This window comes from Paractinoplanes toevensis (assembly GCF_018332695.1).
GTDB classification, from domain to species: domain Bacteria; phylum Actinomycetota; class Actinomycetes; order Mycobacteriales; family Micromonosporaceae; genus Actinoplanes; species Actinoplanes toevensis.
Window position 1 is genome coordinate 1 of the sequence record NZ_BOQN01000133.1, and the last position, 113800, is coordinate 113800.

General features: G+C 71.2%; 102 protein-coding genes and 1 pseudogene (1 of these 103 cut by a window edge). 35 read left to right on the forward strand and 68 right to left on the reverse strand.

The window, feature by feature from the left end; all coding sequences use genetic code 11:
- Positions 1-41 precede the first annotated feature (41 nt).
- The gene (locus Ato02nite_RS43995) at positions 42-767 is read right to left on the reverse strand and encodes a sulfotransferase-like domain-containing protein (RefSeq protein ID WP_213012677.1); all 726 of its coding nucleotides are present in this window, start codon (positions 765-767) and stop codon (positions 42-44) included.
- A gap of 253 nt (positions 768-1020) precedes the next feature.
- Between Ato02nite_RS43995 and lysW the strand changes: the two genes are divergently transcribed.
- Genes lysW through Ato02nite_RS44030 form a run of 7 tightly spaced genes read left to right on the forward strand, consistent with a single transcriptional unit; the run spans position 1021 to position 6927 of the window.
- On the forward strand, positions 1021-1188 hold the full coding sequence (gene lysW / locus Ato02nite_RS44000; RefSeq protein WP_213012678.1) for a lysine biosynthesis protein LysW: 168 nt from the start codon (positions 1021-1023) through the stop codon (positions 1186-1188).
- Entirely contained in the window at positions 1185-2042 is an 858-nt protein-coding gene (locus tag Ato02nite_RS44005) for a RimK family alpha-L-glutamate ligase (protein ID WP_213012679.1), read from the forward strand. Before lysW ends, Ato02nite_RS44005 begins: the two co-directional genes overlap by 4 nt.
- Positions 2039-3085, forward strand: coding sequence for an N-acetyl-gamma-glutamyl-phosphate reductase (argC, locus tag Ato02nite_RS44010; protein ID WP_213012680.1), 1047 nt, complete (start codon positions 2039-2041; stop codon positions 3083-3085). Before Ato02nite_RS44005 ends, argC begins: the two co-directional genes overlap by 4 nt.
- Before the next feature lie 31 nt (positions 3086-3116).
- Entirely contained in the window at positions 3117-3965 is an 849-nt protein-coding gene (locus Ato02nite_RS44015) for a [LysW]-aminoadipate kinase (protein ID WP_213012681.1), read from the forward strand.
- On the forward strand, positions 3962-5080 hold the full coding sequence (locus Ato02nite_RS44020) for a M20/M25/M40 family metallo-hydrolase (protein ID WP_213012682.1): 1119 nt from the start codon (positions 3962-3964) through the stop codon (positions 5078-5080). Before Ato02nite_RS44015 ends, Ato02nite_RS44020 begins: the two co-directional genes overlap by 4 nt.
- Positions 5081-5083: 3 nt before the next feature.
- Positions 5084-5929 (forward strand): transketolase, encoded by an 846-nt coding sequence (locus Ato02nite_RS44025; protein WP_213012683.1) that lies wholly within the window; start codon positions 5084-5086, stop codon positions 5927-5929.
- The gene (locus Ato02nite_RS44030) at positions 5926-6927 is read left to right on the forward strand and encodes a transketolase family protein (protein WP_213012684.1); all 1002 of its coding nucleotides are present in this window, start codon (positions 5926-5928) and stop codon (positions 6925-6927) included. The genes Ato02nite_RS44025 and Ato02nite_RS44030 overlap by 4 nt, the downstream gene beginning before the upstream one ends.
- A 61-nt stretch (positions 6928-6988) precedes the next feature.
- Here the strand turns inward: Ato02nite_RS44030 and Ato02nite_RS44035 are convergent, their stop codons facing one another.
- The 11 genes from Ato02nite_RS44035 to Ato02nite_RS44085 all read right to left on the reverse strand — a co-directional run bounded on the left by Ato02nite_RS44035 (position 6989) and on the right by Ato02nite_RS44085 (position 26745).
- Positions 6989-13996: a non-ribosomal peptide synthetase gene (locus Ato02nite_RS44035; protein ID WP_213012685.1), complete on the reverse strand. Its 7008-nt coding sequence runs from the start codon at positions 13994-13996 to the stop codon at positions 6989-6991.
- Positions 13993-17232: a non-ribosomal peptide synthetase gene (locus tag Ato02nite_RS44040; RefSeq protein ID WP_213012686.1), complete on the reverse strand. Its 3240-nt coding sequence runs from the start codon at positions 17230-17232 to the stop codon at positions 13993-13995. The genes Ato02nite_RS44035 and Ato02nite_RS44040 overlap by 4 nt, the downstream gene beginning before the upstream one ends.
- A gap of 7 nt (positions 17233-17239) precedes the next feature.
- Complete coding sequence (locus tag Ato02nite_RS44045; RefSeq protein ID WP_213012687.1) at positions 17240-18649, reverse strand: DegT/DnrJ/EryC1/StrS family aminotransferase; 1410 nt, start codon at positions 18647-18649, stop codon at positions 17240-17242.
- Complete coding sequence (locus tag Ato02nite_RS44050; protein WP_213012688.1) at positions 18646-19668, reverse strand: BtrH N-terminal domain-containing protein; 1023 nt, start codon at positions 19666-19668, stop codon at positions 18646-18648. Before Ato02nite_RS44050 ends, Ato02nite_RS44045 begins: the two co-directional genes overlap by 4 nt.
- Positions 19665-20237 (reverse strand): beta-sandwich domain-containing protein, encoded by a 573-nt coding sequence (locus Ato02nite_RS44055; protein ID WP_213012689.1) that lies wholly within the window; start codon positions 20235-20237, stop codon positions 19665-19667. The genes Ato02nite_RS44050 and Ato02nite_RS44055 overlap by 4 nt, the downstream gene beginning before the upstream one ends.
- A gap of 2 nt (positions 20238-20239) precedes the next feature.
- Positions 20240-21058: a GNAT family N-acetyltransferase gene (locus Ato02nite_RS44060; RefSeq protein WP_213012690.1), complete on the reverse strand. Its 819-nt coding sequence runs from the start codon at positions 21056-21058 to the stop codon at positions 20240-20242.
- Positions 21051-22397, reverse strand: coding sequence for a M20/M25/M40 family metallo-hydrolase (locus tag Ato02nite_RS44065; RefSeq protein WP_213012691.1), 1347 nt, complete (start codon positions 22395-22397; stop codon positions 21051-21053). The genes Ato02nite_RS44060 and Ato02nite_RS44065 overlap by 8 nt, the downstream gene beginning before the upstream one ends.
- On the reverse strand, positions 22394-24172 hold the full coding sequence (locus Ato02nite_RS44070) for a non-ribosomal peptide synthetase (protein WP_213012692.1): 1779 nt from the start codon (positions 24170-24172) through the stop codon (positions 22394-22396). The genes Ato02nite_RS44065 and Ato02nite_RS44070 overlap by 4 nt, the downstream gene beginning before the upstream one ends.
- Before the next feature lie 14 nt (positions 24173-24186).
- On the reverse strand, positions 24187-24381 hold the full coding sequence (locus Ato02nite_RS44075) for an MbtH family protein (RefSeq protein ID WP_213012693.1): 195 nt from the start codon (positions 24379-24381) through the stop codon (positions 24187-24189).
- Positions 24382-24516: 135 nt separating this feature from the next.
- Positions 24517-25368 (reverse strand): LuxR C-terminal-related transcriptional regulator, encoded by an 852-nt coding sequence (locus Ato02nite_RS44080; RefSeq protein WP_307854273.1) that lies wholly within the window; start codon positions 25366-25368, stop codon positions 24517-24519.
- 102 nt (positions 25369-25470) lie between these two features.
- Entirely contained in the window at positions 25471-26745 is a 1275-nt protein-coding gene (locus Ato02nite_RS44085) for an MFS transporter (protein WP_213012695.1), read from the reverse strand.
- 58 nt (positions 26746-26803) lie between these two features.
- On the opposite strand from Ato02nite_RS44085, the gene Ato02nite_RS44090 reads away from it, so the two are divergent.
- Positions 26804-27421, forward strand: coding sequence for a CGNR zinc finger domain-containing protein (locus tag Ato02nite_RS44090; protein WP_213012696.1), 618 nt, complete (start codon positions 26804-26806; stop codon positions 27419-27421).
- On the opposite strand, the gene Ato02nite_RS44095 is transcribed toward Ato02nite_RS44090, so the two are convergent.
- From Ato02nite_RS44095 to Ato02nite_RS44135, 9 genes are all read right to left on the reverse strand, one after another.
- On the reverse strand, positions 27322-28425 hold the full coding sequence (locus Ato02nite_RS44095; RefSeq protein ID WP_213012697.1) for an acyl-CoA dehydrogenase family protein: 1104 nt from the start codon (positions 28423-28425) through the stop codon (positions 27322-27324). The two genes, Ato02nite_RS44090 and Ato02nite_RS44095, sit on opposite strands and share 100 nt — an antisense overlap.
- Positions 28426-28441: 16 nt before the next feature.
- Positions 28442-29599, reverse strand: coding sequence for an acyl-CoA dehydrogenase family protein (locus Ato02nite_RS44100; protein WP_213012698.1), 1158 nt, complete (start codon positions 29597-29599; stop codon positions 28442-28444).
- 175 nt (positions 29600-29774) lie between these two features.
- On the reverse strand, positions 29775-31106 hold the full coding sequence (locus tag Ato02nite_RS44105; RefSeq protein WP_213012699.1) for an FAD-binding oxidoreductase: 1332 nt from the start codon (positions 31104-31106) through the stop codon (positions 29775-29777).
- Positions 31103-32053 (reverse strand): NmrA/HSCARG family protein, encoded by a 951-nt coding sequence (locus Ato02nite_RS44110; protein ID WP_213012700.1) that lies wholly within the window; start codon positions 32051-32053, stop codon positions 31103-31105. Before Ato02nite_RS44110 ends, Ato02nite_RS44105 begins: the two co-directional genes overlap by 4 nt.
- 17 nt (positions 32054-32070) lie before the next feature.
- Complete coding sequence (locus Ato02nite_RS44115) at positions 32071-32988, reverse strand: NADP-dependent oxidoreductase (protein WP_213012701.1); 918 nt, start codon at positions 32986-32988, stop codon at positions 32071-32073.
- Positions 32989-33088: 100 nt separating this feature from the next.
- A complete protein-coding gene (locus Ato02nite_RS44120) occupies positions 33089-33316 on the reverse strand; it encodes a hypothetical protein (RefSeq protein WP_213012702.1) in 228 nt (75 codons plus the stop codon).
- 82 nt (positions 33317-33398) lie between these two features.
- Positions 33399-34235 (reverse strand): helix-turn-helix transcriptional regulator, encoded by an 837-nt coding sequence (locus Ato02nite_RS44125; protein ID WP_213012703.1) that lies wholly within the window; start codon positions 34233-34235, stop codon positions 33399-33401.
- The gene (locus Ato02nite_RS44130) at positions 34236-34742 is read right to left on the reverse strand and encodes a MarR family winged helix-turn-helix transcriptional regulator (protein ID WP_246608099.1); all 507 of its coding nucleotides are present in this window, start codon (positions 34740-34742) and stop codon (positions 34236-34238) included.
- 62 nt (positions 34743-34804) lie between these two features.
- The gene (locus Ato02nite_RS44135) at positions 34805-35326 is read right to left on the reverse strand and encodes a P-loop nucleotide/nucleoside kinase family protein (protein ID WP_213012704.1); all 522 of its coding nucleotides are present in this window, start codon (positions 35324-35326) and stop codon (positions 34805-34807) included.
- A gap of 125 nt (positions 35327-35451) precedes the next feature.
- Between Ato02nite_RS44135 and Ato02nite_RS44140 the strand changes: the two genes are divergently transcribed.
- The 3 genes from Ato02nite_RS44140 (at position 35452) to Ato02nite_RS44150 (ending at position 38771) form a co-directional block, all read left to right on the forward strand.
- Positions 35452-36822 (forward strand): FGGY family carbohydrate kinase, encoded by a 1371-nt coding sequence (locus Ato02nite_RS44140; protein WP_246608100.1) that lies wholly within the window; start codon positions 35452-35454, stop codon positions 36820-36822.
- The gene (locus Ato02nite_RS44145; protein ID WP_246608101.1) at positions 36819-37709 is read left to right on the forward strand and encodes a tagatose-bisphosphate aldolase; all 891 of its coding nucleotides are present in this window, start codon (positions 36819-36821) and stop codon (positions 37707-37709) included. The genes Ato02nite_RS44140 and Ato02nite_RS44145 overlap by 4 nt, the downstream gene beginning before the upstream one ends.
- A gap of 75 nt (positions 37710-37784) precedes the next feature.
- Complete coding sequence (locus Ato02nite_RS44150; RefSeq protein ID WP_246608102.1) at positions 37785-38771, forward strand: LacI family DNA-binding transcriptional regulator; 987 nt, start codon at positions 37785-37787, stop codon at positions 38769-38771.
- Here Ato02nite_RS44150 and Ato02nite_RS44155 read toward each other — a convergent pair.
- A complete protein-coding gene (locus Ato02nite_RS44155) occupies positions 38768-39796 on the reverse strand; it encodes a LacI family DNA-binding transcriptional regulator (RefSeq protein WP_213012705.1) in 1029 nt (342 codons plus the stop codon). The genes Ato02nite_RS44150 and Ato02nite_RS44155 overlap by 4 nt on opposite strands.
- Before the next feature lie 215 nt (positions 39797-40011).
- Here Ato02nite_RS44155 and Ato02nite_RS44160 point away from each other — a divergent pair, with 215 nt between their 5' ends.
- The 8 genes from Ato02nite_RS44160 (at position 40012) to Ato02nite_RS44195 (ending at position 47629) form a co-directional block, all read left to right on the forward strand.
- Entirely contained in the window at positions 40012-41037 is a 1026-nt protein-coding gene (locus Ato02nite_RS44160; RefSeq protein WP_213012706.1) for a zinc-dependent alcohol dehydrogenase family protein, read from the forward strand.
- Positions 41038-41080: 43 nt separating this feature from the next.
- Positions 41081-41845, forward strand: coding sequence for an FGGY family carbohydrate kinase (locus Ato02nite_RS44165; protein WP_213012707.1), 765 nt, complete (start codon positions 41081-41083; stop codon positions 41843-41845).
- A gap of 26 nt (positions 41846-41871) precedes the next feature.
- Positions 41872-42588 carry an FGGY-family carbohydrate kinase gene (locus Ato02nite_RS44170; RefSeq protein WP_213012708.1) on the forward strand — a complete coding sequence of 239 codons (717 nt, stop codon included), beginning with the start codon at positions 41872-41874 and terminating at the stop codon, positions 42586-42588.
- A gap of 64 nt (positions 42589-42652) precedes the next feature.
- Positions 42653-43432, forward strand: a complete 780-nt coding sequence (locus Ato02nite_RS44175) for an ATP-binding cassette domain-containing protein (RefSeq protein WP_213012709.1) — start codon at positions 42653-42655, stop codon at positions 43430-43432.
- Positions 43429-44526, forward strand: coding sequence for an ABC transporter permease (locus tag Ato02nite_RS44180; protein ID WP_213012710.1), 1098 nt, complete (start codon positions 43429-43431; stop codon positions 44524-44526). Before Ato02nite_RS44175 ends, Ato02nite_RS44180 begins: the two co-directional genes overlap by 4 nt.
- Complete coding sequence (locus Ato02nite_RS44185) at positions 44523-45560, forward strand: ABC transporter substrate-binding protein (RefSeq protein ID WP_213012711.1); 1038 nt, start codon at positions 44523-44525, stop codon at positions 45558-45560. Before Ato02nite_RS44180 ends, Ato02nite_RS44185 begins: the two co-directional genes overlap by 4 nt.
- Before the next feature lie 53 nt (positions 45561-45613).
- The gene (locus tag Ato02nite_RS44190; protein WP_213012712.1) at positions 45614-46099 is read left to right on the forward strand and encodes an inorganic diphosphatase; all 486 of its coding nucleotides are present in this window, start codon (positions 45614-45616) and stop codon (positions 46097-46099) included.
- A 39-nt stretch (positions 46100-46138) separates the two neighbouring features.
- Positions 46139-47629 carry a GGDEF domain-containing protein gene (locus Ato02nite_RS44195; RefSeq protein WP_213012713.1) on the forward strand — a complete coding sequence of 497 codons (1491 nt, stop codon included), beginning with the start codon at positions 46139-46141 and terminating at the stop codon, positions 47627-47629.
- On the opposite strand, the gene Ato02nite_RS44200 is transcribed toward Ato02nite_RS44195, so the two are convergent.
- Genes Ato02nite_RS44200 through Ato02nite_RS44210 form a run of 3 tightly spaced genes read right to left on the reverse strand, consistent with a single transcriptional unit; the run spans position 47584 to position 49888 of the window.
- The gene (locus Ato02nite_RS44200; RefSeq protein WP_213012714.1) at positions 47584-47889 is read right to left on the reverse strand and encodes an EthD domain-containing protein; all 306 of its coding nucleotides are present in this window, start codon (positions 47887-47889) and stop codon (positions 47584-47586) included. The genes Ato02nite_RS44195 and Ato02nite_RS44200 overlap by 46 nt on opposite strands.
- A 33-nt stretch (positions 47890-47922) precedes the next feature.
- Complete coding sequence (locus Ato02nite_RS44205; protein ID WP_213012715.1) at positions 47923-49329, reverse strand: dihydrolipoyl dehydrogenase family protein; 1407 nt, start codon at positions 49327-49329, stop codon at positions 47923-47925.
- A gap of 1 nt (position 49330) precedes the next feature.
- Entirely contained in the window at positions 49331-49888 is a 558-nt protein-coding gene (locus Ato02nite_RS44210; RefSeq protein ID WP_213012716.1) for a hypothetical protein, read from the reverse strand.
- Positions 49889-50025: 137 nt separating this feature from the next.
- On the opposite strand from Ato02nite_RS44210, the gene Ato02nite_RS44215 reads away from it, so the two are divergent.
- On the forward strand, positions 50026-50625 hold the full coding sequence (locus Ato02nite_RS44215; RefSeq protein WP_213012717.1) for a TetR/AcrR family transcriptional regulator: 600 nt from the start codon (positions 50026-50028) through the stop codon (positions 50623-50625).
- A gap of 2 nt (positions 50626-50627) precedes the next feature.
- On the opposite strand, the gene Ato02nite_RS44220 is transcribed toward Ato02nite_RS44215, so the two are convergent.
- Genes Ato02nite_RS44220 through Ato02nite_RS44270 form a run of 11 tightly spaced genes read right to left on the reverse strand, consistent with a single transcriptional unit; the run spans position 50628 to position 60876 of the window.
- The gene (locus Ato02nite_RS44220; protein ID WP_213012718.1) at positions 50628-51626 is read right to left on the reverse strand and encodes an amidohydrolase family protein; all 999 of its coding nucleotides are present in this window, start codon (positions 51624-51626) and stop codon (positions 50628-50630) included.
- A gap of 1 nt (position 51627) precedes the next feature.
- Positions 51628-52143: a 3-hydroxyanthranilate 3,4-dioxygenase gene (locus Ato02nite_RS44225; RefSeq protein WP_213012719.1), complete on the reverse strand. Its 516-nt coding sequence runs from the start codon at positions 52141-52143 to the stop codon at positions 51628-51630.
- The gene (locus Ato02nite_RS44230; protein WP_213012720.1) at positions 52140-52562 is read right to left on the reverse strand and encodes a RidA family protein; all 423 of its coding nucleotides are present in this window, start codon (positions 52560-52562) and stop codon (positions 52140-52142) included. Before Ato02nite_RS44230 ends, Ato02nite_RS44225 begins: the two co-directional genes overlap by 4 nt.
- Positions 52559-53248, reverse strand: coding sequence for a 2-keto-4-pentenoate hydratase (locus Ato02nite_RS44235; RefSeq protein ID WP_307854278.1), 690 nt, complete (start codon positions 53246-53248; stop codon positions 52559-52561). The genes Ato02nite_RS44230 and Ato02nite_RS44235 overlap by 4 nt, the downstream gene beginning before the upstream one ends.
- Entirely contained in the window at positions 53248-54258 is a 1011-nt protein-coding gene (gene dmpG / locus Ato02nite_RS44240; RefSeq protein WP_213012722.1) for a 4-hydroxy-2-oxovalerate aldolase, read from the reverse strand. The genes Ato02nite_RS44235 and dmpG overlap by 1 nt, the downstream gene beginning before the upstream one ends.
- Positions 54255-55136 (reverse strand): acetaldehyde dehydrogenase (acetylating), encoded by an 882-nt coding sequence (locus tag Ato02nite_RS44245; protein WP_213012775.1) that lies wholly within the window; start codon positions 55134-55136, stop codon positions 54255-54257. The genes dmpG and Ato02nite_RS44245 overlap by 4 nt, the downstream gene beginning before the upstream one ends.
- Before the next feature lie 8 nt (positions 55137-55144).
- Positions 55145-55930, reverse strand: coding sequence for a 2-keto-4-pentenoate hydratase (locus Ato02nite_RS44250; RefSeq protein WP_213012723.1), 786 nt, complete (start codon positions 55928-55930; stop codon positions 55145-55147).
- A complete protein-coding gene (locus tag Ato02nite_RS44255) occupies positions 55927-57435 on the reverse strand; it encodes a 2-hydroxymuconic semialdehyde dehydrogenase (RefSeq protein WP_213012724.1) in 1509 nt (502 codons plus the stop codon). The genes Ato02nite_RS44250 and Ato02nite_RS44255 overlap by 4 nt, the downstream gene beginning before the upstream one ends.
- A complete protein-coding gene (locus Ato02nite_RS44260; RefSeq protein ID WP_213012725.1) occupies positions 57432-58748 on the reverse strand; it encodes an FAD-dependent oxidoreductase in 1317 nt (438 codons plus the stop codon). The genes Ato02nite_RS44255 and Ato02nite_RS44260 overlap by 4 nt, the downstream gene beginning before the upstream one ends.
- Positions 58745-59995, reverse strand: coding sequence for a kynureninase (gene kynU / locus Ato02nite_RS44265; protein WP_213012726.1), 1251 nt, complete (start codon positions 59993-59995; stop codon positions 58745-58747). The genes Ato02nite_RS44260 and kynU overlap by 4 nt, the downstream gene beginning before the upstream one ends.
- Positions 59995-60876 carry a tryptophan 2,3-dioxygenase gene (locus Ato02nite_RS44270; protein WP_213012727.1) on the reverse strand — a complete coding sequence of 294 codons (882 nt, stop codon included), beginning with the start codon at positions 60874-60876 and terminating at the stop codon, positions 59995-59997. Before Ato02nite_RS44270 ends, kynU begins: the two co-directional genes overlap by 1 nt.
- A gap of 151 nt (positions 60877-61027) precedes the next feature.
- Here Ato02nite_RS44270 and Ato02nite_RS44275 point away from each other — a divergent pair, with 151 nt between their 5' ends.
- Both Ato02nite_RS44275 and Ato02nite_RS44280 read left to right on the forward strand, forming a co-directional pair.
- The gene (locus Ato02nite_RS44275) at positions 61028-61468 is read left to right on the forward strand and encodes an Lrp/AsnC family transcriptional regulator (RefSeq protein ID WP_213012728.1); all 441 of its coding nucleotides are present in this window, start codon (positions 61028-61030) and stop codon (positions 61466-61468) included.
- A gap of 55 nt (positions 61469-61523) precedes the next feature.
- Positions 61524-62132, forward strand: a complete 609-nt coding sequence (locus tag Ato02nite_RS44280; RefSeq protein ID WP_213012729.1) for a helix-turn-helix domain-containing protein — start codon at positions 61524-61526, stop codon at positions 62130-62132.
- Positions 62133-62153: 21 nt separating this feature from the next.
- On the opposite strand, the gene Ato02nite_RS44285 is transcribed toward Ato02nite_RS44280, so the two are convergent.
- The 19 genes from Ato02nite_RS44285 to Ato02nite_RS44375 all read right to left on the reverse strand — a co-directional run bounded on the left by Ato02nite_RS44285 (position 62154) and on the right by Ato02nite_RS44375 (position 86171).
- Positions 62154-63179 carry an alpha/beta hydrolase family protein gene (locus Ato02nite_RS44285; protein WP_213012730.1) on the reverse strand — a complete coding sequence of 342 codons (1026 nt, stop codon included), beginning with the start codon at positions 63177-63179 and terminating at the stop codon, positions 62154-62156.
- 11 nt (positions 63180-63190) lie between these two features.
- A complete protein-coding gene (locus tag Ato02nite_RS44290) occupies positions 63191-64186 on the reverse strand; it encodes an LLM class flavin-dependent oxidoreductase (protein ID WP_246608103.1) in 996 nt (331 codons plus the stop codon).
- Positions 64186-64509, reverse strand: coding sequence for a TIGR04076 family protein (locus Ato02nite_RS44295; protein WP_213012731.1), 324 nt, complete (start codon positions 64507-64509; stop codon positions 64186-64188). Before Ato02nite_RS44295 ends, Ato02nite_RS44290 begins: the two co-directional genes overlap by 1 nt.
- Entirely contained in the window at positions 64506-65483 is a 978-nt protein-coding gene (locus Ato02nite_RS44300; protein WP_213012732.1) for a zinc-binding dehydrogenase, read from the reverse strand. The genes Ato02nite_RS44295 and Ato02nite_RS44300 overlap by 4 nt, the downstream gene beginning before the upstream one ends.
- Positions 65480-65878 carry a nuclear transport factor 2 family protein gene (locus Ato02nite_RS44305; RefSeq protein ID WP_213012733.1) on the reverse strand — a complete coding sequence of 133 codons (399 nt, stop codon included), beginning with the start codon at positions 65876-65878 and terminating at the stop codon, positions 65480-65482. The genes Ato02nite_RS44300 and Ato02nite_RS44305 overlap by 4 nt, the downstream gene beginning before the upstream one ends.
- Positions 65875-67101 carry an amidohydrolase family protein gene (locus Ato02nite_RS44310; protein ID WP_213012734.1) on the reverse strand — a complete coding sequence of 409 codons (1227 nt, stop codon included), beginning with the start codon at positions 67099-67101 and terminating at the stop codon, positions 65875-65877. Before Ato02nite_RS44310 ends, Ato02nite_RS44305 begins: the two co-directional genes overlap by 4 nt.
- Positions 67098-68744, reverse strand: coding sequence for a hydantoinase B/oxoprolinase family protein (locus tag Ato02nite_RS44315; protein WP_213012735.1), 1647 nt, complete (start codon positions 68742-68744; stop codon positions 67098-67100). Before Ato02nite_RS44315 ends, Ato02nite_RS44310 begins: the two co-directional genes overlap by 4 nt.
- Positions 68737-70401 (reverse strand): hydantoinase B/oxoprolinase family protein, encoded by a 1665-nt coding sequence (locus Ato02nite_RS44320; RefSeq protein ID WP_213012736.1) that lies wholly within the window; start codon positions 70399-70401, stop codon positions 68737-68739. The genes Ato02nite_RS44315 and Ato02nite_RS44320 overlap by 8 nt, the downstream gene beginning before the upstream one ends.
- Positions 70398-72431 carry a hydantoinase/oxoprolinase family protein gene (locus Ato02nite_RS44325; RefSeq protein WP_213012737.1) on the reverse strand — a complete coding sequence of 678 codons (2034 nt, stop codon included), beginning with the start codon at positions 72429-72431 and terminating at the stop codon, positions 70398-70400. Before Ato02nite_RS44325 ends, Ato02nite_RS44320 begins: the two co-directional genes overlap by 4 nt.
- The gene (locus Ato02nite_RS44330) at positions 72428-74386 is read right to left on the reverse strand and encodes an ABC transporter ATP-binding protein (RefSeq protein ID WP_213012777.1); all 1959 of its coding nucleotides are present in this window, start codon (positions 74384-74386) and stop codon (positions 72428-72430) included. The genes Ato02nite_RS44325 and Ato02nite_RS44330 overlap by 4 nt, the downstream gene beginning before the upstream one ends.
- 2 nt (positions 74387-74388) lie before the next feature.
- On the reverse strand, positions 74389-75252 hold the full coding sequence (locus Ato02nite_RS44335) for an ABC transporter permease (RefSeq protein ID WP_213012738.1): 864 nt from the start codon (positions 75250-75252) through the stop codon (positions 74389-74391).
- Positions 75252-76262 (reverse strand): ABC transporter permease, encoded by a 1011-nt coding sequence (locus Ato02nite_RS44340; RefSeq protein ID WP_213012739.1) that lies wholly within the window; start codon positions 76260-76262, stop codon positions 75252-75254. Before Ato02nite_RS44340 ends, Ato02nite_RS44335 begins: the two co-directional genes overlap by 1 nt.
- Before the next feature lie 4 nt (positions 76263-76266).
- Entirely contained in the window at positions 76267-77898 is a 1632-nt protein-coding gene (locus Ato02nite_RS44345) for an ABC transporter substrate-binding protein (RefSeq protein ID WP_213012740.1), read from the reverse strand.
- Between the two features lie 239 nt (positions 77899-78137).
- On the reverse strand, positions 78138-78341 hold the full coding sequence (locus Ato02nite_RS44350; RefSeq protein WP_213012741.1) for a hypothetical protein: 204 nt from the start codon (positions 78339-78341) through the stop codon (positions 78138-78140).
- 93 nt (positions 78342-78434) lie between these two features.
- A complete protein-coding gene (locus Ato02nite_RS44355; RefSeq protein WP_213012742.1) occupies positions 78435-80027 on the reverse strand; it encodes a carboxylesterase/lipase family protein in 1593 nt (530 codons plus the stop codon).
- 22 nt (positions 80028-80049) lie between these two features.
- Entirely contained in the window at positions 80050-83169 is a 3120-nt protein-coding gene (locus tag Ato02nite_RS44360; protein ID WP_213012743.1) for an alpha-L-rhamnosidase, read from the reverse strand.
- Positions 83170-83206: 37 nt separating this feature from the next.
- Positions 83207-84463: an ABC transporter substrate-binding protein gene (locus Ato02nite_RS44365; RefSeq protein ID WP_213012744.1), complete on the reverse strand. Its 1257-nt coding sequence runs from the start codon at positions 84461-84463 to the stop codon at positions 83207-83209.
- A 5-nt stretch (positions 84464-84468) separates the two neighbouring features.
- Positions 84469-85290 (reverse strand): carbohydrate ABC transporter permease, encoded by an 822-nt coding sequence (locus tag Ato02nite_RS44370; protein ID WP_213012745.1) that lies wholly within the window; start codon positions 85288-85290, stop codon positions 84469-84471.
- On the reverse strand, positions 85287-86171 hold the full coding sequence (locus Ato02nite_RS44375; protein ID WP_246608104.1) for a carbohydrate ABC transporter permease: 885 nt from the start codon (positions 86169-86171) through the stop codon (positions 85287-85289). Before Ato02nite_RS44375 ends, Ato02nite_RS44370 begins: the two co-directional genes overlap by 4 nt.
- 204 nt (positions 86172-86375) lie before the next feature.
- Here Ato02nite_RS44375 and Ato02nite_RS44380 point away from each other — a divergent pair, with 204 nt between their 5' ends.
- The 7 genes from Ato02nite_RS44380 to Ato02nite_RS44410 all read left to right on the forward strand — a co-directional run bounded on the left by Ato02nite_RS44380 (position 86376) and on the right by Ato02nite_RS44410 (position 95640).
- On the forward strand, positions 86376-87431 hold the full coding sequence (locus Ato02nite_RS44380; protein ID WP_213012747.1) for a LacI family DNA-binding transcriptional regulator: 1056 nt from the start codon (positions 86376-86378) through the stop codon (positions 87429-87431).
- 312 nt (positions 87432-87743) lie between these two features.
- On the forward strand, positions 87744-89420 hold the full coding sequence (locus Ato02nite_RS44385; protein ID WP_246608105.1) for an ABC transporter substrate-binding protein: 1677 nt from the start codon (positions 87744-87746) through the stop codon (positions 89418-89420).
- Between the two features lie 62 nt (positions 89421-89482).
- Positions 89483-90490 (forward strand): ABC transporter permease, encoded by a 1008-nt coding sequence (locus tag Ato02nite_RS44390; protein ID WP_213012748.1) that lies wholly within the window; start codon positions 89483-89485, stop codon positions 90488-90490.
- Complete coding sequence (locus Ato02nite_RS44395; RefSeq protein WP_438873116.1) at positions 90487-91446, forward strand: ABC transporter permease; 960 nt, start codon at positions 90487-90489, stop codon at positions 91444-91446. Before Ato02nite_RS44390 ends, Ato02nite_RS44395 begins: the two co-directional genes overlap by 4 nt.
- 6 nt (positions 91447-91452) lie before the next feature.
- Positions 91453-92424, forward strand: coding sequence for an ABC transporter ATP-binding protein (locus tag Ato02nite_RS44400; RefSeq protein WP_213012749.1), 972 nt, complete (start codon positions 91453-91455; stop codon positions 92422-92424).
- Positions 92421-93527: an ABC transporter ATP-binding protein gene (locus tag Ato02nite_RS44405; RefSeq protein ID WP_213012750.1), complete on the forward strand. Its 1107-nt coding sequence runs from the start codon at positions 92421-92423 to the stop codon at positions 93525-93527. Before Ato02nite_RS44400 ends, Ato02nite_RS44405 begins: the two co-directional genes overlap by 4 nt.
- Positions 93528-93654: 127 nt before the next feature.
- The gene (locus tag Ato02nite_RS44410; RefSeq protein ID WP_246608106.1) at positions 93655-95640 is read left to right on the forward strand and encodes a DUF4153 domain-containing protein; all 1986 of its coding nucleotides are present in this window, start codon (positions 93655-93657) and stop codon (positions 95638-95640) included.
- A gap of 109 nt (positions 95641-95749) precedes the next feature.
- Here Ato02nite_RS44410 and Ato02nite_RS44415 read toward each other — a convergent pair whose 3' ends face one another.
- The 4 genes from Ato02nite_RS44415 to Ato02nite_RS44430 all read right to left on the reverse strand — a co-directional run bounded on the left by Ato02nite_RS44415 (position 95750) and on the right by Ato02nite_RS44430 (position 99684).
- Positions 95750-96853 (reverse strand): L-dopachrome tautomerase-related protein, encoded by a 1104-nt coding sequence (locus tag Ato02nite_RS44415; RefSeq protein ID WP_213012751.1) that lies wholly within the window; start codon positions 96851-96853, stop codon positions 95750-95752.
- 10 nt (positions 96854-96863) lie between these two features.
- Entirely contained in the window at positions 96864-97850 is a 987-nt protein-coding gene (locus Ato02nite_RS44420; protein WP_213012752.1) for a DNA polymerase domain-containing protein, read from the reverse strand.
- Between the two features lie 29 nt (positions 97851-97879).
- Entirely contained in the window at positions 97880-99067 is a 1188-nt protein-coding gene (locus Ato02nite_RS44425; protein WP_213012753.1) for a PP2C family protein-serine/threonine phosphatase, read from the reverse strand.
- 356 nt (positions 99068-99423) lie between these two features.
- Positions 99424-99684 carry a DUF6158 family protein gene (locus tag Ato02nite_RS44430; RefSeq protein ID WP_213012754.1) on the reverse strand — a complete coding sequence of 87 codons (261 nt, stop codon included), beginning with the start codon at positions 99682-99684 and terminating at the stop codon, positions 99424-99426.
- Positions 99685-99798: 114 nt separating this feature from the next.
- On the opposite strand from Ato02nite_RS44430, the gene Ato02nite_RS44435 reads away from it, so the two are divergent.
- Both Ato02nite_RS44435 and Ato02nite_RS44440 read left to right on the forward strand, forming a co-directional pair.
- Positions 99799-100293: a DUF2243 domain-containing protein gene (locus Ato02nite_RS44435; protein ID WP_213012755.1), complete on the forward strand. Its 495-nt coding sequence runs from the start codon at positions 99799-99801 to the stop codon at positions 100291-100293.
- Complete coding sequence (locus Ato02nite_RS44440; RefSeq protein WP_213012756.1) at positions 100290-101126, forward strand: cytochrome c oxidase assembly protein; 837 nt, start codon at positions 100290-100292, stop codon at positions 101124-101126. Before Ato02nite_RS44435 ends, Ato02nite_RS44440 begins: the two co-directional genes overlap by 4 nt.
- Here the strand turns inward: Ato02nite_RS44440 and Ato02nite_RS44445 are convergent.
- Positions 101040-102230: a cytochrome P450 family protein gene (locus Ato02nite_RS44445; RefSeq protein ID WP_246608107.1), complete on the reverse strand. Its 1191-nt coding sequence runs from the start codon at positions 102228-102230 to the stop codon at positions 101040-101042. The two genes, Ato02nite_RS44440 and Ato02nite_RS44445, sit on opposite strands and share 87 nt — an antisense overlap.
- A gap of 144 nt (positions 102231-102374) precedes the next feature.
- Here Ato02nite_RS44445 and Ato02nite_RS44450 point away from each other — a divergent pair, with 144 nt between their 5' ends.
- Positions 102375-105047, forward strand: a complete 2673-nt coding sequence (locus Ato02nite_RS44450; protein WP_246608108.1) for a sugar-binding protein — start codon at positions 102375-102377, stop codon at positions 105045-105047.
- Between the two features lies 1 nt (position 105048).
- On the opposite strand, the gene Ato02nite_RS44455 is transcribed toward Ato02nite_RS44450, so the two are convergent.
- Positions 105049-106278: an MFS transporter gene (locus Ato02nite_RS44455; protein WP_213012759.1), complete on the reverse strand. Its 1230-nt coding sequence runs from the start codon at positions 106276-106278 to the stop codon at positions 105049-105051.
- Entirely contained in the window at positions 106275-106784 is a 510-nt protein-coding gene (locus tag Ato02nite_RS44460; RefSeq protein WP_213012760.1) for a MarR family winged helix-turn-helix transcriptional regulator, read from the reverse strand. Before Ato02nite_RS44460 ends, Ato02nite_RS44455 begins: the two co-directional genes overlap by 4 nt.
- 92 nt (positions 106785-106876) lie before the next feature.
- Between Ato02nite_RS44460 and Ato02nite_RS44465 the strand changes: the two genes are divergently transcribed.
- Positions 106877-108358, forward strand: coding sequence for a gluconokinase (locus tag Ato02nite_RS44465; RefSeq protein WP_213012761.1), 1482 nt, complete (start codon positions 106877-106879; stop codon positions 108356-108358).
- Between the two features lie 4 nt (positions 108359-108362).
- Here the strand turns inward: Ato02nite_RS44465 and Ato02nite_RS44470 are convergent, their stop codons facing one another.
- From Ato02nite_RS44470 to Ato02nite_RS53130, 4 genes and pseudogenes are all read right to left on the reverse strand, one after another.
- Entirely contained in the window at positions 108363-109085 is a 723-nt protein-coding gene (locus Ato02nite_RS44470; RefSeq protein ID WP_213012762.1) for a DUF72 domain-containing protein, read from the reverse strand.
- Positions 109086-109206: 121 nt separating this feature from the next.
- The gene (locus tag Ato02nite_RS44475; protein ID WP_213012763.1) at positions 109207-110385 is read right to left on the reverse strand and encodes an epoxide hydrolase family protein; all 1179 of its coding nucleotides are present in this window, start codon (positions 110383-110385) and stop codon (positions 109207-109209) included.
- Positions 110386-110432: 47 nt separating this feature from the next.
- Complete coding sequence (locus Ato02nite_RS44480) at positions 110433-110825, reverse strand: serine hydrolase (RefSeq protein ID WP_213012764.1); 393 nt, start codon at positions 110823-110825, stop codon at positions 110433-110435.
- A 58-nt stretch (positions 110826-110883) separates the two neighbouring features.
- Positions 110884-111552: pseudogene (locus Ato02nite_RS53130) on the reverse strand (serine hydrolase domain-containing protein); the annotation flags it as partial.
- On the opposite strand from Ato02nite_RS53130, the gene Ato02nite_RS44490 reads away from it, so the two are divergent.
- Complete coding sequence (locus tag Ato02nite_RS44490) at positions 111545-111892, forward strand: MerR family transcriptional regulator (protein ID WP_246608109.1); 348 nt, start codon at positions 111545-111547, stop codon at positions 111890-111892. The pseudogene Ato02nite_RS53130 and the gene Ato02nite_RS44490 overlap by 8 nt on opposite strands.
- Here the strand turns inward: Ato02nite_RS44490 and Ato02nite_RS44495 are convergent.
- Complete coding sequence (locus Ato02nite_RS44495; protein ID WP_213012767.1) at positions 111876-112316, reverse strand: DUF6640 family protein; 441 nt, start codon at positions 112314-112316, stop codon at positions 111876-111878. The genes Ato02nite_RS44490 and Ato02nite_RS44495 overlap by 17 nt on opposite strands.
- 62 nt (positions 112317-112378) lie before the next feature.
- On the reverse strand, positions 112379-112981 hold the full coding sequence (locus Ato02nite_RS44500; RefSeq protein ID WP_213012768.1) for a TetR family transcriptional regulator: 603 nt from the start codon (positions 112979-112981) through the stop codon (positions 112379-112381).
- Between the two features lie 91 nt (positions 112982-113072).
- Here Ato02nite_RS44500 and Ato02nite_RS44505 point away from each other — a divergent pair, with 91 nt between their 5' ends.
- Positions 113073-113800: the 5' portion of an NADP-dependent oxidoreductase gene (locus Ato02nite_RS44505; protein WP_213012769.1), read on the forward strand. 217 nt of this gene lie beyond the right edge of the window; only the first 728 of its 945 coding nucleotides appear in the window; it begins with the start codon at positions 113073-113075; its stop codon lies off the right edge, out of view.

Consider the following 113800-nt stretch of genomic DNA (forward strand, 5'->3'; position numbering starts at 1 on the left):
AAGAGCATCCAGATGCGAGACCAGGTACGGCGCGAGGCCCGTCACGGCTGCACCCGGTGGGCGTGCAGCTTCTCGTAGAACGGGAGGTGGTGCGCCAGATATTCGCGCAGCACCGGGTGGGCCGCCACGTCCACGTCGTACGCCTTCTCGGTGCGGTGGAATCCCTGGCTGGCGCCGGCGTCGGCATGCCAGCGCTCGCTGGGTTTCCATTCCGGACGGTTGGCCGGCTGCCAGGCGAGCGCCTCGGCCCGGAACGGGATGCCGAGCTGAGCGCAGTAGGCGCGCACCGTCGCGGCCGGATCGGCGATCAGGTCGTCGGAGTCGACGACGACGGGTGGCTCACCGGTGGCGTCCCAGACCGCCTTGAAGATCTCGTACTGCGCCTCGACGCCGATCTGGTGCCGCCGTACGTCCGGGTTGAGCGCGTGGTACGAGGCGATCGTCGCCGCCGGGTGGCGAATGATCATCGTGTGCTTCGCGTCGGTCGCGAGGAACGCGGTGTCGGCCAGCACCTCCGGGTAACGCTCGTCGGTGGTGTCCTTGACGAAGAGCGGGCCCCGCTCGCCCAGCTCGCGCAGCGCGGCGAGCAGTGCCGTGCCGTCGCGCACCTCGCGCTCCGCCACCTCGACCCGGCCGAACTCCGCCAGATAGGAGAACGGTTCGTGCAGGACCGAGAAGTCACCACGCTCGCACATCATGCGGAAGAAGGCGGTGGACCGGCTCCGCGGAGCGGCCCACAACATCAGGACTTTCGGCAGTTTTTCCACGTCTCTCCTAAGTGTTCGGCAGGTCTCCCCATTCAGTGATGCACGCGGCCGGAGGGCTGTAAAGCGTGCTGACCGCAGGTCAAACCTGGCGTCCAGCAACGTCAACGCCACGTCCGCACGACTGCACCGAAGGGCCCCGCGGAATCAACGAGAAGCGACGGTCGCATTCGTCACGGTGATGGACGCGTGAGCCGGGCCGGACGGGTTCTACTGAGCCGGACCTGCTGAGTGGCACACGAAAGGCGAGAACGAAATGACGACCAGCTGCCCGGAATGCGAGTCGAGCGTCACCCTCGGGGCGACGCCGCGAATCAGCGAGATCCTGGAATGCGGTGACTGCGCGAGCGAGCTCGAAGTCGTATCGCTCAACCCGACCACCGTCGCCCTGGCTCCCAACGTCGAAGAGGACTGGGGCGAGTGAACGCTCCGGTCGCCGTACTCGCGTCCCGGCTGCGCGCGGACGAGAAACGCATCCTCGATGCGTTCGACCGCCGCGGCGTGACGTACGAGTACCTCGACGCCCGCACGCTCTGGCGGACCCTGCAAGGTCCGCCGGAGCGGCGGTGGAGCGTCGTGCTCAACCGTGAGATCGGCTTCGCGCGGGCGGCCGGCGCCGCCCGGATGCTGGAGGCGGCGGGCGTGCCGGTACTCAACTCGGCGCAGGCGATCGAGGTGTGCGGGGACAAGTACCGCACCTCGGTCGCGCTGCACGAGGCCGGCCTGCCCACGCCGCGTACGGCGCTGGCCCTGACCCCCGAGGCCGCCCTGGACGCCCTCGACGAGATCGGCTATCCGGCCGTTCTGAAGCCCCTCAACGGTTCCTGGGGGCGGCTGGTGTCCCGGCTGACCGACCGGGAGACCGCCGAGACCGTCCTGGAGCACGTGGCGGCACTGCCGAGCCCGGCCGCGCACGTCATCTACGTGCAGGAGTTCATCCCGACCGGCGACCGCGACGTGCGCGCCGTGGTCGTCGGCGGGGAGGTGCTCGGCGCTACCTACCGGCGCGGCGCGGGGTGGCGTACCAACGTCGCCCGCGGCGCCTCGACGGAGCCGTGCCCGCTCACTCCCGAGCTGGCGAAGGCGGCGGTCGCCGCCGCGCGCTGCGTCGGCGCCGACATCGCCGGCGTCGACCTGCTCGAGGACGGGCAGGGCGGATGGCTGGTGCTGGAGGTCAACGCGGGCGTGGAGTTCTCCGGTTTCCACCGCGTGCACGGCGAGTCCACCTCGGTCGCCGACCGGATCGTCGACCTGACCATGGCGAGGGCGGAGGAATGAGCGAGAAGCGGACCCGGGTGGCGGTGGCCGGGGCGTCCGGCTACATCGGCGGGGAACTGCTGCGGTTGCTGCTCGACCACCCGTACGTGGAGGTCGTGCTGGCCACCTCGGACTCGTTCGCCGGCAAGCGGGTGCACAACCCGCACCCGAACCTGCGGGGGCGCACCGAGTTGGCGTTCAGCCCGCACGACAGCCTCGGCGACGCGGCCGACCTGGACGTGTTGTTCCTGGCCATGCCGCACGGGCACACCATGAAGAAGATGCCGTGGTACCTGCAGCGGGCAGGTGTCGTCGTCGATCTCGGCGGGGACTTCCGGCTGCGCGACCCGGCCGGCTACCCGCGCTACTACGGCACCGAACACCCGGCACCGGAGCTGCTGTCCAGCTTCGTCACCGGCCTGCCCGAGTGGCACCGCGACGAACTGCGCACCGCCGACCGGATCGCGGTGCCGGGCTGCATGGCCACGGCCGGCATTCTCACCGTACGGCCACTGGCCGAGGCCGGGCTGCTCGACGGTCCGGTGCAGGTGGACGCGCGGACCGGGTCGAGCGGGTCGGGCGCGGCGGCCGGCTCGGCCAATCTGCACGCCGAACGCAGCGGCGCCATGCGGGTGTTCGCCCCCACCCAGCACCGACACGAGGCGGAGATCGCCCAGGCCACCGGATTGCCGGTGCACATGACGGCGACCGGGGTCGAGGCGGTGCGCGGCGTGCAGGTGCTGTGCCGGGCTCCGCTGGCCGGCGGCGTCCGCGAGGCCGACGTCCGCGCCGCCTACCGCAAGGCGTACGCCGAGGAACCGTTCGTCCGGGTGGTGGCTCAGCGCACCGGCGTCTACCGCCTGCCCGAGCCGAAGATCCTGGCCGGCTCGAACTACTGCGACGTCGGCTTCTCGGTGGCCGGCGACGGAAGCCAGGTCGTGCTCGTCGGCGCCCTGGACAACCTGGTCAAGGGCGGAGCCGGCAGCGCCGTGCAGGCGCTGAACGTGCGGTTCGGCTGGCCGGAGACCACCGGCCTGTCCTTCCCGGGACTGCACCCGAACTGACAAACCCATTCAAGGAAGGGAGTACGGAGCGATGCCAGAGACCATTGTGGTGAAGTGTGGCGGTAATGCCGCCGTCGATCCCCGGCTCGTCTGCCGGGACATCGCGGAGCTGGCCCGGGGACCGGCCCGCGTGGTGCTGGTGCACGGCGGCTCGGCCGACATCGACCACCTGGCCGCCCGGATGTCCGTGGCATCGCGACGCCTGGTCGCCCCGGACGGGGTGTCCGCCCGGTACACCGACTCGGAGATGCTGGAGGTGGTGCACCTGGCCCTGGCCGGCCGGGCCAAGCCGCGGCTGGTGGCCGAGCTGATGCGCCTGTCCGTGCCGGCCGTGGGCCTGACCGGCCTGGACTCGGGCCTGCTGCGGGCCCGTCGCAAGAGCGCCCACCGCGCTCTGGTGGACGGCCGCAAGGTGGTGGTGCGCGACGACCACAGCGGCCGCATCACCGACGTGAACGCGGGTCTGCTAGAAGCTCTGCTGGACGCCGGGCAGGTGCCGGTCATCTCGCCGCCCGCGCTGGCCGAGGACGGTGAGCCGGTCAACACCGACGCCGACCGGGCCGCGGCCGCGGTGGCGGCGGCACTGAGCGCCGACACCCTCGTCCTGCTCACCGGGGCGCCGGGAGTGCTGGAGGACCCGGCCGACGAGACCTCGGTGCAGCCGGTGTGCGCCGTGCCGGCGAAGGGATCGCCGCCGGTGCGGGGCGGCGGCATGGGACTGAAGCTGGTGGCCTCGCGCGAGGCGTTGCTGGGCGGGGTGGGCCGCGTGCTCATCGCGGACGGCCGGCGAAGCTCCCCGGTGCGGGCCGCGCTGGCCGGCTCGGGGACCCGGGTCGTCGTGACCGAGCCGGCCCTGGCCGGCGTGGGTGCGGGCCGGTGAACCGGACCGAGGGCTGCCCGGACACGATCGCGGTCGGTCTGCTGCGCAGCCTGATCGAGATCCCGTCCCCCTCGTACGGCGAGGCCCGGCTCGCGGAACACCTGGTGGGTGTTCTGCGGGAGTTGGGCTTCACCGCCCACGTCGACAAGGCGGGCAACGCGGTCGGCGTGATCGACCGGGGCCCGGGCCCGACCGTGATGCTGCTCGGGCACATGGACACCGTCCCCGAGCAGATCCCGGTGCGCGCCGAGCAGAACCGCCTCTACGGCCGCGGGGCGGTGGACGCCAAGGGGCCGCTGGCCACCATGGTGTGCGCCGCCGCCACGGCGCACGACTACCACGGCCGGATCGTCGTGGTGGGTGCGGTGGAGGAGGAGACGCCGCTGTCCCGTGGTGCCGTGCTCGTGCGGGACACGCACGAGCAGCCGGATGCGCTGATCATCGGCGAGCCGAGCGGCTGGGACAACGTCGTGCTGGGCTACAAGGGCAAACTCGACCTCGCCTACCGCGTGTCCTGCCCGGCCACGCACCCGAGCAGCCCGGCTCCGAAGGCGGCCGAACTAGCGGCGGAGGCCTGGTCGGTGCTGCTCGACCTGCTCGGCCGGGACGCGATCCGGTCCAGCTTCGACGCGCCGTGGCCGTGCCTGGTCTCGATCCGCGGCGACCTGGTCGAGGCGGAGGCCGAGCTGAGCATCCGCACCCCGCCCGGATTCGACGACGAGGCGCTGATCGAGGGTCTGCGCCGCCGGCTTCCGGACGGCGAGCTTCACCTGATCAACACCATTGCCGCCTGCCGGGTGGACCGTCCCGACCCGGTGGTCCGGGCGCTGGCCGCAGGGATCCGCTCGCAGCAGGGCCGCCCCTCCTACAAGGTGAAGACCGGCACCTCGGACATGAACACCCTGGCGGTGCGGTGGAACATCCCGATGGCCACGTACGGCCCCGGGGACAGCCGGCTGGACCACGCCGATGACGAGCACATCCTGCTCACCGATTACCTGCGCGGGATCGAGGTCCTGCGGCACGCCCTGACCGAACTGGCCGGCGATCTGCCCGGCCGGGTCCGCCGCCGGCATTTGACGCTGGCCTCGGGAACCACGCGGACGGAGAGCTGAGCGATGACCGATCCCGACGACGCCGAACTCCGGGAACGCTGCCTGCGGGTGCGGGAGTCGATCGTGCGGATGTGCGCCAACCCGGACGGCGGCCACCTCGGTGGCTCGATGTCGATGGTGGAGATCCTGGTGACGCTGTACCACCGGGTCCTGCGCATCGACCCGGCCGAGCCCACCGCACCCGACCGCGACCTGCTGATCCTGAGCAAGGGACACGGTGCGATCGGCCTCTACGCCGCTCTGGCCGAGCGTGGTTTCTTCCCCGCCGACTGGCTTGACCGGTACGCGGCCGCCGACGAGCCGCTGACCGCCCACCCGACCAGGGCGGTGCCGGGCGTCGAGATGCCGACCGGCTCGCTGGGCCACGGGCTGTCGGTCGGCGCCGGCTTCGCCCTCGACTTCCGGCTCACCGGTAGTGATCGGCGCTGCTTCGTCATCCTCGGCGACGGCGAGCTGCAGGAGGGCTCGAACTGGGAGGCCGCGATGGCGGCGAGCGCCCACCGCCTCGACCGCCTCGTCGCCGTCGTGGACCGCAACCGACTGCAGATCACCGGACCGACCGAGGACGCCGTGGGGCTGGAACCGCTCGCCGACCGGTGGCGCAGCTTCGGCTGGGAGGTGGTCGAGGTGGACGGCCACGACTTGACCGCCCTGCACACCGCCCTGGGCGAGGCACCGCGGGTCAGCGGGCGCCCGACCGTGGTCATCGCGCACACCGTCAAGGGCAAGGGCCTGCCCTACATCGAGGGACAGACCCGCAGCCACTACGCCCGGCTCACCGGCAAGCCCGCGAAGCGTGCGCTCGCCGTCCTGGGAGCCCACCGCAGGAGAACGGAGCAGTCCGCATGACTATCACCCAGCAGCCGCCCGAGGTGACCGGGCCGCCGGCCGTCATCGGGCCGCCGCCCGTGGTGGCGCCACCCGCCCCGCGCGAGGTGCACCGCGACGTCCTGATCGACCTGATGGCCCGCGACGAGCGTGTCGTCTGCCTGGACAGCGACACCGGGCTGTTCGCCGGGGTCGACTGGGGCGCGGCCGCCGACCGGTACATCAACCTCGGCATCGCCGAGCAGAACATGATGTCGGTCGCGGCCGGGCTCGCCCGGTCCGGCCGCATCCCGTACGTACACACCATGGCCACGTTCGCCGCGACCCGCGCGCTGGAGCAGGTCAAGTTGGACATCGCCTACAACGAGGTCCCGGTGCGGATCGTGGCGACGCACGGCGGGCTCTCCGGCGGCCATTACGGCACCTCCCACCACAGCCTGGAGGACGTGGGGGTGATGCGGATGCTGCCCGGCATGACCGTGCTGGTCCCCTCCGACGCGGCGACGACCCGCGAACTGGACCGGGCGAGCACCTATCGGCCCGGCCCGGTCTATCTGCGCCTGGGCCGCAGCGGCACCCCCGACCTGCCGGCCGGCGCCGAGACGCCGGAGATCGGGCGGGCCCGGTCGCTGCGCGCGGGCACCGACGTCACGCTGGTCGCCAGCGGACCCTACCCGGTGCTGGCCGCGCTGGAAGCGGCCGGTGACCTGGCCACGGTCGGGGTGTCGGCCGAGGTGCTCGAGGTGCACACGGTCAAGCCGCTCGACACCGAGGCGCTGGTCGCCGCGGCCGAGCACACGACCGGGCTGGTCGTGGTCGAGGAACACTGGGCGGCCGGTGGTCTGGGTTCGGCGGTCGCCGAGTGCGTGGCCGAGCTCGGCCTGGCCCGGCCGGTGCGCCGGGTGGCGGTCGGCGACCACTTCACCCGGGGCCGCGGCGGCCACCGTCATCTGCTGGCCGCCAACGGCATCACCGCCGAGGAGGTCGCCGCGCGGGTCTGGGAGGTGCTCGGCCGCTGACCCTTCGACCACACAAAGATCCGGTCCCGTCCACCAGACGGGACCGGATCTTTGTGTGCGGTCAGACCGTGCTCAGCACGGTGGCGACCTCCGGCTGGTGCAGCACGGTGTGGTGGGTGCCGGGAACGGCGTGGTGGGTGAGGGCCTTTCCGGCGTACGCCGTCCAGGCCGCGACCTGCTCGTCCTGGCCGTCGCCCGCGCTGAGCAGCACCACCGGCGCCGGGCACGGGCTCAGCTCGTGTGCGGCCAGCATCCGGGCGTTCGCGGCGAACACCGCCACCCGGCGGCGAAGCTCGTCACGGATTCCGGTGGGCACCGAACCGCCCGCCTCCAGCCGCTCGAGCACCAGCTCGACGCGGTCCGGCGAGTCGAGCTCGGCCCGGTTCAGGTCCGGCGTCGCGGTGCCGGAAACCCCGGCCACGTCGCCGGCGAACGCGATCAGCAGGTCCACATCGGACGGCGGCTCGGCCGGCACCGGCACCGAGCTGTCGATCAGCACCACCACCGGGACGGTGCCGCCCGCCTCGCGCAGCCGCGCCGCGACCTCCAGCGCGAGAATGCCACCCATCGACCAGCCGGCCAGCCGGTACGGTCCGTCGGGGCGGGCCCGGCGGATGGCCTCGGCGTATCGTGCCGCAACCGCGCTGAGCTCGGTCGCCGGGGCCTCGCCGTGCAGGGCGGGGTCCTCGATGCCGATCACGGGGGTGTCCACCGCACCGGCCAGCGCCTGATACGGCGCGACCGAGCCACCTACGGCGTGGATCAGGAAGAGCGGTGCACCCTGCCCGGGTCGTAGTTCCACCAGCTCCGACGTTCCCGCCGGCCCGGGCCGGTCGTCGGCCAGCCGGGCGAGCCCGGCCAGCGAGGGGGCCGCATAGAGGCGGCGGACGTCGAGGTCGGCGTGCAGTTCTTCGCGTACGGCGTTGCGCAGCCGGACCACCTGCAGCGAGTTGCCGCCCAGGTCGAAGAACGTGTCGTGCAAGCCGATCCGGTCCAGGGGCACGCCGAGCAGGTCATGCCAGATGCGCGCGAGGGCCCGTTCGGTGTCGGTGCCCGGCGGGACGTGGGTGCGCTCCCGCGCCTGCGGGGTGGGCAGCTTGGCGTGGTCGAGTTTGCCGTTTCCGGTCAGCGGCAACGCCTCCAGCTCGATCACATGAGCCGGAACCATGTGCAACGGCAACCGCTGCATCAGCTGCTCCCGCACTCCCGCCGCGGGGCCGACCACGTAACCGACCAGCGCGGCCTGCGGCGTGCCGGGCTGATCCACGGTGACCACCGCCTGCCGGACACCGTCGACAGCGGCCAACGCGTGCTCGACCTCCGCCAGCTCGATCCGCAGTCCCCGGATCTTCACCTGCCGATCACGGCGACCCAGGAATTCCAGGTTGCCGTCCGAACGCCACCGGACCACGTCACCGGTGCGATACATCCGTTCACCCGTGAACGGATCCGGCAGGAACCGCTCTGCGGTCAAACCGGGCCGATTCGCGTAACCCCGCGCCAGCCCGTCACCACCGATGAACAACTCCCCCGCCACCCCGACCGGCACCGGCTGCAGACGCTCGTCCAGAACGTAGACACGGTGATTGGTCATCGCCCGACCGATCGGCGGCGACTGACGCACACCGCCGGTCGGACACCGGTAATCGACACACGCCACCGTTGCTTCGGTTGGGCCGTAACCGTTGTGGAACTCCCGCGTCGGCGACACCCAACGGTTCACCAACTCAGCCGGGAAAGCTTCGAGGCCGACGAACAACGCCCGCAGATCAGTCAACGGCTCCGGATTCAACAGCCGCAGCACCGCCGGCGGGAGGTCCGCCACGGTGACCCGTGAGCTTTCCAGCAGCGCTTGGAGCTTGTCGGGGTCCAGGAGGGTCTCGCGGGGAGCGGTCACCACGGCGGCACCACTGCCGAGGGCGGCGAAGATGTCGAACACGCTCACGTCGAACGCCGGGTTGGCGAACTGCAGAAGCCGATCGCCGGGCTTGAGCCCGAACAGCTCCCTCGCGTTCTGCACGAAGCTGGCCGCGGCCCGGTGGGAGATCATCACGCCCTTGGGCTTACCGGTCGAACCCGAGGTGTAAATGATGTACGCCAGGTCATCCGGCGACACCTTGGTGTGCACCGGCCCGACCTCGGTCTGCGGCGCGGTGTCCAGGTGCCACTGTTTCAGCTGCGGCGGCAGATCCCCCGCCAGCGCGGACGTAGTCACCACCGCGATCGCCCCGGCATCCGCCAACTGCGCGGCCCACCGCGCCGGCGGCTGCTGCGGATCCAACGGCAACCACGCACCACCGGCCTTCAACACCCCCAACTCCGCGACCGGCAGCTCCGGGCCGCGATCGAGGAGAACACCCACCACCTTCCCGCGATCGACTCCCAGATCACGCAACGCGACCGCCACCCGATCGGCAGCCACGCTCAGATCGGCGTACGAAAGCTCGTCGATGACCGCCGGAGCATCCGGAGTCCGGGCAACCCACTCGGCCACCAAATCGTGCAGCAGCAACGCATCCCGGGCCGCCGGCCGCGGGTTCCAGCCCTGGATCTCCGCCCATTCGGCCTCGGCCAGCAACGGCAGGGTCGCCACCCGGGCCTCCGGGTCGGCGATGCCCAGCCGCAGGGCACGCTCGAAATGCCGCACCAGGCGCAGCATCCGGTCCTCATCGAACAGCTCCGTCGAATACTCGACCTGGACGGTGAGGGTCTCGCGTTCGATGACCGTCACGCCCACGTCGAAGCGGGCCTGGGTGCCCGTCACGTCGACCGGCTCGGCGCGCAGCCCCGGAAGCCGGAAGTCGGCGCCGCTGGTGCCCTCGGCCTGCAGCGTCAGGCTGACCTGGAACAGCGGGTTGCGGCCGGGCACCCGCTCCGGTTTGAGGGCGTCCACCACCATGCCGAACGGCACGTCCTGGTGGCCCAGCGCACCCAGCACCGACTCCGAGCAACGGCCTACCAGCTCACCGAACGTGGCCTCGCCGGCGGCATCGGCCCGCAGCACCACCGTGTTCGCGAACAGGCCGACCAGGTCCTCGGTCTCGGTGCGGGTGCGGCCCGAGAAGATCGAGCCGACGACCACGTCGGACTGCCCGGTCCAGCGGGTCAGCACCGACACGAAACCGGCCTGCAGAACGGCCAGCAGTGAGGTGCCGGTCGAGCGGGCCAGCGCGCGCACCCCGGCGGCCACGTCCGGGTCGAGGGTCTGTTCCAGCAGTGCGCCGGCCCCGGTGGGCTCGGCCGGGCGCGGGCGGTCGGCCGGAAAGTCCAGCACCGGCGCGCCGTCGAGACGTTCCCGCCAGTACGTCAGCTGGGCGTCGAGAACCGCGCGTCCGGCCTCGGACTGCTGCCAGGCGGCGTGGTCCACCGGCTGCACGGCCGGTGCCGGCAGCGAGCGGCCCTCGTAGAGCGCCGCGAGGTCGCGCGCCAGCACGCCCACCGACCAGCCGTCGGTGATGATGTGGTGCATCGCCAGCACCAGCACGTGGTCGGTCTCGGTCACGCGGGCCAGACCGAGGCGCAGCTGCGGACCGGACGCCATGTCGAACGGCCGCATGACCTGTTCGGTCGCCCAGTCGTGCACCCGCTCGGACGGCACCGGCTGGGCGTCGAGTGGCAGGTCGGCCGGGGCCGGTTCGATGATCTGCCGGGGGACGCCGTCGACGGTGACGATCCGGGTGCGCAGCGCCTCGTGCCGTCCGACCAGGGCGGTGAGGGCGCGGCGCAGGGCGGGAAGGTCGAGCCGGCCGTCCAGGCGCAGCACGATCGGCAGGTGGTAGAGGGCCGATTCGGGGTCCGCCTCGTGCAGGAACAGCAGGCCTTCCTGCTGCGGCGAGAGCGGCTGCGGCCGGTCGCGGTCGACGATGGTAAGCGCCTCGGCCCCGGCCTCGGCCGGGCCGGCCGCGTCGATCCGCGCGGCGAGATCCCGCAACACCGGGTGGGTGAAGAGGGTCGCGGCATCGAGGTCGGTGCGCAGCTTTTCGCGTACGGCGTTGCGCAGCCGAACCACCTGCAGCGAGTTGCCGCCGAGCTCGAAGAAGCTGTCCGTCCCGCCGATTTGGTCGAGCGGGGTGCCGAGCAGGTCGTGCCAGATGCCGGCGATGGCCCGCTCGGTGTCGGTGGCCGGCGGCCGGTGCTCCTGGGCCGCCGTGCTCGGGGCGGGCAGTTTGGCGTGGTCGAGTTTGCCGTTTCCGGTCAGCGGCAACGCGTCCAGCTCGATCAGGTGGGTCGGGACCATGTGCAGCGGCAGCCGTCGCATCAGCGCTTCGCGCACTCCGGCGACCGGCCCGACGACGTAGCCGACCAGCGCCGCTTTGGGGGTGCCCGGCTGGTCCACGGTGACCACCGCCTGCCGCACACCGTCGACAGCGGCCAACGCGTGTTCGACCTCCGCCAGCTCGATCCGCAGTCCCCGGATCTTCACCTGCCGATCCCGGCGACCCAGGAACTCCAGGTTGCCGTCCGAACGCCACCGCACGACATCACCGGTGCGATACATCCGCTCGTCGGTAAACGGGTCGGGCAGGAAGCGCTCGGCGGTCAGGCCGGGCCGGTTCGCGTAGCCGCGGGCGAGGCCGTCACCGCCGATGAACAGCTCCCCGGCGACGCCTACCGGGACGGGTTGCAGACGCTCGTCCAGAACGTAGACGCGGTGGTTGGTCATCGCGCGGCCGATCGGTGGCGACTGCCGCACACCGTCGGTCGGGCACCGGTAATCGACGCACGCCACGGTGGCTTCCGTCGGGCCGTAACCGTTGTGGAACTCCCGACTCGGCGACACCCAACGGTTGACCAGCTCGGCCGGGAAAGCTTCGAGGCCGACGAACAACGCCCGCAACTCCGTCAACGGCTCAGGATCCAACAGCCGCAGCACCGCCGGCGGGAGGTCGGCGACCGTCACACCCTGCATCAGTTGTTGCAGACGATCGGGGTCGAGGAGAGTCTCACGCGGAGCGGTCACCACCGCAGCGCCACTACCCAGAGCGGCGAAGATGTCGAACACACTCACGTCGAACGCCGGATTCGCGAACTGCAACAACCGATCGCCCGGCTTCAACCCGAACAGCTCACGGGCGTTCTGCACGAAACCCGCCGCCGCCCGATGCGAGATCATCACGCCCTTGGGCTTACCGGTCGAACCCGAGGTGTAAATGATGTACGCCAGATCATCCGGCGACACCCTCGTGTGCACCGGCTCGACATCGGTCTGCGGCGCGGTGTCCAGATGCCACTGCTTCACCCGCGGCGGCAGATCCCCCGCCAGCGCGGACGTAGTCACCACCGCGATCGCCCCGGCATCCGCCAACTGCGCGGCCCACCGCGCGGGCGGCTGCTGCGGATCCAACGGCAACCACGCACCACCGGCCTTCAACACCCCCAACTCCGCGACCGGCAGCTCCGGGCCGCGATCGAGGAGAACACCCACCACCTTCCCGCGATCGACTCCCAGATCACGCAACGCGACCGCCACCCGATCGGCAGCCACGCTCAGATCGGCGTACGAAAGCAGGTCGTCGTTGTTTATGACGGCGGGTGCGTCGGGCGTCCGGGCAACCCACTCGGCCACCAAATCGTGCAGCAGCAACGCATCCCGGGCCACCGGCTCCGGGTTCCAGCCCTGAATCTCCGCCCACTCCTCCGGCGCCAGCAACGGCAGGGTCGCCACCCGGCCCTCCGGGTCGGCGATACCCAGCCGCAGGGCACGCTCGAAATGCCGCACCAGGCGCAGCATCCGGTCCTCATCGAACAGCTCCGTCGAATACTCGACCTGCACCTCGAACGTCTGGTCCGGCTGCTCGATCACGGTCACGCCCACGTCGAACCGCGCCCGGGTGCCGGTCACCTCGACCGGCTCCACGCGGGTGCCGGGCAGCCGGAAACCGGCGTTGCTGGTGGCCGCGGCCTGCAGCGTCAGGCCCACCTGGAACAGCGGATTGCGGCCCGGCACCCGCTCCGGCTTCAGCGCGTCCACCACCATGCCGAACGGCACGTCCTGGTGGCCCAGCGCACCCAGCACCGACTCCGAGCAACGCCGCACGAGGTCACCGAACGTCGGGTCGCCGGCCGCGTCGACGCGCAGCACGACCGTGTTGGCGAAGTAGCCGACCAGCGGCTCGATGTCGGCCCGGGTGCGGCCGGACAGGACCGTGCCGGTCACCACGTCCGGCTGGCCCGACCAGCGCGACAGCACCGTGACGAAACCGGCCTGCAGGACCGGCAGCAACGAGGTTCGGGACGAGCGGGCCAGCGCGCGGACGGCCGTGGATACGTCCGGGTCGAGCCGGTGCCGCAGTACGGCGCCGGCGCCGGTGGGGTTGGCCGGGCGCACCCGGTCGGACGGGAAGTCCAGCACCGGGGCGCCGTCCAGGTGGGTGCGCCAGTAGTCGAGCTGTTCGTTCAGGTGGGCGCCGGTCACCCGGCCGCGCTGCCAGGCGGCGTAGTCGACGGGCTGGATCCGCAGCTCCGGCCGTGTCTCGCCGGCGTAGAGCGCGGCCAGGTCATCGGCAAACACTCCGGCCGACCAGCCGTCGGTGACGATGTGGTGCATCAGGAGGACGAGGACGTGCTCGTCCGGGCCGAGCCGGACCAGGCCGGTCCGCAACATCGGACCGGCGGCCAGGTCGATGGGGCGTTGCCCCTCCGCGTCCACCAGGGCGTGCAGCCGCTCCTCGCGCTCCGGGGCGGGCCGGTCGGCCAGGTCGGTGACCGGGAGGGGCCAGCGCGCCGGGGCGGGCAGAACACGCTGGTACGGGCCGCCGGCGTCGGATCCGAAGACGGTGCGCAGGCTCTCGTGCCGTTCCGCCAGGGCCCGGAACGCCTCCTCCAGCGCCGGCACGTCCACCGGGCCGTGCAGGCGCAGGGCGATCGGCACGTTGTAGACCGGCGATCCCGGGTCCAGCTGGTTCAGCAGCCACAGTGATTCCTGCTGGTGGGAGAGGATATGCCGGTCGCGCCGGGGCACCACCTCGATGGTGTCCGGGCCGGCCGCCGCCTGCCGGCGTTTCCGCAGGGCCAGTACGGCGCGGCGCTTCTCCTCGAGGGTCATCGCGCCGAGATCTGTCGTGCTCACCTGGTCTCCTCGCTGAGCAACCGGTCGAGTTCCGCCTCGGACAGGCCGGCGATCTCCTCTTCCAGCTCGACTTCGGCCGTCGCGGCGCGGGACCGTTCGGCGTCGATCGCCGCGGCCAGTTCGGCGAGGACCGGGCGGGCGAAGAGCGTCCGCAGTTCCACCGTGGTCCGGAGGGCGTCGGCGATCCGGGCGGTCAGCCTGGTCGCCTGCAGGGAGTTGCCGCCGAGGTCGAAGAAGCTGTCGGTGGCGCCGATCTGGTCGAGCGGGGTGCCGAGCAGGTCGTGCCAGATGCCGGCGATCGCGCGCTCGGTGTCGGTGCCCGGCGGCCGATGCTCCTGGGCGACCGTGTTCGGGGCGGGCAGCTTGGTGTGGTCGAGCTTGCCGTTCCCGGTCAGCGGCAACGCATCCAGCTCGATCACATAGGTCGGGACCATGTGCAACGGCAGCCGCTGCATCAACTGCTCCCGCACCCCGCCGGCCGGCCCGACGACATAACCGACCAGGGCGGCCTGCGGTGTGCCGGGCTGGTCGACGGTGACGACCGCCTGTCGCACACCTTCGACGGCAGTCAGCGCGTGCTCGACCTCGGCCAGCTCGATCCGCAGTCCCCGGATCTTCACCTGCCGGTCCCGACGGCCCAGGAACTCCAAGTTGCCGTCCGAACGCCACCGCACGACGTCACCGGTGCGATACATGCGCTCGCCGGTGAACGGATCCGGCAGGAACCGCTCCGCCGTCAGCCCGGGCCGGTTGGCATAACCCCGCGCCAGGCCGTCACCGCCGATGAACAACTCCCCCGCGACCCCGACGGGCACGGGTTGTAGATGTTCGTCGAGGACATAGACGCGGTGGTTGGTCATCGCACGGCCGATCGGCGGCGACTGTTCCAGACCGGTCGGCGGACACTTGTAATCCACACATGCCACGGTGGCTTCCGTCGGGCCGTAACCGTTGTGGAACTCTCGAGTCGGCGATACCCAACGGTTGACCAGCTCGGCCGGGAAAGCTTCGAGGCCGACGAACAACGCCCGCAGGTCGGTCAGCGGCTTCGGATCCAGCAGTCGCAGCACCGCCGGGGGCAGGTCAGCCACGGTGACTCGTGAGCTTTCCAGAAGGTCCTGGAGCTTGTCAGGGTCGAGGAGAGTCTCGCGCGAGGCGGTCACCACCGCGGCACCGCTGCCCAAGGCGGCGAAGATGTCGAACACACTCACGTCGAAAGCCGGATTGGCGAACTGCAGAAGCCGATCGCCCGGCTTCAACCCGAACAACTCACCGGCATTCTGCACGAAACTCGCGGCCGCCCGATGCGAGATCATCACGCCCTTGGGCTTACCGGTCGAACCCGACGTGTAGATGATGTAGGCCAAATCGTCCGGCGACACCTTGGTGTGCACCGGCTCGACCTCAGTCCGCGGTGCGGTGTCCAGATGCCACTGAGGCAGGTCGGCCGGCAGATCGGCAGCGAGCGCGGACGTCGTCACCACCGCGATCGCACCGGCATCCTCGAGCTGTGCGGCCCAACGGGCGGGCGGCTGCTGTGGATCCAACGGCAGCCAAGCACCACCAGCCTTCAACACACCCAACTCCGCGACCGGCAGACCCGGGCCACGGTCCAGGAGAACACCCACCACCGTCCCGCGATCGACTCCCAGATCACGCAACGCGACCGCCACCCGATCGGCAGCCACGCTCAGATCGGCGTACGAAAGCAGGTCGTCGTTGTTTATGACGGCGGGTGCGTCGGGCGTCCGGGAAACCCAGTCGGCCACCAGATCGTGCAGCGAACCCTCGCGAGCCAGCGGCGGCGGGTTCCAGCCCTGGATCTCGGCCCACTCCTCGGGCGCCAGCAACGGCAGCGTCGCCACCCGCGCCTCCGGGTCGGCGATACCCAGCCGCAGCGCACGCTCGAAATGCCGCACCAGGCGCAGCATCCGGTCCTCATCGAACAGCTCGGTCGAATACTCCAGCCAGACGCTCAGGGACCCGTCGGGCGCCTCGTCGACCTGGAAGGCCATGTCGAAGCGGGCGGTGCCGTTGTCGGCGGGCACCGGTTCGACGCTCAGGTCACCGAGCCGGAACCGGTCGAGGATGGCATCGGTGAGCAGGGTGAAGCTGATCTGGAAGAGCGGGTTGCGGCCCGGCACCCGATCCGGCTTCAGCGCGTCCACCACCGCGCCGAACGGCACGTCCTGGTTGCCCAGCGCGTCGAGCACCGCGTCCGAGCACCGGCGGGCGACGTCGGCGAACGTGGGATCGCCGTCCACCCCGACCCGCAGCACCGCCGAGTTGGCGAAGAAGCCCACCATCGACTCGGTCTCCGGCCGGGTGCGGCCGGACAGTACCGAGCCGATCACCACGTCGGACTGGCCCGACCAGCGGGACAGCACCGTGACGAAACCGGCCTGCAGCACCGCGAGAAGCGTGACGCGCAGGCACTGGGCCAGTTCCCGGACGCCGGCGGCCACGGCCGGGTCGAGCTTCTGGCGGACCACGGCCCCGGTGCCGGCCGGGGCGGCCGGGCGGGGCCGGTCGGCCGGGAAGTCGAGCACCGGCAGGTCGGTCAGCTGCCCGCGCCAGTACTCCAGCTGGCGGTCGAGCACCTCGCGGCCGGCCGCGGACTGCTGCCAGGCCGCGTGGTCCACCGGCTGGACGGCCGGCTCGGGCAGCGTCCGGCCCTCGTAGAGCGCCGCGAGTTCGCGCGCCATCACCCCGACCGACCAGCCGTCGGTGACGATGTGGTGCATGACCAGCAGCAGCACGTGCTCGTCCTCAGCCACCCGGGCCAGGCCGGTGCGCAGCAGCGGCCCCTCGGCCAGGTCGAACGGGCGCCGCACCTCGGCCGCGAGCCAGTCGGCCAGGCGGTCGCCGGCGAGGTCGGTGACGGGCAGTTCCCAGGTCTCCGGGGCCGGGCTGATCACCTGGTACGGCGATCCGTGCTCGGCCCGGAACGTGGTGCGCAGGCTCTCGTGCCGGACGACCAGCCCGCGCAGCGCCTCGCGCAGCGCTTCCCGGTCGAGGGTGCCGCGCAGGCGCAGCGCGAACGGCACCTGATAGGTGGCCGCGCCCGGGTCCAGCTGGTGCAGCAGCCACTGGTATCGCTGCTGCTTGGACACGGGCAGATAGCCCTCGCGCGGGATCCGCTCGATGGTGTTGCGCCGGGCCGCCTCCGCACGCCGGCGACGCTGCCGCAGGTCGGCAAGCGCCCGCTTGGTGTCGTTGACACTCCCCGTCGTCATGTCGCTGCTACTCCCCTTCGGTGAGATCGCGGTCCGCTGCTGGGAACGCCTGGGCCCATTCCTTCTCGGCGATGGCGGTGGCCTGCTGCCACGGCGGCTGGTAGTCCAGCTGGGCGGCGTACCCGGCGATCCGGTCGCGGTCGGCCCAGACCTTCCGGAATCCCTCGGCGTAGCGCATCAGCAGGTCGCCGGCGTCCGGGTGCAGGTGCGCCTTCTGGATGGCGAAGGAGTTGTCGATGACCGCGTGGGTGATCGGGAAGTCGCTCTCCCGGTAGGGCCGGTCGAGGACGCCGGGCAACGCCCACGGGTACTCCCCGAGCCCGCGGTGCTCCCGGAAGACCCGCTGGGCGGGTAGTGGCATCAGCTGGTAGGGCGCGGCCGGTACCCCCTCGGCCCGCAGGGCCCGCTGCACGGCCGCCCGGATCGGGCCGGCGTGCTCGGGGCCGAGCCCGAACGCGGCGGGGTCGATCCGGAACCGCAGGATGTGCCAGGCGTGGGTGCGGTCGGCCGGTGGCCCGGGAAGGGCGAGGCCGGTCAGGCCGGCCAGTTCGTCCAGCATCCGGCGTACGTTGTGGTCGCGCTGCTCGCACTCCTCGGGGAAGCGGGCCAGCTGGCTGCGGGTGAACGCGGCCTGCAGCGCGCTGGGCTTGTTGTTCCAGCCCAGCTCGTGGGCCACGTAGCTGCGTTCGCCCTTGGCCGCGATCAGCTCGCCGAACTGCCGCAGCATGGTGGCCCGGGCCGCCAGCTCCGGGTCGTCGGTGGTGATCAGGCCGCCCTCGCCACAGGTGGCGAGGTTCTTGCTCACGTTGAGGCTGAACGTGTTGATGGCGCCGAGCGAGCCGACCGGGCGCCCCCGGTAACGGGCGCCGTGGGCTTGCGCGGCGTCCTCCACCACCGGGATGCCGTAGCGTCCGGCCACGGCGAGGATCTCGTCCATGTCGACCGGCAGGCCGTGCAGGTGGACCACCACGACGGCCCGGGTGCGGGGGCTGATCGCCGCCTCGACGGTCGCCGCGGTGACGTTGTAGGTGTACGGGTCGACGTCGGCGAAGACCGGCACGGCCATCAGATGCAGGGGCGCGGCGGCGGTGGCGATGAAGCTGAGCGCCGGCACGACGACCTCGTCGCCCGGGCCGACGCCGAGTGCCCGCAGGGCCACCGAGAGGGCGGCGGTGCCGTTGCTGACCGCGATGCAGTGCCGGGTGCCGGCCTGCTCGGCCCATTCGCGTTCCAGGCCGGGGATCTCCTGTTCGCCGGCGGCGGCCGCGGTGAACCGCCCGGAGTCGAGGGCGCGCAGCACCGCCTCCCGGTCGGCGGGGGTGACCCGCGGCCAGGCGGGGATGCGGGTGCCGCGGGCGACGGCGGGCCGTCCGCCGAACAGGGCGAGGCCGGTACGGGTTTCCGAGGTCGTGGTCACAGTTGGGCTCTCTCCCGGTCCAGCGCGAGCAGCGCGCGTTCCTGATCGTTGAGCAGGGCGTCGAAGCGGCCGGCCAGGCGCGGGGCGCTCAGTCCGGTGCTGGTGAGGGCGGCCATGATGCGGACCGCGGACCAGTGGTGGGCGATGCGCTCCACCTCGCGGGCCCGCTCGGCCAGCGAGGGCAGTCCGGCGGTGCGGGCGGCCTCGGCGAGCCAGTCGGCGTGCACGGCGGTGCCGACGAGCACCGCGCCGGCCGCGACGAACAGTTCGTCGCGGATGTCCTCGCCGGCGGACAACCGTTTCACGGTGTCGTCGAAGAACTCGCGCATGCCGGCCAGCCCGGTGTAGCCGCCGTCGCCGGTCGCGGGTTCCGCGAAGTGCCGCAGGTTGAGATCGAGGACGCGGGCCACCTCGGCGCGGTCCAGGGCGGGCACGGCGTCCGGTGCGGGCAGCTCGACGCTCAGCCAGCGGTTGTCGATGCGTACGCCGGTGAAGAACATGTCCCGGTCGTGCACCACCTCGTTGCCCGAGTCGCGGGAGGCGGTCAGCTCGGCGAGGGTGATGTCGCCGTGGAAGGCGGGCGGTACCGCGTCGAGCACCCGCACGGTGCCCGCCTCGTCGTCGAAGCCGTGCACCACGACCAGGTGGTTGGAGTGCACGTCGTGGTAGGCGGGCCGGAACGGCAGGTGGTAGTTGTCGACCGCGACCGCGACCGGGATGCCGGCGGCCACCGACGCGCGCACCTCGGCCCAGCCCGCCTCGGCGCCGGCCGGCTCGTGCCAGGTCGACGCGACCTCGTGATGGGGTGCCAGCGCCCGCAGCAGCGAGGTCTCCGGCGGGCACGGGTAGTAGTACTCCTCGCGGCGTACGCCGTCCGGCCGGTGCCGGAAGGTCCAGGCCGCACCGAGGATCGGCAGGGCGGGCAGCCCGTGGAAATCGAGCAGGGTGGCGAAGCAGGAGTGCAGGCAGCCGCCGAGATCGTGCCGCCAGGATCGGACGCCGTCCACCACGGTTCTCATCGGTGCTCCTGTCCGGCCGCCGGGACGAGGGTCATGGCGAAGATGTGGATCGCCGGGTTGTCCGGCAGGCGTACGGCTCGCAGCGCGGCGTCGCGGGGCACCGGCACCCGCTGCCGCCAGATCGATGGCCCGAATTTCCGGTCGACGTGCCGCGGGTAGTGCAGGTGGGTGCATCGGTAGGCGGCCGTCTCGCCGAAGTGGGCGGCGGTCTCCGGCCAGAAGTCCGAGACGCGCAGCCATTCCGGATCGACGCCGCCGTCGGCGTAGTGCAGCCACAGCGGGTCCTCGGTGCGGCGTTCGGCCGCGGCGAGCAACTGGATCCAGTCGTAGCGGCCGGCCGGCACCTCGATGAGCTGGCCCGCGCAGCGGACGTTGTCCGGCCGGCCCGGCGCGGCCGGCGGGAAGCGGAACGGGATGTCGTCCACCCGGACCGGTCCCGCGGCGGGTAGCTGGTCGGCGGGGTACGTGTTGCCCCAGATGTTGAAGCCGCCCGCGTCTTTCCGGTCGGCGGTGGTGATGCCGGTGTTGTCGGCATACGGATCGAGGTCGACGGCGAGCGGAGAGCTCATGATCACCTGGCCACGGTTGTAGTAACGAGTGGTTCCGCGCCGGGCGCGGGCCGGTAGCGGGCGTGCAGGTCGGGGTGAACGGTGCGGGGCATGAGGTGGGCGCGCAGCTGGGCGCGGGGAACCGGGAAGTGGACCTCGGCACCGGCGGGCCGGCCGTGCCGGGCCAGGCCGGCCAGCACCTCGTCGTGCCGGCCGGGATCGGGGTGCACGTCGACGCCGGCCAGGCGGGCGCCCGGGCCGGCCGTCGCGGTGCCGGTGCCGATGACCGCGGTGAGCCCACGGTCGTCGAGCAGCCAGGTGACGACCAGGGCCGCCTCCGGCCCCGGCGGCAGCCAGGCCGGTCCGGCGGTCACCGGAGTGCCCGGTGACCGGATCATCGAGACCTCGCTCAGCGGCTTGTCGCCGGGCAGCCAGTGCCGTTCGGGCCGGTAGCCGAGCCGGGCGTAGAAGGGCGGAAGGCAGCGCTCGACCACGGCGTCGAGGCGGATCCGGGCGATGCCCGCGGCGACCGCGGCCTCGTCCACCATGGACAGCAGCGCGCGGGCCGCTCCGGTGCGGCGCCGGGCCGGATCGGTGGCGACCCGGCTGATCTCCCACTCCCCCGCATGCGGGTGCACCCGCAGCACGCCGGTGAGCCGGCCCGCCGGGTCTCGCACCACCCAGACGAGTGCTCCGGCGCGCAGGTCGGCGCGGACCGACGCGGCGGTCTCCCGGGCGCCGTCCGGCACCGGAAGGCCGGGGAACGGGTCGCCGGCCGCGTAGGCGGCGCGGGTCAGGGCGGCGATCTCCCCGGCCTCGGCGGCCGATGCCCGCTCACTCATGATCGAGGAGGAGCTGGTGGAAGCAGTCGGCGGCGAAGTGCAGCGCCTCCACGGCGATCCGCTCGTCCGCGCAGTGCAGCAGGCCGCGGTAACCGCGGTCGAGCGGATGCCGCAGCGGGAACCAGCCGAAGCACTGGATGCCGAGCCGCGGGAACAGCCGGGCGTCGGTGGACGCCGTGGTCACCATCGGGAACGCGATGCCGCCGGGGTCGCTGCCGGTGAGGATCGAGGCGAGCCGGTCGTAGAAGCCGTCGAGCCGCGGCGGCGGCATCATCTCCCCCTCGACCAGGATCTCCAGGTCCATCTCGACGCCGGCCCGGGCGCGCAGGGCGGCGAGGAAGTCCGCGGTGCCGAAGTCGCCGGGCAGCAGCCGCCCGTCCAGCTCCACGGAGATGTCGGTGGGCAGCACGTTGGTGGCCGTGCCGCCGTGCACGACGGTGGCGTTGACCGTGTGGCGCACCAGTGAGCGCAGGTAGCGGGCGTCGGCCTCGTCGAAACCGTCGAGTGCGGCGGCGTCGGCCGGGTTGTCGCGGAAGCCGGCGATCCGGCCGCTGATCGGCTCGGGCAGCGCCCCGGCCAGCTCGTCCAGCATCCGCCGCACCACCGGGGTGAGGCAGATGTCCAGCCCGCCGTCGTCGATGGCGGCCAGCAGCCGGTACAGCTTGTGGGCCGCGCCGCCCGGCCCGGCGACCCGGGAGGCGTGTCCGCCGTCGCCGCGCAGCGTGGCACGCACCCAGCAGGCCCGTTTCTCGGCGACGACGATCGGGTGCAGCCGCACTCGCCGGCCCAGTCCCAGCTCGGCGCCGCCGTCCTCGCCGATCGCGTGGCGCACCCCGGCGAACAGCTCCGGGTGCTGCTCCACCAGGAAGTGGGCGCCGGTGGTGCTGCCGTTCTCCTCATCCGGCATCACCGCGAGGATCACGTCACCGGCCGGCGGGGTGCCGTCGGCGGCCAGCCGCAGCACGGCGGCGAGCATGGTGGCCAGGTGTCCCTTCATGTCGACCGCGCCGCGGCCCCAGAGCTCGCCGTCGACCACGTCGGCGGCGAACGGCGGGCGGCTCCACGGCTGCCCGGCGACCGGCACCACATCCACGTGGGCGTGCAGCAGCAGCGGCGGGGCCACCCCGCGGCCGGCCAGGCGGGCGACGAGGTTGGGCCGCTGCGGATCGACCGCCAGCAGCCGCGTCTCGAGGCCGGCCGCGTCGAGCAGGTCGCGGATCCAGATGACGCACTCGGCCTCCGCGCCGGGCGGGTTGACGGTGGGGAACCGGATGAGCTGCTGGGCGATGGCCACCGGTTCGGTCGGCAGCTGGACCCGGGACGGGACGGTGACGCTCACGCCAGACGCTCCTCGATCAGCGCGGCCAGCTTCGCCACGGTGGGGTTGGCGTAGAAGTCGCGCGGGCCGATCACGACGTCCCACTGGGCGGAGATCTCGCCGGTGATCCGTACGGCCATCAGTGAGTGGCCGCCGAGCTCGAAGAAGTCGTCGTCGGCGCCCACCTCGTCCAGCCCCATCAGGTCGGCCCAGAGTGCGGCGACGGCGGTCTCCAGCTCGCCGTCCGGGGCGGTCCAGTCGCTGCTCAGCTCGGGCCGCCGCGGCAGTTCCCAGGCGCGCAGGGCGGCCCGGTCGACCTTGCCGTTGTGGTTGAGCGGCATCGCGCCGAGTTGCACGAAGCGGGCCGGTACCAGGTAGTCGGGCAACTGCTCGGTCAGCTCGAAGCGCAGGTCGGGCACCGGCAGCTTCTCCGCGCCGATGAGGAACGCCACCAGCCGCCGGCCGCTGCGCGGGTGGTCCTGTGCGACCACGACAGCGTCGAGCACCCCGGACAGGGCCAGCAGCGCGGCCTCCACCTCGCCGGGCTCGATCCGGAACCCGCGGATCTTGACCTGGTCGTCGGCGCGGCCGAGGAACTCCACCATGCCGTCGGGCAGGAGACGGGCGAGGTCACCGGTGCGGTACATGCGGGCGCCCGGGGTGGCCGCGAACGGGTCGGGCAGGAACCGCTCGGCGGTGTGCCCGGGCCGGCCGAGGTAGCCGTGGGCGAGGCCGTCGCCGCCGGTCCAGAGTTCGCCGGGTTCGCCGTCCGGCACCGGCCGCAGCCGGTCGTCTAGCAGGTGGACGGTGGTGCCGTTGATGGGCCGCCCGATCGGCACGGTGGCGGTGGTGACCGGCGCCGTCATCGGGTGACAGCAGGTGAAGGTGGTGTTCTCGGTGGGGCCGTAGCCGTTGACGACGGTGGTGCCGGGCAGCGCGGCGAGCGCCCGGCCGACGTGCGCCACGGAGAGCACGTCGCCGCCGGCCAGCAGGTAGCGCAGACCGGCCAGGCGCTCGATCGGACCGTCCACCATCTGGTGGAACAGCCCCGCGGTGAGCCACATGACGGTGACGCCGGCGTGCCGCACCGTGCCGGCCAGTTCGTCCAGGGTCGGCTCGCCGGCCGGGAAGACCACGATCCGCGCGCCGTGCGCCAGCGGTGCCCAGATCTCCAATGTGGAGGCGTCGAAGGCGACCGGGGCCAGGCACAGCACCGCGTCGTCCGGGCCGAGGTGCACGTAGTCCGGGTCGGCAACCAGCCGGACCACGCCCCGATGCGGGACGATCACGCCCTTCGGCGTGCCGGTGGAGCCGGAGGTGTAGGCGATGTAGGCGGTGGAGTCGGCGGTGACGTCCGGGTCGTGCCCGGTGACCGGCCCGGCGTACGCGTCCGGGTCGTCCAGGTTGATCACCTGCGCCGCGAGTTCGGCGGCGTCACCGGCCAGCGCCCGCTCGGTGAGCAGCACGGCGGTGCCGGCGTCGGCCACGGTGTGCCGGTGCCGCTCGTACGGATGCCGGGTGTCCAGGGCGACGTAGGCGGCGCCCGCCTTGAGAATGGCCAGCAGGCCGACGATCAGGTCGGCGGAACGGCGAGCCAGGACACCGACGTGGTCGCCGGCGGCCACGCCGTGGTGGCGCAGGGTCGCGGCCAGGCGGCCGGCCCGATCGTCCAGCTCGGCGTACGTGAGCCGGGTGTCCCCGCACTCGACCGCGGGTGCGTCCGGTGTCCGCCCGGCCCAGGCCGCCACCAGGCCGTGCACCGTACGGGCTTCGACGGTTACCGAGGTAGCTGTCATGTCCACTCCCTGGGTCAGCGCAGGCTCAGCGGCCGCATGTCGGTCCACACCTCGTCGACGTGGGCCAGGCACTCCGCCTTGGTGCCGCGGGTCCCGTCCGGGCGCCAACCGCCGGGCACCGCCAGCTCGGCGGGCCAGATCGAGTACTGCTCCTGCTGGTTGACGACGACGACGTACTCGCGGGCGTCCTCGTCCTCCGGGCCGGACATCGCATCCACCTCTTTCTGTTCAGCTTTCGGGCTCTGCATTGGAAGTTATGGCGGGGGCGGGGTCGCACACATCCACGCGGCGATGCAATCCGGTCCAGCCGGGGTAGCCGTGTCGTTGACGACCGTCCAGACCGCTCAGGCGGCCTCGCGGACCAGGCCCGTCTGGTAGGCGAACGCGACCATCTGGGCCCGATCGCGCAGGTCGAGCTTGTGGCGGATGCGGTGCAGATGCGTGCGGATGGTGCTCACGCTGATGTACAGCAACGTCGAAGCGTCCTGAATGGACACTCCCTGGCCCATCAGCGTCAGCACCTCCCGCTCGCGCTCGGTCAGGCCGACGATCTCGGGCGAGACCGCGGGGCGGGGGTCGGCGCCGAAGTCGCAGAACCAGTCGACGAGTTTGGTGGCCACCTCGGAGCTCAGCACGGTGCGGCCGCGCGCGACGCCCCGGGCGGCGGCGAGCACTTCTTCGGAGTCGGAGTCCCGGCTGAGCAGGCCTCTCGCGCCGGCCTGCAGCAGCTCGACGATCACGTCGTGCGCCATCTCCTGATAGAAGACCAGGCAGTGGGTGCGCCGGGTGCTGAGGTCGTCGCCCTTGGCGGCCAGCTCGCGGACCAGGTCGAGTCCGACACCGGGCTTCGCGGTGCCCAGCAGCAGGGCGTCCGGCCGCAGGCGGCGCACCTGGACGGTGGCTTCCTTGAGGTCCGAGGTGGCTCCGACGACCTCGAGGTCCGGAATGGCATCGAGCAACGTCCGAATTCCGTCACGGACGAGTGGTAATTGGTCGCACACGAGGACGGTGCCAAGCATGAATCGGATCCCCCATCTTGATCCACTATCAGTGACACTTCGGTCACAGCGACCATCTTTACCCGGTCCTCGGGATTCACGCTTTTTGATCTCTACTTTTCTGTACGGCCAATGCGTCTCCGTACAAAGTGGAGGTAATTCCGGCATACCTCGCCTGTAGGCCGAGTAGGGCATCATGACCCCTGCGCACGTTCACATCCGACACAATTCCGGAACCATTACAGAATGGCCGGGAAGTCATCGTCGTAAATGTAGAAACAATGGTGCGGCGCCGCCGAGTCAGGTATTGTGCGCCTCCGGACCGGCGTCCAGCGGATCCTTGAGCCGCAGCACGGGCGAGAAAAGCAGGATCAGCGTCGGCAGCAGCAGACCCGCCACCCCGATGAACAATCCGTTGCGCACGCCGACGGTCGTCGCCACCACACCGGTGACCACCGAGCCGAGCGGGATGGCCGCGTAACTGGCCAGCCGCATCACGGCGTTGACCCGGCCCAGCAGGTTCGGCGGTGCCACCGTCTGGCGCAGCGTCACCGAACCGATCACCGAGATCGTCACGCCGAAACCGGCCAGCAGATACGACGTGGCGATCAGCGCGCCCGCGGTGAGCGTGGAGCCGTGCGCGAGCGGCACCAGAACCGGTGCCACGCAACCGATCGCGGTGCCGGCCACGAAGGACGGGCCGAACCCGAAGCGGCGCACCACCCGGGGCGCGATGACCGCGCCGGCCAGGCCGCCGACACTGCCGACGCTGATGCACAGGCCGAGCAGACCGGGGCTGAGCCCGAGCTGGCTCAGCGCGTACAGGGTCACCAGCGTCTCGCCGAATTGGACGAAGAAGTTGAAGGTGAACGACTCCAGGCAGATCGTGCGCAGGAACGGGTCGCGGCCGACGACCGCGACACCCTCGCCGATCTGCCGGCGCAGTCCGACCCGGGGCTCGTCCGCCTCGACCGGCGGCCGGTCCGGTGTCCGGATCGTCCGGAGGGAGAAGACCGAGAAGAGGTACGAGAACGCGTCGACGATCAGTGTCACCGGGGCGGTGAGCACCTGGACCAGTCCGCCCGCGACGCCCGGCCCGGCGACCTCGGAGACCGAGTAGCTGACCGACAGCTTGCTGTTGCCGTCGACGAGCTGATCCTTGGTCACCACGGTCGGCAGGTAGGACAGGTAGGCAACGTCGAACACGACGGTGCCGGTGCCGATCAGCAACAGCGCGATCGACAGCCAGCTCAGGTGCAGCAGGCCGGTCAGGCCGGCCACCGCGATCAGCGCGATCAGCACGCCGCGCACCAGATTCGCGGCGATCATCGCGGGCCGAGCCGGGTGCCGGTCGACCCACAGACCCACCGGCAGGGTCAGGAAGAGGAACGGCAGGAACTCCATGGTGCGCAGCAGGCTCAGCTGCCCGGCGTCGGCGCCCAGCGCGGTGATGGCCAGCACCGGCACCGCGAACGTGGTGATCTGCGTACCGATCATGGAGACGGACTCGCCGCCCCAGAACCACAGGAAGTCCCGGTTACGCCAGATGGACGGCGTGGTCTCCGTAGTCGTCACGTAACTCTCATTCCCCGGATGACGGTTACGTAACCTGCAATCCGGATAAGGTGGTGTCATGAGATCCGGCTCGTCCCGCTCCGTCCCCGCCGCCGCTCCGGGGCGACTCGGCATGGTCCAGGACTTCCTGAACACGCTGCATGTCGAGCGGGGCACCGACGAGCTCGGCAACCCCGCCACGGCGTATGTCTTCCTGCCGCCGGACGGGCCGGACCTGCCGCCACCCGGTCCGGAAGACCTGGCCCGGCTGCGCGTTCTGCGCCGGGAGTTACGGGCGCGATGCGGCGACGGCCCCCGGGACGACGACGCGTTCGCCGACCTCGCCGCGCAGGCGCCGCTGCGGCTCGCCCCCGGCGACGACGGCCCCCTCGAACTGACGCCGACCGGCGAGGGCAACCGCGCGGTTCCGGCCCTGCTGCTCGCCGCCGTCTACGACGCCGAACGCGACGGCACGTGGAGCCGCCTCAAGATCTGCCACCACGACGGCTGCCGGTGGGTCTTCTACGACGAGTCGCGCAGCCGGACGGGGACCTGGTGCGCCATGGGCATCTGCGGCAACCGCACGAAGGTCGCCGCCTACCGCCGCCGGACCGCCTCCGTCAGCAACGCGGCGGCCGCCCGCCGCAGCTCGGTCGGGCGCCCCCAGAGCAGCGCGTCGACCGCCGCCCGGCGGTAGAACAGCTGCGCGTCGTGCTCCTCGGTCATGCCGACCGCGCCGTGCAGCTGCACGGCTTCGGTGCCCGCGCTGCGGACCAGATCGGCGGCGGTGGCGAGCGCCTCGTACGCGGCCAGCCGGGCGTCGTCGCCCTCGTCCGCCAGCCAGGCGGCGTAACAGGTCAGCAATCGGGCCGCGTGCACCCGGGTGCTCAGGTCGGCCATCCGGAACGCCGGACCCTGGAAACTGCCCACCGGTTGGCCGAACTGGCGGCGTTCCCGGGTGTAGGCGACCGTCTCGTCCAGCGCCGCCTGTGCCGCCCCGACGAGCTGGGCCGCGTGCCGGATCCGGGCCGTCACCAGCGCCGCCGCCCAGGCGTCGGCGGCCGGGGCACCGGCGGCCAGCTCCACCACGTCGGCGACCGGCACTCCGCGGAAGGTGACCTCGTAGAAGTCGCCGCGGCCGATGTCGTCGTGCCGGCGCCAGGTGACACCGGGGTGGTCGCCCGGCACCAGCAGCAGTCGCGGGCCGGCGGCCGCCACTCCGGCGAGCAGGAACCAGGAGACGTCCGCGGCGAACGCCACGAACTGGCGTACCGCGTGCACACCACCGTCCAGATCGAGGCGGCCCGGCCGGTCCGGCTCGTCGCCGGTCCGCTCCCGAACGGCGACGGCGACCGCCTCCCCGTCGGTCATCCGCGCGCCCAGGTCATCGTGCCCGGCCGCCGCGGCCAGCTCGATCGCGACCGCGGTGTCCGCCCACGGGCTCTGGTAAAGCGCGGCGCCGACCTTCTCGGCGACCACCACCTGCTCGGCCACGGTCAACCCGCGCAACCCGCCGAGCTCGCAGAAGGTCTGCCAGACCGCCTGCCGGACGTCCGTCTCGTCCTCGTCGAGCGGCGCGATCGCGCCGGCCCCCAGCTCGCGGTTGCCCATCCGGCGCAGGTCGTCCCGCATGTCCTCGCCGAACAGCTCGTCGAACCGGGCGGCCGCGGCCCGCTGTCCCGCACTGAGCGTCAAATTCATCGGATCGTTCTCCTTCTCAGCTCAGCAGTTGCAGGCCGGTCGAGGCGATGAGATAGCGCATGATCTCGGAGGTGCCCGCCGAGAGGGTGATGCCCGGCCCCTCCCGGTGCGCGGCCTCACGCCGCCCCCCGCCGTTGTCCGCGGCGTCCCAGCCGGACAGCGTCGCGTCCAGGCCGCCGATCTCCAGCGCGAACTCGCTGATCTGCTTGAACAACTCGGTGGCGTACAGCTTGGACCGGGCCGTGGTGACCCCGTCCAGCCGGCCGTCCCGCAGATCGGAGATGACCTGCCAGGCCATCAGGTGCGCGGCGGTCGCGGCCGCGTGGAGCTCGACCAGCCGCTGCTGGTACGCCGGATCGTCCAGAGTGCCGTCCCGCGCGGCCCGCTGCAGCACCTCGTCCAGCAGCCGGCGGGCCTTGGCCTGGAATTCCAGGCCGGTCCGCTCCACCGGCAGCACCTCGTTGATCACCTGCCACCCGCCGTCGACCTCGCCGATCACGTGCTCGCGGGTGAGCCGGATGCCGTCCAGGGTGACGTCGCAGAACTGCTCGTCGGACATGTTCCAGATCGGCTGGATCTGCACCCCCGGGGACCGCATCGGCACCACGAACAGGGTGATGCCGTGGAAGCGGACGGCACTGTCGGTGGTGCGGGCCGCGCAGAGGGCGAAGTCGGCGAACTGCGACTTGAGGCTGTAGATCTTCCGCCCGTACAGCCGCCAGCCGTCACCGTCGGGCTCGGCCCGGGTCCGCAACGCGGCCAGGTCGGAGCCGACGCCGGGCTCGCTGTAGAGCACGCTCCAGTTCTGCTCGCCGGCCGCCAGCGCCGGCAGGTAGGTCCGCTTCTGCTGCTCGGTGCCGACCAGCAGCAGCACCAGGCCGACGATGTCGATGCTGACGATGTGCACCAGGTCGGGCACCTTGGCGCGGATCAGCTCCTCGGTCAGGATCGACTTCTCGACGATGGTGCCGCCCAGCCCGCCGTACTCCGGCGGCCAGTTCACCGCGAGCCAGCGTTTCTCGCCCAGCCAGCGGTACACATCGAGCAGGCCCGGCTCCTCGCGCGGTGGCAGGTGCCGGACCGCGTCGGCGACCTTGCGCACCCGGTCCTCGGCGAGGAACTCGCGCACCTGGCGCCGGAACTCCTCCTGCTCCTCGGTGAAGTTGAATCGCATCGTCACACCTCCGGACAGAGCGGTTCCCAGCCGGGCGGAACGCTCTGCGGGCACCGCCGACAGGGAAATCGAACCATCGGCGAATGCCACCGGCAACGCACGACACCGAAGAGCAGCGCGGTGATGACGACCGTTGCTACCCGCCTCAACGCAGTGCTGACAAACCGTTGGACGCTCAGTCCGGATCGCGGGCCGGCGCGGCGTCGCCGGCGAACAGGCCGGTCGGGTCGGTGGCGTGGCGCACGCGCTCGACCCGGGCCCGGATCTCGTCGTCGTACGACCGCTGCGGCCGGTCGAGATCGTCGACGAAGTTGGGCGCCGTGAAGCCGGTCAGGGACGGTTCGAGAGCTGTCCGTACGGCCTTGAGGTCCTGTTCGGTGTCCGCACCGGCCAGGCCGACCCCGTAGTAGTGCAACGGTGCCGCGAACCGGTCCAGCGCCCCGCCGTTCGCCGCGCCGGTGGCGAACGCACCGCCGAGCTGGCGCAGTTCCAGCGCGATCAGGTTCGGCCCGGCCTCCAGGACCCGCGCCCAGTCGGCCTCGCCGATCTCGTGGAGCAGCGCGGAGTCCGAGTGGAAGGGCACCGGTTCGGCCGGGTCCAGGTGGACGCCGGCCAGCGCTTCCGGAGCGGCCTCCGCCCACGTGTTCGCCACCGGCGGGGCGATCGCCGACAGCGGGGACAGCATCTCGTCGGCGATGCGCCGGGCGGCCGGCCGGTCCGCCTCGGCCGGTGCGATCACCGCACCGTCCAGCGCGAGGACGCGCTTGCCGGCCAGGTACGGCGGGAGGAACGGCAGCGGTGGCAGCGACAGCATGCGGAAGCTGGTGGTGATCTCCGGTGGGGCGGTGCGGGCCCACGCCTGCCAGACCGGCGCCAGCCGCGCGGCGTCGGCGGGGTCCCAGACGGCCATGCCGGTGACGATCCGGTGCATCGGGATCAGGTCGATCTCGGCCGCCACCACGACGCCGAACCCGCCGCCCCCGCCGCGCAGCGCCCAGAAGAGATCCGGGCGCTGCGTGCTGCTCGTCTCGACCACCTCGCCGTCGGCCAGGACGACGGTGAGCGAACGCAGCGAGTTCGCGGCCAGCCCGAAGCGGCGGCCGTAGAAGCTGAGGCCGCCGCCGAGCAGGTAGCCGATGACGCCGACGCTGGAGGACGAGCCGTGCAGGGCGGTGAGCCCGTACCGGGTCGTCTCGGGCAGGACGTCGCCCCAGGTCTTGCCGGCCGGCACGCGGGCCGTTCGGGCTTCCGGATCGACGCGTACGGGCGTGTCGAGCACCGGCCGCAACAGCAGGGAATCGGTGAGCGGGCCGGTGCGGCCCATCGCGTGACCGGTGGTGGTCAGCCGTAGCGGCCGGCCTGACCGGCGCGCGGCGGCGACAGCGCGGACGACGTCGTCGACCGAGCGGGCGGTGAACGCCCCGGCCGGTTCGACCGGCACCGCGAGCTGGAACGAGGCGGTGGCCGCCGCGTACTCGGCGGTCCCGGGTCGGCTGAACGGGGTCATGAACGTTCCTCCGTCAGTTCCGCGCGATGGGCGGCCAGGAATTCGGTCAGGCCGGCCGGATTCGGGTTGACCGCGCGTGCGGCCTCGAGATCGCGGCGGCCGAGGTACGACCCGGGGAACTCGGTGTAGTACTGGAACATGTTGCCCAGCTCGTCCGCCCCCGGGAAGCCGAGATCGCGCACCTGGTCGGGGGTGGGCGGCCGGTAGGCCACCGGCTCACCGATCACCGTGCCGAGCGCCGCGGCGATCTGCTCGCCGGTCAGATGGTCACTGGCCACCGGGATGGTTGCGCCGATGGTGTCGGCCGGCCGCCGCAGCACGTGCAGCACGGCCTGGCCGATGTCGTCCGAGGAGGCACCGGCGATCGCGGTGTCGCCGATCGGCAGGTGCAGCGCGAGCGTCCCGTCGGGGTCGCGTTGCGGCTTCTGCAGGCCCAGCAGGTTGTCCCAGTAGAAGGACATCAGCAGGTACGTCGTGGGCAGGCCGGACTTGGCGAACAGGGCGTCGGCCGCGCCGCCCTTCACGTCGAAGTGCGGCACCCGGTAGCCGCCCTCGATCATCGGCATCCGGTCATCGCCGGCCGGGATGACCTCCCGGGTGTCCTCCAGGGTCGACCACACCACGTGCCGCAGGCCGGCCGCCTGTGCGGCGCCGATCAGGTTCTCCACCTCGGACAGTTCCCGGGCCGGGGAGCGGTGCTCCCAGTACGGGGTGACGAGGAACGCGCCGTACGCCCCGTCGAACGCCGCGCGGAGGCTGCCCTCGTCGGCGAGGTCGGCCGCGACCACCTCGGCGCCGAGTTCGGCCAGCGCCCGCGCCCGGCCCGATGTGGCGTCGCGCGTCACCGCTCGTACGGTGAACTCGCCGTCGGCCAGCAGCGCCCGCGCGACCGCGCCGCCCTGCGTGCCGGTCGCGCCGAGCACGGCAATAACCTTGTTGTCAGACATCAGAAGCCTCCGGTTGCTCAAAGAACGATGACGGTCTTGCCGTGCAGGGCGCCCGCGGCGGCCTGGGTGTGCACGGCCGGCAGCTCGGCCAGCGGGAACCGCTGCGCCACGTCGACCCGCAGTTCGCCGGAGTCGACCAGCGCGACCAGCCGGGCCAGCTGCTCGGCGTCGCTGCGGACGAACAGGTCGATGCCGCGCACGCCGCGCTGGTCGTCGCTGGGCGCGGGCATCCACACCGTGGTGTTGACCAGAACGCCGCCCGGGCGGATCAGGGTGAGCAGCGCGGCCAGTTGCGCCGGCTCGATCGGCGCCAGGTTCAGCACGACGTCGACCGGGGCGGTCACCGCGGCGTGGTCGAGAACCTCATCCGCGCCGGCCGCTTTGGCCTGGTCACCACTGTGCGGGCCGGCCACCCCGATCACGTGGGCGCCGGCGTTCTTCGCCAGCTGAACGGCGTAGGCGCCGACCGCCCCGCCCGCGCCGTTGATCAGTACGCGTTGCCCGGCCGAGAGGTTCGCGTGGTCGAAGAGTGCCTGCCACGCGGTGAGACCCACGATCGGCAGGGCGGCCGCGTCGGCCAGCGGGATGCCGGTGGGCGCCGGCGCGAGGATCTCGGCCGGAGCAACGACATATTCCGCGGCCGCGCCGTCGGCCACCATCGGCAGGAACCCCACGACCCGGTCCCCGATCGCGAACCCGCCGACGCCCTCGCCCAGCGCCGCGATCGTGCCGGACACGTCGATGCCCGGCGTGTGCGGCAGCGTCACCGGGATCGGGCCCTGCATGAAACCCGCGCGGATGTTGCCGTCGACGCCGTTGAAGGACGTCGCGGCGACCCGGATCAGCACCTGGCCGGCACCGGGGACGGGCTGCTCGACGTCTTCGTAGCGCAGGACGCTCGGGTCGCCGTACTCGTGGAAACGCACTGCCTTCATGTCTTGCCTCCCTGTTTAGTGCTTCGAGTTCGAAGCACTTCCTGACCATAGCGCGCTTCGAATTCGAAGCAAGTAGTGAACGATGTGAGCTGACCGACAGCTAGCCAACCGCCACGAAGATCACCAGAACCTGACCCGACACCGGGTCCGCCAGGACCTGCCGGTACCGCCCCAACTCGCCCGGTAGTGACATCGCCGGGCCGGTCCGCAACAGCACCTCGCCGAACCGGGAGAACACCACTGCGGGGCAGTCCGGCAGAGCCTCGATGATCCGCGTCAGGACGGCACTGACCCGACCGTCCCCGAAGTGCCGCAGTTCCCCGTCCACCGATCAAGCGTGGCGTGAACCGGAACGCGGGTGAATGGCACCGTTATCCACGGACAACCGGACCATGGATAACGAGACGGGCTCAGGCCATCATGACCAGGCGCTGAAGCTTCTCGTCACTCGGTGAGCCGGGCTCCGCCAGGAAGACCAGCAACTCCTGGCCCTCGTCGGGGTCCACCAGTCGCCGGGCGTGGAGCTCCAACTCGCCCAGCTGCGGGTGCAGGTAGCGCTTGAGGTCGTGGTGGTGGGTGATGTCCACCTCGTGCATCCGCCAGACCTCGGCGAACTCGGGGCTGACCGCCAGCAGCGCCTCGACGATCTCACCCGCCCGGCCGCCGGGATCGGCGGTGTACGCCGCGCGGATCTCCGCGGCGAAGACCCGGCCGCGCACGGCATGGTCCTCGGTGGGATAGAGCTCGCGCTGCGTCGGGTCGGTGAACCAGCGGTAGACCAGGTACCGCGACATACCGCTGAACCGGGTGTAGTCGCCGAGCAGGGCGACCGCCGAACGGGTCTGCAACAACGCCTCGCCGAACGGGGACAACACCACCGCCGGCGTGTCGGAGAGCCGTTCCACGATGCGCCGCATGGCCGGGCTGACCTGCTCGTCGCGCGGCGAGCGCCGCGGCGCCGAATGCCCGCCCAGGGCGAACAGGTGCTCGCGCTCGCTCGGCCGCAGCTTCAGGGCCCGCGCCAGGGCGCCCAGCATCTGTTCCGACGGCATCGGCCCGCGCTGCTGCTCGAGGCGGCTGTAGTAATCGGCCGACATGCCGGCCAGCACGGCGAGCTCCTCGCGCCGCAGCCCACCAGTTCGACGCCGGGAACCACGGGGCAGCCCGACGTCCTCCGGCTGCAGCGCCTCCCGGCGGGCCCGGAGAAAGTCGGCCAGCAGTGCCCGGTCCGTCCCTCGCGCCGCCATTCACTCGCCCCGGTTGCGGCCGGCGCGCGGTTTCGCGGACCGTGGCGGGTTGGCGCGCATATGGTCGCGAACCCGGCCGAGAACCTCGCCCAGGGCGGCGAGGTCGGTGCCGGTCATCGGTTCGAACAACAGCTGCCGGACCCGATCGACGTGCCCCGGCAGCACGTGGGCGACCAGATCCCGCCCGGCGTCGGTGACCGTCACCATGGTGCTGCGCTCGTCGTCCGGCGACGGCGACCGGCTGATCAGGCCGCGCTTGTCCAGCAAACCGGCCTGGTAGGTGAGCCCGCTGCGGCTGTACACGACGCCGTCGGCCAGGTCGGTCATCCGCAGCCGGCCCTCGGGCGCGTTCGCCAGGCGGGCCAGGATCTGGAACTGCACCCAGCTGAGATCGCCGTCGGCGCGCAGGTGCTCGTCCACCGCGTACTGAAGGAGGCTGCTCACCTCCATCAGAGCGAAGTACGTACCGAGCTGCTCCGCGTTCAGGCCACCCGCCGGTTCACTCACCCGACGATCGTACTTGCTTTGAATTCGAAGTTCACCCGCCCCGGGCCGAACGCCGGCCCGGTCTAGGGGTTCCGGAACCCGAGGCCGGCCAGCACGCGCCGGAGCTGTCGGTCGGTGGTGAGTTCGCCGTCGACGGCGAGCACCGGCACCGCCGGAGGTGGGGCCGGTGGAGGCGCCGTCCGGTGGCGATCCCGGTCTTCCGATCTCCGAGCCCGGCGCGCGGCGAACAGGTCGGCATCGCCGTCGATGTGAACCATGCAGAGACCGGCGGTACCCGATGCCGCGCGCAGCCGATCCCACTCCTCGCCGCCGCGCAGCTCGGCGGTGAACGGCGCGACCAGGACGGCCCGGCCCGCGGTGGCGACGGTGTCCCGCGTTACAGCGCACAGGGCGGCGTACCGGCCGTCTCGCACCGCGCCGCCGTGCGGCGAGGCGAGCCAGTGACCGCCGAAGATCTCCGCGGGTAGGCGATCGAGCAGCGGATTCGTGACGGAGTCCAGGTCGAGCAGCGGGGCTCGGAGGGCCGTCGCGAGGGCTCGGCCGAGCGTGGATTTGCCGCTCCCGGCGACTCCGGCGATGGCCACGACAACGGGTTCGATCGGTTGACAATCCTTTGCGGAGGGCCACATCATGAAAGCCATGTTACCGGTGACATGACCAATCATGACACCGGTGACATGACCTTTTCCCTCCGGTTAGGAGAACTCCTGTGACCCACCGCGCACGGCTGGTCGCCGGCCTCGACCTGGGCAGCACCAGCATGAAAATGCTGGTCACCGACGAAGCCGGCGCCCAGATCGGCGCCGCCCAGGTGCCGACGCCGTGGCGGGCCGGCCCCGGTGGCGTCACCGAGATGACGGCCGAGGCGCTGCTCGACGCCGTGCGCTCGCTGATCGCCGCCGGCGCCGGCGCCGTCGCCCAGGTGACCGCGGCGCCGATCGATGCCATCGCGATCGCGGGCATGGCGGAGACCGGCATGGTCATCGACCGGCACGGCGCCGCCATCGCCCCCGGGATGGCGTGGTTCGATCCGCGCGGCGGCGACCAGGTCGCGGCGTTTCCCGCCGAGATCCGCGCCGAGTTCGCCGGCCGCACCGGGCTGCCGCTGGGTGCTCAGGTCAGCGTGGCCAAGCTGGCCTGGCTGCGGGATCAGGGCGTGCTGCTGCGTGGCTCGCGCTGGCTCAACCTGCCGGAGTTCGTCGCGTTGGCGCTCGGTGGCGACGTCGTGCTCGAACAGTCGCTGACCTCGCGCACCGGGCTGCTCGACCAGGACACCGGCCGCCCCTGGCCGCGGATGCTCGACGTCCTCGGGGTCGACGAGGCCTTCCTGCCGGCGCTGGTGGAGGCCGGCAGCCCGGTGGGCGAGACGGCCGCCGGCGCGGTCCCGGACAGCATGGCCGGCGCACTGCTGACCGTCGCCGGGCACGACCACCTGGTCGCGGCCGAGGCCGGCGGCCCACTGCCGGCCGACCACTACCACGTGTCCATGGGCACGGCCGAGGTGCTGCTGCGCGTGATCGACGGCCCACTCAGCTTCGACGCCCGGCGCCGCCTCGCCGGTCATCTGATCAACGAGGTCCGGCACGTCGTGCCGGGCAAGCACGTGCTCGTCGCCGGGGTCAAGACCGGGCTGTTGCTGCGCCGGCTCCTGCAGACCGCCGGCATCGACGACCGGCCGGGCCGCGACCGCCTGGACACCGCCGTCATGGCGCTGCCCTACGAGGGGAAGCTGCCGGCCGGTGCCATCGACGTCGCCGGCGCACGCAACGACGACGGTGTCCTCAAACTGACCGTCCGCGCCGACGGGGTCAGCCCGGCCGAGGTGTTCGGCGCCGTGCTGCGGCACAGCAACGACGAGATCGCGTTGCTGATCGAAGCCATCGACCGGGAACTGCCCCCGGCGGCCGGCGCCACCCTGACCGGCGGCTGGGCCGGCATGGCCGCGGTGCGGCGCGCCCGGGCCCGCGTCCTGCCGCCGATGACCGCGTCGGCCCGCGACCAGGAGACCGCGTACGGGGCCACCCGGGTCGCCGTCCGCGCACTCACCACGAACCCACCGAAGATTGGAACCGCACCGTGAATCCGCTGACCACCATCGAACGCCGCGGCATGTCCGCGATCTCCACGCCCGGCGGCCGGATGCTCATCGTCGCCGCCGACCAGCGCAACGGCATGAAGGCCGCGATGAACGACGCACCGGACGGACCGGCGTCGATCAGCACCGCCGAACTGGCCGAGGCGAAGGCCGACCTCGTCCGCTACCTGGCCAACAACGCGCCGGCCATCCTGCTCGACCCGGAGGTCGCGCTACCGGCGGTCGTCGACGACGGCGTCCTGATCCGGGGCACCTCGCTGGTCGTCGGCATGGACGCCTCCGGCTTCGCGACCGTGGACGGGCTGCGCCACACCGACTTCGTACCGGGCATGACCGCCCGCCGCGTGCGCGAGCTCGGCGGCGACGCGGCCAAGATGCTCTGGTACCTGCGCCCGGATCGACAGGACACCCGGTCCCGGGTCGCCACCGACATGCGTGAGCTCATCCAGGCCTGCACGGCCGAGGGTGTCCTGCTGATCGTCGAGCTGCTGACCTACCGGCTCGAGGACGAGACCGAGGAGCAGTACGCGGCGGCGTTCCCGGGGCTCGTGGCCGACGGCGCACGGCTGGCCGTCGAGTGCGGGGCGAAGGTCCTGAAGCTGCAGTACCCCGGCTCGGCGGAAGGCTGCGCCGCGGTCACCGCGGCCGCGGACGGCGTGCCGTGGGCCGTGCTGTCGGCCGGCGTCGACCACGAGACCTTCATGAAGCAGGTCGGCATCGCAATGGCGAACGGGGCCGGCGGGGCCATGGCGGGCCGCTCGCTGTGGAAGGACAGCCTGTCGGTGTCGCACGACCTCCGTAAGGACTATCTGACCAAGCGCGCCCTGCCGCGCCTGCAGGAACTCGCGGAGGTGGTTGACGGCCGCGGCTGACCGCGGCGCGTCCGGGCGTTGCGGCAGGTCGGATATGCTGCCGCAGCGTTTGACGAGACGACCCGGAGGTGACCCATGGCGACGATGCGGGACGTTGCCGCGCGCGCCGGGGTGAGCGCGAAGACGGTTTCCCGGGTCTTCAACAACGACCCCCACGTGCTCCCCGAGACCCGTTCCCAGGTGGAACAGATCATGAAGGAGCTCAACTACGTCCCCAACGTCCTTGCGACGACCTTCCGCTCCGGCAAGGCGTCGGCCATCGGCGTGGCGGTTCCCGACATCGTCGACCCCTTCTTCGCCGCCATCGCCCGAGCCGTCGACCGGGTCGCCCGCGACCGGGGCGTGGCCACGCTCCTCACCAATCTGGGCGACGATCCGGCCCGGGAACGCGACATCATCGAGTCGTTGCTGAGCCGGCGGCTCGCCGGGCTGATCGTCGCCCCGATCGGGGCCGATCATGCGTGGCTGAAACGATGGACGGACAGCACGCCCATGGTGTTCGTCGATCGGGCGCCGGCCGGTCTGTCCGCCGACACCTTCACCGACAACGACGAGGCCGGCGGGCACCTGGCCACCCGCCACCTGATCGAGCACGGCCACCGGCGGATCGCGTACGTCGCCGGCAACCCGCACCTGTCGACGGAGACCAACCGGCTGGCCGGATATCGCCGCGCACTCACCGAGGCCGGGATCGAGCCGGACCCTCAACTGGTGGCGGCGGACGTCAACGACCGCGCCGCCACCGAGGCGGCGATGACCCGGCTGCTCGGCCTGGCCGATCGGCCCACGGCGATCTTCTCGTCCAACGCCCGCAGTTCGATGCTGGTGGTGCATGCCCTGCCGGCGAACGAGTTGGCGGTCGTCGGCTTCGGCGACTTCCCGATGGCCGACATGCTGCATCCCGCGCTGACCGTGATCGATCAGGACCCGGATCAGCTCGGCCGGTTCGCCGCGAGCCGCGTGTTCGAGCGCGCGGACCATCCGAAACGCCGGTTGCGGCGCACCACCGTCCTCGACGTCACGCTGACCGAACGCGAATCCTGCAAGATCACCCAGCGCTAGATCGCCAGAGCTTCGTCCGGCGCGGCCGGCAGGCTTTCCTGGCCGCAGCAGGATTCGCGGGTGATGAGCGGCACGGGCAGGACGATCTGCCGCTTGAGCCGGCGCCGGGGGTGCTCGATCCGGTCGAACAGCCGGGTCGCGGCCACCCGGCCGACCGAGGCCGGGTCCTGGTCGACGACGGTCGGCGCCGGCTGGATCGCCTCGGCCAGCGGGAAGTCGCCGAAGCTGACCAGCGGGACGGACTGGTACCCGGCGACCCGCAGCGCCGGGATGATGCCGATGGTGGACCAGGCGTTGGAGGAGAACAACGCGGTCGGCGGCGTGTCGGCGTTCAGCAGATCGACGGCCGCCGCGCCGGCTTCACCGCCGGTGGCCGGTCCGAACCGGATCAGACGCGAATCCTCGGCGACTCCGGCGTGGCGGAGCGCGTCGCGGTAGCCCTTGAGACGGCGGGCGGTGGTGGCCGTGGCGATCGTGTCGCCGATGAACGCGATGCGGCGGTGTCCGTGCCCGATCAGGTGCTCGGTGGCCGCCCAGGCACCGCCGTGGTCGTCCTCGACGACGCTGTCCGCGACGACGCCGGTCGGTGGGCGGTCGATGAACACGATGGCGATCCGGCCCTGCCAGGGCTTCAGGTAGGACTGGTCGGCCGAGACCGGTGTCGTGATGAGACCGATGAGCTGGCGGCGGAGCAGTGCCTCGACCCGGTCCTGTTCCTCGGCGCCGTCCTGACCGAGGCTGGTGATCAGTACCGCGAGCCCGCGGGACCGGGCGATCTGTTCGATCTCGCGGGTGAGACGGGCGAAGAACGGATCGGAGAGGTCGGGGATGGCCACCCCGATCGCGGCGTCCCGGCCGGAGCGGAAGGTGCGGGCCAGTTCGTTCGGCAGGTAGTTGAGCTCGGCGATGGCCTGCTCCACCCGCCGGCGGACATCGGCCGAAACGTATCGATCGTTGTTGATGACCCGGGAAACCGACTTGGCGCTGACGCCGGCACGCTCCGCGACTTGGCGCATGGTGCTCATCTGCTCAACCTCCTGCCGAGTCTGCTCAACCTCCTGCCGAGACGATACGTCGGCGCCGCTCCTATGTCACCGGTGACATATTCTCAAGATTCTTTATCTGACACCGGTGACAGACACCGATGTCATGTCCTAGTGTTCGTTTCCAACGAGTTACGAAGTGGCCACCGAGTGGGACCGGCGTCGTCACGGCGATCGATCTCCGAAGGAGCTGGGACATGAGAGCCGTCGTCTACGACGCCCCCCGCAGCTACGCCGTCACCGACATCCCGGTCCCGCCGGTCGGTGCGGGCGAGGTGCTCATCAAGGTCGGCCAGGTCGGGGTGTGCGGCACCGATCTGCACATCCACGAGGGCGACTTCAACGCCGTGTTCCCGCTGATCCCCGGCCATGAGCTGGTCGGCGTGGTGGAGCAGCTCGGTGCCGGTGTTGCCGGTCTGCGCGTCGGTGAGCAGGTGACGGTCAACCCGAACGTGCACTGCGGGCACTGCTCGTACTGCCGGGCCGGGCGGCTGATCCTCTGCGAGAACCTCAAGGGCTACGGCAGCAACTTCCCCGGCTTCTTCGCCGAGTACGTCGCGGTTCCGCAGACCCTGGTGTTCTCGGTCGACGGCCTGCCCGCCGACACCGCCGTGTTCACCGAACCGGCCGGCTGCGCGATGCACGGGCTGGAGACCCTCGACCTCCGGCCGGGCTCGAGCGTGCTGGTCTTCGGGTCCGGACCGACCGGGCTGCTGCTGGCGCAGCTGATCGCGCACGGCGGGGCGTCTTCGGTCACGGTCGCCGCCCCGTCGGCGTTCAAGCTCGAGACCGCCGCGGCACTGGGCATCGATCGGACCGTCCGGATCAGCCGCGACGACCCGGAGAGCAACATCGCCGTCCTCAAGGAGGCGTCGCCGGACGGGGACGGCTACGACGTGGTCGTCGAGGCCACCGGCTCACCCCGGATCGGCGACATCTGCGTGCCCCTGACCCGCAACGGCGGCACGGTCCTGGTGTACGGCGTCACCCGGACCGAGGACATCGTCACCGTCCACCCGTTCGACGTCTTCCGCCGCGAGATCACCATCAAGGGTTCGTTCGCCGAGATCTCGTCGTTCGGCGCCGCCATCGCCGCGCTGCGCGGCGGCCGCGCGAAGACCGACGGGATCATCACCCACCGCTTCGCGCTGGACGACTACGGCAAAGCCCTCGACGCCCTGCAGAACGATCCCACGGTGCACAAGGTCGTCATCGTCCCCTGACCGAACCTTCCGAACACACCCCGTCGAAGGAGGTGATCCGACCATGTCGCCGACCGTACTCGGCATCGACCTGGGCACCAGCTCGGTGAAGGCGGTGGTCGCCCGCCTCGACGGGACCGTCGTCGCGCAGGCCCGCGGCGGCTATCCGGTTTCCCACCCGCGCCTGGGGTGGAGCGAGACGCCTACGGGCGACTGGTTCGACGCCACGGCCGGGGCGGTCCGCGCCGCCGTCGCCGAGGCCGGTTCGCAGCCGGTCGCGATCGGGCTGTCCGGCCAGATGCACGGGGTAGTCCTGGCCGACGAGGACGGCCGGGCGATCCGGCCGGCCATGCTCTGGTCCGATTCCCGGGCGGTCGACCAGATCCAGGAGTACGACCGCCTGCCCGATCCGCTGCTGGCCCGGCTGGCCAATCCCCTCAGTCCGGGCATGGCCGGGCCACTGCTGGCCTGGCTGGTGATCCACGAGGCGGTGACGTACCGGGCCGCGCGCTGGACGTTGCAGCCGAAGGACTGGCTGCGGGCCCAGTTGACCGGCCGGTTCGCCACCGAACCGAGCGACGCGTCGGCGACCCTGCTCTACGACATCGCCGGTGACACCTGGAGCACCGAGCTGCTCGGCGCTCTTGGACTCGACGCGGCCAAACTCCCCCCGATCCTGGGTTGTTCGGCCGCGCCGGCCGGCCGGCTGACCGTGGCCGCGGCGGCCCGGCTCGGCCTGCGCCCCGGCGTGCCGGTCGCGGCGGGCGCGGCCGACACCGCCGCCGCGGCGCTCGGTTCCCGGCTGACCGAACCCGAACGATCCAGCTGACCATCGGCACCGGCGCGCAACTCGTCATGCCGGTGGCCGAACGGCCCGATCCGTTGCCGGCGCACCCCGTCACGCACCTCTACCGGTCGGCGGCCGACACCGGCTGGTACCGGATGGGAGCCGTCCTCAACGGTGGCCTGACCCTGGACTGGGTGTGCCGGACCCTCGGCGTCGGCTGGCCCGAGCTCTACGCCGCCGCCGCGATCGGCCCGCAGGCCGACGACCCGTACTTCCTGCCGCACGTCAACGGCGAACGCACGCCGCACCTCGACCCGGCCCTCCGCGGCGCCTGGACCGGCCTCGGGCCGCGGCACGACCGTACCCATCTGCTGCGCGCAGCGCTCGAGGGTGTCGCCTTCGGCATCCTGGATGCGCTCGACAGCCTCGACCCGGCCGGCCAGGTCACCCAGCTGCGCCTGGCCGGCGGCGGCACCACCGACCCGGCGTGGCGGCAGATGCTCACCGACGTCCTCGGCCGGGCCCTGGTGCCGGTGGACGTGCCCGCGGCCTCGGGGCTCGGCGCGGCACTTCTCGGCGCCCGCGCCGCCGGCCTGACCGATCGCTTCCCACCCCGGCCCTCGTCCGCCACGGCCGGCAATGCTCCCGGCCCTCGGCACGAGCTCTATCACGACCGCCATGCGGCCTTCCGCCGCAAGGTCCGCGCCCTGCGCGACAGCGACAGCACCACGGTCGGCGCGTACGCCGGCACGACGCCGCACGGCGCCGCTCCCGCACTCGGATAGTTCCCGGACGCCGCGTTCCCCGGCCCCTGGTCGCGGTGTGCCACCACACCGAAAGGTTTCCCCTATGGCACCACTTCTGGAGGCACGCGGCCTGTCGCGGAGCTTCGGACACGTCCGGGCGCTCGACGACGCGTCGTTCGACATCGAAGCCGGTGAGGTCGTCGCCTTGATCGGCGACAACGGAGCCGGCAAGTCCACCCTGGTCAAGGCACTCACCGGCAACCTGCCCGTCGACTCCGGCGAGCTGTATTTCGAGGGCGCGCCGGTCACCATCCACAGCCCGCACCAGGCCTCGGAGATGGGCATGGAGGTCGTGTACCAGGACCTCGCCCTGGCCCCCCACCTCAACCCGGTACAGAACATGTTCCTGGGCCGCGAGATCCCCCGCAAAGGTTTGCTCGGCTCCCTCGGATTCATGGACGAGAAGAAGATGCGCGCCACCGCCGAGGCCGGCTTCGCCGAGCTCGGCGGCACCGTCCGCTCGTTCACCGCGCCCGTCGGCGCGATGTCCGGCGGGCAGCGTCAGCAGATCGCGATCGTCCGCGCGATCAGCTGGGCCGACAAGATCGTCTTCCTGGACGAACCGACCGCCGCGCTCGGCGTCGTGCAGACCAGGAACGTCCTGGACACCATCAAACGCGTACGGGACAAGGGGATCGCCGTGGTCCTCATCTCGCACTCCATGCCCCACGTCCTGCAGGTCGCCGACCGCATCCAGGTCATGCGCCTGGGCACCCGGGTGGCGACCATGCCGGCCGAAGGCACGACCGTCGAGCAGCTGGTCGGTGCGATGACCGGCGCTCTGGACTCGCAGACCGTCAAGCGCAAGGAAAACGCGTCATGAGCGTCATCACCCCGCCCGGCCAGGCCCCCGACCAGCAAGCCGTCATCGAGCCGCCGGCGCGGCAGTCGTACCTCCGGCGCGCCGCGAACCTGCAATCGGTCTGGATCCTCGGCGTCCTCGTCGTCATCATCGCCGCCTTCTCCGCGGCGGCCGGCACCAAGTTCCTGTCCACCAGCAACTTCTCGCTGATCTCCCAGAACATCGCGGTCTGGGCCGTGCTCGGGGTCGGGATGACCTTCGTCATCATCACCTCCGGCATCGACCTGTCCATCGGCTCGGTGCTGGTCTTCTCGTCCGTCATCGCGGCCAAGATCATGGAATCGGTCGGCGGGGACGGCTGGTCCACCGCGGCCGCCGGGATCGGCGGAGCGCTCGCGTCCGGGATCGCCTGGGGCGCGCTCAACGGCTTCCTCATCGCCAAGGCGAAGATCCCGCCGCTGATCGTCACCCTCGGCGCGCTGTCGGTCGCGCTCGGCCTGGCCCAGGTCCTCACCGGCGGCATCGACATCCGCTCGGTCCCGGAATCGCTGACCGACTTCAACACGTACATCAAGATCCTTGGCATTCCGGCGCTGCCCTTCGTCGCCCTGATCGTGCTGATCATCGGTGGGATCGTGCTGCACAAGACGAAGTTCGGCCGATACACGTACGCCGTGGGCTCCAACGAACTCGGCGCCCGCCGGGTCGGCATCAACGTCGACCGGCACCTGATCCTGGTGTACGCCCTGTCCGGCGCCTGCGCCGGACTCGGCGCGGTGCTGGCCCTGGCCCAGTTCGGCACCACCACCATCGCCGGGCAGTCGCTGACCAACCTCAACGTGATCGCGGCCGTCGTCATCGGCGGCACCTCGATCTTCGGCGGCGAAGGCTCGATCTTCGGCACCGTCGTCGGCCTGTTCATCCCCGCGGTCCTGCAGGCCGGCTTCGTCATCGTCGGCGTCGAGGCCTTCTGGCAGGGCGTCGCCGTCGGATCGGTCCTCGTCGCCGCCGTCTACGTCGACCAGTCCCGCCGCGCTGCCGCCCTGCGGGGCAGTTCCCGGCCGTCCTTCCTCGCCCTCCTCGGAGCCAAGAAAGCTAAGGAACCCGCCCGATGATCAAATCTCGAATCCTCCTGGCCGCCGGCAGCGTCGCCGCGGTCGCCGTCCTGGCCGCGTGCAGCAGCTCCAAGCCCGCCGAAAGCACCACCAACACGGCCGCCGGGGATCCCAGCGCGCCCGCCGCCTCGGCCGCCGTAGCACCGGCGAAAGCGGCGAAGAACTACAGCATCCAGTTCATCCAGGGTGTGGCCGGCGACGAGTTCTACATCACCATGCAGTGCGGGATCGAGGCCGAAGCGGCCAAGCTCGGCGTCAGCGTCAAGACCCAGGGCCCGCAGAAGTTCGACCCCACCCTGCAGAAGCCGATCCTCGACTCGGTCGTGGCGGCCAAGCCCGACGCCATCCTCATCGCCCCGACCGACGTCACCGCCATGCAGACGCCGCTGAAGGCCGCGGCGGCGGCCGGCATCAAGGTCGTGCTCGTGGACACCACCACCGAGGACCCGTCGTACGCGGCCAGCGCCATCGCCTCGGACAACGTCGGCGGCGGAAAGGCGGCGTTCGAGGCCATCAAGCAGCTCAACCCGGGCGGCGGCAAGGTCATGGTGATGTCCACCGACCCCGGCGTCTCCACCGTCGACCAGCGCATCCAGGGTTTCGAAGAGGCCGCCAAGGCCGACTCGAAGTTCCAGTATCTGCCGGTGCAGTACTCGCACAACGACCCGGCCACGGCGGCCAACCTGATCAGCTCCGCGCTGCAGAAGGACTCCGACATCATCGGCGTCTTCGCCGCCAACCTGTTCGCGGCCGAGGGCACCGCCACCGGCGTCCGCCAGGCCGGCAAGACCAGCACGGTCAAGATCGTCGGCTTCGACGCGGGCCCGAACCAGATCAAGGCCCTGCAGCAGGGCACGGTGCAGGCCCTGATCGCCCAGCAGCCCGGGGCGATCGGCCAGTACGGGGTCGACGAGGCCGTCGCCGCCCTCGACGGCGGCCAGGTCGCGCCGAAGATCCAGACCAGCTTCACCACCATCACCAAGGACAACCTGAGCAGCGAGGGCGGGCAGGCCGCGTACAAGTCCAGTTGCTGACCGAGCGGGCGCGGGTCACCGGACCCGCGCCCGTCACCAGGAGGTGCGGCGTCATGGAATTCGATGTGCTGGTCGAGATTCCGAAGGGAACCCGCAACAAGTACGAGGTCGATCCGGGAACCGGTCGCATCCATCTCGACCGGACGCTGTTCACCGCGACCCAGTACCCCGCCGACTACGGCTACATCGAAGGCACCTGCGGCACCGGTGGCACGGCACTCGACGCCCTGGTGCTGGTGCGCGAGCCGACCTTCCCCGGCTGCCTGGTGCTCAGCCGGGCGATCGGCCTCTTCCGGATGCGCGACGAGATCGGCCCCACGCCCAAGGTGCTGACCGTGCCCACGGCCGACCCCCGGCTCGCCTATCTGCAGGACATCACCGATCTGGACCGGTTCCTGCTCCTGGAGATCCAGCACTTCTTCGAGATCTACAAGGCGGTCGAGCCGGGCAAGACCGTGCAGATCGACGAGGAGCCCTGGTCCGGGCGGGCGGAAGCGGAGGCCGAGATCGAGCGAGCCGTCGAGCGAGCGCGCCACTGAGATCCTGAAGATCGGCCGGCTCGGGCCGATAGGCAGTGCATGAGACGTGTCCCGGCGCCGGCGGTACCGATCTTCGCCACGCTCACCGGCTCGGTGTCCGTTTTCGCCCCGGGGACCACGGCCGCCCACGTCGCGTACCTCATCGGTTTCGGCGGTGTGGTGCTGTGCGCGTGGCTGGGCCTGCGGACGATCTCCGGACCGAGCAGGGGCGCTTTCCGGCTGGTCGCGGCCGCGCTGTCGGTCTGGCTCACCGGTGACGTCCTGTACGACCTGCTGGACCGTTTCGCCGGCCCGGTCGGTGACGTCTCCCCGTCCGACCTTCTCTGGCTCTCCGGCTATCCGCTGCTGATGGCGGCCATGGTCAAGCTGGTCCGGCTGCGGGCGCCCGGCCGGCTGCGGGACGGCATGCTCGACGCCGCCGCCATGACGACGGTGGTGGCCTGGCTGTTCTGGCAGTTCCTGATCCTGCCGGCGGCCGAGTCCCAGGACCTCTCCACCGGCACGATCGTCGGCGCGCTCTACCCGTTCGGCGACGTGATGTTCTTCGCCGGCACCGCGATCCTGGTCTTCGCCCCCGGTGCCACCCGCGGATCGGCCCGCTATCTGGTCTCGGCCCTGATCCTGACCGTGATCGGCGACGTCAGCATCTCGCTGCTGCCGGTCCTGTTCGAGAACCTGTCCCGTTCGGGCCAGGCCGACCGGTTCGACGGCCTGCTCCTGCTGGCGAACAGCCTGCTGGCGGCGGCCATCGTGCGGCAGGACGCGGCGCGGATCGCCGAGCCGGACCGCGGGTCGGCGGCGCAACGACTGCATCCGGCGCGCGTGGTGTTCCTCGGCATCGCCCTGGTGGTGATGCCCACGGTGACCGGCCTGTACTCGTTCCACACCACGCTCAGCCGGGTGTCGCTGCTCGTCTCGATCGCGCTGTTGACCACGTTCATCCTGATGCGGTTCGTCTTCGTGGTACGCGAGCAGGAGCACATGAAGATCGCGCTGGCGCACCGGGCCGAGCACGACCAACTGACCGGACTGGCCAACCGGACCACGCTGCACACCCAACTGGAGCTGGAACTGCTCCGGCCGTCCGGGTTCGGCCCGCTCGTTCTCTACCTGGATCTCGACGGCTTCAAACAGATCAACGACCGGTACGGCCACGCCGCCGGCGACCTGATCCTGGTCGAGTTCGCCCGGCGGCTGACCAGCACGATCCGGCCGGCGGACACCGCGGCCCGGTTCGGCGGAGACGAGTTCGTCGTGCTCACCACCGCCGTCCAGGACGAGGCCGGCGCCCGGCAGTTGGCCGCCCGGCTGCGCGCGCTGGCCGACGAACCGGTCGCCTGGCGCGGCGAGACTCTCCGCTTCGGGGTCAGCGTCGGCCTGGCGGCGTGGGGCCCGCTGGACCGGCCGAGCGCCGACGGCCTGTTCGCCGCGGCCGACGCGGCCATGTACGCCGAGAAGACCGCCCGCAAACAGGCCGCGGCGCGCTACGCCGCTTCGATGTCGGAGAACAGCCCCTTGAACGGAACCTGAGATCCCACGAGCGCGCCGAACAGCTCGCCGGCCGCCGGAGTCGCGACCGCGGCGGAGGCGTCCCCGTAGCTCTCGAAATAAAGATCGAGCGTCCGATACGCCGGGGTGGCCGTGCCGTCCTCCTTCGGCCACACCTTGGCCGATTCGAGCCGCCGCAGCTTCGGGAGCTTCTCCGCGGCCGCCCTCATCTCCGCGTAAAGGAGCTCGAACGCGCTCGGGTCGGCCGGATTGTCGATGATCAACGTGATCTTGGTAGGCATCGCATCTCCTCAGATAGAACGAAAATCAAAATCTCAGCGGCCGTACGCCTCGAGCAGGCGCAGCCAGACCTCGCTGACGGTCGGGTAGGCGGGCACGGCATGCCACAGCCGGTCCAGCGGAACCTCGCCGACCACCGCGATGGTCGCCGCGTGCAGGAGTTCGGCCACGTCCGGGCCGACCAGGGTGAATCCGACGAGCACGTGTCGATCCTCGTCGACGACCATCCGGGCGTGCCCCTGATAGCCGTCGGCGTGCAGCGCGGATCCCGCGACCGCGGCCAGGTCGTAGTCGACGACCCGGACCCGCAGCCCGGCGGCCTGCGCGGCGGCGGCGGTAAGACCCACCGACGCGACCTCGGGGTCGGTGAAGACGACCTGCGGCACGGCACGCTCGTCGGCCGTGGCGGCGTGCCGGCCCCACCGGCCGTCCTCGACCGGGGCGCCCTCGGCGCGCGCCACGATCACGTCCCCCACCGCACGAGCCTGGTACTTGCCCTGGTGGGTCAGCAGAGCCCGCCGGTTGACGTCGCCGGCGGCGTACAACCAGCCGCCCGCGTCGACGACCCGCAGCGTGTCGTCGACGGTGAGCCAGGAACCGGGCTTCAGGCCGATCGAGTCGAGCCCGATGTCCTGCGTGTTCGGCGTACGGCCGATAGCGACCAGAAGTTCGTCGGCGTCGATCCGCTCGCCGTCGGTGAGGGTGAGGTGCACGACGCCGTCGCTGTCCCGGCTCACCGACGCGACCTCGGCACCGGTGCGCACCGACGCGCCCGCCTGCCGCAACGACTGCGTGACCAGCTCGCCGGCGAACGGCTCCGCGAGGTGCAGCACCCCGTCCCGGGCCAGCATCGTCACCGTGGATCCGAGACTCGTGAACGCGGTCGCCATCTCCGACGCCACCACGCCACCGCCGATGACGGCGAGGCGAGCGGGCACCTCCTGCGCGGCGGCCGCCTCCCGGCTGGTCCACGGCACCGCCTCACGCAGACCGGTGATGTCCGGGAGCAGTGCGCTGCTTCCGGTGGCGACGACGACCGCGTGCCGCGCGGTGAGCGTCGTCGTGGACCCGTCCAGGGTCACCTCGACGACCCGCTCGGAGGTGATCCGCCCCTGGCCCCGGTACAGCGTGATGCCGGCCGACTCCAGCCAGGCCACCTGCCCGTCGTCCGTCCAGTTCGAGGCGAACGCGTCGCGGCGGCGCAGCACGGCGGCCGCGTCCAGATCCCCGGTGACCGCCTCCCGGGCGCCCGGCAGCCGGCGTGCGGCCTGCAGTGCGGCCGAACTCCGCAGCAGCGCCTTGGTCGGCATGCAGGCCCAGTAGGAGCACTCGCCGCCGACCAGCTCGCGCTCGACCACGGCGACGGTCAGACCGCCCCGCACGATCCGATCGGCGACGTTCTCCCCGACCGGTCCCGCCCCGATGACCACGACGTCGTACATGTCAGTTTCCCTTCGCCGTACGGCCGAGCCGGATGGCCGCGATGAGGAAGAAGATGGCGCCCGGGATGGCGTAGCCGACGGCGTTGGTCAGCACCGGGTTGTCCGCGGACGCACCGGCGATGAACGATCCGCCGGCGAGCACCGAGATGCCGCCGCTGATGATCATCGGCCACTGCCCGCCCATCCGGCGGCGAGTTACCCCCACGATCAACTGGATGAGGCCGGCAACCACCGCCCAGGCGCCCCAGACCCGCAGGACCGCCGGGATGCCGGACGCCGCGCCGACGGCCAGGCCGGCGGCCGCCAGCAGGCTGATCGCGACGTTCACGTAGAGCAGCACCGGCGAACCGGTGGCTCGCGAGGCACGGGCGTCGACGATGGCGGCGGCCACGTCGAACAGCGGATAGATGACCAGCAGCGTCGCGGTGAGCGGGTTGAGGTGCTTCGCGAGCGGGATCATCACGAGGGCCCAGACGAGCGCGAACGCGAAGCGCACGAAGTACAGGCGCCGCAGGGCGAAGGCGGTCGTCGAGATGCCGGGGGCGGCAACGGTGGTCATGGGCTTTCCTCCGAGAGGAGAACGAACGTTCTGTCTCACGGAACGATGACGGCTGCGCTGGCGGTTGTCAAGACCGAACGTTCTATCCACCTGGCGGACGATGGCGAGACCGAACGTTCTGTCGCTACGCTGGTCGGATGACGCGTCCGTCCGAGGCTCGAGAGCGCCTGCTGACCACCGCGACCGGGATCTTCTACGCGGAGGGCATCCACTCGGTCGGGGTCGATCGGATCATCGCCGAGGCCAAGGTGACCAGGGCCACCTTCTATCGCCACTTCCCCGGCAAGGAAGACCTGGTCCTGGCCTATCTGCGGAGCGCCGACGCGGCCATCCGCGCACAGATCGACGCGGCCGCCGGCGACGACCAGCCCGCCGGCGACGCCGTCCGGGCCGTGGCGACCTCGATCGCCGACGGCATCCGCTCCCCCGGTTTCCGCGGATGCGCCTTCCTGAACGCCGTCGCCGAGTACCCCGATCCGGCCCACCCGGTGCACCGGGCCGTCCTCGCCCACCGGCAGTGGTTCCTCGACACGATCAACACCCTGATGGCGAACATCGAGGAGACCGAGGCCGCGGCGGCCGCGCAGCACTTCGTGATGCTCCGCGACGGCGCCATGGCCGCCGGTTGCCTCTTCGACCCGGCGCTGATCTGCGACACCTTCCTGCGCGGTGTCGAGGGACTCGTGCGGATCCACGGCTCGCGGCAAGCTTCGGACTCACCGCGAGCCGTGGTCTGACCTCAGGCCGCGACGGCCCCGGACAGGAAACGCTCCGCGTTGGCGGTCAGCAGCTTGGTGCGCTGGGTCTCGGTCAGGAACGACGCGGTCCGGACCACGTTGCCGGCCGGCCGCTCCCCCAGCGGGTACGGGTAGTCGCTGCCCACCACCACCCGGTCCTCCCCCATGGTGTCCACCAGCAGCCGCAGGGCCGGCTCGCTGAACACCACCGAGTCGACGTAGAACCGGTCGACGTACTCGCTCGGCGGGCGCGTCGACCGTCCTCGTACCAGATCTCCCCGCTTCTCCCAGGCGTTGTCCGCCCGGCCCAGCCAGAACGGGAAGCTGCCGCCGCCGTGCGCGAAGCACAGCCGCAGCGACTCCGGCACCCGGTCCAGGACGCCGCCGAGGACCAGTGCGAGCGCCGACAGGTGCGTCTCGGCCGGCATCCCGGTCAGCCAGCGCGCCATCCAGCGGTCCAGGCGGGGGCCGTCCGGCATGTCCCAGGGGTGCACGAAGACCGGCGCGCCCACCTCGGCGCAGTGCTGAAGGAACTCGACGATCCCGGCGTCGTCCAGGTCGCGGTCGCCGACGTGGTTGCCGATCTCCACACCGGCGTGACCGGCGGCGAGGCAGCGATCGAGCTCGGCGCAGGCGGCCGCCGGGTCCTGCAGCGGCACCTGGCAGAACGGGATCAGGCGTGGATCGCCGGCGGTGATCTCCAGGGTCAGGTCGTTGAAGATCCGGGCCAGTTTCACCGCCTGGTCCGGCGTACGGTCATATCCGAAGAACACCGGCGTGGGCGAGACGACCTGCCGGGCCACCCCGTCGGCGGCCATGTCCGCGAAGCGGACGGCCGGGTCCCAGCAGGACGAGTCGATCCGGCGGAATTCGCTGTCGCGAATCATGATGACCGCTTCGCGCTCGGTCTCCACCTCGAGCCAGGGCCAGCCGGACCCGCCGCACGCGACGGCGAGGTCCGGCCACCCCTTGGGTACGACGTGGGTGTGGACGTCGATCACGTCAGCCCTTGCCCGGGTGCAGGGCGCCGCAGTTCGCGCAGGTGCGGGCCTTCTCGTCGGCGTAGAAGGCGGTGAACACCGGCGGCAGGTCCTCGACGATGTCGCGGACCTGGAGTTCGACCTCGTGCACCAGGTGGCTGCACTCGAAGCAGTACCACTGGAACTTCTCCAGCGTGCCCTCCTCGCGCACCCGCTCGACCACCAGGCCGATGGAGCCGGGCTCGGGGCGCTGCGGCGAGTGCGGCGTGTTGCCCGGCAGCACCCACATCTCGCCCTCGCGGATGTGCACGTCCTGCGGACCCTCCGGGGTCATGGTCTTGACGTGCATGTTGCCTTTGACCTGGTAGAAGAACTCCTCGTACGGATCGACGTGGAAGTCGGTCCGGGCGTTCGGGCCGCCGACCACCATGACGATGAAGTCCGAGCCGGTGGGGAACATCTGCTTGTTGCCGACCGGCGGCTTGAGCAGGTGCTTGTTGTCCTCGATCCAGCCGGGGAAGTTGATCGGGTCGGTCATGACGCCTCCTTGGACGGCAGAGCTGCGACGGCTTGGATTTCGATCAGCAGGTGCGGGTGCGGCAGCTGGTGCACCGCGACGGTGGTGCGCGACGGCCCGGTCTCGTCGAAGAACTCGCCGTAGACGGCGTTGTAGCCACCGAAGTCGTTCATGTTGACCAGGTAGGTCGTGATCTGCACGAGGTCGGACAGACCGGCGCCGACCGAGGCCAGGATGTCGGCGATGTTGGCGATGACGGCCCGGGTCTGCTCGGCGATGTCGAGCGTCGTGGTGCCCATGTCGTCGACCGCGGCCCCGGCGATCGTGTTGTCCGGCCGGCGGCTGCTGGTGCCGCTCACGAACGCGAACCCGCCGGCCACCTTGACGTGCGGAAACCTTCCGCGCGGGGTGGCCTTGCCGGCCACCACCCGCGCGGTCATGCGGAGACCTTCAGCGCGGCGGTGCCGAGCTTTTCCACTTCGACGCGTACGGTCTGGCCGGGCCCCACCGCGACGGCTGCGGTGGCCGCCCCGGCCAGCACGATCCACTCGTCTTCCAGGCCGCCGGCGAGCCGTTTCGCGTCGGCGAAGGCGCGCCGCGGGTCGCCCAGGATCGCCGCGGTCGAGCCGATCTCCACGACCCGGCCGTCCACCTCGAGCAGCACGCCCAGGTTGTCGACGCCGTCCGGCACCGGCTGCCAGGCGCCGACCACGAAGCCGGCCGCCGACGTGTTGTCGGCGATCACCTCGGCCAGGGTGAACTTGAAGTCGAGCCAGCGCGAGTCGATCACCTCGATGGCCGGGGCGATCGCGGCGATCTCGCCGTCGCGCACCAGGAAGGCCACCTCGGGCTCGACCTTCGGGTGGATGCGGGGTGCGAGGTCGAGCACGCCGCCGTCCGGGACCCGCATGGCGTCGGTCAGCCGGCCCCAGATGACCTCGTCGACGCCCATCTGCTGCATCTTGGCCCGGCTGGTGAGGCCCAGCTTGACCCCGACGATCCTCTCGCCGCGGGCCAGGCGGCGTTCCACCAGGTCCTGCTGAGCGGAGTACGGCTCGCCGACCTCGAACGAGCCCGACGCGAGCTCGGTGGCCGTGGTGAGCGCACGATCCAGAGCGTCGACAATCACGAGTTCTCCTTCGCCAGGTCCAGCGCCACGTCCACGATCATGTCCTCCTGGCCACCGACCATCCGGCGTTTGCCGAGCTCCACGAGAATCGTGCGCACGTCAACGCCGTACGTGCCGGCCGCGGTCTCGGCGTGCCGGAGGAACGACGAATACACCCCGGCGTAGCCGAGCGACAGCGTCTCCCGGTCCACCCGCACCGGCCGGTCCTGCAGCGGGCGCACCAGGTCGTCGGCCGCGTCCATCAGGGCGAACACGTCGCAGCCGTGCTTCCAGCCGTTCAGTTCGGCGACCGCGGCGAACACCTCGAGCGGCGCGTTGCCCGCCCCGGCGCCCATCCCGGCCAGCGAGGCGTCCACCCGGTACACCCCGTGCTCGACCGCGACCAGGCTGTTGGCCACGCCCAGGGACAGATTGTGGTGGGCGTGGATGCCGATCTCGGTTGCCGGGTCGAGGATCTCCCGGTACGCGTCGGCCCGCGCGGCCACGTCGTTCATGGTGAGCCGGCCGCCGGAGTCGGTGATGTAGACGCAGTGCGCGCCGTACGACTCCATCAGCTTGGCCTGCTTCGCCAGCTCGGCGGGCGGGCTCATGTGCGACATCATCAGGAACCCGGCGACGTCCATGCCGTTCTCCCGTGCCCACGCGATGTGCTGGGCGGAGATGTCCGCCTCGGTGCAGTGGGTGGCGACCCGCACGCTGGTCACCCCGAGGTCGCGGGCGGCCCGCAGGTCGGCGATCGTGCCGATGCCGGGCAGCAGCAGGGTGGTGAGCCGGGCGTTCGTCAGCACCGACGCGGCCGCGCTGATCCACTCGGCGTCGGTGGCCGCGCCCCGGCCGTAGTTGATGCTCGACCCGGCGAGGCCGTCGCCGTGCGCCACCTCGATCGCGGCGACCCCGGCGGCGTCCAGCGCGGCGGCGATCTCCCGCACCTGATCGACCGTGTAGCGGTGGCCGATGGCGTGCATGCCGTCCCGCAACGTCACGTCCTGCACATAGATCTCGGTCATGCCGTCACCAGCTCCTCGGCGGTCCGCACCGCGGCGGACGTCATGATGTCCAGGTTGCCGGCGTACTCCGGCAGGTAGTGACCTGCGCCGGAGACCTCCAGGAAGACCGTCACCAGCAGCCCGTCGTCGAGCACCCGGAACTGCACGTCCTGCTTGAGTCGATAGCCGGGCACGTATTGCTGGACGCCGGTGACCATCTCCTCGATCGACGCGGCGATTCGCGCGCGGTCGGCGTCGGCCGAAGGGCACAGGCAGTACACCGTGTCGCGCATCAGCAGCGGCGGCTCGGCCGGGTTCAGCACGATGATCGCCTTGCCCCTGGCCGCGCCGCCGACCACTTCGAGGGCGCGGGCGGTGGTCTCGGTGAACTCGTCGATGTTGGCCCGGGTGCCCGGTCCGGCCGATCGCGACGCGATCGAGGCGACGATCTCGGCGTACGCGACCGGAGTCACCGCGGCTACGGCGGCGACGATCGGCACGGTCGCCTGCCCGCCGCAGGTCACCATGTTCACGTTGCGCTCGGCCTGGAACGACGCGAGGTTGACCGGCGGGACCACGTAGGGCCCGAGGGCGGCCGGGGTCAGGTCGACCACGGTCACCGGATAGTTCGCCAGTACCGCGTCGTTGTGCCGGTGCGCGCCCGCCGAGGTGGCGTCGAAGACCACCCGCACGTCGGCGAACTCCGGCAGCGCCACCAGGCCCTCGACCCCCTTCGCGGTGGTGGCCACGCCGAGCCGTTTCGCCCGGGCCAGGCCGTCCGACTCGGCGTCGATGCCGGCCATCGCGACCATGCGCAACGACGACGACGTACGCATGACCTTGAACATCAGATCGGTGCCGATGTTGCCGGAACCGATCACGGCCACCCCGACGCTCACCGCTGCGCTCACTGTTTCGCTCCCTTCGCGAAGTTCGCCCGGACCGAGCCGAGGCCGGAGATCCGCGCTTCGTAGGAGGCACCGGGGGTCACCGGCACCATCGGGCCGAGCGCACCGGACAGCACGACGTCGCCCGCCCGCAGCGGGCTGCCGTTGCCCGCCAGCGTGGTGGCCAGCCAGGCCACTGCGTGCAGCGGGTTGCCGAGGCAGGCCGCGCCGGCCCCGACCGACACCGGTTCGCCGGCGCTCTCCAGCACCGCGCCGCACAGCCGCAGGTCCACATCGGACACCCGGCGGGGCGTGGTGCCGAGAACGTACCGGCCGCTGGAGGCGTTGTCCGCGACGGTGTCGACGATCGAGATGTCCCAGCCGGCGATCCGCGAGTCGACCACCTCGATGGCCGGCAGCAGGAAGTCGGTGGCCCGCAGCACGTCGGCCACGGTCACCTGCTCCTCCGGCAGATCACGGCCGAGCACGAACGCCACCTCCGCCTCGACCCGGGGCTGGATCAGCGTGTCCGGGTCGATCTCGGCGCCGTCCGGCACCGCCATGTCGGCGAAGAGCACGCCGAAGTCCGGCTGGTAGACGCCGAACGCGCGCTGCACGGCCGGCGCGGTCAGCCCGATCTTGGCGCCGACCGGGCGGCGGCCGGCCGCGAGCCAGGTCTCGACCTGGGCGCTCTGCGCCCGATAGGCGGCATCGACGTCCCCGGCCCGGATGATCCGGTCGCGCAGGGGTGGGACCGGCTTTCCCGAGGCGTACGCCTCCAGAAGCTCAGCAGCGGCATCGGTCACGACATGTCCACGCAGACGTTGGTGTATTCGGAGTAGAAGTCCAGTGAGTGGCGGCCACCCTCGCGGCCCACGCCGGAGGCCCGCATCCCGCCGAACGGGGTGCGCAGGTCGCGCAGGAACCAGGTGTTCACCCAGACCAGGCCGGCGTCGAGCTGGGCGCCGGCCCGCAGTGCCCGGCCGACGTCGCGGGTCCAGACCGTCCCGGCCAGGCCGTACACGCTGTCGTTGGCCAGCGCGAAGGCCTCCTGTTCGTCGTCGAACGGCGCGACGTGGCAGATCGGCCCGAAGATCTCCTCGCGGACCGTACGGGCGTCCTGGCCGAGCCCGGTGATGACGGTGGGTTCGATGTACGACCCGCCGTCCCGGGCGTCGCCGAAGTGCGGCACTCCGCCACCGGCCAGGAACGTCGCGCCTTCGGAGCGGGCCAGCTCGTAGTAGCCGGCCACCTTGTCCCGGTGCGCCTTGGAGATCAGCGGCATGGTGCCGGTGCCCTCGTCGGTCGGCCAGCCGTAGGTCAACTCCTTGGCCCGCGCGGCCAGCCGGGTGGTGAACTCGTCGAAGATCGACCGGTGCACGTAGAGGCGTTCGGTGCACAGGCAGACCTGGCCGCCGTTGGTGAAGCTGGACCGCACGCTGCCGGCCACCGCGGCGTCCAGATCGGCGTCGGCGAAGACCAGGCCGGCGTTCTTGCCGCCGAGCTCGAACGACACCGCCTTCACGCCGTCCGCGGCGTTGCGCATGATCGCCGCGCCGGTGGCGGACTCGCCGGTGAAGGTGATCGCGTCCACGTCCGGGTGGGTGGTCAGCCATTCGCCGGCCGCGTCCGGGCCGTGCCCGTGCACCAGGTTGAAGACACCGTCCGGCACCCCGGCCGCGGCCATCACCTCGGCCAGCACGGTGGCCGACGCCGGGGTCTCCTCGCTGGGCTTGACCACGACCGCGTTGCCGCAGGCCAGCGCGGGCGCCACCTTCCAGGTCAGGAGCAGCAGCGGCAGGTTCCACGGGACGATGACGGCGACCACGCCGACCGGTTTGCGGACCGCGTAGTTCAACGCCCGGCCGCCACCGGCGGTGGCCGTGGTGAACGACTCGGTGCCGGTCGCGGCCACCACGTCGGCGAACGCCCGGAAGTTGGCGGCGCCGCGCGGGATGTCCAGGGTGCGGGCCTGGGCCAGCGTCTTGCCGGTGTCGGCGACCTCGGCGGTGACCAGGTCCTCGAAGCGCCGCTCCAGCTCGTCGGCGATCCGGCGCAGCACGGTGGCCCGCTCCTGCTCGGTGGTGCGGCCCCACGGCCCGCGCACGGCGGCCCGGGCGGCGGCGACCGCGTCGTCCACGGTGGAGCGGTCCGACTCGGTGACCGCGAAGACCGTCTCTCCGGTGACCGGCGACGCCTTCGCGAAGGTGGCGGTGGCCGCCCGGAACTCGCCGGCCACGAAGTTCCGCAGCTGCGGCGGCTCACCCGGCGGGCGGCCGGTGGCCAGCGCGGGATCCCACCGGCCGGTCATCGGGTCACCGCCCGGCCGACCAGCGCGGCCAGGCCGGCGGCGGCCAGCAGACCGGCGGCGGCGAGCACCTGATGCTGGCGGCGGACCCGGCGGCGCACCTCGGCGTACGGCGTCGTGGAGAAGGAGACCATCTCGTAGCGCGAGACGTACCGGCCGGGCAGCCAGCGTTCGAGGGTGTGCTCGATGCTCTTGCCCAGCTTGAACAGCGGGTCGGCGACCTTGTCGCGCATCTCGACGAAGTTGGCCAGGGCCATCGCGGCGATCGCCTCGCTGTTCTCCCGGCGGCCCTTCTCGTACGCCGGCAGCGCGGCCGCCCAGTCGTCGCCGGTCGCGTCCAGGCAGCGGTCCAGCTCGACGACGTCCTCGAACGCGGCGTTGGCGCCCTGGCCGTAGAACGGGACGATGGCGTGCGCGGCGTCGCCGATCAGCGCGACCCGGCCGAGCATCTGCCAGGGTCCGCAGTGGACGGTGCCGAGCAGGCCGACCGGGTTGTGCCGGTAGTCGTCGGCCAGGCCCGGGATCAGCTCCAGCAGGTCGGGATAGTGCCGGCGGAAGTGCCGTTCGACCGCCGCCGGGCTGCCCAGCGAGGCGAAGCTGCCGGTGCCGCCCATCGGCCAGAACAGGGTGCCGGTGAACGAGCGGTCCGGGTTGGGCAGCGCGATCATCATCGAGGTGCCGCGTGGCCAGATGTGCAGGGCGCCCGGGTCGAGCGCGAACTCGCCGTCGCGGGCCGGGATGGTGAGCTCCTTGTAGCCGTAGTCGAGGAAGCTGACCGTCTCGTCGAACCGCTCCCCGGCGTACGCCAGGAGCAGCCCGCGCACCGCCGAACCGGAACCGTCGGCACCCAGCACGATGTCCGCCTTGGCCTGCGTCCCGTCGGCGAAGCCGAGGGTTCCGGTCTCCGGGTCGAGCCCGGTCAGCGGATGGTCGAAGTGGACGGTGACCCCGGCGGTCTGTTCCGCCGCGTCGAGCAGCGCGTCGTTGAGCGCGCCCCGGCCGATCGAGTTGATCGCCCGGTCGCCGGCCAGGCTGTAGGGCTGGAAGTTCGCCTCGCCGTCGAGCGGGTGCACCATCCGGCCGTGCATCGGCAGCGCTCCGGCCAGCACCTGGTCGGCCAGCCCGATCCGGCGCAGCGCGTCGATGCCGCGCTCGGAGAGGGCCAGGTTGATCGAGCGGCCCCGCTCGGCCCCGGTGACCCGCGGGTCGGACCGGCGCTCGTAGACGTCGACGCGATATCCGCGGCGGCCCAGATAGGCGGCGAGCAGGCTGCCGGTCAGCCCGGCCCCGATCACCGCCACGTGTTCCCGGCTCATCGGTTCTCCTCCACGCAGGCTTTCAGTGCTTCGGCGGCTCGGCGGCAGTCCTCGTACGTCGAATAGAGCGGCACCGGCGCGAACCGCACGATGTCCGGCTGCCGGGCGTCGGCGATCACGCCGTGCTCGAAGCGCAGCCGCTTGGTCAGCGCGCCGGCGTTGCCCTCGTGCAGCCGCACCGAGAGCTGGCAGCCGTGCCGTTCCGGTTCCCGCGGTGTGATCACCGACAGCGGCCGGTCGGCGGCCACCTCGTCCAGCAACCCACGCAGATGGGTGGTCAGGCGCAGGCTGCGCGCGCGCAGCGCAGGCATGCCGACCTCGTCGAAGATCCGCAGCGAGGTGCGCACCGGGCCCATCGCGAAGATCGGCGGGTTGGAGACCTGCCAGGCGTCGGCGCTGCGGGGCGGGCGGGACTCGGCGGTCATCTCGAACCGGGTGGCCGGCTCGGTGCTCCACCAGCCCTCCAGGCGCGGCCGGTCGGGGTCACCGTGGTGGCGCTCGTGGACGAAGACACCGGCCAGCGCACCGGGCCCGGCGTTCAGGTACTTGTACGAGCACCAGGCGGCGAAGTCGGCGCCCCACTCGTGCAGGGCGAGGGGCACGTTGCCGGCGGCGTGCGCGAGGTCCCAGCCGACCACCGCGCCGGCCGCCCGCCCGGCCGCGGTGATCGCCGCCATGTCCATCAGCTCGCCGGTGAGGTAGTTGACGCCGCCGAACAGCACCAGCGCCACCGTGTCGCCCTCGGCGGCCAGGAACGCCAGCACGTCCTCGGTGCGCAGGGTGTCCTCGCCGGCGCGCGGGCGCAGCCGGACGACGGTGGTGTCCGGGTCGAGGCCGTGCAGGCGGGCCTGGCTGCGCACGGCGTAGCTGTCCGAGGGGAACGCCGCGTCCTCGATGACGATCCGGGTGCGCCGGCCGGCCGGGCGGTAGAACGACACCATCAGCAGGTGCAGGTCGACGGTGAGCGAGTTCATCACCACGACCTCCGACGGCAGCGCGCCGACCAGCCGCGCGGCCGGCGCGGTGAGCAGTTCGTGGTAGGGCAACCAGGGGCGGGCGGCGTCCAGATGACCCTCGACGCCGAGCCGGGCCCAGTCGTCCAGGTCCTCCAGCAGCTCGGTGCGGGTGGCCCGGGGCTGCAGCCCGAGCGAGTTGCCGGCGAAGTAGGCGACCTCCGGGTGGTCGCCGCCCTCGGCCGGCGGGATGTGGAAGAGGTGGCGGTGACCGGGATCGTCGTGGTCGAGCATCACATCTCCGTCCGGGAGGTCCACAGTTCCGGGAAGACGGTGCGGTTCATGCTGCGCTGCAACCAGGCCACCCCGTTGGAGCCGCCGGTGCCGGTCTTCGCGCCCATGGTCCGCTGCACCGCCTTGAGGTGCAGGTAACGCCAGTCGCCGAACCGGTCGGCGACCTCGGTGAGGGCCTCGCCGAGCAGCCGCAGGTGGTTCTCCGGGCCGGGGTCGCGGTAGATCCGCACCCAGGCGTCGGACACCGACGGGTCGGCCTCGTGCTCCACGGCGTAGTCCCGGTCGAGCAGTTCCGGCTTGAGGTCGTGCCCGTGCCGGGCGAGCAGCGCGATCACCTCGTCCCAGAGGCTCGGCTCGTGCAGGGCGGCGGTCAGCTCGTCGAACGCGTCGCTGCCCTTGAACGGCCGGATCAGCGCCGGGTTGCGCAGCCCGAGCAGGAACTCCACCTGCCGGTACATGGCCGACTGGAAGCCGGAGCCCTCGCCGAGCAGGTCCCGGAAGCGGTTGAAGTCGGCCGGGGTCATCCAGCGCAGCGTCTGCCAGGCGGCGTTGAGGCCCTCGAGGTGCAGGGCGGCCCGGCGCAGCGGGGCCAGGGCCGGCCAGACCTGATCGGCTCGGAGGTGGTCGCGAGCCTGCGTCAGCTCGTGCCGGACGAGCTTGAAGTACAGCTCCATGATCTGGCTGACGACGAGGAACGACATCTCGCCCGGGTCGCCGCTGAGGGTGCGTTGCAGCGTGTGCAGGGTGCTGGCGTGCACGTAGGAGTCGTAGGGCACACGCTGCCCGAACTCCAGGGTCGGCCGCCCGCTGTTGGCCGCCGACCGTTCGTCGCGCTCGGCAGCGGTCGTCGGCCGGACGACAGCAGTGTTCACCGGATCCACGTACTCTCCTCGCCTACCGCGTCGGCTGGGACTGCTCCATGCTTTCGTTGTCAGGGCTCTCCCGGAATGCCGAATTAACGGTGCTGACCTCGATGAACAGTCGATCGGCGGCTAGATTCGCAAGATCGGTTTGCGATCGGAAGGTGGCCGGATGGACGCCATGGACTGGGCCCTTCTCCGGGAGTTGCAGGACGACGCCCGGCTCTCCTACAGCGAGTTGTCCCGGCGGGTGCATCTGTCCCCACCGGCGGTCGCCGAGCGGGTGCGGCGGCTCGAGGAGACCGGGGTGATCACCGGCTATCACGCCCAGGTCGATCTGGCCAAGGCCGGCCGCGAGGTGCTCGCCCTGATCCGGATGTCCTGTTACGGGCCGACCTGCGTGCTGCGCGACGACAAGGTCGCCACCTGGCCCGAGGTGCTGGAGATCAACCGGGTCACCGGCGACACCTGTTCCGTGCTGAAGGTCGCGGCCGGCTCGATCGAGGCGTTCGAGGAGGTGATCGACCGGCTCGGCGGGTACGGCGCGCCGTCCAGCACCATGATCCTCTCGACCCCGCTGTCCTGGCAGCCGATCGTGCCGATCGACTCATGACCGCGGAACCGGTTTTAGGTACGATCGAACAAGTTTCGGAGCACAGGAGGTAACCGTGCCGGTCACGGAACCGATCGAGGAGACCTCGTCGGCACAGGTCGGTCCGCGCATCCGCGAGTTCCGGAAACAGCGCGGCCTGACGCTGCGCAGCCTGGCCGCCCGCTCCGGGCTGTCGATCGGCTTCCTGTCCCAGGTCGAGCGGGGCATCTCGTCGATCGGGCTGACCGCGCTGGGCAGTGTGGCGAGCGCGCTGGGGCACTCGGTGTCGGAGTTCTTCGACGACACGCCGGCCGTCGGGCACGACCCGGTGGTCGTGCCGATGCCCAGCCACTTCACCCTGACCCGCGGCGAGAACACCGCCACGCAGTACGTTTCCGGCCAGCAGACCTACCGGATGCTGTCCGAGCGGGGCGCCGGTCTGGTGCTCGAGCCGATGCTGGTGCACATCGCGCCGGGCGGCCAGCGGGAGAACGCGTACGGGCACGCCGGCGAGGAGTTCGCCTACGTGATCTCCGGGGAGTTGCTCTACGAGGTGGACGGCGTCGAGCACCGGTTGCGGCCGGGCGACAGCGTGCACCTGCGGTCCTCGGTGCCGCACCGGATGTACAACGACACCGGCACGGTGACCACCGTGGTCTCGGTGGTCACCCCGCGGCTGTTCTGACCCACCGCGGTCGCTCGCTGTTCACGAGGGTGAAATCAACCGGCTGGTCTCCGCCATCGTCGCGGCCCAGATCGGCGAGCCGGGGGAGATCACGTCGAAGTGGTCGCCGGGCTGCTCCAGCAGCGTCAGGCCGGCGGCGGCGGCGAACCGGCGGTTGATGTCCACCAGGTCGAGGCCGTCCCCGCTGCCCTGCACCAGCAGCGCGGGCGAGGCGAGCGGCAGCCGGGCCATCGGGTCGCCGGCCGCGTACACCGCCGGCACCTCGGCCGGCGTGCCGCCGAGCGCCGTCGTGATCGCGCCCTCGCCGAGAAACCGCCGCTGCCCCTCGGCCAGGTCGAGCACGCCGGCCAGGGACACCGCGAGCGCGAGGTCCGGGTCGTCGGCCGCCAGGCGCAGGGCGAGCTGACCGCCGGCCGAGTGGCCGAACAGGACGATCGGTGCGCCGGGATGCCGGTCGCGGGCCGCGGCCACGCCGGCCGCCACGTCGGCCGTGGTGGCCGCCCAGCCGTGCCGGTCCGGCCGGCGGTACTCCAGGTTCCAGCTGGTCCAGCCCCGCTCGGCCAGGTCGATCGCGAGGGCGTCCATCAGGTCGGCGGCCCAGATGGACCGCCAGAACCCGCCGTGGATCAGGATCCCGACCGGCGCGGGGGCGGCACCGGCCGGGGTCCGCTCATCGGCCCACTGCTCCGGGTGGTCGCCGTAGGCCACCCGGGCCGCGGGCGCGCGCAGCCGGTGCACGGCGTGCCGGATCGCCCAGACCAGTCCCCACACGCCGCGGCCGTGCAGATGCGCCGGCCCGGCCGGGTCGGCGACCGTCAGGTCGTACCAGACGACCGACGCGGGGGCCGCCGCCATCAGCGCCGGGTCGGCCGGTGTCACCACGGCCGGGCCGTCGTGCCCGGCCAGCGCCTCGGCCGTCTCGGCCGGGCCGGTGGTCAAAACCACCCGCAGACCGACGTCCAGGTCCCAGGCCGTGTCACCGGCCAGCTTCGTGAGCAGACCGTGGTCGGCGACCAGATCCGGGCCCAGCACCAGCAGGACGTCCATCGGGGCAGCTCCTATCGGGACAGCAGGGGCAGGACTTCGGATCCGAGCAGATCGACGCCGCGGTCGTCGGTGAGGCCGTGCGGGGTGCCGAACTCGACCCGGTGCACCCCGGCGTCGATCAGCGCCTGGGCCTGCTTCGCGACCTGTCCGGGGGTGCCGGAGAAGGCGAACCGGTCGAGCACGTCGTCCGGGACCAGGCGGCCGGCGGCCTCGTGCGCACCAGCTTCGACCAGCCCGGACACCTCGGCGACCAGGCCCGGCGGCAGGGTGACGGTGGGGTCCAGGTCGGCGACCACGGCCAGGTACATGGCCACCTCGGTGCGCGCCTTGGCGCGGGCCGCCGCACCGTCGGTGTCGACCACGGTGACCGCGCCCAGCACGATGCCGATCTCGGCGACGTCCCGGCCGGCCGCCTCGGCGCCCGGCCGCAACCGGTCCCGCACCACCGGGATCATCTCCGGGTTGGCGCTGCCGCCCACCTTGATCTCGTCGGCGATCCGCCCGGCCAGCGCGGCACCGCGCGGTCCCCACGCGCCGAGCAGCAGCGGGACCCGGGGGCGGTGCCGCTCGTAGCGCAGCGCGGTGTCCGGCGCGAGGGTGAACATCCGGCCGTCGTAACCAGTGCGGTCGCCGCTCAGCAGCCGGCCGACCACCTCGGCCGCCTCGGCCAGCGCGGTGAGCGGGCGCGGCTGGGGCAGGCCGACCGCGTCCAGCCAGGTGCCCCGGGCCAGGCCGAGGTAGGCCCGGCCGTGCGAGGCCAGGTCGAGCGCGGCGATCTGCCCGGCGATCTCGTACGGCGCCATCGAGTACGGGTTCAGGCAGGCCGGCCCGAGCCGCACCCGGCTGGTGGCACCGGCCATCTCCAGCAGCGGGAAGATCGGCGGCTGGTACATCAGGTCACCGAACACGGTGAGCACGTCGAAACCGGCCGCCTCGGCGGATCGCGCCAGCCGGGCGTACGCGCCGGCCGGTTTGTCGCTCTGCAGGCCGAGACCGATCTCCACCATCAGGTGAGGTCCGCCGAGTTCATCCGCCGCTTGCCGGTGCGCTCCACCTTCATCACCAGGCGCTCCCCCGGGTCGGGGCAGATGAAGTGCGAATCCTGGGCCAGCCAGTCACCGGCGGCGAGCTCGCGCTGCTTGGCGGCGAGGAACGGCAGCACCGACGCGAGCGCGTACACGCAGAAGTGTTTGCCCTCGGGGATCGTCAGGTGCGCGCTCTCGGTGAGGTCGAAGTGGTCGCCGACCGCCATGCCGCACACCGAGCGGCCCTCGATCCGGTCGACGCTGACCCGCAGGTCGTAGATGTCCATGTCACCGTCGTCGCTCATGCTTCTCCTTCGTCGATTCGCACGATGATCTTGCCGGTGGTGCGCCGGTCGGCCAGGTCGGCCAGCGCGGCGGGTGCCTCGGCGAGCGGGACGACCCGGCTGATCGGCGGGCGCAGTTCGCCGGCCGCGCACCGGCGGAACAGCTCCCGGTAAGCGGCCCGCACCTCGGCCGGCCGGGTCCACGGGTAACGCGATCCCCAGGAGAGACCGATCAGGTCGGCGTTGCGGGCGATCAGCCGGGCCGGGTCGACCGGTGGCGGCGGGCCGCCGGCCATGCCCACGCTGACCAGCCGGCCCTCGAAGGCGAGGCAGTCCAGCGACCGGCTCAGCAGGTCGCCGCCGACCGGGTCGACCACCACGTCGACCTCGCCGGCGACCGTCTCGAATTCGCCGTAGCCGATCGCCACGGCGGCGCCCTGGGCGCGGCAGATCGCCAGCTTTGCCGGCGTTCCGGCGGTGGCCACGACCCGGGCGCCCCGGGCCACCGCGAGCTGGATTGTGGCGATGCCGACCCCGCCCGCCCCGGCGTGCACCAGCAGCGTCTCGCCGGCCGCCAGGCGCGCTCGGTCCAGCGCGAACCAGGCCGTCTGGTAGGTGACCGGCAGCGCGGCCGCGGTCGCCGGGTCCACGTCGGACGGACGCTCGACCACCAGGCCGGCGTCGATCGTGACGGTGTCGCCGAGGGCGCCGTGCGGCAGCGCCGGGCAGGCCACCACCTCCCGGCCGACCAGGTGCTCGGCGCCCGGCCCGGCGTCCAGCACCCGGCCGCTCGCCTCGACACCGGGGGTCATCGGCGGGTCCGGCCGCACCGGGTACTCGCCCCGGCACAGCGACACGTCGAGGAAGTTGAGGCCGACCGCGCGCACCGCCAGCCGCACCTGACCGGGGCCGGGCGGCGGGTCGTCGGGCAGCGACGCGAGCCGCAGCACGTCCCGCGGGCCGCCCGGCTCGGTCGCGATCAGCCGGCGGATCACGGCCGGACCAGTTCCGAGTGGTGGTGCACGATCCGCCAGCTGCCGTCCAGGCACCGCAGCACGTCGGTGACCCGGCTGCGCTGCTCGGGGCCGCCGCCGACGGACCGGGCCACCAGCACGTAGCGGGCCACGCCGACCTCGCCCCAGACGTCGATGCGCTTCTCGGTGGCGAACAGCGCCGCCAGCACCGGCCGCTCCCCCGCGCTGTCCCGGGTGTCCCGGAACTCGTCCAGCTCCTTGCGGGTCCGCAGCGGGCCGGGCAGGTGCGTCTCCCAGGTGGTGACGTCCTCGTGCAGGTGCTCGTCGAAGCGGGCCCGGTCACCGGCCAGGAAGGCCGTGTACATGTCGTCGATGCCGGCCGCGATCGCCGCGGCACCGGTCTCCGCGAAGCTCATCGCCGCTCCTCGTCCCGGACCACCACGCCGCCCTTCATCACCCAGCGCACACCGCGGAACGCCCCGGTGTCGTCGAGCGGGTCGTCGTCCATCGCGATCAGGTCGGCGTACCTACCCTCCTCGACGGTGCCCAGGTCGTCCTCGGCGCCGAGCCAGCGGATCGGGCCGCGGGTGCCGGCGTGCAGTGCCCGCGCCGGGCCGAGCCGCTCGGCCAGGTTCTCCAGCTCCCGGACGGTGGCGTTGGTGCCCTCGAACGACCAGAACGGCGGCATGTCGCTGCCGAGCAGGATCTCCACCCCGGCCTCCACGGCCATCGCGAAGCTCTCCAGATGCCGCGGGCCGGCGCCGAGCGAACGGCACTGCATCCACTCCGGCACGCCCAGCTCGTCGAAGAACTCCTTGCACCGGGTCACCAGCAGGGTCGGTACCAGCGCCGTGCCGCGCGCGGCCATCCGCGCGGCGACCTCCGGGGTGAGCTGATAGCCGTGTTCGACACAGTCGAGGCCCAGCTCGACCGCGGCGGCGATCACCTCGGCCGGACCGGCGTGCGCGGTGACTTTGCGGCCCCAGGCGTGCGCGGTCTCGATGACCGCGGCCATCTCGTCGGCGAACAGCTGCGGGGTGGCGATGCCCTCGTGCTCGCCGGCGATCCCGCCGGAGATCATCACCTTGATCAGGTCGGCGCCGGCCTTGATCTGGCTGCGGACACCGTGCCGGAACCCGACCGGGCCGTCGCACTCCATCGTGTCGCCGCTCTCGTGGCCGTGACCGCCGGTGCAGACCAGCGCCCGCCCGGCCGTGTACATCCGCGGGCCGGGGACCCGGCCGGCGTTGATCGCCCGGCGCAGGGCGAAGTCGGCGTGGTCCTTCTCGGCGACGTTGCGGACCGTGGTGACCCCGCAGTCGAGTGTGCGGCGGGCTCCGTCGGCCATGTAGAGGGCCAGGTCGTGCGGGCCGAGATCCTTGACGCTGTCGCCGCCCGGGCCGGGCAGCGACAGCGAGAAATGGGTGTGCATGTTGGTCAGGCCGGGCGTCACGTACGCGCCGTTCAGGTCGCGTTCGACGACCGGTCCGGCGGCCCGGGCGCGCGCGGCGACCTCGGCGTACGGGCCGGTCGCGGCGATCCGGTCGCCGTCGATCCAGACCCCGGCGTCCTTCTGCGCGGGCACGCCGTCGAGCACCCGGGCGTCCACCACGGTGCAGTTGCCGAGAAGCTGGTTCACACGATCACCCCGTACACCTTCCGGGCCGCCTCGTCCGAGACGTACCCCTCCTGAACGTCATGGCGCACCGCGGCCGGGTCCCGCCCGGCCGGGTCGCCGTGCCCGCCGCCACCCGCGGTCAGCAGCGTCACCCGGTCGCCTACCCGCACCGGCGTGCGCTTCGTGCTGATCCGCCGCTCGCGGGCGGTGCCGGGGAAGACGACGACCTGGTTGGGCTCGGGCTGCCGGCCGCCGTCGAGCGCCCACGGCGCGCTCTTCGTCTTCTTGATCACCGACAGGAACTCGCCGTCGGTCACGAACCTGATGTCGCGGCGCAGCCCGCAGCCGCCGCGGAACCGGCCGGCCCCGCCCGAGTCGGCGCGGATCTCGACGCGTTCGAAGAACATCCCGGTCTTCGCCTCGAGCACCTCGACCGGCGTGTTGCGCGCCTGGGTCTGGCACAGGTGGTTGGCCGGGCCGATGCCGTCGTGGTCGGGTGCGCCGCCCCAGCCGACCGGATCGTTGTTGCTGACCGCGAACATCGCCCCGGTGTCCGGGTGGACGCCGACCATCATGAAGCCGGGCACGTCACCGCCGCTGGAGGCGGGCAGCCGCTCCGGCATGCCCTGCGCGAGGGCCTTGTAGATCAGTTCCAGCGCGACCGTGCCGGTCCACTGGGTGAACGTCGCGGCCGGGTAGACCGCGTGGAACAGGGTGCCCGGCTCGGCCTCGACCCGCAGCGGTGCGAAGTGCCCGGCGTTGGTCTGCTCCTCCGGGGTGGTGATCGCCTTGAACGCCACCCGGCAGGTCGCGATGGTTCCGCCGATCGGCATGTTGACCGGGCCGGGCACGGCCGGCGAGGAGCCGGCGAAGTCGACCGTGAACGTGCCGTCCCGGATGGTCACGGTGGCCCGCATGAGGATCGGGTCGTCGGTGACGCCGTCGTCGTCGAGCCAGTCCTCGGCCGTCCAGCTGCCCTGCGGCAGCCGGGCGACCGCCTCGGCCGCCGACTCGGCCGCCGCCGCGACGAACCGGTCGACCACCTGCTCCACCACCGGTGCGGTGTAGCGGTCGAACAGCTCGGCCACCCGCCGCTCGCCGGTGCGCAGCGCCGCGATCTGGGCGTTCAGATCGCCCAGCACCAGGTCGGGCATCCGGGAGTTGAAGCGGATCAGCTCGTGGATGTCGTGCACCGGTTCACCACCGGCGTACACCCTGGTGCCCGGAAAGATCAGGCCCTCCTGGTGCATGTCGGTGGAGTCGAGCACGTAGCCCGGGTCCTTGGCGCCCAGGTCCATCCAGTGGGCCCGGATGCACAGGTACGCCACCAGTTCGTCCCGGGAGAACACCGGCGCGAACATCGTCGCGTCGTAGGAGTGCGCCGCGTTCCAGTACGGGTAGTTGAGCAGCACGACGTCGCCCTCGTTCAGCGCGCCGGCGTACTCCACGCCCTTGCGGATCGAGTAGTCGTTGGCGCCCAGGAACCGGGACAGGCCGGTGGACTCGGCGACCAGCCGCAGCGACCGGTCGTAGATCGAGATGCCGAAGTCGTGCACCTCATAGATCACCGGGTTGAACGCGGTGCGCACCAGCGCCGCCCGCATCTCCTCGGCCGCCGACACGAGGTGGTTGCGGATGACCTCGACCGTGGCGCCGTCAGTCATCGAGGCTCACCCCGTAGACGTCGCGCGCCGCGTCCCGCGACACGTAGCCCTCGGCCACGTCCCGGCGCACCGCGGCCGGGTCCCGGTCGGCCGGCGAGCCGTGCCCGCCGCCACCCGCGGTGAGCAGGGTGACCCGGTCTCCCGGCACCACGGCCAGCCGCTTGGTGCTGATCCGCTCCTCGCGGTCGGTGCCGGGGAACGCGATGATCTGGTTCGCCTCCGGCCGCAGGCCGCCCGCCAGCGCCCACGGCCGGGTCTTCGTCTTCTTGATGACCATCAGGAACTCGCCCGGCGTGACGAACCGGATGTCCCGCCGCAGGCCGGCGCCGCCGCGGTGCCGGCCCGCACCGCCCGAGTCGGTGCGGATCTCGACCCGCTCCATGAACATGCCGGTGCGGGCCTCCATCACCTCGATCGGGGTGCCACGGCCGGTGCTGCCGGAGACGTGGGTGGCCGCGTCGGTGCCGTCGTGCTCGGCGGTGCCGCCCCAGCCGACCAGGTCGTTGTTGCTGACCGCGAACATCGCGCCGGTGTCCGGGTGGATGCCGACCATCATGAAGCCGGGCACGTCACCGCCGCTGGAGGCGGGCAGCCGCTCCGGCATGCCCTGCGCGAGGGCCTTGAGGATCAGCTCGAACGCGACGATGCCGGTCCACAGCGTGAACGTGGGCTGTGGATAGATCGCGTGGAACAGCGTGCCGGGCTCGGCGCGCACCTCGAGCGGCGCCACCGTGCCGGCGTTGGAGGGCTCGTCCGGCGAGGTGAGCGACTTGAGGATGACCTTGCAGATGGCCTCGGTGGCGCCGAACGGCATGTTGATCGGGCCGCGGGTGGCCGGCGACGAACCGGCGAAGTCCACCAGGAAGGTGCCGTCCGCGATGGTGACGGTGACCCGCATCTTGACCGGCTCGTCGGAGATGCCGTCGTCGTCCAGGTAGTCCTCGGCGGTCCAGCTTCCCTGCGGCAGCGCGGCGAGGGCGGCCCGGGTGCGGGCCTCGCCGTCCGCGATGATCTGCTCGATCGCGGCCAGCACGGTGGGCCGGCCGAACTTCGTGTAGATCTCCAGCAGGCGGCGCTCGCCGGTGCGGATGGCGGCGATCTGGGCGTGCAGGTCGCCGAGGATCGCGTCGGGCATCCGGGAGTTGAACCGCAGCAGCTCGTGGATGTCGTGCACCGGCTCGCCCCGGGAGACCACCTTGGTGCCGGGGAAGATCATGCCTTCCTGGTGCATATCGGTGGAGTCGAGCACGTAGCCCGGGTCCTTGGCGCCCAGGTCCATCCAGTGCGCCCGGATGCAGAGGAAGCCGATCAGGTCGTCGCCGTCGAACACCGGGGCGAACAGGGTGGCGTCGGAGGCGTGCGCCGCGTTCCAGTACGGGTAGTTGAGCAGCACCACGTCGCCCTGGTGCAGGTTCTCGACGCCGACGTACTCGACGCCCTTGCGCAGCGAGTAGTCGTTGGCACCGAGGAACGAGGTGAGCCCGGTGGCCTCGGCGACCGGCCGCATCCGCGCGTCGTAGAGCGAGAGCCCGAAGTCGTGCACCTCGTAGATGACCGGGTTGAACGAGGTGCGGATCAGGGTGGCCCGCATCTCCTCGGCGGCGGACAGCAGATAGCTGCGCACGACCTCGACGCGAGCACCGTCCAGAGTGGTCATGCCGCCTCCCTCAACGTGACGAGCAGGTAGCCGTGGTCGTCGACGGTAACCAGCTGGCCGCTCGGCACCACGGTCGTCGACGTGCCCTCGTCCACCAGGGCCGGCCCGGGGAACGTGTTGCCGGCCTCGAGATCGGCGCGGTCGTAGACGGCGAACGGGACGATCGCGCGGGTGCCGAAGTCGAAGGCGTCCCGGTGCGTACGGGGTTTCGCCTCGCCGCCCTTGGCGACCAGCGGCAGCTCCGGCCGCTGGGTGCGCCCGATACCGCGTACCCGAAGGTTGAGGATCTGCAGCGGGTTGGTCATGGTGTGGCCGTAACGGGCGTGGTGCGTCTCGTCGAAGGCGGTCCGCACCGATGCCGCGTCCAGTGTGGACCCGACCGTGACCATCAGGCTGTGCTCCTGGCCCAGGTAACGCAGCTCGAACTGCCGCTCCAGCACACCCTCGCCGGCCGGCACGCCCTGCGCGGCCAGCGACGCGACCGCCTCGGGCTCGGTCTCGGCGAACAGCGGCTCCAGCGCCGCCAGGTCGGCGTCGTCGAGGGTGGTCATCACGGTGCGGCTGAAGTCGTTGACGATGTCGGCCGAGAGCATGCCCCAGGCCGAGAAGCCGGACGGCGCGAACGGGACCAGCACCTCGCCGATGCCCATCTCGCGGGCCAGCAGCGGCGCCAGCAGGGGCCCGGCGCCGCCGAAGGCGAGCAGCGAGAACACCCGCGGGTCGTGGCCGCGTTCGACGGTGATCTGCCGGACCGCGCCGACCGTCTTGGCCAGCAGCACGTCGAAGATGCCGGCCGCGGCCGCGGCCACGGACAGGCCGAGCGGCTCGGCGAGCTGCTCGCGGATCGCGTCCCGGGCGGCCTCGTCGGCCAGGCCCATGTCGCCGCCGAGGAACCGCTGCGGGTCGACGAAGCCGAGCACCACGGCGGCGTCGGTCACGGTCGGCGCGGTGCCGCCGCGGCCGTAGCAGACCGGGCCGGGCGCGGCGCCGGCGCTCTGCGGGCCGACCTTCAGCAGACCCCGGTCGAGCCAGGCGATCGACCCGCCGCCGGCGCCGATCGTGCGGATGTCGTACGTCGGGATCAGCAGCGGGAAATGTTCGAGCTGAGCCTCGTACGCGGCGACCGCGCTGCCCTTCTCGATCACGCACGCGTCCAGCGAGGTGCCGCCGATGTCGAACGTCAGCACGTTGTCCCGGCCCAGCTCGTTGGCCAGGTAGGCGGCGCCCACGATGCCGCCGGCCGGGCCGGAGAGCACGGTATGGGTGGGTGACGTCTTGGCCACCGCGCCGGTCATCGAGCCGCCACCGGACCGCATGATCAGGAACCGGCCGGCGAACCCCTGCTCGGCCAGCCCGTTCTCGAGCTCGTCCACGTAGCGTTCGAAGATCGGGCGGATGTACGCCTCCAGCACGGTCGTGCTGGTCCGCTCGTACTCGCGGTACTCGCGCACGATGTCGGTGGACAGCGACAGGCTCACCGCGGGGTAGGCGGCGCGGATGATCCGGGCGGTCTCCCGCTCGTGCGCCGGGTCGAGGTACGAGTGCAGGAAGCAGATCGCGATCGACGTGACGCCCTGCACCTCGACCAGTTCGCGGGCGGCGGCCAGCACGCTGTCCGGGTCCAGCTCCTCAACCACGGTGCCCTTGTAGTCGAGCCGCCCGGTCACGCCCGCGGTGAAGCGGCGCTGCACCAGGCTCTCCGGCCGCTGATAGCGGAAGTCGTACATGTGGTCGGCCGGCACGTTGCCCCGGCCGATCAGGAAGATGTCCCGGAAGCCGGCGTTCGTGATGATGCCGGTGTTGCCGCCGCGCCGCTCCAGCACCGCGTTGAGGCCGAGCGTGGTGCCGTGGATGAACAGCTCCACATCGGACAGGTCGGTGCCGAGCGCCGCGATCGCGTTGAGCACGCCCTCGGCCGGGTGGGCCGGCGTGGTGGACGCCTTGCGGAAACGCACCTGGCCGGTTCGGGTGTCGAGCTCCATCGCGTCGACGAAGGTGCCGCCGATGTCCACGGCCAGCCGGATACTCATGAGTCGCTCTTTCCGATCAGGGCGGGCAGCTCGGGGACGCGCCAGCAGGCGGCCCGGCTCTCGCCGTACGGCTGAAGGGTCTGCTCCTGCGACCGGCAGGTGTCGGTGACGAACGGGCAGCGGGCGGCCAGCGCGCAGCCGGTCGCCGCGTCCGCCTCGTCCAGGTCCTTGACCAGCTGGACGTCGGCGGCGCGGGTCGCGCCGAGCCGTGGTGCGCTGCCCAGCAGGGCCCGGGTGTAGGGGTGCCGCGGATGGTCGAAGACCTCGTCGACCGGCCCTTCCTCGACCACCCGGCCCAGGTAGAGCACCACGACCCGGTCGGCGAAACCGCGGACCGTCGCGAGGTCGTGCGAGATGAACACCGAGCCGTGCCCGGCGTCCGCGGCCACGTCCGCGATGACCTCGAGGATCTGGGCCTGGACGGTGACGTCGAGCGCGCTCGTCGGCTCGTCGAAGACGATCAGGTCGGGCTCGCCGACCAGCGCGCGGGCGATGCCGATCCGCTGCGCCTGACCGCCGGAGAGCTCGTGCGGGTAGCGGGTGAGGATCGAGTCGTCCAGCTCCATCCGGCCCAGCGCCGCCTCGACGCGCCGCGCGCGGTCCGCGGTGGAGACCTTGGCGGCGCGCAGCGGCTCGGCGATCGAGTCGGCGACCGTACGCCGTGGGCTGAGCGAACCGATCGGGTCCTGGAACACCATCTGCGCCCGGGTCCGCTCCACCCGGCTGCGCTTGCGGACGTCCTTGCCGGCCACCGCGACCGCACCGGCGGACGGCTCGACCAGGCCCATGATGAGTTTCGCGAGGGTGCTCTTGCCGCAGCCGCTCTCACCGACCACGCCGAGCGTCTCGCCGGTCCGCAGTTCGAGGCTGACGCCGCGCAGCGCGTGGTGCCCGCCCGAGCCGAACCGGCTGCGGTAGACCACATGAGCGTCCTCGACCCGCAGCACAATCCGGCCGGCCTCCGTCGCCGCGTTGTCCGATTTTTCGGCATTTACCACACTCAAGGGGGCTTCCTGCGGATGGAAGCAGGCCAGCGACCAGCCGTCCGCCAGCTTCTCGGTCTCCGGCCGCGTCGTGCGGCAGACGTCGGTGGCGTGGGCGCAGCGCGGCGCGAACGGGCAGTCGTGCGGCGCCGCGGTCAGCAGCGGCATCCCGCCGGCCGTCGCGACGACCCGGCCGCCGCCCACATCCGGCACCGAGCGCAGCAGCGCCCGCGTGTACGGATGGGCCGGCTCCCGCAGCACCTTCGCGGCCGGCCCGGTCTCCACCACCGTCCCGGCGTAGAGCACCACGACCCGGTCGCACACCTCGGCGATCGACGCCAGGTCGTGCGAGATCAACAGCACGCCGCGCCCGTCGGTGTCCGCGGCGTGCCGGAACTGCCGCAGGATCTCGGCGGTCAGCGTCACGTCCAGGCCGGTGGTCGGCTCGTCCGCGATCAGCAGGCTGGGCGCGCACCCAGCCGCCAGCGAGATCATCACCCGCTGCGCCATGCCTCCGGACAGCTCGTGCGGGTAGGCCCGCAACCGCTGCCCGGGGTTGCGGATGCCGACCGAGGCGAACAGCTCCGCCGCGCTCTCCACCGCCCGGTCGCCGCTCATACCCTGGTGCGTGACAAGACGATCAATCAACTGCCGGCCCACCGTACGGGTCGGGCTGAGCGCTCCCCGCGGGTTCTGGAAGCAGATCGCCGCGCCGCGTCCCCGATGCTTCGCCAGCGCCGCCGCATCCATCCGCAGCACGTCCGCGCCGTCGAAACCGACCCGGCCGGTGGCGTGCGAGCCGGACGGCAGCATGCCGACGATCGCCCGGGCGACCATGCTCTTGCCGCCGCCGCTCTCCCCCACCAGGCCGACCACCTCGCCGGGCGCGACCGAGAAACTGACGTTGCTGAGCGCCGCCACCTGGCGGCCGGGCCGCCGGATGACGACCGAGAGATCTTCGATGTCGAGCATGGTCACCGCCGCTTCGCGTCCGCGCGTTCCTGCAGGCCCTCGCCGAGCAGGCTGAAGCCGAGGACGCAGACGAGCAGGGCCAGGCCGGGCGGGACCGAGGTCCACCAACGGCCGGCCACGACGTCCGACGTGCCGAGGCTGATCATCGAGCCCCACTCGGCGGTGGGCACCGTGACGCCCAGGCCGAGGAAGGAGAGACCGGCCAGGGTGAGCATCGCCCAGCCGCAGTTCAGCGGGGCGATCACCCGGACCGGGGTGAGGCTGTTCGGCAGCAGGTGCCGCCAGAGGATGCCGAACATCGAGGCGCCGGAGGTCTTCGCCGCTTCGATGTACGCCATCTCGCGCAGGGTGCGCACCTCGGCGCGGACCAGCCGGGCGTACGCCGGTGCGTTCACCGCCGCGATCGTCAGCACCAGGTTGCCGAACCCGTCGCCGAGCAGCGCGGCCACCGCGAGCGCCAGGATGAACGTGGGGAACGCCTGGAAGATGTCGACGATCCGCATGAGCACGTCGTCGACCCAGCCGCCCAGGTAACCGGCGAGCAGGCCGAGCAGCGTGCCGACCACCACCGCGAGGGCCACCGCGCAGACCGCGATGCCCAGGTCGATCCGGGCCGCGTGCAGCACCCGGCTCCACACGTCCATGCCGTTGCCGTCGGTGCCGAGCAGGTGGGCTCCGCCCGGCGTGGCGAGCGTGCCGGCCGGGTCGATCTCGGTCGGGCCCCACTTCGAGAGCAGCGGGGCGAAGACGGCGGCGAGGGCCGCGACGACCAGGATCGCGCCGCCCACGTAGATCAGCGCCCGGGCGAACCGGCGGTCGCGGTCGCCGCCACCGATCACCACCGGGGCGAGTTGCGGATCGGCCATCAGATCCTCACTCTCGGGTCGAGCACGGCGTGCACCACGTCGGCGATGAGGAAGATCAGGACATAGCAGAGGGCGATGATCAGCACGGACGCCTGGACGACCGGATAGTCGCGGTAGAGCAGCCCGCGCAGCGCCCACTGGCCGAAGCCCTGCCAGGAGTAGACGTACTCGACCAGCACGGTGGAGCCGATCGCCGTACCGAAAACGAGCGCGGCCAACGACGGAAGCCGGACCAGCGTCGCCCGGCGCAGGTAACCGCGCAGCAGGGTGCGCTCGGGCAGGCCGTGCGCGGCCGCCGCCGCGTACGCCTCGCTGTGCAGCACCTCCAGGGCCGACGCCCGGACGCTGCGCAGCAGCGGCGCCAGCACCCCGATGACCAGCGTGAGCACCGGCAGCACCAGATGGGCCGCGGCCGACGCCATGGCCGGCCCGTTGCCGGTGAGGACGGCGTCGACCAGGTCAGCCCCGGTCAGCGGGGTGAGGTTGGTGTCCGGGTCGACGCGGCCGCTGGGCGCCGGGAACCAGCCCAGCGCGGCGTAGCCGACCAGGATCAGCACCAGGCCCAGCCAGAACTCGGGGATCGAGTTGCCGAACAGGGCGAAGATCCGCACCGTGTGGTCGCCGAGCCGGTCGGCCCGGCGGGCCGACCAGATCCCCAGCCAGATGGCCAGCACCACGGCGATCGCGACCGCGATCACCACCAGTTCCAGAGTGGGCCCGAGGCGCAGCGCCATCTCGCCGCTGACCGGGCTGCCACTCTGGATCGAGGTGCCGAAGTTGCCGGTGAACAGTCCCCCGAGGTAGTCGAGGAACTGTTTCCACAGCGGCTGGTCGAGGCCGAACCTGGCGCGCGCTGCCGCCGCGTCGGCCTCGGTGGCGTTGGGCCCGAGAATGCTGCGGATCGGATCGCCCGGCAGCACCCGGACCAGCAGGAAGGTCAGCACGACCACCCCGAGCAGAACCGGGATCAGCTGGAGCAGCCGCCGACCGACGAAACGCAGAATTCGCACGGGCTCAGGCCGATGCGCTCAGGTAACGCAGACGGGCCAGGCCGTCCATCGGTTGGACCCAGCCGGCCACCTTCTCGCGTACCGGAAGGTTGAAGTTGGGCTGACAGATGATCACCCAGGGCACATCCGTCGCGAGGATCGACTGGACCTGCGTCCACAACGCCTTGCGGGCCGCGTCGTCCACCGTCGTGTGCGACTTGGTGTAGATCTGCTCGATCTCCGGGTTGGAGTAGTTGGAGTAGTTCAGGGCGGCGCCCTTCACGAAGCTGGTGGCCAGCATGTACTCCACGTCGTTCACCCAGAGCTGGCCGGTGGTGATCTGCAGCGGGATGCTCTTCTTGGTGCGCCGCTCGCCGAGGGTGGCCGGGTCCAGCGGGGTCAGCTTCAGCGTGATCCCGGCCTTGGCCGCCTCGGCCTGCACCTGGATCGCGATCTTCTGCTGCTCGTCGTTGTTCGCCTCGAAGACCAGCTCCGAGGAGACCGCCGTCTTGCCGGACGCGGCCAGCGCTGCCTTCGCCTTGTCGAGGTCGTAGCCGAACGGGTAACCGGTCTCCGAGTAGCCCGGCATGTCCAGCGGCACCAGGCTCTTGGTGGGCCGGGCGTCGTTGTTGTAGACGTTCTTGATGATCTGCTCGTAGGGCACGGCGTAGGCCAGCGCCTTCCGCACGTTCACGTCGTCGAACGGCGCGTTGGTGACCGACATCTGGATGGCGACCTGGTTGTTGCTCGCCGCCGAGAGCACCTTGACGCCGTCCACCTTCTTCAGGTCCTGCAGGTCCTGACCGGTGATGCCGAGCGCCACGTCGATGTCGCCGGCCTGCAGTTGGAGGCGCTGGTTGGCGGCCGCCGGCACCACCGAGATCCGGATGGTCGGCGTCTTCGCGCCGTCCGGCCCGGGGTAGCCGGTGTTGGCGCTCAGCTCGATCTCCTGGCCCTGGGTGGCCTTGCTGACGTTGAAGTAGCCACCGGTCGGCGCGTTCTTGGCGAACCATTCCTTGGCCCACGGGTCGGCGTCGGTGGCGTGCTTCTTGGCCTCGACCGAGTCGAAGACGTACAGCGAGATGGCCTGGATCTGGCGGGTCAGGGCGCTCGGGAACTCCTGGTGGAACTCGACGGTGTAGTCGTCCTTGACCACCACCTGCTCCGCCTTGGTGAGGCCGATCGTGCGGTAGATGCCGGCGACGTTGGCCTGGGCAGCGAACGCGCGGTCCTTCGACCACTTCACGTCGGCGGCCTTCATCTCGTTGCCGCTCGCGAACTTCACGCCCTGGCGCAGCTTCAGCGTCCAGACCTTCTGCTCGCTGTCCGGCTCGAACGACTCGGCGAAGGTCGGCGTGATGTTCGCGGTGTCGAGGATCTGGCTGTCCCCGGCCGTCGTGACGCCGTAGTCGATCATGTATGGGTAGACGTTCTTGAACAGCATCAGCGCGGTCAGGTCGAAACCCACGAAGTCCTGGTCCCAGCTGGAGAGATAGCTGGAGACGGCGATCCGCAGGGTGCTCGCGGCCGGCCCGGCCGAGGCGCCGGACTTCGGGTCGGACTTGCTGCCGGCAGCGCACGCACCGGCCGTCATGAGGAGCGCCACGCTGCCACCGAGCTGGAGCAGGCCGCGACGGGAAATGTTTGGCGGAGCCATGGATGGTCCTCCTAGAGCCGAACGGCAACCGGCCCATCGAAAGGGCCATGAACGGAGTTCTACCGGATAACGTGAGAGTGAACAAGAGCTCGGCCGTTGTTCACAACAAGACCTCAACAATCCGTCCCACGCCTCATCCGAATAGCCGATGACCTGCGTAGAAAGAGTTCACACGCGTTCACACAGCCGATACCAGCCCTTGTTCACGGTAGCCGCCCCCGGTCGCACCCCGGGCCGGTTCAGCCGCGCCGCTGCCTGAGCAGGTACAGCGCTCGGTCCACGGCCGGCGTGACCTCGGCCGGATCCGCCGCGGTGACGATGACGCCATAGATCGTCCGGTGCGCGAGCAGGACGTCGTTCACCGAGATGTGGCCGCCCACCAGCCCGGCCCCGGCTCGACGATCGGCCCCGCCGTGGTCTTCGGCCTGCGCGCCGCTCGGCACATGGCCCGCTCCGCCGCCTGAATCGCCCCGCGCGGGAGGGCTCGACCTTCCCGCGCGGGCTGCACACCGTCTAAGGCATCCTAGGAACCTGGGCTATTTCCAATACCGCCTTTCCTCCCGGTCCGGGTCCTTGACGATCCTGCACTCGGCGTCGAGCCACATGGTGGCGCGGTCTTTGGTCGTGTAGGCGGGCCATCGCGGCACGTCCGGAGCGGTGGGCCGGCCGTGGCGGGCGAAGCCGGCCCACAGCGCGCTCATGTGCCGCGCGGTCGCCCGCTGCCCGGGCAACGCGCCGGCGCCGGTGTTGGCGAACTTGAGGTTGATGTCGGAGGCGTGCGGTGAGCCGAGCGGGAAGTTGGTGCCGGGCACGAGGGTCGGGTCGGGGTAGGCGAGCTGATACATGTACGCGGGCGCGGCCCGTTGCGCCGCCGTGGCCTCGGCGATCTTGATGGCGTCGCGCCAGATCGGCGAGGTGGTGATCGCGAAGTAGAGCTGCGCCGGGGTCGCGGCGGGCCGGGAGTGCCGGAAGGTCGCGATGATCCGATCGAGTTCGGCGCCCTGATAGGTGCTGCTCAGGTTGGTGCGCAGGCCGGCTTCGTCGATGTTGAAGATGTCGGGCGGCCCGAAGAGGCTGAAGAACACCGTCTCGTCGCGGCAGGTGCCGACCATCAGCGGTTTGCCGGCCGAGAACGACGCGGCGCCGTCGGCGAAGGGGTGCCGCGGAATGACGCGGCCGTCGACGAAGGCGCCGAAGCCGGGAAGCGGGCCGGGGTCGCCCCAGGGCGCGACGCCGTTCGCGGCTTCGGACTGCTGGATCTCCAGCAGCCGTGCGGCCGGGATCTCGTGCAGCCGGGGGATGTCCGCCCGGGTCAGGCCGAGCAGTTCGAGCGTGCGCTGGGCGCGGGCGGTGGCACCGTCGCGGGTGGGGAACCGCAGCGGGGCGGCGCTCTCGATCGACGCCTTGTGGAACAGCCGCGCCGCCGCCGGCATGGTGTAAATGGCCGCGGTCTTGGCGCCGCCGCCGCTCTCGCCCCAGACCATGATGTTGTCCGGGTCGCCGCCGAAGTTGTCGATGTTCTCGCTGGTCCAGCGCAGGGCGCCGAGGATGTCGAGCATTCCGGCGTTGGCGGCGTAGTCACCGTGGGCGAGGTCGCCCAGGAACAGATAGCCCAGCAGGCCGAGCCGGTGGTTGGACTCGACCACCACCACGTCGTAGAGCTGCGCGAGATGGGTGCCGTCCTGCCCGGTGGCCGAGCCGGAGCCGATCATGTAGCCGCCGCCGTGGTTGTAGAACATCACCGGCCGCCGCCGGCCGTCGGCGGCCGGGGTCCAGATGTTGAGGTACAGGCAGTCCTCGGAGGGAGCCGGCATGCGGCCCGTCCCCATTTCCCCGCCCGCGACCTGGAACGCCGGATTCGGAAAATCCACCGCATCGCGTACGCCGGACCAGCGGGCGGGCGGTTTCGGTGCCTGGAACCGCAGCCGGCCGAGCGGCGGCGTGGCGTAGGGGACGCCGAGGAACTTGACGATGCCGTCCTCGCGCCGCCCGCGCACCCGGCCGTAGCGGGTCGCCGCCTCGTCGCTTCGCCGGCCGCCGTGCGCCTGGGCCGGCAACGGCAGGCTCATCGCGGCGGCCGCGGACAGCGAACCGCCGATCATCGTCCGGCGGGTCATCTTGGAACTCACGATCAGACCTCCCAGGGTCGGGTCAGGATCCGGTGCGCACAGTGAAGGAGTGCGACCCGGACGGGACGGCATACACGGCGTAGGCGCCGTCGATGCGCCGGAACGTCGCGCGGTTCGAGGCGGCCACGGCACGCTGGTCCGCGGCCGGCACCCACACCTCGGCCCGGGTATTGGCGGGAACGGTGACCGCCAGGGCGAAGCGGCCGTCCTTCTTCGTCCACGCCGAGCGGGCCCAGCCGGCCGGCGTCTCGTAGGAGCCGCCCGCCTTCGTCAGGTCACCCACCGGTTTGGGCTTGAAGACGAGCCGGTCGTACGCCAGGGAACCAGGCGCGGCCTGGATGCCGGCGATGCCGGCGTGGAACCACTCCTCGATCTGGGCCAGGATCATGTGGTTCTTGGAGTCGCCGCGGTTCCAGCGCTCGCCGATGGTGGTCATGCCGCCCGGATTGGCCGGCGTCGACTCCAGGAAGTAGCCGTAGCTGGGCTGGTCGTTCTGTTGCAGGACCGCCCACAGCACGTCGTCGCGGTCGCCGTTCATCAGCGCCCGGACGGTCGGGCCCATGCCGATGGTGCCGCCGCTGAGGTGCGGCCCGGCGCCGTTGGGGTGGAAGGCGTAGATCAGCTCGACCAGGGCGTCGAGGACCCCGCCCCGGCGGTCCGCCGGAACCAGACCGGCGTCGAGGGCGAGCGCCTGCGCGGCCTGGGTCGGCCCTTCCGGCCCGGCGTAGCGGCCCAGCTCCTCATCGAAGAACGCCTGGTTGAACGCCGCCCTGATCTGTTCGGCCAGCGCCGCGTAGCGGGTGGCGTCGGCGTGGTGGCCGGTCAGCGACGCGATCTTGGCCATCGACCGGATCGTCAGGTAGTAGCCCCAGGTTCCGGTGATGCGGCCGGAGACCGGTTCGGCGCTGACCCAGTCGGCCAGGGCCGCGTCGACGAAGTACCCGTCCACCACCTTCTGCCGCTGGAGATAGTCGACGAAGCGGGCGAGCCGGTCGTAGGACGCGGCCATGGTGGCGGTGTCGCCGTAGAGCTGATGCAGGATCGACGGGACCAGCACGATCGCGTTGCCCCAGTTGATCTCGTCACCGAAGCGGCCGGTGTAACCCCAGTCGTAAACCGGGGTCTTCAGCGCGACGCTGCCCGCCATCGGGGTGTCCGCCACGGACTGTCCCTCGACGAGGTGCCGCATCGTCGTACGCATGAAGGCATTGAGTTGGAAGTCGCGGTGGATCGCGCCCATCGGCATCGTGTAGTCCGCCGGGTAGGACAGTTTCTCGCGCCCGGGGCAGTCGGTGAAGACGCTCATGATGTTCGCGGCGAACGAGTAGCGCGACATCGTGTGGACGCGGTTCACCCGGGCGTTCGACGACGTGAAGGTGCCGGCGATCGGGGTGTCGGCCTGCAGGCGTACGCCGGTGATCAGGTCCTTGGTGGGTTCGAAGCCCTCCGGAAGGCCGGTGACCTGCACCCACTGCATGCCGAAGTAGTTGAAGTTCGGGTGCCACGTCTCGCTGCGGCCACCCGCGGTGGTGTAGGTGTTGAACAGGTCGACGCCGCGGGATCCGCCGCCACCCATCAGGGATGCCTGGTTGACGGTGCCGTCCGGGTTGAGTGATTCGGCCGGGGCCACCTTCACCGTCGTGCCGGCCGGGAGGCGGTCGAGCTCGAGCCGGGGCCAGCCGACGATGTTCTGGCCAAAATCAAAGACCCACGTTCCGGGTACGGGGTTGGCGACCGAGACCGGCTTGAACTCCTCCTGCACGGTGACCGGCTCGGCGGTGCGGGCGACGAGTTCGGTGGCCAGGTTCGGTGGCGGGGCGAAGCCGGCGTCGATCCAGCCGGTCGCCGTGCCGTCGCGGCGTTTCGCTGCGGCGCTGAGATCGGCCCCTGGAACGTTCCAGTCTGGCTGTTCGCGGCGGGCGTCGTAGTCGGAGCCGGAATACCAGGCGTCGGTGACCAGCGGACCCAGCGCGGTACGCCAGGACCGGTCGGTCACAATCGTCGCGGTGCTGCCGTCGCGGTACCGGATCTCCAGGCGGCCGATGAAGCGCGGCGTGACCGCGGCACCGGCGGAGGCGTCAATCGCGGCGATGTTGTTGCCCGAGCCGGTGACCTTCGCCCCGGCCGGGTGGTTCTCGGCCAGCGGCGGGGTGAAGGTGATGCTGCCGGTGGCGATCGCCGTGATGGTCCGCGATTCGAGCCGGTCTCCCCCGCCGCCGGTGTCGACGTTGACGGTGCCGCCGACGTGGTAACCGGTGCTGTCGCTGACCGCGACGGCGGTGCTGCCGGCCGGGGCGTCCGCGGTGAGATTGCCGTTGCCCTTGAGCTGGCTCTGCCACCAGGAGTACGGGGCGGTGCGCCCGACCGCGGGGTTGGTGACGCTGCGGCGCACGTAGGCGGGACCGTTGCCGAGCTCGACGCCGACGGCGTTGGCCCCGGGCCGCAGCGCGGAGGTGAGGTCGTAGGTGCGGTATTCGCTGGAGAGCTGGTAGTTGGAGTTGCCGGGGGCGAGGACCTCGTCGGTGATCTCCCGCCCGTTGAGGGTGGCGTGGTGCAGTCCGACGCCGGAGAGGTAGAGCCGGGCGTCGGCGACCGTCCGGTGCTTCGGCACCGCGAACTGGCGGGCGAAGATCGGCAACGGCTGGTTCTCGGTCCGATCGGGGTAGTCGATCCAGCGCGCCGTACCCCAATCGGCCGGGTCGAGCAGTCCGATGCTCCACGTGGACGGAGCGGACCAGGCGGACTTCCTGCGGTGGGCGTCCCAGACCCGGACCCGCCAGGCGACGGTGTCCCGGGAGCCGAGCTCACGGCCGAACCGGACCTGCCGGCTCTGGCCCGAGACCTTGCCGGTGCGCCACAACAGGCGTCCGGCGTACAGGTCGGCGACGGTGGGTGCGGCCTGCACCTCGTACGCGGTCTGCCGGTCGGCGGCGCAGACGAGCCGCCGGCAGTCGCCGGTCTGGGTCATCTGCCAGGCGAGAGTGGGCCGGGTGTGGTCGAGGCCCAGCGGGGAGTCGTAGCGGCCGTCGACGCTGAGGCGCACCACCCGCACGGCGCCGGCGGATCCGGAGTGGGCACTGGCCGGCCCGGGGACTCCGAGGGTGAGCAGTAACGCTGTCGTCAGGATCGCGGGTCTTCTCATCGGGGTGCCTCCAGCGGGGAAGTCCGTCACGGATGGCCTATTCGCCCTTTTTGTATTCGGCGTCCATGTCCTTGAGGACCGCGTCCGCGGTGGCCTGGTTGCTGAAGACCTCCTGCAGGCCGCTGAGCATGGTCTGCTGCACCTTGGCGTTGGGCCACAGCTGGTCCATGAACGGCACCGTGCGGTTCTCCCGCACGAAGGTGGTCAACTCCGTCAGGCCCGGGTCCACGGTGGTGCCCGCGTCGGGGAGCGTCGGGAGACTGCCCTGCTTCTCGTTGAACAGCTTCATGCCCGCCGGCGACATCACGAACGTGATGAACTCGAGCGCCAGCTCCTTGTTCTTGGCCTTGGCGTTGACGCCGTAACCGGCGCCGGCCGCGGCCGGCATGAGGAAGGTGGCGGGGTCGTCGGTGGCCGGCAGCGCCGTCATCGTGAACTTGCCGCTGGGGTTCTTGCCCTTGAGCAGGCTGATGATCCAGTTGCCCTGCACGATGCCGAGGGTCCTGCCGGTCGCCGCCAGGGTCTGACTGGCCTCGTAACTGGTGCCCAGCGGGTTCTCTTGGAAGCAGCCGGCCTTGCTCATGTCCTGGTACTTGGCCATCGCCTGGGTCCACGCCGATCCGGCGAAGGTGGCCTGCCCGCCGGCCAGCTTGGTGTTGAAGTCGCGGTCCTGGCCGAAGACCACGGTCGCGGCCAGCCCGTAGAGGACCAGCTGGGTAACCCAGTTGTCCTGGATGCCCAGGGCGTAGGCGGGCGTGCCCTTGGCCGCGGCGTCCCGGCAGAAGGTGAGCAGCTGGCTCCAGGTCGTCGGCGCCTTCAGCCCGGACTTCGCGAGGGCGTCGTCGTTGTAGACCGCGCCGATGCCGTTGAGTCCGAACAGCGCGTTGTACGTCTTCCCGTCGTACTGGGCGACGCTCTTGAACGAATCGGGCAGCTTGGCCGCCCACGGCTGGTCGGACAGGTCGAGCAGATAGCCGGGCTTGGCCAGCACGTACGTGGCGCCGGGGTTGCCGTTGCCGGGCCACACGGTCATCACGTCCGGCGCGGTTCCCGAGGAGAGCTGCGTACGGATCTGGGCCTGGTACTGGTCGGCGCCGCTGGTCGTAAAGTTGACCTTGACACCGGGGTTGGCCGCTTCGAACGCCTTGACGACGTCCTCGATGGAGCCCTGGTCGACCGAGGCGAGGGTGAGGGTCTTGTTGTCGCCGCCGGAATCCGAGTTGGCGTTGGTGCCGCTGCTGCACGCCGCGGTGAGCAGGACGGCGGCGAGCCCGACCGGGATACTTTTCTTCATGATTGTCATCCTTTGAGTCCTCCGGCGAAGCCGTTGATGATGCTGCGCTGCAGTGCGAGATAGACCGCCAGAACCGGCACGATGCTGATCAGCAGGGCGGCGAAGATGAGGTTCCAGTCCGAGACGAACTGGCCGACGAAGCCGGCCACGGCGACCGGCACGGTCTGCTGGTCGCTGCCGCTCAGATAGAGCAGCGGCGTGAAGAAGTCGTTCCAGACCGCGACGGCGTTGAGCACCAGAGCCGTGACGGTGACCGGCTTGAGCATGGGCAGGACGATGTGGCGGAACGTCGCCAGCGGGCTCGCTCCGTCGATCGACGCGGCTTCCTCGAAGTCGCGAGGCAGGGCCCGCAGGAAACCGACGTACAGGAAGGTCGTGAACGGCACCTGCAGGCCGGCGTAGAACAGCACCAGCGACCAGACCGAACCGAGCAGTCCGAGGTCGCGGACCGTCTGGTAGAGCGGCAGCGACGCGAGCTGGAACGGCAGGATCAGGCCGAGCATGATCAGCAGGAATGTGCCGCGCGACCAGTGGGCCGTGCTTCTCGCCAGGGGATACGCGGCGAGCGCGGAGACGGCCAGCACGATGAGGACGCTGACGGTGGTCACCAGCACGCTGTTGATCAGCGCGCCGCCCAGGCCGGCCTCACGCCACGCCCCGGTGAAGTTACCGAACGTGGGCGACGTGGTCGGCACGATCGGCGAGGACGTGTCCGACGGCGGCCGGATCGCCAGGTTGACCAGCACGTAGACCGGGAAGGCGAAGACGATGCCGACCGCGATCATCACCATCTCGAGGACGAAGGTGCGCTTCGTGTAACGGTTCATGAGGCCGCCCTCTCGTTGCGGGACAGGACGGCGAACTGGCCGGCGGAGACGATCGCGACGATGACCGTGAGCACGACGGCGAGGGCGATGCTGTAGCCGAACTCGCCGAGGGTGAAGGCGTCCTTGTAGATCAGCGTGGAGATGGTGTCGGTCGCGTGCCCGGGGCCGCCGCCGGTGAGCGCGTACACCTGGTCGAACAGCTTGATCCCGCCGATGATCGACAGCATCAGGTTGATCGTGATCGCCGGTGCCAGCAGCGGGCGGACGATCGACCAGAAGCGGCGCACCGGTCCGGTGCCGTCGATCGCGGCGGCCTCGTAGATCTCACGCGGGATCGATTGGAGCCCGGCCAGGAAGATGACCATCGAGTAGCCGGCGAACTGCCACACCACGACCAGCACGACCATCCACAACGCCAGATCGGGGTCGCCGAGCCAGTCCCGGCCCCAGGGCCCGAGCACCGCGTTGACCGCACCGTCCGGGCCGAGCAGGTTGCGCCAGAGGTAGGCGGTGACGATCGGGGTGACCACGGCCGGGGCGAACAGGAGCACCCGGAGGAAGTTGCGAGTCTTGATCGTGCTGTTGACGCCGAGGGCGAGCAGCAGGCCGATGCCGTTCTGGATGACGGTGATGGCGACCGCGATCAGCAGCGTGTGCCAGACCGCCTGCAGCGCATCGCCGTCGTTGAGCATGTCGGTGAAGTTGCGCAGGCCGACGAAGGCGAGCTCGGGGTCGAGGCCGTCCCAGTCGGTGAAGGCGTAGTAGACGCCGCGCGCACTGGGCACCAGCACCACGAAGGCGAACAACAGCAGTGCCGGCAGGGTGAACCACCAGGGCGGGGTGACCCGGCTGCGCCGGCGGACCTTGGGAACAGATGTCACGAGAACCCACTGACTGAATCGTTTCATGGGAATTTGACCACGTGATGTGGGTAACGTTTTCCGCAATGTTTCGCCGACACTACGAGTAGATGCCAGACGCGTCAAGACCAGTTGTGGGCATCGTTTCCCACGACCTCAGCAGCTTCTGGCGTCGTCTCGACGTGATCTATGGTGGGTAACGTTTCTCGTGCCTTAGGAGCCCGCATGCGCCCGTCCCGACGCATCACGATCGTCGACGTCGCCCGGCACGCCGGGGTGTCCACCACCGCCGTCTCCAAGGTCATGCGCAACGCGTACGGCGCCAGCCCCGAGATGCAGGTCAAGGTGCGCGCCGCCATCGAGGAGCTCGGCTACCGGCCGTCCGCCGCGGCCCGCGGCCTGCGCGGGCAGACCTACACGATCGGCGTGATGCTGCCCGAGATGCGCAACCCGTTCTTCGCCGACATCCTCGACGGCGTCACCGAACAACTCGGCGGCACCGACTACCAGGTGCTGATGGCCGCCTGCTGCAACGACGAGCCCGGCGAGGCCCGCATCACCGAGGCGATGATCGACCGGAGCATGGACGGCGTCATCCTCATCGCCCCGATCTCCGAACGCCGCCACCTGCAGAAAGTCGCGCGCACGGTCCCCACGGTGGTGGTCGGCCGGCACGGTCACTCCCCCGACTACGACACCGTCACCGACGACGACTTCGCCGGCGCCGGCATCGTCGTCGACCACCTCGTCGGGCTCGGTCACCGGCGGATCGCCCACATCGAGCACGCCGAGCGCAATCCCGTACGCCTCAAGGAGATGCCCAACGCCCTGCGCGCCGACGGCTACCGGCACGCCATGCAGGCACACGGTCTCGGCGACTTCATCGACATCGCCTCCACCACCTACACCCAGCGGGGCGGCTACCTCGGCGCCCAGCAACTCCTGGCCCGCCCGACCCGCCCGACCGCGATCTTCGCCGGCGCCGACATCGTCGCGATGGGCGTGCTCGACGCCCTCACCGAAGCCGGCCTGTCCGCACCCGCGGACATCTCCCTGGCCGGGTACGACGACACCATGTTCGCCGCCTTCGGCCCGATCTCCCTGACCACCATCGACCAGGCCGGCCACCAGATGGGCGTGAACGCCGCCCGCCTGCTGCTCGACCGGATCGCCGACCGCGACCGGCCGACCGCTCAGGTGAAGCTCTCCCCCACCCTCGTCACCCGGCGCACCACCGCCGAGCTGGTGCCGCGACCGCAGCGGCCGGCGGCGGCAGGTTGAGAACGTCTACAGCCTCGGCTCGTCGGAGGAGATCGTCGGCCGGGCCATCCGCAAATACTCCGAGCGCGAGGGCGTCGGATCCCTGCCGTGGAGTCCGCCGGCCAAGGGCCGCGAGCTGGGTGGGTGCGTGCGCGACACCCACGGTTTCGCCCGCCGCGTTCCCCGCGAGGCAATGACACGATCCGATACCAACCCAGCACAGTGACCGTCGTGAGTGGATATTGTCGCGCCAGTGGCGACCGGCGTTACCGCGTTCGTCCGCACTTCATGACCACCGGGTTTTGTCCGTACCCACAGGACGGGATGAACACGATGCGTGCATCAGAAATGCAGGCGGGGCGACGCCGGGCGGTCATCGCCGCCGGCGTCGTCGCGGCGCTGTCGATCGGCATGGTCGGCTGCGCGAAGAGTGACCGCGACAGCGGCAACGAGGGCAAAGCCGCCGGCGGCACCTTCATCTTCGCGGGGGCCGGCGATCCGAAGAACTTCGACCCGATCTTCAACGACGACGGCGAGTCGTTCCGGCCCATCCGGCAGCTGTACGACACCCTCGTCACCCACAAGCCGGGCACCGCCGAGCTGACCGGTGGCTTGGCGGAGAGCTGGTCCAACGACCCGACCGGCAAGGTCTGGACGTTCAAGCTGCGCCAGGGTGTGAAGTTCCACGACGGCACCGCGCTGGACGCCACGGCGGTCTGTGCGAACTTCGACCGCTGGTACAACATGAAGGGCGAGGCCGCCCAGTCCCAGATGATCTACTACACCGATGTCTTCGGTGGGTTCGCCGGCAGCCCGGACGCCGTCTACGACAACTGCATGGCGCAGGACGCCGGCACCGCGGTCGTGACGATGAAGAAGTACAAGGGCGCCTTCCCGGGTGCGTTCGCGCTGACCGCGTTCTCCATCGCCAGCCCGGCCGCGATGAAGCAGTACGGCTCGGACACGGTGACGCAGAACGGTGACTCGTTCTCGTACAGCGCGTTCGCCAACGAGCACCCGACCGGCACCGGCGCGTTCACGTTCGGCGGCTGGAACAAGGCGACCGGCGAGATCACCCTGAACAAGAACCCGGACTACTGGGGCGACAAGGCCAAGGTCGACAAGATGATCATCAAGGTCATCAAGGACGAGAACACCCGGAAGCAGGAGCTGCGCGCCGGCACGGTACAGGCGATCGACTTCCCGGCTCCGGCCGACCGCAAGGCGCTGGCGAACGAGGGTTACAAGGTGCTCGACCGGCCCGCCTTCAACATTCTCTACCTGGGCATCAACCAGAAGAACAACCCGAAACTCAAGGATCTGCGGGTCCGGCAGGCGATCGCGTACGCACTCAACCGCGCCCAGCTGGTGCAGACCAAGGGGCCGGGCGGCTCGGCGGTGGCCGACCAGTTCCTGCCGAACACGGTCCTCGGCTACGCCCCGGACGTGCAGAAGTACGAGTACAGCGTGGACAAGGCGAAGCAGCTGCTGTCCGAGGCCGGCGCGACCGGTCTGACGCTCAACTTCTACTACCCGACCGAGGTGTCCCGGCCGTACATGCCGAACCCGCAGGAGATCTTCACGGTGCTGGCGAACGACCTGCAGGCGGCCGGCATCAAGGTCAACGGCGTCCCGCGGCCGTGGAACGGCGGCTTCAAGGACGACGTGCAGCAGTTCGGCAAGCAGGACCTGCACATTCTCGGCTGGACCGGCGACTACAACGACCCGGGCAACTTCGTCGGTACCTTCTTCGGCCGGCCCAAGGTCGAGTTCGGCGATCAGTCGATGGCCGATATGTTCACCGCCATCGGCAAGGCCGACGCGACCGTCGACCAGGCCGCCAAGAAGGCCGCGTTCGAGCAGGTCAACCGCGACCTCGCCACCAAGTGGCTGCCGGCCGTGCCGATCTGGCACGCCCCGCCGGCCGTGGTGACCACGAAGAACGTCGAGGGCCTGGTGCCCAGTCCGCTCACCGCCGAGCAGTTCAACACCGTCTCGCTCACCAAATAGGTCTTGCCGGCCCGGACCTTCGCGAAAGGTCCGGGCCGTCCAGCTGATCGAAGGACCGCTACATGGTGAGAGTGATCTTGCGTCGGCTGATCCAGCTGATCGCCACCGTGATCGCCCTGATGACCCTGGTCTTCTTCTGGTTGCGCAGCCTGCCCGGCGGACCGGTCGACGCACTGCTGGGCGAACGCGCGACCCCGCAGACCCGGGAGTTACTGACCCGGGCCCTCGGCTACGACCAGCCGATCTGGGTCCAGTACGGCCGCTTCCTCAAGAACGTGGTGACCGGCAACTTCGGCAACTCCATCCGGACCGGCGAGCCGGTGACCGAGGTGATCAGCCGGGCCTTCCCGGCCACCATCGAGCTGGCCGTCGCGGCCATCATCATCGCGATCGGGCTGGGCATCCCGCTGGGATATCTCGCGGCCCGGCACCGCGGGCGCCTGCTCGACAACGCGACCATCATCGTCACCCTGGTCGGTATCTCGATCCCGATCTTCTTTCTGGGTTACCTGCTCAAGGACTGGCTGACCCAGGACATCCACCTGTTCCCGCCGTCCGGCCGGATCACCACCGGCCTGGGCAACACCGACGTGACCGGCTTCTTCGTCCTGGACGGGCTGCTGACGCGGGAGCTCGACGCCTCCGCCGACGCCCTCTGGCATCTGGTCCTGCCCGCGTTCACCCTGGCGACGATCCCCCTCGCGATCATCATCCGGATCACCCGGGCGAGCGTGCTGGACGTCCTGGACGAGGACTACATCCGCACCGCGGACGCCAAGGGCCTGCGCAACGCCACCGTCCGCAAGCGGCACGTCCTGCGCAATGCTCTGCTGCCGGTGGTCACCACCATCGGCCTGCAGACCGGTGCGCTGCTGGCCGGCGCGGTGCTGACCGAGAAGGTCTACAACTGGGGCGGCCTGGGCACGCTGATCACCGACTCGATCAGCGGCGGTCGCGACTACCCCGTACTCCAGGCCCTGATCCTGCTCGCCGCCGTCGTCTTCATCGTGGTCAACCTGGCGGTCGACCTCTCGTACGCGTTCATCGACCCGAGGGTGCGTGTGAAGTGAGCGGATCCGGTGGCATCGCGACGCTCGCCGATCACAAGCGCCGGCGGGTCGAAGAGCTGATCGCGCGCACCTCCGAGGCCGGCGGGGTCAGCCTGATCCGCGACGCCGGGCGCCGGCTGCTGCGCAACCCGACCGCGGTCGTCGGCGCGGCCATCATCCTGCTGTTCCTGGTCATCGCGATCTTCGCGCCGCTGGTGGCGCCGCACGACCCGGTGCAGCGGTTCCCCGAACTGACCCGGGACCTGACCGTCGACCACATCCCGGGCGCCACCGCCGGGCATCCCCTGGGCAGCGACCCGCTGGGCCGGGACTTCGCCTCCCGGATGATCTACGGCGCCCGCCAGACGCTGTTCGTCGGCGTCCTCGCCACCCTCATCGGCCTGCTGCTGGGCGTGCTGCTCGGCGTGATCGCCGGCGCCGTCGGGGGCCGGGTCGACATGGTGGTCATGCGGCTCACCGACGTCATGCTGGCCCTGCCCAGCCTCCTGCTGGCGATCACCCTGGTCGCCCTGGCCAGCCGGTCCACCCAGTGGACGGTGATCATCGCGGTCGCGGTGGTGAACGTGCCGATCTTCGCCCGCCTGCTCCGGGGGTCGATGCTGGCGCAACGGGAGAGTGATCACGTGCTCGCGGCCCGCGCGCTGGGCGTGAAGCGGCACGACATCGTGCTGCGGCACATGCTGCCGAACTCGCTCACCGCGGTCATCGTGCAGGCCACCCTGACCTTCGCGGTAGCCATCCTGGACGCGGCCGCGCTGTCGTTCCTGGGCCTCGGCGACCCGGACATCAACCGGGCCGAGTGGGGCCTGATGCTGGGGGTGGACGGCGTGCGGTATTTCGAGGTCCGCCCGGAGCTGGCCTACTTCCCGGCCCTGGCGATCATTCTCGTGGCCCTCGGCTTCACCCTGCTGGGTGAGAGCATCCGTGAGGCGCTCGACCCGAAGAACCGGCGGTGATTTGTCGTGGCTCTGCTCGACGTACGTGATCTGTCGGTCGTCTTCCAGCGCAGGGGCACCCGGCCCGTCACGGCGGTGGACGGGGTCAGCTTCACGGTCGAACCCGGCCAGACGGTCGGGCTGGTCGGCGAGTCCGGCTGCGGCAAGTCGGTGACCAGCCTGGCGATCATGGGCCTGCTCCCCCGCCGCGGCAACACGGTCGCCGGCGAAGTCTTGTTCGAGAACACCGACCTGCTGAAACTGCGCCCGGCGGAGCTGCGGGACCGGCGGGGCCGGGATATCGGCATGATCTTCCAGGACCCGTTGTCCTCGCTGAACCCGGTGATCCCTCTCGGACTGCAGGTGGCCGAGGTGCTGGAACGCCACCAGGGCCGGACCCGGCGGGAGGCACTGCGGGAGGCCCGCGGCCTGCTCGACGCGGTCGGCATTCCCGACCCGGAGCGACGGCTCAAGGAGTTTCCGCACCAGCTCTCCGGGGGCATGCGGCAGCGGGCGCTGATCGCCATCGCGCTGGCCTGCAAGCCGCGGCTGCTGATCGCCGACGAGCCGACCACGGCGCTGGACGTGACCATCCAGGCGCAGATCCTCACCCTGCTCAAGGAACTGGTCGACAACTCCGGCACGGCGCTGGTCATGATCACCCACGACCTGGGCGTGGTGGCCGGCCTCTGCGACACGGTCAACGTCCTGTACGCCGGCAAGGTGGTCGAGCGGGCCGGACGCCACCACCTGTTCGCCGAGCCGCGCCACCCGTACACCGATGGTCTGTTGCAGTCGGTTCCCCGCCTGGATGCCGACCGCGGCGGGCGGCTGCACCAGATCCGCGGTTCGGTCAGCGACAACATCCCGTGGTCGGAGGGCTGCGCCTTCGCTCCCCGCTGCGACCGGGTGATCGACGACTGCATCGGCGAGACGGTGCCCCTGCTGGGTGGCGCGTTGCGATGCACGAACCCCGTACCCAAGGAGGTGCCGGTATGACCGAGGCACTGGTCAAGATCGACAACCTCAAGGTCCACTTCCCGATCAAAAGCGGACTGCTCTTCGACCGTACGGTCGGGTACGTCTATGCCGTCGACGGTGTCTCCCTGGAGATCAGGAAGGGCGAGACGTACGGCCTGGTCGGCGAGTCCGGGTGTGGCAAGTCGACGCTGGGCCGCGGGCTGTTGCGCCTGGTCGAGCCGACCAGTGGCGAGATCACCTTCGACGGCACCGACGTCCGCTCGCTCGAGGGCGAGCGGATGCGACTGTTCCGCCGGCGCATGCAGATGGTGTTCCAGGACCCGATGTCCAGCCTGGACCCGCGGCAGTCGGTGCAGTCCATGCTCGTCGAGGGCCTCAAGGCGCACGGCCTGCACACCGACCGGGCCGGTGTGCAGAAGCGGCTGAGAGCCACCCTGGACTCGGTCGGGCTGCCGGCGTCGGCGCTGAACAGGTACCCGCACGAGTTCTCCGGCGGGCAGCGGCAGCGCATCGGCATCGCCCGGGCCCTGGTCCTCGGCCCCGAGCTGATCGTGGCCGACGAGCCGGTGTCCGCGCTGGACGTGTCCATCCAGGCCCAGGTGATCAACCTGCTCGGCGACCTGCAGGAGTCGCTCGGGCTGACCTATCTGGTCATCGCGCACGACCTGGCCGTGGTCCGGCACATCTCCGACACCATCGGCGTGATGTATCTCGGATCGCTGGTCGAGGAGGCCGACGGCGATCAGCTCTACGAGCGCCCCCTGCATCCGTACACCCGGGCTCTGCTCTCGGCCGTGCCCATCCCCGACCCGCGGGTGGAGGACCGGCGGGAGCGCATCCTGCTGGCCGGTGACCTGCCGTCGCCGGCCGATCCGCCGAGCGGATGCCGGTTCCGCACCCGGTGCCCGTGGTCGCAGCCCCGGTGCACCGACGAACGGCCCGAGCTGCGCGTGTTCGACGACTCCGGGCAGCGGGTGGCGTGTCACTTCGCCGAGCAGATCCAAAGCGGTGAGCTGACCGCGCACGAGGTCCGGGCCGAACTCGTCCGACCGGATTCCGACCGGGCACCCGAAGTGGGCGCGGAGCTGATCGTGACCCGGACCGACCTGCCGGCACCGTAGCCGGACCGGGTACCTCCCTCTTCCGTGCCAATCCGATCGGTCGTCGCGGCGATACGGACCCGTCCTGGCGTAGAAATTGCCGTGCGCACGGCTTACGGTGTGCGGACTGACAACCGAGGAGGGTGTAGTGGCGGACCTGCCATCAGAGCAGCCCGATCCCGCGAAGGCGGCGAAGGCCGCTCCCGCGGACACGAACAACGATGTTCCCGCCGCCCCCGTGCCGGCACCCCAGCTGCTGGTCATGCCGCCTACCGACGTGATCCCGTCGATGGTCTGGCCCGGGACCGACGGCGAGACGGCCTGGGCGATCCCGATCCAGATCCCATCCGGGACGCGGGGGTACGCACTGTTCGTACCCATGGTCCCGGCCCCGGCGTCGGTCCCGGCCGTCACCAGGCCCGCCGTCACCGTGCCCGCCGTCCCCAAGCCGGCTGATCAGGCCGAGAAAACCACGGTCAAGCCGGCCCCACCCACCCCGCCGGCACCGGCGCCGGCGGAGGACGCGACCCCGACACCCCCGCCGGTCCCGGCGCTGGTCTCTCAGCGCCCGCAACCTCAGGCACCGCCGTACCCGGCGCGCCCGTTCGGCACGTACGAGCGGACGCCGAGCCCGTGGCAGACGTTCCGCAAGAAGCACTGGGCCGGGCCGAAGGAGGCCAAGGGCTGGGCCGTCCCGGCCGGTGTGCTGGCCGGCGCCCTCGGTTTCCTGATCTTCCTGCCGCTGGACCGGGTGGGTATCGGCTGGTTCCTCGGCTGGCTGGTGCTGACGCTCGGAGTGGCGTTCGGCGTCCGGGAATCCACCGATCTGCCGCGCGGCGAGCGGCTGGTCCGGTCCGGCTGGGCCGCGGCGGCGCTCGCCCTGATGCTCGTCCCGGCGTTCCGCAACGCGTGGTGGCTGGTGACGTTCAGCGTGCTCGGCGCGATCGGCTGCACCGCGCTGGCGATCGTCGGCGGCCGGCAGGTCCGGTCGATCCTGTTCAGCCTGATAGCCGCGCCCTACGCGGCGTTCGCCGGCATCCCCTGGGTCCGTAAGCACCTGAAAGCGAGCCGCAGCCCGGGAATCGCCCGGCGGACGTTCTTCTCGGTCGCCCTCACCGTCATGGTGCTGCTCGTCTTCGGCGCGCTGCTGTCGTCCGCCGACGTCGCGTTCTCCCAGCTGCTGGACGATGTCATCCCCGACTTCGCGATCGGCTCGATCTTCCAGTGGATCTTCCTGGCCGTGGCCGGCGGCCTGCTCGCCGTCGCCGGGATCTACACGCTGACCGCGCCGCCGGCGACGTCCAGCCTGGACACCGAGGGCAAGGGACGGTTCGGCCTGATCGAGTGGGCGCCGGCCGGTGCCGCACTGGTGCTGCTCTTCGGCGGTTTCGTGGCGGTCCAGTTCACCGTGCTGTTCGGTGGGAGCCGGCACGTGCTGAAGACGGCCGGGCTCAGCTACTCGCAGTACGCCCGGAGCGGCTTCTGGCAGCTGGTCGCCGTCACCCTGCTGTCGCTGGCGCTGATCGCGGCCCTGGCCCGCTGGGCGAAACGGGACCAGCCGGCGGAACGGGTCCTGCTCCGCGTACTCCTCGGTCTGCTGTGTGCCCTGAGCGTCGTCATCGTGGCATCCGCGCTGTCGCGGATGTGGGAATACCAGCGGGTCTACAGCTTCACCGGTGAGCGGATCTTCGTGATGGCGTCGGAAATGCTGCTCGGCGTGATCTTCGTGCTGATCGCGGTCGCCGGCATCAAGTGGCAGGGCCGCTGGATCCCCGGAACCACCGTCGGACTGGCCGTGCTGATGCTGCTCGGCCTGGCCGCCCTGGACCCCGAGGGCTACGTGGCCAGCCGCAACGCCGCCCGCTACGCGGGCTCCGGGAAGATCGACGCCTGGTACCTGCGTGCCCTCTCGGCCGACGCGACCCCGGCCCTGACCAAACTGCCCGATCCGGTACGCCGGTGCACGCTCAGCTGGATCGCGGCGGATCTCAAGAACCCCGACCCCTGGTACGCCTGGAACCTCGGCCGGGAACGGGCTCGCGATGCCCTCGCGGAACTGGGCCCCGCCGCGATCGGCAACCAGAAGGACTGCAAGTCCGCCGACCAGTTCGACCTGCCCAAGACCCGCAGATGAGCGACGGTGCTCCGGTTCCGTGACCGGAGCACCGTCCCGCGTTCCGAAAGCTGATCGACCTGCACGTCCGCCGGCGTCTCGCCGCGCCGTTGCCTCCGGCCGGAAGGGCTCACGGACGCAGGCGTACGGGCCCCGCGTCGATCGCCACCCGGAAGAGGGAGTACGGGTACTGCCGCAGGTCCTTGCCGTGCTGGTACTTGTCCTGCCGGTGCAGCTGGTTGGCGGTGACGTAGAGGTAACCGCCGGCGACCGACATGGTGTCCGGCCAGAGCAGCCGCGGATCGTGCACGAGTGTCTCGAACGTGCCGTCCGGCAACCGGCGCAGAACGGCGTTCTGCTCGCAGCTGGTCACGTAGAGCCGCCCCTGGTCGTCGGTCTCCAGGCCGTCGGAGACGCCGCCCTTGTCGCCCTCGTCCACGACGGTCGCGGCGACCTCGGCGTCGCTCACCGAGCGGTCGGCCAGCGCCACGGCGTCCACGCTGTACCAGCGGCGGGAGGCGAGCGGGCAGTAGTAGATCCGGGAGCCGTCGGCCGCGATGGCGATGCCGTCCGAGCCCATCAGCACCGGCTCGGCCGGCCCATCCGGCGGCCGTTCCATGAACACCGCCCCCTCGACGATCGGCAGCAGGTCCGGCGGCCGGACCGCCTTGGTGGACGGGTGATCGTGCAACCGCCGCCACGCCTGCCCGGTGGCCAGGTCGACGACGATCAGCCCGTTCGGCCCCTGATCGGACGAGTCGGTGATGTACGCGACCCCGGCCTCGCCTCGCCGCAGATCGAACCGCACGTCGTTGAGGTAGGTCGTCGGCAGGGCCACGTCCGGCTCGAACAGGATGGTCTGCACGACCGCATCGCCGTTGGCCAGGTCGACGCAGACCAGTTTCGGCCCGCCGCGCCGAGTCTTCCGGAACATCGGCGCGCCGGTGTCGAGCACCCAGAGCCGGTCGGCGGGATCGACCACGATGCTCTGCACGGACACGAAGGCGGCCGGGTCATCGTCGCCGGCCGGACTGTTCAGGTGCTGATCGGGAAAGGCGACCGCCCGACCGTCGCGGATCTCGGCAACGGTGAAGGCGACGTCGTCGCCCCACTTCGGGAAGTTGACGAACACCCGTCCGGTGGCCGACACGCTCACGCCGGTCGGCATCGGCCCGTCATCGAACCGGTGCACCGTCTCGAGGGCACCGATGGTCTCGTCCTGTGGCTGGTTCATGGAGCCTCCTTCAGCTCAGCGGTGGAAGTTGCTGCGGACGGTCGAGCACGTCATGGAAGAGGTCACCCCGTTCGGCCAGGCGCGGCAGGATCGTGCGGATCGTGAAGCCGTCCGGCCGCAGCGACGGATCATCCAGCTCGTCCCATTCGATGGGGGCGGAGACCGGCGCGCCGGCGGCGGGCCGCGGACTGTACGGCGCGACCAGCGTCTTGTTGATCGCGTTCTGGGTGTAGTCGAGCCGGGCCCGCCCGCCGCGGTCGCTGCGTTGCCATTTCCAGCTGACCAGCTCGGGCAGGACCGCACCGACCGTCCGGGACAGCCGCTCCACCCAGGCCCGGGTCTCGTCGAAGCTGGGCCCGGCGTCGATCGGCACCCAGATCTGGATACCCCGCCGCCCGGTGACCTTGGCCCGCGCGGCCACGCCGAGATGCTCGAACGCGGTGCGGTGCAGCCGGGCGAGCTCGAGTACGTCCGCCCACCGGGTCGACACCCCCGGGTCGAGGTCGATGAGCGCATAGCTGGGCTCGTGCGGCGCGGAGACCCGCGAGGTCCACGGATGCCATTCGAGGCCGCCGAAGTTGGCCGCCCAGACCAGAGCGGCCGGCTCGTCCACGACCAGGTAGGTCCGCGTCTCCCCTGGATCGGCCTCCGGGTTGTCCCAGCGTGGCAGCCAGTCGGGCGCGTGGCCGGGCAGCTCCTTGTGCCAGAAGCCGGGCCGGTCGGCGCCGTCCGGGTAGCGGTGCAGGTTGAGCGCCCGCCGGGTCAGATAGGGCACCAGGATGGGCGCGACCTGCGCGGTGTAGCGGAGGAACTCGCGCTTGGTGACCGGCGCCTCGCCGTCCCGCCCTGGAAAGAGCACCTTGTCGAGGTTGGTGACCCGCAGCGACCGGCCGAAGATCTCCCAGGTGCCGCCCTTGCCGAGGGCGTCGAGCGCGGCCGGCGAGCCCGCGTCGGCCGCGGGGAAGTCGCGCTTCTTCCGGTCGGTGCTGAGCGACATAGCACCCGAGTACCCCCGCTCCGGACGAACTACCGCTCCGGGTTCAGGCTGAGAAGCAGCAGGGTGGCGTCGTCCACGGCCGGCCCCTCGTGGAACTCGGCGACGGCGTGCGCCAGCCGTCGCAGGGCCTCCGGCGCGGGCAGCCCCGCGGCGGCGTGCCGTTCGGCGTGCTCGATGAGCCGGCCCGTCCCGAACATCTCCTGCTCGGTGTTCCGCGCCTCGGTGATGCCGTCGGTGTAGAGCAGCAGCGAATCACCGGGGTGCAGGAGTTCGTGGCCGAGCGCCGGCCCGGTGGGCGGCACCCCGAGCGGCGTACGGCGTCCGGCCGGTAGTTCCTTGACGAACTTACCGTCGCGCAGCAGCAGCGGCGCCGGATGTCCGGCGTTGATGTACCGCAGCGCGCCGGTCTCCGTGTCGAGTTCGGCCAGGATCGCCGTGACGAACCGGGCTTCGGCCCCGAACTGCTCCAGCAGCGCCGCGTCGGCGGCGGCGGCCTGCGCCGGCAGGTCGCCGCCGGCCCGCCGGGCGGCCCGGATCGACACCGTCGCGACGGTGTGCGCCAGTCCGGCTCGCAGGCCGTGCCCGACCGCGTCGAAGACCGACATCCGGGCCATCGAGCCGTCGATGGCGTAGTCGTAGCCGTCGCCGCCGACGTCGTAGCGCGGTTCGAGGATCGCGCTGATCGTCAGGCGCTCGCAGGCGACCGTCATCGGCGGCAGCATCTGATCGAGCAGTTCCGCACTGGCCGACATCGGCCTGGCCCGGCGGGCCCGGGGCAGAAAGTCGCCCTTGGGAGTGGTCACCGTGACCATGTGCCCGACCAGGCCGGCCATCGTCTCGCACCGCCGGCGCAGCGCCTCGTCGCCGGTGTCGAGGCCGCCGGGAAAGACGAACTCGATGACCCCGAGCCGGTCCGTGCCGTTGACCATCGGCACCCACCACCCCGAATCCCCGGTCGGCCGGGTCCGCACCAGGCTGAACGCCGTACCGGCGAGGGTGCCCTCGATCGACAGCGGCTCACCGGCGGGCCGGTCGGCGGTCGGGATCATCCGCAGCGCGCGCTGCTCGTCATCGACCAGGTAGATCGTCGTCCGGATGCCGAGCGGCGCCAGCGCGGCGGACACCGCGGGCGCCAACTCCTGCGGCTGCCACAGGTGCGAGCGGCCCAGCACGCCGGACAGCGCCTCGAGCCAGAGGCCGTCCTGCTCCGATGTCATGAGCCCACCTTCCTAGAGATTCCCGGGCAGGCTGCCGACTTCGCCCGTTCCCGCCGCAGTTCTCCGCCCGGCGTCCGCTTACGCGACATATCGAGGGCGGGGCGGGCAACCGGGCGCGGTCCGGTCGTTTGGCGCCGGTCCGCGGGGGAACAAACCCGGACACCGAATGACCGTTGTCGATGCGAATGGCGACGAGGCCGGAACGATCACCGCCGTGCGGATGCCGGGCACCGAGGTACGCCCGGACGTCGCCGCCGGCGTGCCGAGGAGTTGATGGGCGTGGGCTATCTCCGGATCGACCGCAGCAGCGCGACAAGCCCGGGTCGCGGCGTAGCGCGACCCGGGGGCCGGCCGCGCTACGAGGTACGTTCGCGGGCCTGGTCCCGCAGCCGGGACTGATCGATTTCCCGCTCCGGGTGCCGGCGCAGATATTCGAGCTCCAGGTCGGCGGTGCGCTCGGAGTGATGCTGCAGCGCCTGGGTCGGCGCGTGCAGGAAGGTCTCGTGCCGCGTGCGGTGCAGCTGCTCCAGCTCCCGCAGCAGATCATCCTCGGACAGGTCGGCCGCCGCGATCCCGGTTTCGGCAAGCCTGTCGTCGTCCGGGCCGTCGAACTCCATGCCCACCCCCTCATGATTGGTACCCGTTTTCAGCGCATTCCCATACCCACCCGGGAAGCCCCTAATCGTCGCGGGGGCACACATGGAGCCCGCTTGATGGGGTAGTCGGGCCGCATGGCTAAAGAGTTGCGCGCGCCCGGGCTCCTGCTCGGCATCGGCCTGGGCGGATTCGTGGACGGCATCGTCCTGCATCAGCTGCTGCAGTGGCATCACATGCTGAGCAGCACCGACTCCGACCGCATCGGCGTGAAGTACTACTCCCCCGACGAGGTGACCGGGCTACGGATGAACACCGCCTGGGACGGTACGTTCCACGTCGTCACGTGGCTGTTCGTCCTGGCCGGACTGGCCCTGCTGTACTCGCGGCTGACCACCGACCGGCGCCGCGTCTGGACCAGGCGGGCGCTCTGGGGCTGGGTGCTCGCCGGCTGGGGACTGTTCAATCTGGTCGAGGGCATCATCGACCACGAGATCCTGGGCATTCACCATGTCCGGAGCGGACCGCACCAGACCGCCTGGGACGTCGGCTTCCTGGCGCTCGGCGCGGTCCTGGTAGCGGCCGGATGGCTGATCCAGCGTGAGCGCGCGGACGCGCTCGCCGTCCGGTGACCGGCCACCGGCACGGCGATGCGGATCTCGTTCTGCTCGCCGCGGCGCTGCTCGCGCTCGGCTACGAATGGCTGAGCATCCGCGTCTCCGGGCCGGCCCGCAGCTGGCCGGCGTGGCGCGGCGCGTCGTTCATGGCCGGCTGCGCCGTGCTGGCCCTGGCCGCCGGTATCGCGCCGGGCACCTTCGCCGGGCACATGACCCGGCATCTGCTGATCGGCATGGTCGCGCCGCTCGGCCTGATCCTGGGTGCGCCGATCACTCTGCTTCTCCGGTTCCTGCCGGCAGCACATGCCCGGCGAGTGGTGCGGGCGTTGCGAACCCCCGCGGTGCGACTGGTCACCCACCCGGTCACCGCTCTGTGCCTCACGGTGGGCACGCTGGCCGCGCTCTACTGCACTCCCCTGTTCGCCCGGGCCGGCGCCGACCCGGCCGTACATCAAGCCTTGGATCTGCATTTTCTGCTCTCCGGTTGGCTGTTCGCGTGGGCCGTCGCCGCGCCCGACCCGATGCCGCACCGGCCTTCGGTGAAGACGCGGCTGATCGTCCTCGGCATCGCCGTCGCCGCGCACGCCACCCTGTCGCAGCTGTTGTACGCCGGCGCCCTCGTGCGCATCCCGGCGAGCACGGCCGACCGGCAGACCGGCGCCACGATCATGTACTACGGCGGTGATCTCACCGAGCTACTGCTCGCCGGCGCCCTGGCGGCGACCTGGCGCCCCCGACGCCGGCCCGCGGCCGCGCGGTCGTCAGTCGGTCCGCACCGGCAACCGCTGCAGGCCCCGCATCAGCAGGCCGGGGCGCCAGCCCGGCTCCTCGTCGGTCGCCAGCCGTAGCCCCGGGAAGCGGACCAGCAGCCGGCCGAACGCGATCTGCGCCTCCAGCCGGGCCAGCGGCGCGCCGAGGCAGTAGTGGATGCCGTGGCCGAACGCCAGGTGCGGATTCTGCGGCCGGTCGAGTCGCAGGTCGGCCGCGTCCGGGAAGCGGTTGCCGTCGCGGTTGGCGGACAACAGGCTGATGACGACGATCTCGCCGGCCGGCACGACGGCGCCGCCGATCTCGACGTCCTCGGTGGTGATGCGGAACGTGGCGGTCTCGACCGGGCTCTCGTAGCGGAGGAACTCCTCGACGGCGGCCGGCAGCCGGGCGGGGTCGGCGCGGAGCCGCTCCCACCGCTCGCGGTCCGACAGCAGCAGGTAGGAGCCGTTTCCGATCAGGTTGACGGTGGTCTCGTGACCGGCGATGAGCAGCAGGAACACCATCGACGACAGCTCGTCCTCGGAGAGCTGGTCGGCCTGGTCGCGCACCGCGATCAGGTCCGAGAGCAGGTCGTCGCCCGGGTGCTGCCGCCGTTCGGCGATCAGCGCTCGCACGTAGGACACCAGCGCGGCCATCGCGGCCGGCAGCCGGTTCCGCAGCGCCTGGCCCCCGACCAGCGTGTTGGACCAGCTGCGGAAGCTGTCCCGATCCTCCGACGGGATGCCGAGCAGCTCGCAGATCACCTGGATGGGCAGCGGGAACGCGAGCGCGTCGATCAGGTCGACCTGCTCCCGGCCGGCCATGGCGTCGAGCAGATCGTCGGTGATCTGCTCGATGCGCGGGCGCAGCGCCTCGATCCGCCGGGCGGTGAAGGCCGCGGTGACCAGGCGGCGCAGGCGGGTGTGGTCGGGCGGGTCGGCGGCCAGCATGTGATGGCTGATGGCTTTGCGGATGTCCGCCGGGATCGGGTCGTTGACCTGCGACGGCTGGATCTCCTTGGAGAGGCGAGGGTCGGTGAGGGCCTGCCGGGCGTCGTCGTACCCGGTGACGAGCCAGCCGCCGGCACCGCCTGGGAGAACGACCGGGCGGACGGGGCCGCTCTGCCGCCAGCGTGCGTAGAACGAGTGGGGATCGGCGTGGAACGCCGGATCAGCCAGGTCATCTCGGACGTCCGGGGTCATCGCGTCATCCTCCATCGTCGGCCCAGGTGCGGTCGGCCGTGGTCGACCGTGTGCCGTCGTGTTCGATTCGGATCGTTTCAGCTCGGCGAAGTGATGCCTGTCGATATGATTCCGCGAACCTACCGCCGATCGGAATGGGTCGCCATGTCACGCAGGCGCGTATCGACCGCCGTGGCCGTGTTCCTGCTCGGGTACGGGGTGATCGCACCGTCGTACCCGGCAGCCGCGGTTGTCGCCGAACCGGGGCAGACCATCGACGTCGCCGTGAACGCGGCCGACATCGCCGCGGGCAACGTCAACGGCCTGACGTTCAAGGGCTTCGGCGTGCTGAGCGCGAACAGCACCAGTGCCCTCCTGCTGGACTACAAGGCCCAGCATCCGGACAGCTACGCGCGACTGCTGCGGATCCTGTTCGGCGGCGAGCACCCCATCATGACCCACGTCAAGATCGAGATGGGGAACGACCGGAACAACTCGACCGGCCCGGACCCCGCCACCATGCGCTGGGAGACGGAACCGGCCGACGTCGCGCGCGCCCCGGGCTTCCAGCTGGCCGCCGACGCCAAGCGGATCAACCCCGATCTCAAGGTCAGCATTCTGCGCTGGAACGCGCCGGCCTGGGCGGACAGCAACGACAAGATCTATCGGTGGTACAAGGACACGATTCTCGCGGCCTATCGCGCCTACGGCTTCATGGTGGACTACGTCAACCCCGGTGTGAACGAGGCCGCGGCCGACCTGACCTGGACGAAGCGGTACGCGAACCTGGTGCGCACCGACACCACCGGCTTCCGGCCCGGTGAGGCCGACCGCTACCACCGGATCAAGATCGTCATCTCCGACGAGGCCGGCATCGGCACGTTCGGGCCGTCGATGACCGCCGACGCCGATCTGCGTACGGCGGTGGCGGTGGCCGGTTACCACTACAACACCGACGACGACAGCGCCGGCAGCTTCAAGCAACTCGCCGAGCAGTACGACAAGGAGGTCTGGAACAGCGAGGCCCAGGCCACCTTCAGCAACTCGGCGTTCCGGCCGAACAACAACACCCCCGACCCGACCGTGCCCGGCACCGGCCTGGGCGGCTCGGGCAGCGCGCTGGAGATGGCCAACACCGTCGTCAAAGGCTTCGTGATGTCCCGCCGGACGCATTTCGTCTACCAGCCGGCGATCGGCTCGTTCTACGAGGGCGGCCAGTACGCGTTCAAGGAACTCGTCTCGGCCCGCGACCCGTGGTCCGGATGGATGCACTACGACGCCGGCCTGGCCGTGCTGCAGCACTTCACCAGTTTCGCGGCCGCCGGCTGGGAGAACGACACCGGCACGGCCGGGATCTGGCGGGCCGTCCCGCAGGCCAGCGCGTCCACCGCCACCGGCACCAATCCGGTCGTGGGCCGCAACGGCCTGCCCGACTACCTGACCATGGCGGCGCCGGACGCGACGGACTTCTCGACGGTCATCGTCAACGACTCCGAGCAGGCCAAGACGTACCGGATCAGACCGAGCGGATTCCGGTTGGGCGAGTCGCCCCGGCTCGCGGCCTGGGAGACCCGGGCCGCGGACCCGGGCCAGGCCTTCGACGCGAACTACAAGAGGCACGTCGCCGACCTGGCGGCCGGGCCGGATGGCGCGTACACCGTCGAGGTCAAGCCGTACGCCGTCGTCACCGTCACCTCCCTGGACGTGACCGGCGACCCGCAGTGGACGGCACCGTTGCCGGTGGAGGGTGAGCGCCCGGTTCTGGACGCCGATCCGGCGCACGGCGTGCTCTGGGCCGACGGGTTCGACTACCGCGGCAAGACCGTGCCGGTCATCGGCGCGGACGGCTCGGTCACGAACAGGCGGAAGGACTTCACCGCCTCGCGCGGCGGCGACACCGGCGCCGATCCGCTGTACACCTGGGATCGCAACGGCGCGTTCGAGGCCGTCAGGGTCAACGACCGGGAGTACGTGCTGCGCCAGCAGGTGGACCGGGAAGCCACCGGCGTCGGCCGCGCGTGGAACGACGGCGAGCCGATCACCGGCGTCGGCGACCTGCGGTGGACCGACTACCAGGCGCGCGTCGACGTGCGCTTCGAGCGCGGGCCGGCGGCCGACAACTACGCCGCGATCGGCGCACGCTCGACCGGCGGCGGCAGTTCGCACAGCCTCAACGGCACCCCGTACGCGCTGCGCCTGGGATCGGACGGCACCTGGCAGTTCCGCCGCACCGGCACGACGGTTGCCGGCGGCACCCTCGACGGGTTCGACCCGGCCGGATGGCACCGGCTGGCGATCCGGGTCACCGGCAACCAGGTGACCGGGTTCGTCGACGGCCGGCCGGTGTTCACCTGGAGCGATCCCGCACCATTCCTGTCCGGCCGGGTCGACCTGGCGAGCGGCTTCCACTACACCCGGTTCGACAACCTGCGGATCGAACGGGTGCCGGGCTTCCATCCCTACTACGCGGAACTGCTCGACAACCTGCAGATGAACGATCTGATCTACGGCGGCGGCTGGCGGCACACCAACGGCCGCGGCATGTACGAATACCACCGCTCGGCGTCGACGAGTCAGGGCGCCGGCGCCACGCTCACGTCCACGTTCACCGGCTCCGGCCTCGACATCCTCGGCCCCAACGACGGCAGCGCACGCCTCGACGTACGGGTGGACGGCAGCCTTGTCGCGACGGACCAGCCGACCAGGGCGTCCACCAACTTCCAGCAGACCTTCGACCTGCGCGACCTGCCGCCGGGCCGGCACACGGTGACGCTCGAGGTGCGCAGCGGGACACTGGCGGTGGACGCGGTGGGGATACGCACGAACAGCTGGCGGTGACCTACTGTGCCCGGCGAAGATCCCGGCTGGTCAGCGCCAGCAGCCCGGCGAGGGCGCAACCGCCCGCGCTGACCGCGAGCACGGTGCGGGGGGCGACTTCCTGGAGGGCGATGGCGGCCAGGGCCGCGCCGAGCGGGGTCGCCACCGACAGCAGGCTGCGTTGCAGGCCGAACACGGCTCCGTGCCGGGCCGGCGAGACCCAGCGCTGCAGGGCGCCGGTCTCGATGGTGGTGTACGGGCCCCAGATCGCGCCGCCGACCAGGAACAGCGCGGCGGCCGGTAGCACCTGGTGGATGACCGCGATCGGCAGCATGACCGCGCCCCAGACGAGGGCGCCCACGGCGTTGACCAGGCCGGGGCGGCGCCGGCTGAGCAGCGGCGCGGCGGTCAGGGTGGCGAGCGCGCCGATGCCGAACAGGGCCCACAACAGGCTGTAGGCGCCCTCGGTGGCACCGAGCTGACCCCGTACGAATGGCGGGCTGGCGGTTTCGAACGGCCCGTAGGCGAAGTAGTAGGCGGTGGACAGGGCGATGAGGGCGAGCACGCGCGGGGGCACCCGCCGGTTGGCGTCCCGTTCTCGCGGCGGGCCGGCGGGGCGGCCGGCCGTCGCCGGCGGATCAGGGTCGGGGCGCGGCAGCGTGAGCGCGAGTGCCGCCGCGACCAGGAGCAGGCCGGCCGGCACGACCATGCTCGTGGCGGCGCCGAGCAGGGCCAGCGAGGGCCCGGCCAGGGCGGCGCCGAGCATCAGCGGCAGCTGGTCGCCGAGAGCGACCACGGCGTTGGCCCGCCCGAGCTGCTCGGTGTCGGCGATCCGGGGGACCAGCCAGCGGACGCCGGCGTAGCTGGCCGGGGCGAGGGCACCGCAGAGCCCGCCGAGGACGAGCACCGGCACCAGGGGCAGCGTGTCCGCCGCACGGGAGCTCAGCACGAGCAGCAGCAGAAGAACGGCCCGGCCGGTCAGATCGAGCAGGATCAGGCGGCGACCACCCCACCGGTCGACGGCCCGCCCCAGCAGCACACCGGTGGTCAGCGTCGGCAGGCGCAGGACCAGCACGACCGCCGCCGTCTGAACCGCCGACCAGCCCTGCGGCTGGGCGACCCACAGCAGCAGGAAGAGTACGAAGTTGTCCGCCGTCGAGGCCAGTGAGGTCACCGCCCCGGCGGTCCACACCGCCCGCGGGAGCCGCCGGCCCGATATCTCCGGCCGGGTGCCCGGCCGGGTCTCGGTCATGACCCGCCGCCGGGGGTGGCCGGGACACTGCGGTCGACGGGGCAGTCGCGTCCGCAGGCCTCCCAGGAGCAGGTGCGGCAGGTCGCGTCGGCCTGCGGGCGGCGGCGTTGCTGCCCGGTCAGGACGGCGGCCATCGCGTCGACGAGCAGGCTCCGCTGCTCGGCCGGGACGGCGGCCAGAAGGCCGTCGACGATGCGGTCGCGCTCGCCGCGCCAGCGGTCCAGGCTGTCGGCGCCGCGCTCGGTCACATGCAACGGCACACCCCGGCCGGTCGAGACGCCGCGGCGCAGCAGGTCCCGGCCGGCGAGCCGATCGACGAGGCGCACGGTGCCGGACTGGGTGAGCTCGACCCGGCCGCGCAGCCAGTCCAGCGAGCACCCGTCGTGCTCGGCGACCAGCGTCAGGGCCGCGAGCTCCCGGGGGTCCAGCTCGGCGTGCCGCATGCCGCCGCGCAGTTGATCGTGCACCGCGAGCACATACGCGGCGACCACGTTGCTGGTATGCATGACTCATACATATCAGGTTGGTCAGCGGGCGGCCGGCCGAGGGCTGGGTTACGGTGCGAGGAGACGTGCGCCGCCCGACCACGAGGATCGCGATGACCAAGACCGATGACGACGTCGCCCTCGAAGCAGCGCTGGATCCGCTGGTCCTCGCGCTGGACATCGGCTCCACCGCAACCCGGGGCGGCGTGCACGACGCGTCCGGGCGGCGGGTCCACGGCCTGCAGCACAAGGTTCCGCACGCCTTCACGGTGGCGACCGACGGCACGTCGGTCATCGACCCCGACCAGGTGACCGCGGAGGTCGAGCAGGTCCTCGACGCGGTGACCGGCAACCCGCGACTGGCCACGCGCATCGCCGGGGTCGCGATGGACACCTTCGCCGCCTCGCTGATCGCGGTCGACCGGGCCGGACGCGCGCTCACCCCCTGCCTGACCTACGCCGACTCGCGCAGCGCCACGGCGGTCACCGCACTACGGGAGCAGCTCGACGAGCACGCGGTACAGCAGCGCACCGGCACCCGCCTGCACACCAGCTACCACGCCCCGCGCCTGCGCTGGCTCGCTGCAGCGCAACCGCACGTCGTCGCCGAGGCCGCACACTGGTGGTCCCTGGGCGAGTACATCTGGGCCCGGCTGATCGGGCACCCGCTCGCCGGGACGTCCACGGTCGCGTGGACCGGCCTGCTCGACCGGCGCACCGGCGAGCTCGACGCCGAGCTGCTCGCCGCCGCGGGCGCCGACCGCGGGCAGTTCTCCCCGCCGCTGGACATGACGCAGCCGGCACCCTCGGCGGCACCGGCGCGCCGGCCCGCCCTCGCCCGGGCCACCTGGTTTCCCGTCATCACCGACGGCTTCGCCAGCAACATCGGATCCGGGGCGACCGACGCCACGGTGATGACCGCGGCGACCGCCACCAGCGGTGCGCTGCGGGTGCTGCTCGACGGCCCGGCCGATCCCCTGCCGTTCGGGTTGTGGAACTACCGGGTCGACGCGCGGCGCACGCTGCTCGGCGGGGCGATCAACGACGTCGGCCGCGCCGTCAGCTGGGCGCAGGGCACGCTGCGCCTGAGCCCGGCGCTCGCGAACGCCCTCACCGCGCCGCCGAGCGACGCCACCCCGCTCGTGCTGCCCTACCTCACCGGTGAACGCGCGCCGGGCTGGGCCGGCGGGGCTCGCGCCACGTTCGCCGGGGTGTCCGCGGCCACCGACGCCGACACGCTCTTCCGCGCGGTCGTCGAGGGCGTGGCCATGACCTATGCGCGCGTCGCCGACGAACTGCACCCGGCCGCCCCGCAGGTCGTGGAGGTCGCGGCGGCCGGCCGGGTCAGCAACGACCAGCCCGAGTGGCTTCAGATCCTCGCCGACGTGCTCGGGCGACCCGTCACCCACGTGACCCGGCGGCGCGCCACGCAGCGGGGCACGGCGCTGCTCGCGCTCGACGTGCTGGCACCGGACGTCCGGCGCGCACCCCGGGCCACCGGAGTGACGTACGAACCCCGGCCCGTGCACGCCGATCACTACGCGGAACGACGGGCCCGGTTCGCCGAGATGTACGACGCGCTCGTACGCGCCTGACCGTTCAGCCGAGCAGGGACCGCAGGGTCTCGGCGTCCCGCACGGCGTTGCCCGCGCCGTCGTTGTTGAAGTAGGCGTACACCTCCCGGCCCTGGCCGTTCCACTCCCGGATCCGGTCCGCCCACCAGGCGAGACTGTCGTGCGGGTACGACCCGGCGTACAGATGCTCGGAATCGGGTCCGTGCATGCGCAGGTAGACGAAAGGCGCGGTGGCCCGGAGCACACACGGCAACCGGGCGCCGCTCATCACGCAATAGGCCACACCGCGGCGCTCCAACAGGTCGAACACCGCGTCGACGTGCCAGCTCGGATGCCGGAATTCGACAGCCGTGCGGACCCAGCCCGGTAGCAGGTCGAGAAAGTACTCGAGGCGGGCATCGTCACGGTGCTGATTCGGGCCCAACTGCACGAGGAACACCCCGCGCCGGTCGCCGAGCTCGTGCAGGCCGGCAACGATGCGCTGGACCCACTCCTCGGGCGCGTACAGCTTCTTCGCGTGCGTCAAGCCACGGGGAGCCTTGACCGACAGCTGAAACCCGTCGGGCAGCCGTCGCCGCCAGCCGGCAAAAGTCGCCGCCGTGGGCCAGCGGTAGAAACTCGCGTTGAGTTCGACCGTGGAAAACCGTCGCACATAGTGCTCGAGGCGGGCCCGCGCGGGCGTGGCCGGCGGATAGAGAACGCCGTCCCAATGGTCATAGCTCCAACCGGACGTCCCGACAGACCTCATGCCGTGCAGAGGAGCGAGTAGAAGTCCGCCAGCGCCCGCGGGTCCGGGCAGTCGATCACCGCGTGCTCGTAACGTCCGATCATGGATTTCCGGATACCCCGGCCGGACCGGCTCAAGCCGCTCACGTTTCGGCAGGCTGGACGTCCTCGCGGTAGGGACGGAAGAACTCGCGCAGCTCCCGCGCGTACAGCTCCGGCTCCTCGAACAGCGCGAAGTGGCCGCCCCGGTCGAGTTCGGTCAGGCGCACGACGTTCGCCGTGCGCTCGAGCCAGGCGCGCGGCGGGTGGAGTGTGTCGCCGGGAAAGAGCGCGAAGCCGGACGGCACCTCGACCCGGCGGGTGTGCTGTTCGCGCGGGATGGCGGCGTTGGCGGCGTACATGCGCATCGACGAGCCGATCGTCGCGGTCAGCCAGTACCGGGTGAGAAGCGCGCAGATCTCGTCCCGGGTGAAGCTGCGCTCGACATCGCCGTGGCAGTCGCTCCACGCCCGCAGCTTCTCGACGATCCAGGCCGCCAGCCCGGCCGGTGAGTCGGTCAGCCCGACGGCGGCGGTCTGCGGCTTGGTGCGGTGCATCTCGGCGTACGCTCCCTCGCCGGCCTTCCAGGCCGCCGCCGCGTCGAGAAAGGCCTGCTCCTCCGGTGCGAGATCGGGGAAGGTGACAACCGGGAGGCTGGCCTCCATCCGGTGCACGGCGACGACCCGGTCCGGGTGGTCCAGGGCGAGGTAACGGCTCACCGCACTGCCGATGTCCCCACCGGCAACACCGAACCGCGGACAGCCCAGCGCGGTCATCAGCTCGGCCCACAGGCCGGCGACCGCGATCGAGTCGACGGCCCGGCGGTCCGAGTGCCCGAACCCCGGCATGTCCGGCACGATCACGTCGAACGCGTCGGCCGGGTCCGCGCCGTGCGCACCCGGGTCGGTGAGCAGCGGCACCACCTTCTCGTACCGCCACGACGAGTCCGGCCAGCCATGGCACAGGATCAAGGGCAGCACGGGCCGGGCCGGCCCGACGGCGCGGGCATGCAGAAAAACAATGCCAAGACCTTGGAGGTACGTGCGGAAGCGTGGCAGGCGCGCGAGGGCGGCTTCCTGAACCGGCCAGTCGAACTCCCCGGCCCAGTAGTCGACGAGCTCCCGCAGGTAGGTGAGGTCGGTGCCGAGCGACCACCCCGCGTCCTCGGGCGCGTCCGGCCAGCGCGTCGCGCGCAGCCGCGCCCGGAGATCCGCGAGCTCCGCGGCGCCGGCCCGCACCTCGAACGGCTCGACGACCGCCGGGCCCGGTGACGAGGAAGGCATGATCACAGCCTATCGGCAGTGCAGCAGGCAGAACTCGCCGCGCTCGCCTATGTCATCGCTTCGTAGACGGCTCCGATGTAGTCGGCGCTTCGGTCGGAACCCAGGATGTCGCCGCCCATCCGGTTCATGACGTAGCCGATCGTCATCCGCCGGTCGAGATCGACCACGCCCATCGACCCACCCCAACCACCCCAGTAACCGATGCGACCGGAGGGCACCCACGCGAGGGTACGGGGATCGGACAGCGCGAAACCCAGTCCCCACCTCAGGAACAGGCCATTGACCTGATCGATACCGGCGGTCTGCTCCGCCAGCACCGCCCTTCGCCACTCGGCGGTGTTCGCCTCCTCCGCCGTCACCGCGGGACCGGTGAACGTCCGGTACGCCGGCTGCGAGTGATCGAGATCTTCGATGTCGAAGGGCAGGGGTGGCGGCGGCACGATGTCGGCCACCCCGGCCGAGCGCCCGGTCGTCGGCGCCGAGGCGGAAGTCGGCCCCCAACGGGACGGCGATCTCCTGCTCGACGAACTCGCCCAGCGTGCGGCCGTCGACCCGGCGCACCAGTTCGTCGAGCAGGTGACCGTAGACCCACAGGTGGTAGCCGGACGCGGTGCCCGGCTCCCACCACGGCGCCTGAGCAGCCAGCCGGGCCGCCGTCGCGTCGTGGTCGTACAGCTCCGCGACGCGGGCCGGGGCGGCCAGCCCGGACACCCCGGACGCGTGTGAGAGCACGTGGCGTACCGTCACCCGGTCCTTGCCGTTGGCGGCGAACTCGGGCCAGTAGCGGTGCAGCGGCGCGTCGAGGTCGACGCGGCCACGGTCGGCGAGCATCAGCACGGCCAGCGTGCTGACCAGTTTGGTGATCGACCAGACGTTGGTGATGGTGTCGCGTTCCCACGGGTGGGTGCGGGCGATGTCGCGGTGGCCGCCCCACAGATCCACCACGGTCTCCCCGTCGAGGTCGACCGTGATCGAGGCACCCAGTTCCGTGCCGTCGGCCAGGTGGCCGGCCAGCAACTCGCGGACGGCGGTGAACGGTTCGGTGACGGTCCCGTGGACCGATGTCGATGTCATGCGGAAACCCTGCCGGGTTCGCACCGGTGTGAGAGTCAAGCGGTAGTCGCCGACGTCACCGTCGCCTACCGTGGGATTCGTGACGATGACCATCGGTCAGATGACCGCGCGTACGGGTGTTCCGCCGCGGTTGTTGCGCTATTACGAGGATCGGCAACTGATCGTTCCGCCCCGTGACCGCAACGGCTACCGGGTGTACTGCGAGCTCGGTGTCGCACGGGTCGAACAGATCCGCTCGTTGCTCGACGCGGGCCTGCCCACGAAACTGATCAAGGCCGTGCTGCCTCGGCTGAACAGCTCCGACGTCACCGTGCTGTCCGGCGACGGCGACGAGGTCCGCACCGCGCTGTGCCGGGAGGCCACGTCGCTGCCGCACCGCATCGACGAGTTGACGGCTCGCCGGAGGCACTGGTGCGCTATGCCGAGGCCGTGACGTACTGATCCCGGGTGATGCGGCGGCGCTCGATCAGATAGCCGGTGAGCACGAACCCGAGGCTGGGCAGGGTGGTCATCAGCTGCGGCCAGGTGTTCTCACCGGGCGGGTCGACGCTGGATATTCCCGGATAGAACACGACGGACAGTTGGGTGAGGCCGTAGATGCTCGCGATGGTGGCGGCAGTCGCCAGCGATGCGCGCGTCTGGGCGGGCTTCCACAGGTAGTAGAGGGCCGCCACCCCCAGTGCGACGCCCATGCTCATGGTTTGCGCGTTGTGGAACTTCGCGTGCGGCGGCCAGGCCGGATTGTAGATGTGCGACTCGTTCCAGTCGGCGACATAGACGCCGACACCGGTTCCCGCCGCGGACAGGGAGATGAGCACCTTTCCCCACGGGAAATTCCTGCGGTTTCGATCTGACACGTTGTCCCCCTCGATGGTGATGTCGCGTCGAGACATCACGATATTGATGTCTCGCCGCGACGTCAACCCGTCGGAGCCCGGCGCCGCTCTCGTGGCGATCGAGCCGGGGAGACGATGGCGGTGAGAAGCGACATCACGGTTTCGGTGATGGTCGCCAGGTCGGCTTCGTCGTCGCCGTCCAGCCACTTGCGGTAGGCCGCACGGAAGATCTGACTTCCGGTGCCGGCCGCGAGCTCAGCGATGTCGGGGTCGACTCCGCGCTCGACGAGTGCCCGGCGGAACCGATCGGCCATCTGGTGCTGTTTGATCAGATCCCGTTCCAGCAGCCGCGGGTCCGACGCGATCAGCCGGCCCCGTCGGCGCAGGTCTTCTCGTGATCCGAGACTTTCCCAGTCGTAGCCGGCCAGGGTGCGGATCACCGCCGGAAGCGGCTGCGTGAGGTCGGGGGTCCGCAGGAGTTCCTCGACGAGCGCCTCGGTGAGGACGTTCGCGTCGGCGAAGAAGATCTCTTCCTTGTCCGGGAAGTACCGGAAGAACGTCCGGGTGGTGACGCGGGCGCGTTCCGCGATCTGGACCGCACTGGTCGCCTCGAAGCCTTGCTCCTCGAACAGTTCCATGGCGGCCTGCCTCATCCGCTCTTCACTGCCGTGTTCCCACCTAGGCATGGCGCCAGGATACTCAGCACGCTGATGTCTCGCCATGACATCAGCTGCTACCGTGATGTCACGGCGCGACAACAGTAGAAGAGGGGTTGCCATGAAGCGCATCCAATATCACCGGTACGGCGGCCCGGAAGTCCTGCGGCTGCAGAGCTTCGAGCCGCCATCACCGGGCCAGGGCGAGGTTCTCGTACGGGTGAAAGCCGCCGCCGCCAACGCGATGGACTGGAAAATCCGCAACGGCGAGATGCGCCTGATGACCGGCCGCGGCTTCCCGCGTGGGGCCGGCAACGAATTCGCGGGCGTCGTCGAGGCGGTCGGCGCGGGCGTCACCAGGTTCGGTGTCGGCGACGCGGTGCTCGGCGGAACAAGCCTCAAGGGGGCGGGAGCGTTCGCCGAGATGGTCATCGCCGACGAGAAGGCGGTGGTGCACAAGCCGCCGGAGGTGTCCTACGAGCAGGCCGCCGCGATCCCGGTGGTCGGCATCACCGCGTTCCAGGCCCTGCTCCGCAAGGGAAAGCTACGACCCGGGCAGACCGTCTTCGTCAACGGCTGTCTCGGCGGCGTCGGCCGGGCCGCCGCGCAGATCGCGATGATGTCCGGCGCCTCGGTGGGAGGCAGCTGCCGCGCCACCGACGCGGCGGAGGCGCACGACCTCGGCATCGCCCCGGTCGTCGAGTTCGGCTTCGATCCGGCCCGGCTCGACGAACGATTCGACCTGGTCCTCGACACCGCCGGCACACTTCCGGCCAGGGTGGCCCGGGCGTTGCTGAGGCCCGGCGGTCGCATCATCGACATCGTCCCCGCGCCGGTGAAGTTCGCGAG

Excerpts from the sequence above, each read along its gene's own strand:
- lysW (WP_213012678.1), top strand. The coding sequence starts at position 1,021 with ATGACGACCAGCTGCCCGGAATGCGAGTCGAGCGTCACCCTCGGGGCG.
- argC (WP_213012680.1), top strand. The coding sequence starts at position 2,039 with ATGAGCGAGAAGCGGACCCGGGTGGCGGTGGCCGGGGCGTCCGGCTAC.
- Ato02nite_RS44015 (WP_213012681.1), top strand. The coding sequence starts at position 3,117 with ATGCCAGAGACCATTGTGGTGAAGTGTGGCGGTAATGCCGCCGTCGAT.
- Ato02nite_RS44025 (WP_213012683.1), top strand. The coding sequence starts at position 5,084 with ATGACCGATCCCGACGACGCCGAACTCCGGGAACGCTGCCTGCGGGTG.
- Ato02nite_RS44030 (WP_213012684.1), top strand. The coding sequence starts at position 5,926 with ATGACTATCACCCAGCAGCCGCCCGAGGTGACCGGGCCGCCGGCCGTC.
- Ato02nite_RS44040 (WP_213012686.1), bottom strand. The coding sequence starts at position 17,232 with ATGACGACGGGGAGTGTCAACGACACCAAGCGGGCGCTTGCCGACCTG.
- Ato02nite_RS44050 (WP_213012688.1), bottom strand. The coding sequence starts at position 19,668 with ATGAGAACCGTGGTGGACGGCGTCCGATCCTGGCGGCACGATCTCGGC.
- Ato02nite_RS44055 (WP_213012689.1), bottom strand. The coding sequence starts at position 20,237 with ATGAGCTCTCCGCTCGCCGTCGACCTCGATCCGTATGCCGACAACACC.
- Ato02nite_RS44060 (WP_213012690.1), bottom strand. The coding sequence starts at position 21,058 with ATGAGTGAGCGGGCATCGGCCGCCGAGGCCGGGGAGATCGCCGCCCTG.
- Ato02nite_RS44070 (WP_213012692.1), bottom strand. The coding sequence starts at position 24,172 with ATGACAGCTACCTCGGTAACCGTCGAAGCCCGTACGGTGCACGGCCTG.
- Ato02nite_RS44075 (WP_213012693.1), bottom strand. The coding sequence starts at position 24,381 with ATGTCCGGCCCGGAGGACGAGGACGCCCGCGAGTACGTCGTCGTCGTC.
- Ato02nite_RS44080 (WP_307854273.1), bottom strand. The coding sequence starts at position 25,368 with ATGATGCCCTACTCGGCCTACAGGCGAGGTATGCCGGAATTACCTCCA.
- Ato02nite_RS44090 (WP_213012696.1), top strand. The coding sequence starts at position 26,804 with ATGAGATCCGGCTCGTCCCGCTCCGTCCCCGCCGCCGCTCCGGGGCGA.
- Ato02nite_RS44095 (WP_213012697.1), bottom strand. The coding sequence starts at position 28,425 with ATGAATTTGACGCTCAGTGCGGGACAGCGGGCCGCGGCCGCCCGGTTC.
- Ato02nite_RS44100 (WP_213012698.1), bottom strand. The coding sequence starts at position 29,599 with ATGCGATTCAACTTCACCGAGGAGCAGGAGGAGTTCCGGCGCCAGGTG.
- Ato02nite_RS44105 (WP_213012699.1), bottom strand. The coding sequence starts at position 31,106 with ATGACCCCGTTCAGCCGACCCGGGACCGCCGAGTACGCGGCGGCCACC.
- Ato02nite_RS44110 (WP_213012700.1), bottom strand. The coding sequence starts at position 32,053 with ATGTCTGACAACAAGGTTATTGCCGTGCTCGGCGCGACCGGCACGCAG.
- Ato02nite_RS44115 (WP_213012701.1), bottom strand. The coding sequence starts at position 32,988 with ATGAAGGCAGTGCGTTTCCACGAGTACGGCGACCCGAGCGTCCTGCGC.
- Ato02nite_RS44125 (WP_213012703.1), bottom strand. The coding sequence starts at position 34,235 with ATGGCGGCGCGAGGGACGGACCGGGCACTGCTGGCCGACTTTCTCCGG.
- Ato02nite_RS44150 (WP_246608102.1), top strand. The coding sequence starts at position 37,785 with ATGGCGACGATGCGGGACGTTGCCGCGCGCGCCGGGGTGAGCGCGAAG.
- Ato02nite_RS44155 (WP_213012705.1), bottom strand. The coding sequence starts at position 39,796 with ATGAGCACCATGCGCCAAGTCGCGGAGCGTGCCGGCGTCAGCGCCAAG.
- Ato02nite_RS44160 (WP_213012706.1), top strand. The coding sequence starts at position 40,012 with ATGAGAGCCGTCGTCTACGACGCCCCCCGCAGCTACGCCGTCACCGAC.
- Ato02nite_RS44165 (WP_213012707.1), top strand. The coding sequence starts at position 41,081 with ATGTCGCCGACCGTACTCGGCATCGACCTGGGCACCAGCTCGGTGAAG.
- Ato02nite_RS44170 (WP_213012708.1), top strand. The coding sequence starts at position 41,872 with ATGCCGGTGGCCGAACGGCCCGATCCGTTGCCGGCGCACCCCGTCACG.
- Ato02nite_RS44175 (WP_213012709.1), top strand. The coding sequence starts at position 42,653 with ATGGCACCACTTCTGGAGGCACGCGGCCTGTCGCGGAGCTTCGGACAC.
- Ato02nite_RS44180 (WP_213012710.1), top strand. The coding sequence starts at position 43,429 with ATGAGCGTCATCACCCCGCCCGGCCAGGCCCCCGACCAGCAAGCCGTC.
- Ato02nite_RS44185 (WP_213012711.1), top strand. The coding sequence starts at position 44,523 with ATGATCAAATCTCGAATCCTCCTGGCCGCCGGCAGCGTCGCCGCGGTC.
- Ato02nite_RS44190 (WP_213012712.1), top strand. The coding sequence starts at position 45,614 with ATGGAATTCGATGTGCTGGTCGAGATTCCGAAGGGAACCCGCAACAAG.
- Ato02nite_RS44195 (WP_213012713.1), top strand. The coding sequence starts at position 46,139 with ATGAGACGTGTCCCGGCGCCGGCGGTACCGATCTTCGCCACGCTCACC.
- Ato02nite_RS44200 (WP_213012714.1), bottom strand. The coding sequence starts at position 47,889 with ATGCCTACCAAGATCACGTTGATCATCGACAATCCGGCCGACCCGAGC.
- Ato02nite_RS44205 (WP_213012715.1), bottom strand. The coding sequence starts at position 49,329 with ATGTACGACGTCGTGGTCATCGGGGCGGGACCGGTCGGGGAGAACGTC.
- Ato02nite_RS44210 (WP_213012716.1), bottom strand. The coding sequence starts at position 49,888 with ATGACCACCGTTGCCGCCCCCGGCATCTCGACGACCGCCTTCGCCCTG.
- Ato02nite_RS44215 (WP_213012717.1), top strand. The coding sequence starts at position 50,026 with ATGACGCGTCCGTCCGAGGCTCGAGAGCGCCTGCTGACCACCGCGACC.
- Ato02nite_RS44225 (WP_213012719.1), bottom strand. The coding sequence starts at position 52,143 with ATGACCGACCCGATCAACTTCCCCGGCTGGATCGAGGACAACAAGCAC.
- Ato02nite_RS44230 (WP_213012720.1), bottom strand. The coding sequence starts at position 52,562 with ATGACCGCGCGGGTGGTGGCCGGCAAGGCCACCCCGCGCGGAAGGTTT.
- dmpG (WP_213012722.1), bottom strand. The coding sequence starts at position 54,258 with ATGACCGAGATCTATGTGCAGGACGTGACGTTGCGGGACGGCATGCAC.
- Ato02nite_RS44255 (WP_213012724.1), bottom strand. The coding sequence starts at position 57,435 with ATGACCGGCCGGTGGGATCCCGCGCTGGCCACCGGCCGCCCGCCGGGT.
- Ato02nite_RS44260 (WP_213012725.1), bottom strand. The coding sequence starts at position 58,748 with ATGAGCCGGGAACACGTGGCGGTGATCGGGGCCGGGCTGACCGGCAGC.
- kynU (WP_213012726.1), bottom strand. The coding sequence starts at position 59,995 with ATGCTCGACCACGACGATCCCGGTCACCGCCACCTCTTCCACATCCCG.
- Ato02nite_RS44275 (WP_213012728.1), top strand. The coding sequence starts at position 61,028 with ATGGACGCCATGGACTGGGCCCTTCTCCGGGAGTTGCAGGACGACGCC.
- Ato02nite_RS44285 (WP_213012730.1), bottom strand. The coding sequence starts at position 63,179 with ATGGACGTCCTGCTGGTGCTGGGCCCGGATCTGGTCGCCGACCACGGT.
- Ato02nite_RS44290 (WP_246608103.1), bottom strand. The coding sequence starts at position 64,186 with ATGGTGGAGATCGGTCTCGGCCTGCAGAGCGACAAACCGGCCGGCGCG.
- Ato02nite_RS44295 (WP_213012731.1), bottom strand. The coding sequence starts at position 64,509 with ATGAGCGACGACGGTGACATGGACATCTACGACCTGCGGGTCAGCGTC.
- Ato02nite_RS44305 (WP_213012733.1), bottom strand. The coding sequence starts at position 65,878 with ATGAGCTTCGCGGAGACCGGTGCCGCGGCGATCGCGGCCGGCATCGAC.
- Ato02nite_RS44315 (WP_213012735.1), bottom strand. The coding sequence starts at position 68,744 with ATGACTGACGGCGCCACGGTCGAGGTCATCCGCAACCACCTCGTGTCG.
- Ato02nite_RS44320 (WP_213012736.1), bottom strand. The coding sequence starts at position 70,401 with ATGACCACTCTGGACGGTGCTCGCGTCGAGGTCGTGCGCAGCTATCTG.
- Ato02nite_RS44325 (WP_213012737.1), bottom strand. The coding sequence starts at position 72,431 with ATGAGTATCCGGCTGGCCGTGGACATCGGCGGCACCTTCGTCGACGCG.
- Ato02nite_RS44330 (WP_213012777.1), bottom strand. The coding sequence starts at position 74,386 with ATGCTCGACATCGAAGATCTCTCGGTCGTCATCCGGCGGCCCGGCCGC.
- Ato02nite_RS44335 (WP_213012738.1), bottom strand. The coding sequence starts at position 75,252 with ATGGCCGATCCGCAACTCGCCCCGGTGGTGATCGGTGGCGGCGACCGC.
- Ato02nite_RS44345 (WP_213012740.1), bottom strand. The coding sequence starts at position 77,898 with ATGGCTCCGCCAAACATTTCCCGTCGCGGCCTGCTCCAGCTCGGTGGC.
- Ato02nite_RS44360 (WP_213012743.1), bottom strand. The coding sequence starts at position 83,169 with ATGAGAAGACCCGCGATCCTGACGACAGCGTTACTGCTCACCCTCGGA.
- Ato02nite_RS44365 (WP_213012744.1), bottom strand. The coding sequence starts at position 84,463 with ATGAAGAAAAGTATCCCGGTCGGGCTCGCCGCCGTCCTGCTCACCGCG.
- Ato02nite_RS44370 (WP_213012745.1), bottom strand. The coding sequence starts at position 85,290 with ATGAACCGTTACACGAAGCGCACCTTCGTCCTCGAGATGGTGATGATC.
- Ato02nite_RS44380 (WP_213012747.1), top strand. The coding sequence starts at position 86,376 with ATGCGCCCGTCCCGACGCATCACGATCGTCGACGTCGCCCGGCACGCC.
- Ato02nite_RS44385 (WP_246608105.1), top strand. The coding sequence starts at position 87,744 with ATGCGTGCATCAGAAATGCAGGCGGGGCGACGCCGGGCGGTCATCGCC.
- Ato02nite_RS44390 (WP_213012748.1), top strand. The coding sequence starts at position 89,483 with ATGGTGAGAGTGATCTTGCGTCGGCTGATCCAGCTGATCGCCACCGTG.
- Ato02nite_RS44405 (WP_213012750.1), top strand. The coding sequence starts at position 92,421 with ATGACCGAGGCACTGGTCAAGATCGACAACCTCAAGGTCCACTTCCCG.
- Ato02nite_RS44415 (WP_213012751.1), bottom strand. The coding sequence starts at position 96,853 with ATGAACCAGCCACAGGACGAGACCATCGGTGCCCTCGAGACGGTGCAC.
- Ato02nite_RS44420 (WP_213012752.1), bottom strand. The coding sequence starts at position 97,850 with ATGTCGCTCAGCACCGACCGGAAGAAGCGCGACTTCCCCGCGGCCGAC.
- Ato02nite_RS44425 (WP_213012753.1), bottom strand. The coding sequence starts at position 99,067 with ATGACATCGGAGCAGGACGGCCTCTGGCTCGAGGCGCTGTCCGGCGTG.
- Ato02nite_RS44430 (WP_213012754.1), bottom strand. The coding sequence starts at position 99,684 with ATGGAGTTCGACGGCCCGGACGACGACAGGCTTGCCGAAACCGGGATC.
- Ato02nite_RS44435 (WP_213012755.1), top strand. The coding sequence starts at position 99,799 with ATGGCTAAAGAGTTGCGCGCGCCCGGGCTCCTGCTCGGCATCGGCCTG.
- Ato02nite_RS44445 (WP_246608107.1), bottom strand. The coding sequence starts at position 102,230 with ATGACCCCGGACGTCCGAGATGACCTGGCTGATCCGGCGTTCCACGCC.
- Ato02nite_RS44450 (WP_246608108.1), top strand. The coding sequence starts at position 102,375 with ATGTCACGCAGGCGCGTATCGACCGCCGTGGCCGTGTTCCTGCTCGGG.
- Ato02nite_RS44455 (WP_213012759.1), bottom strand. The coding sequence starts at position 106,278 with ATGACCGAGACCCGGCCGGGCACCCGGCCGGAGATATCGGGCCGGCGG.
- Ato02nite_RS44460 (WP_213012760.1), bottom strand. The coding sequence starts at position 106,784 with ATGCATACCAGCAACGTGGTCGCCGCGTATGTGCTCGCGGTGCACGAT.
- Ato02nite_RS44465 (WP_213012761.1), top strand. The coding sequence starts at position 106,877 with ATGACCAAGACCGATGACGACGTCGCCCTCGAAGCAGCGCTGGATCCG.
- Ato02nite_RS44470 (WP_213012762.1), bottom strand. The coding sequence starts at position 109,085 with ATGAGGTCTGTCGGGACGTCCGGTTGGAGCTATGACCATTGGGACGGC.
- Ato02nite_RS44475 (WP_213012763.1), bottom strand. The coding sequence starts at position 110,385 with ATGCCTTCCTCGTCACCGGGCCCGGCGGTCGTCGAGCCGTTCGAGGTG.
- Ato02nite_RS44490 (WP_246608109.1), top strand. The coding sequence starts at position 111,545 with ATGACCATCGGTCAGATGACCGCGCGTACGGGTGTTCCGCCGCGGTTG.
- Ato02nite_RS44500 (WP_213012768.1), bottom strand. The coding sequence starts at position 112,981 with ATGCCTAGGTGGGAACACGGCAGTGAAGAGCGGATGAGGCAGGCCGCC.